Below are 115343 nucleotides of genomic sequence, written 5' to 3'. Positions count from 1 at the left end.
ACGCCAGGAATTTGTCCCTTGTATGCAAGTTCACGGAAACAAATACGGCAAAGCTTAAATTTACGATATACAGAGTGCGGACGTCCACAGCGCTCACAGCGTGTGTATTCTTGCACTTGGAACTTTGGCGTACGTTGTTGTTTAACGATCATTGATTTTTTAGCCACGTTTTCGCCTCCCTTATTTTACTTTTGGAACGGCATACCGAATTGTGTTAATAACTCACGAGCTTCTTCGTCAGAGTTCGCAGTTGTTACAATTACGATGTCCATACCGCGTACTTTAGAAACTTTATCATAATCGATTTCAGGGAAGATTAATTGCTCTTTTACTCCAAGAGTGTAGTTACCACGTCCGTCAAATGCTTTTTTAGAAACACCGCGGAAGTCGCGTACACGTGGAAGTGAGATAGCGATTAATTTATCCAAGAAGTCATACATACGTTCTCCACGTAGTGTAACTTTTGCACCGATTGGCATTCCTTCACGAAGACGGAAACCAGCGATCGATTTTTTAGCTTTAGTAACTACAGGCTTTTGACCAGCGATGATTTGTAACTCTTCAACAGCAGCGTCAAGCGCTTTTGTATTTGATACAGCTTCACCCACACCCATGTTGATAACAATTTTATCAACTTTAGGTACTTGCATTACTGATTTATATTCAAACTTGCTCATTAGAGCAGGAGAAACTTCCTTAAGAAATTTTTCTTTTAGGCGGTTCATGTGTGTACCTCCCTTCTTTTTACTTATTTAATAATTTCACCAGATTTTTTAGCAACACGAACTTTTTTGCCATCTTCTACTTTAGAACCTACGCGAGTCGGCTCGCCAGTTTTTGGGTCGATTAACATAACGTTCGAAACGTGAATTGCAGCCTCTTGGCTCACAATTCCGCCTTGCTGATTAGCTTGGTTTGGCTTCATATGTTTTTTGACGATGTTTACACCTTCAACTAACACGCGGTCTTTCTTAGGAAAAGCAGAAAGGATAACACCTGTTTTACCTTTGTCTTTACCTGAGATTACCTTAACTTTGTCGCCTTTTTTAACATGCATTCTGTCGCACCTCCTTGATTGGCACTTTCATGTAAATTAAAGAACTTCTGGAGCTAAAGATACGATTTTCATAAAGTTGCTATCGCGTAATTCACGAGCAACTGGTCCGAAAATACGAGTTCCACGCGGTCCTTTATCGTCTTTGATAATAACGCATGCGTTCTCATCAAATTTGATATAAGTTCCGTCTTTACGGCGCACGCCGCTTTTAGTGCGAACGATTACAGCTTTAACGACGTCACCTTTCTTGACAACGCCACCTGGTGTTGCTTTCTTAACTGTACATACGACGATATCGCCGATATTAGCAGTTTTACGACCAGTACCACCAAGTACTTTAATTGTTAAAACTTCACGTGCACCTGAGTTGTCAGCAACTTTCATACGAGTTTCTTGTTGGATCACTTAGGTAACCTCCCTTCGGAATTATTGAGTTCCGAATTTTATTATTAGATAATAACCGCTTTTTCTACAACTTCTACTAGACGGAAACGTTTTGTAGCTGAGAGCGGACGAGTTTCCATGATGCGAACGATATCGCCGATTTGCGCTACGTTTTGCTCATCATGTGCTTTGAATTTCTTAGAATATTTAACACGTTTACCGTATAATTTATGTTTTTTATGTGTTTCAACTAAAACAGTGATTGTTTTATCCATTTTGTCAGAAACTACACGGCCAGTGTATACTTTGCGTTGATTACGCTCAGTCATGCCTGAAAACCTCCTTTATCAGTTGTTTGCACTGATTTCTCTTTCGCGTACCACAGTTTTCATACGTGCAATCGCTTTACGTACTTCACGAATGCGAGCTGTGTTTTCTAATTGACCAGTCGCCAATTGGAAGCGAAGGTTGAAAAGCTCTTCTTTCAGTGATTTTACCTTTTGTTCTATTTCTGCAGTAGTAAGTTCACGGATGTCATTAGCTTTCATTAGATTCACCACCAATTTCTTGACGTTTAACTATTTTACATTTAATAGGAAGCTTATGTGATGCTAAGCGTAACGCTTCACGAGCGATCTCTTCAGATACACCAGCAATTTCAAACATAATTTTTCCTGGTTTAACAACAGCTACCCAACCTTCAGGAGCACCTTTACCGGAACCCATACGAACCTCAAGAGGCTTTTTCGTGTAAGGTTTATGTGGGAATATTTTAATCCATACTTTACCGCCACGTTTCATGTAACGTGTCATTGCAATACGAGCTGATTCGATTTGACGGCTTGTGATCCAGCTAGCTTCTGTAGCTTGTAGACCAAATTCACCAAATGCTATTTCTTTCCCGCCTTTTGCTTCACCACGCATCTTTCCACGGTGTTCACGACGGTATTTAACGCGTTTAGGCATTAACATATTATTTGCCTCCTTCCTCAGAGTTCTTCTTCACTGGAAGGACTTCACCACGATAGATCCATACTTTAACGCCTAGCTTACCATAAGTTGTGTCAGCTTCAGCATGTGCATAATCAATGTCAGCACGTAATGTATGAAGTGGTACAGTACCTTCACTATAGTGTTCAGCACGCGCGATGTCAGCGCCGCCAAGACGTCCAGATACTTGAGTTTTAATACCTTTAGCGCCTGCACGCATTGTGCGTTGAATTGCTTGCTTTTGAGCACGACGGAAAGATACGCGGCCTTCTAATTGGCGTGCGATACTTTCTGCTACTAATTTAGCATCTAAGTCTGCTCTTTTTATTTCTACGATATTGATGTGTACACGCTTGCCAGTAGTATCGTTCAAGTGTTTACGAAGTGCTTCAACTTCTGTACCACCTTTACCAATTACCATACCTGGTTTCGCAGTGTGAATTGTAATGTTTACACGTTTCGCTGCACGTTCAATTTCTACTGTAGAAACTGAAGCGTCTTTTAAACGAGTTTCAATGTGCTTACGAATTTTTAAGTCTTCGTGAAGTAGAGTTGCATAGTCTTTACCAGCGTACCATTTTGACTCCCAGTCACGAATAATACCTACTCGTAATCCTATTGGATGTACTTTTTGACCCACGGATTATCCCTCCTTCTTCTCAGATACCACTACTGTAATGTGGCTAGTACGTTTGTTTATAGCACTTGCACGCCCCATTGCACGTGGACGGAATCGTTTTAATGTTGGACCTTCATCAACAAAGACTTCGGAAACAACAAGATTGTTAATATCTAAATCATAATTGTGCTCAGCGTTTGCAATAGCAGATTTTAATACTTTCTCAACAACAGGTGATGCTGCTTTAGGAGTTAGTTGTAAAATTGCAACTGCTTCACCGACTTGCTTACCTCTGATTAAATCTACGACTAATCTTACTTTACGAGGAGCAATGCGCACTGTTTTAGCAATAGCTTTTGCTTGTGACATTTGAATGACCTCCTCTCAAATTAGCGTCTTGTTTTCTTATCATCTGCACCATGACTTTTATAAGCGCGTGTTGGTGCAAACTCGCCTAGTTTATGACCTACCATATCTTCAGTCACGTATACTGGAACATGTTTGCGTCCGTCATATACCGCGATAGTTAATCCGATAAAAGTAGGGAAAATAGTAGAACGGCGAGACCAAGTCTTAATCACTTGTTTTTTCTCAGAGTCCTTTTGAGCATCGACCTTTTTTAATAAATGATCATCTGCAAAAGGTCCTTTTTTCAAGCTACGACCCATGCTGGAACCTCCCTCCGTGATTGCACCACGGTTCGTTCTTTGAACCGTAGTAAAACCACTTTATTTTTTACGACGACGAATGATAAGTTTGTCGGATTTGTTTTTCTTGCTACGAGTTTTGTATCCAAGAGTTGGTTTACCCCATGGAGACATAGGTGACTTACGACCGATTGGTGTACGTCCTTCACCACCACCGTGTGGGTGATCGTTAGGGTTCATTACAGATCCACGTACAGTTGGGCGTTTACCTAACCAACGATTACGACCAGCTTTACCAATGTTTACAAGTTCATGTTGTTCATTTCCTACTTCGCCAACAGTTGCGCGGCAAACACCTAGGATTAAACGAACTTCACCAGATTGTAAACGTACGATTACGTATTTACCTTCTTTACCAAGTAATTGAGCAGATGTACCAGCAGAACGTACTAACTGACCACCTTTACCAGGTTTCATTTCGATGTTATGGATAGTAGTACCCATTGGGATGTTTTGTAATGGAAGTGCGTTCCCTACTTTAATATCAGCTTCTGGACCTGACACGATTGTCATTCCAACTTCTAAGCCTTTAGGAGCTAGGATATAACGTTTTTCCCCATCCACATAATTAATCAATGCGATATTCGCAGAGCGGTTTGGATCATATTCAATAGTAGCAACACGTCCTGGTATACCATCTTTGTTTCGTTTGAAATCAATGATACGGTATTGACGTTTGTGTCCACCACCATGATGACGAACAGTAATTTTACCTTGATTGTTACGGCCGCCTTTACGTTTCACAGGAGCAAGTAATGATTTCTCAGGCTTGTCAGTTGTGATTTCAGCGTAATCTAATGAAGTCATATTACGACGTCCGTTTGTCGTTGGTTTATACTTTCTAATCGCCATTTTATTCCCTCCTTCTTGAGTATTAATTCCTTATTGTAAGGATTAGATTTCGAATAGCTCGATTTCTTTACTGTCAGTAGTTAATGTAACAATCGCTTTACGACGTTTGTTTGTATATCCACCGAATTTACCTACACGTTTGAATTTACCTTTGTAGTTCATGATGTTTACTTTTTCAACATCTACTCCAAAGATTTCTTCAACTGCATATTTAACTTGTGTTTTATTAGCGCGAGTGTCCACTTCAAAAGTGTACTTCTTATCTGCCATTACTTCAGAAGAACGCTCGGTAATGACCGGACGTTTAATAATATCACGTGCTTCCATTATCCAAGCACCTCCTCTACTTTTTCTACTGCAGCTTTAGTCATCACTAATTTATCGTGACCAACTAAATCTAAAACGTTAATGCCTGTTGCAGACACAACTGTGATTCCAGGGATGTTACGAGCAGCTAGTGCAACGTTCTCATCTAAATCAGCAGTTACGAATAATGCTTTTTTATTGATTGAAAGTCCAGTTAGCACTTTCACGAAATCTTTTGTTTTTGGTGCATCAAAAGCTAACCCTTCAAGTACTACGATGCTTTCTTCATGAACTTTAGATGAAAGAGCTGAAAGAAGCGCTAAACGACGTACTTTCTTTGGTAACTTATAGCTGTAGCTACGTGGAGTCGGACCAAATACAATACCACCACCACGCCATTGTGGAGAGCGAATTGAACCTTGACGAGCACGACCAGTTCCTTTTTGTTTCCAAGGTTTACGGCCACCACCAGCTACTTCAGAACGGTTTTTCACTTTGTGATTACCTTGACGAAGTGATGCGCGTTGAGCAATGATAGCTTCAAATAAAACAGATTCGTTTGGCTCAATTCCGAAAACTTTGTCGTTTAACTCGATTTCGCCAACAGAAGCTCCTGTTTGATTGAATAAAGATACTTTTGCCATTCCTGTTTCCTCCTTTCTTCAGAGATTATTTCGATTTAATAGCAGTTTTTACAACTACTAATGATTTACGAGAACCAGGAACATTACCTTTAATAAGTAGTAAGTTACGTTCAGCATCCACTCTTACGATTTGTAAGTTTTGGATTGTAACCACATGTCCACCCATTTGACCAGGTAATTTCTTTTGTTTAAATACGCGGTTCGGAGCAACTGGCCCCATTGAACCTGGACGACGGTGATAACGAGATCCATGGGCCATTGGTCCACGAGATTGTCCGTGGCGTTTAATAACACCTTGGAAACCTTTACCTTTAGTAACACCTGTTACATCAATTACATCGCCTTCTGCGAAACTTTCAACGTTGACTTCTTGACCAACCTCGTAATTAGCTGTATCCAAGCCGCGGAATTCGCGGATGAAGCGCTTAGGAGCAGTGCTTGCTTTAGCTACGTGCCCTTTTGCTGGTTTGTTAGAAAGCTTTTCACGCTTATCTTCGAAACCTAACTGAATTGCTTCGTAACCGTCTGTTTCAACTGTTTTCTTTTGAAGCACTACGTTTGGAGAAGCTTCAACTACAGTTACAGGGATTAAGTCACCGTTCTCAGCAAATACTTGCGTCATACCGATTTTTCTACCTAAGATTCCTTTGGTCATCCGTCACACCTCCTATAATAATTTGTTATTTTTTATTTTTACCATTAAAGTTTGATTTCAATATCAACGCCAGATGGTAAGTCAAGCTTCATTAACGCATCAACAGTTTGTGGTGTTGGGTTAACGATATCGATAAGACGTTTATGCGTACGCATTTCGAATTGTTCACGAGAATCTTTATACTTATGAACAGCACGAAGAATCGTATAAACAGATCTTTCAGTCGGAAGTGGAATCGGACCCGATACACTTGCACCTGAACGTTTAGCAGTTTCCACAATTTTCTCAGCAGATTGATCAAGGATTCTATGATCATACGCTTTCAAACGAATACGAATTTTTTGTTTTGCCATTATTTTCCCTCCTTTTCGCCTATTTTCTAGACATTCTCCACGAAAATTTTCCGTACACTCGCCATGGCAAAGCGGCCGGGTGTGTCGGTAACCTCTCGCTTCATCGCAGTCAAAGACCAACATTCAACATTATATACAATAAAAAAAGATTCCGCAAGTGTTTTGGCGAAATTCTTTTTAAATGTTGATATATTATTTCTCTTAACTAATGAACTAGTTCCTTTAAGTCTTTTATCAGTATACAAAACTATCGCTATTTTTAAAAATGAAACGCTAAATTAAGTTGATAATGCCTTTTTTCTATGTATAAACGACGCTCGATTAAATGAGCGTCCTTTCTTTTCCTAACTATAGTACATATATAACCGCGATCCACCCAAAGAGAATTAACGGTATGTTGTAACAAATAAATGTAGGTACACATGTATCCCAAATATGATTATGCTGTCCGTCTACATTTAGCCCAGCAGTTGGACCGAGTGTTGAATCCGACGCTGGTGAACCAGCATCTCCAAGTGCGCCAGCTGTTCCAATTAATGCAATGATTGCTAATGGGCTTAAACCAAGTTCCAACGCTAGTGGAACGAAAATAGCAGTAATGATTGGAATAGTTGCAAAGGACGACCCAATCCCAAGAGTTACAAATAAGCCGACGAATAACATTATTAAAACTGCTAAACTCACATTTCCTTTTAATAAACTTGCTGAAGCATTTACTAGACTCTCTATATCTCCAGTTGCGTTAATAACTGCTGCAAAACCGTTAGCAGTAATCATAACAAATCCTACAAAAGCCATCATACGCATTCCTTCTGTTAATAGTTGGTCTGCTTCTCGCCATTTTAAGGCACCTGTTATATACAGAACTGTAATACCTGCAAGAGCTCCTGCAATCATTGCACCCGTTTCTATTTGAACAAATAGTGCAGCGATTAAGGCTAGCACTGTAAATATTACACTTCTTGTTTTTACATTAACTTCAGCAACTTCTACTTCAGATCTAACTTGATTATATTTACGAGGTTTCCTAAATAATATAAAAGCCATTATTAAGCCAAATAACATTCCTAAAGCCGGTATAACCATCGCCTTTGGTATATCTGTTAATTTTACTTCAAGGCCCGATAACCCTATTTGTGTCGCTAAAATTTGTTGATAGATTGCTCCAAAACCAAATGGTAGAAACATATACGGAGTAATTAAACCGAACGCTAGTATACAAGCTATCAAACGTCGATCCACTTGCAACATATTTAATATTTTCAGAATTGGTGGCACTAACAAAGGTATAAAGGCAATATGAATTGGAATTAAATTTTGGGAAAAAACAGCCATCAGTAACAGCATTAAGAAAACTAATACTTTCGCTAACCCCATTTTTGGTGAATCGTCTTCTCTTTTCACTAGCTTTAGAATAGCAACGACTAATAAATCAGGGATTCCTGTTTTTGAAATCGCAATCGCAAATCCTCCTAATAGCCCATAACTTAATGCTATTGTCGCTCCTGCACCTAAGCCCCCTGTAAACGCATCAATTGTCTCTGCAATCGATAAGCCGGCCGTTAGACCACCTACAAGAGCACCTATAATTAATGAGAATACAACGTTTATACGTAGTAAACTCAATACTAACATTATAACAACTGCCACAATAACAGCATTCATAAAAACAACTCACTTTCACGCACTAGATTACTAACATGAAAAAGTTTAGTTGCTTTTAACCTCCTTGTCAATATAAAAAACCTCTTTGCTTAAGCAAAGAGGTCTTAGTTAAATAATTTCTCCAAAATAGTTTATAATGATTGGCTCACTACTTTTCTATAATATCCAACAGTTAAGAATGCAAATATTGAATATAAGATAACATAAATACTCATAGTGATTAACAATGGAGCAGTCAGTTCCGTTCCGAATAACATCCAGCCTGATTTAACAGCAAAATAACTATGAGCTAAACCAATAATTAATGGTACTCCGAAGTTAAACATTTGCTTTTTATAGATACCTTTCATTAACTCACTCGTTGTAAAACCAATTTTTCGAAGGACTGTATATGAAGCCCTTTCCTCGTCAGCTTCGCTCATTTGTTTAAAATATAAAATACTTCCTGTTGTTATTAAGAATGCTAAACCTAGGAATCCTGTAACAAATATAACTAACCCCATCGTATCTAATGTAGATAATCTATATGTCTCTTGGGAATCCATGTTCACAATTTTACTGCCACCATTATCTTTTATCACTTCAAAATGACCATCATTAGTTGCTTCTTCATATATTAATTGAACTTCTTTTAGTTGCGAGCGGTCTTCTAAATCAATTCCCACTTGTTTATTCCAAAAAGTCTTTTGTTGAATCATATTATCTGATGAAAGCTTATCAAATAGTTCGTCAGTAACTACAATAGCCATGCCACCGCCTGTAAGATAGTATACAAGTAAAGAGTTTGTTGTAATTTCCTTTATCTTAAGTACTACTTCTCCACTGGAGGTTGTTAGTTGCACCGGATTATTTTTTTCTAGTTTCACTATTTCTGACATCATACTACTATAACCCATCACATAGCCTTCTCCTTCTTCTAATGAAAGCTCAGGCATCATCTTTTGTACATCACTCAGCTTCACAATAGGAAGGGGGCCATTTGTCATCATACTCAAGCCAGCAGGTATATCGTTAGCAAATAAATCATTGATGTTAACATCTACATCCAATAAATCAATATTTGTTTGTGAATAACTAATTTTCCGCTCATTTAACTCATTCAAAAATGCTTGTCCCTGATCATTCATCAAAATAAAGTCAAACGGAACATTTTGCTTTGCCATTGAACCTGCCGAATAATAGGAGATATACGACAAACAAATAATACCAAGCGAAGTAGCAGATATTACCGTAATAATCGTAAGAGACATAGCATTTGACTTCATACGATGCATAATTGGAGATAGGGACAGTACATCTTCAATAGATAAGTGGCCTCTTTTTTGTTTTCTTATTATATTCATTAAGAAAGAAACAGAATATCGAAAAACAAAATACGTTCCACCAATTGTCGTCCCTAAGATAGCAAGCATTTTGTACAAAAGCATATTGACATTATTTGTATCTAATTCAAACAACGTCGTCGATAAATAATATCCATAGCCAATCATTACTAATCCAATGAACCCGAGAAGCATTTGAAATCCACTAAACTTTTTTACTCTAGTGTCCGCTATTGCTGTTGCAGTAAATAGCGTAAGTAATGAAACTCGTCGAATGCTAACCATTGTTTGAATTAATACTATGACAAGTAATGCCAGAAATACTACTAACGTCATTTGCAGTGCCTCAACTGAAAAGATTAGGTCTACTAGAACCTCTTTTTCTAAAATACGAAGTAGAATCATTGCGAAAATGCGAGATGTTAAAAATCCTAGGACTACTCCTATACTAATCGCACCGACCCATAAAATCGTATTTTCAAGTGCTAACAGTCTTGTCACAAGGCCTTTCGACATACCTATCAGCTGATATAACCCAATCTCCTTGCTTCTTCTTTTCATGAAAAGATGGTTTGCATATAAAACAAAAAACACCACAACAAACAACAATAAATATGAGGCTGCCTTTAAACCAGCAGTTATTTTCACACCCTGCGAAACCTCTATAACACTTGGATTATATTGTAGAGTAACAAAAGAAAAGTAAAGTGTTACACTAAAAATTAATGCAAAGAAGTATAAATAATAATGTTTAATGTTTTTCTTCATACTACGGAAAACTAGATGACTAAGCGTCATAACCATCACCACCAAGTACACCTTGTATGTTCATTATCTCATGGAAAAATTGTGTACGATCTTTCTCCCCTTTATACAACTCCGTATACAGTTGACCATCTTTTAAAAACAACACACGTGAACAGAAACTTGCTGCTACAGCATCATGTGTCACCATCATAATCGTCACTTTTTTATGATAATTAATCTTCTCTAAATTGCTAAGTAGTGCAGTAGCGGCTTTTGAATCTAGGGCTCCTGTTGGCTCATCCGCAAAAACAATAGAAGGATTACTAATTAAAGCTCGTGCTGCCGACGTTCTTTGCTTTTGTCCTCCTGAAATTTCATTTGGATATTTATTTGTGATATCTTCAATTCCCAAGGTTTTTGTCAGTTCCTTAAATCGCTCTTCTGCTTCTTTTCTAGGTACTTTACTAATAGAAAGCGGTAATAGTATATTTTCTTTTACCGTTAAAGTGTCCAGTAAATTATAATCTTGAAAAATAAACCCAAGTTGCTCTCTACGAAAATTTGATAACTCGCGTTCCTTCATCTTACTTAAACTGTTTCCACTAATTTCAATAATTCCTTCTGTTGCTTTGTCAATAGAAGCAAGTACGTTTAATAATGTAGTTTTTCCTGATCCCGATGGTCCCATTATTCCTACGAACTCTCCTTCTTGCACTTCCATATTGATTCCTTTCAGTACTTCTTGCGCAGTTGACTTTTTGCCATATATTTTTTTTATTTTACGACCGCTCAAAATAAGCATGTATGTTCCTCCTACATATTATTAACTTTATTGTACGACTTTTTAGTCTGTTAATCGTTTGATTTACATGACAAAAAAATAAAGTAGATGACAATTTTGTCACCTACCAGCTATTTTCGTCATTTCATTTTTTAAGGGAAATTTAAGTGAAAAAATAGAACCAATATTTATATTAGAATCTACTGCAATTTCAATTCCGAGTTTTTCTGCAGCATTCTTAGCTAAATATAGGCCCATACCAGTAGAGGCGGTCGTTCCTCTCCCCGTCTTTCCAGTAAAGGACTTCTCAAATATACGTGGCAAGTCAGCTTGTGTGATCCCATTTCCATTGTCTTGTATATAAAGTAAAGTATGATCCGAATTATCTTTTCGAGTATAAATATTAATTTCACTGTCTTCATCACTATACTTCACTGCATTCGATAAGATCTGACGAAGGATGAACGATAACCACTTTTGATCTGTCAACACTTCTTCTTCTGAAAGCACAAGCTCGAAACCAATTCCATTTTGCATACACCAAGCCTGCAGCTCTTTGATTTCTGAATGAAGGACTTTTTGAATGCTAATTGACTCGATGATATAATCTTGTTCTAGAGATGGCAACCTTGTAAGGTGGAGTTGCTGATCTAAAAGTAAGTAAATTCTTAACCATTCGACCTCAAGCTTCTTTCTCATCTCCGATTCATTTAATGCACCAATCATGAGCTGCATACTCGTGAGTGGTGTCTTAACTTCATGAATCCATGATAATGTGTGATCGTTTTCTTCTAGATGCTCTACCTTGATTTGATTCATTTCTTCATTAGCTACTAATATCAGTTCATCAATAACAGTTGTTATCTTTTTTTCGAAATTAGATTTTCCTTCTGGGAAAGCAGCCCTTAATCTATCTAGTGAAATTTCATTATCCAAATTTTCTTCTAACGCCTTTACATACGCTGTTTCTTCCCTATATCTCCAAATAAAAAATATTAAAAAGGCTAAAATGTTTATCACATTAATGTAGATGATAGATACATTTAGAAAAGCAATATCTAAAGTTAATATAATATTCATCCAAACCTGTACACATAAGAAAAATAGTAACCACGCTTTTCTTTCTTTGATATATGCAAAGAACAAATGATTCTACTCCTTTGTAATCGCCATATAACCCAATCCCTTTTTGGTGACAATTAAATTCCTTAAGCCTATCTCTTCTAATTTTAAGCGAAGTCTATTTACATTTACGGATAATGTATTATCATTTACAAATCGTTCATCGTCCCAAAGTTTTCTCATTAATTCATCACGAGAAACGACAGTATTTACTGATTGGATGAGAATACGCAAGATAAAAAGCTCATTTTTTGTCAGCTCACTTGATTTTTCCAAGAAGGTAACTTCACCTTTAGCAAAATCAATTACCGCATCATTCCAGTTACTAATATCCAAATTCTCGCTATGATAATCATATGATCGACGCAGAATTGCTTGCACTTTTGCAATCAACACATCTAAATGAAATGGTTTTTGAACAAAATCATCTGCCCCCATTTGCATTGCCATAATCATATCCATAGGATGATCTCGTGAAGACAAGAAAATAATGGGGACTCTTGAGAGATGGCGAATCTCTCTACACCAATGAAAACCATCAAATGCAGGTAATTGTATATCTATAATAACTAATTGTGGTTTCTCCTCTACAAATGTAGCTACTATGTTTTGAAAGTCTGCTGGTCTAATTACATCGAATGACCATTGAATAAATCTCTCTTGTAACATATCAAAAATTGATTGGTCGTCTTCGATCAGTAAAATTTTCGCATTCAATAGGCTCACCTCTCACCACTAGTTTACACTATTTTCACGCAAAAAAATCCATCTCGTCGTCACGAGATGGATTTTGACTTGTAATTTATTAATTATTTAGTAATTGTAGCTACTACACCAGCGCCTACAGTACGTCCACCCTCACGGATAGAGAATTTAGTACCTTCTTCAAGAGCGATTGGAGAGATTAGAGAAACAGTCATTTCGATGTTATCTCCAGGCATAACCATTTCTACGCCTTCTGGTAAGTTACAAACACCTGTTACGTCAGTTGTACGGAAGTAGAACTGAGGACGGTAGTTTGAGAAGAATGGAGTATGACGTCCACCCTCTTCTTTTGAAAGAACATAAACTTCTGCTTTAAAATCTGTGTGTGGAGTGATTGTGCCTGGTTTAGCTAATACTTGTCCACGTTGGATATCTTCACGAGATACTCCACGAAGAAGAGCACCAATGTTGTCACCAGCTTCTGCATAATCAAGAAGTTTACGGAACATTTCAACACCTGTTACAGTAGTTGATTTTGGTTCTTCAACGATACCGATGATGTCTACAACATCTCCGATTTTAACTTGTCCACGTTCAACGCGTCCAGTAGCAACCGTACCACGACCAGTGATTGAGAATACATCCTCAACTGGCATCATGAATGGTTTGTCAGTTTGACGTTCTGGAGTTGGGATATAGCTATCTACAGCGTCCATTAATTCAACAACTTTTTCTTCCCATTCTGCTTCTCCTTCAAGAGCTTTAAGAGCAGAACCTTTAATTACTGGAATATCGTCACCAGGGAAATTGTACTCAGAAAGAAGGTCACGAATTTCCATTTCAACTAATTCAAGAAGTTCTTCGTCATCAACCATATCACATTTGTTCATGAATACAACTAGGTATGGAACACCTACTTGACGAGAAAGAAGGATATGTTCACGAGTTTGTGGCATTGGACCATCAGCAGCAGATACTACTAAGATACCGCCGTCCATTTGTGCTGCACCTGTGATCATGTTTTTAACATAGTCAGCATGTCCTGGGCAGTCTACATGAGCGTAGTGACGAGTTGCAGTTTCATACTCAACGTGTGAAGTATTGATTGTGATACCGCGTTCTTTTTCTTCAGGTGCGTTGTCGATGTCAGCGTATGATTTAGCTACCCCACCCATTTTTTTAGAAAGAACTGTTGCGATTGCAGCAGTTAAAGTTGTTTTACCATGGTCAACGTGTCCGATTGTACCAATGTTAGCATGTGTTTTTGAACGGTCAAATTTTTCTTTAGCCATTAGAGATTGCCTCCTCAATAATTGTTTGTTTTTTATGATAAAAGGCGGGAGGCGTACGTCCTCCCAACTTTTATACACTACAGATTAGTTATACTTTAATTTTGGTGAAATTTCAATTACTCACCTTTATGTTTTTTGATAATTTCTTCTGAAATTGATTTTGGAACATCTTCATAGTGATCAAACACCATTGAGAATACTCCGCGTCCTTGCGTATTAGAACGTAAAGACGTTGCGTATCCAAACATTTCAGCAAGTGGTACCATAGCACGAACTACTTGTGCGTTACCACGAGATTCCATACCTTCAACGCGACCACGACGAGACGTGATATCACCCATGATGTCTCCTAAATATTCTTCAGGAATAACAACTTCTACTTTCATTAATGGTTCAAGTAGAACTGGATTTACTTTAGATACAGCATTTTTCAATGCCATAGAAGCAGCAATTTTAAATGCCATCTCATTCGAGTCAACATCATGATATGATCCGTCGAATAATTTAGCTTTAATATCGATTAATGGGAATCCTGCAAGTACACCATTGTCAAGAGAGTCACGAAGACCTGCTTCAACAGCTGGAATATATTCACGTGGAACTACCCCACCAACGATTGCGTTTTCAAATTCAAAGCCTTTTCCTTCTTCGTTTGGAGAGAATTCAATCCAAACGTGTCCGAATTGACCACGACCACCTGATTGACGAACAAATTTACCTTCAACCTGTGCTGAGTTACGGAAAGTTTCACGGTAAGATACTTGTGGAGCACCTACGTTAGCTTCAACTTTAAACTCACGACGCATACGGTCAACTAAAATATCTAGATGAAGTTCACCCATACCAGCGATGATAACTTGACCAGTTTCTTGGTCTGTATGTACGCGGAATGTTGGATCTTCTTCTGAAAGTTTTTGTAAAGCTTGGCCCATTTTATCTTGGTCCGCTTTTGTTTTTGGTTCAACAGAAAGAGAAATAACTGGTTCTGGGAATTCCATAGACTCTAGAATTACTAGAGCTTTTTCATCACACAGTGTATCACCAGTAGTTGTATCTTTTAAACCAACAGCTGCAGCGATATCTCCAGCATGTACTTCTGTAATCTCTTCACGAGAGTTAGCATGCATTTGTAGGATACGTCCTACGCGTTCACGCTTACCTTTAGTAGAGTTTTGTACGTACGATCCTGCTTGTAACGTACCAGAGTATACGCGGAAGAATGTTAACTTCCCAACATAAGGGTCAGTCATTACTTTAAATGCTAATGCAGAGAAAGGCTCTGAGTCATCTGAATGACGTTCGATTTCTTCATCAGTGTCAGGGTCAATCCCTTTCATAGCAGGAATATCAAGTGGTGATGGAAGGTATGCAACAACTGCGTCAAGAACTTTTTGAACACCTTTGTTTTTAAATGCAGTACCACATACAACTGGATAGAATTCAACATTTAGAGTACCTTTACGGATACCTTTGATCAATTCTTCAGTTGTAATTTCTTCTCCACCAAGATATTTTTCCATCAAATCTTCATCAAGTTCAGCTACCGCTTCAACTAGTTTTTCACGGTATTCTTCAGCTTGAGCTTTATATTCTTCTGGAATTTCTACTTCTTGGATATCTGTTCCTAAGTCATTACCATAAACAGTAGCTTTCATTGACACTAGGTCGATGATTCCGCTGAACTGATCTTCAGCACCAATTGGTAACTGAATTGGATGAGCATTAGCTTGTAAACGGTCGCGAAGAGTCCCTACAGAATATAGGAAATCAGCTCCCGTTTTATCCATTTTGTTTACGAAAACAATACGTGGTACACCATAAGTTGTAGCTTGGCGCCATACTGTTTCAGTTTGTGGTTCAACACCAGATTGAGCATCTAGCACTGTAACCGCACCATCAAGTACACGAAGTGAACGTTCAACTTCAACTGTGAAGTCTACGTGTCCAGGTGTATCAATGATATTTACACGATGGTTATCCCAAGAAGCTGTTGTTGCTGCAGAAGTGATTGTAATACCACGTTCTTGCTCTTGTTCCATCCAGTCCATTTGTGATGCACCCTCATGAGTTTCACCAATTTTGTGGATCTTACCAGTGTAATAAAGAATACGCTCCGTAGTAGTCGTTTTACCAGCATCGATGTGAGCCATGATCCCGATATTACGTGTTTTTGCTAAGGAGAACTCTCTAGCCATATTGTATTTCTCCTTCCAATTTCGGATTAGAGTATGATTTTTAAATAAATCTTACCAACGATAGTGTGCGAATGCTTTGTTAGCTTCCGCCATTTTGTGCATATCTTCACGTTTCTTAACTGAAGCACCAGTATTGTTTGATGCATCAAGAATTTCGTTAGCTAAGCGTTCTTCCATCGTTTTTTCTCCACGAAGACGTGAATAGTTTACTAAGTAGCGAAGACCTAGAGTTGAACGACGGTCTGGACGTACTTCAACCGGTACTTGGTAGTTTGCACCACCAACACGACGAGCACGTACTTCAAGAACTGGCATTACATTGTTTAATGCAGCTTCAAATACTTCTAAAGCATCTTTACCAGAACGTTCTTTTACAAGATCAAACGCTCCGTATAGGATTTTTTGAGAAGTACCTCTTTTACCATCAATCATCATTTTGTTGATTAAACGAGTTACTAGTTTCGAATTATAAATTGGATCTGGTAACACGTCACGTTTGGAAACAGGACCTTTACGAGGCATGTGTTTTCCTCCTTTCGACGAATGTCTAATTATAAATTATTTAGAAAATTATTTTTTAACTTTCGGGCGTTTTGCACCGTATAAAGAACGGCTTTGCATACGACCATTAACTCCAGCTGTATCAAGAGCACCACGTACGATATGATAACGTACCCCTGGTAAGTCTTTTACACGTCCTCCGCGGATAAGTACAACACTATGTTCTTGTAGGTTGTGACCTTCTCCTGGAATATAAGCAGTAACCTCTAACGTATTTGTTAAACGTACACGCGCATATTTACGAAGTGCTGAGTTCGGTTTCTTCGGCGTCATAGTACCAACACGAGTACAAACCCCACGCTTTTGAGGCGAGTTTAGATTTGTAGCAGATTTTTTAAAGCTGTTATAGCCTTTTCCTAATGCTGGAGACTTTGAGTTCGTGATATTGGATTTACGAGGCTTACGTACCAATTGGTTAATTGTAGGCATCGATTATTCCTCCCTTCATTTGTTCTTGTTAATACCACACATCCAGGTGGTTCATTTTTTGGGTAAAAACAAAGTCTTTGTGTTTTACACAAAAACTGTTACACAGTAAGAGCTACTACTGAAGCACCTAAGCGCATTCCACAAGCTTTACCAAGATCTATTTTAGACTCTACGTAGTAAATAAGAACATTGTTTTCTTGTGCTGTTGATCGCGCTAGATCAATAATTCTTTCCTCTACATCAAGTGCAATATAAACTTCTTTGACAAGCCCTTTTTTCATTGCTTTTACTGCTTGCTTTGTACCTATGATTGTTTTTTTTGCTTGTTTCACTTTTTCATAAGACATTTTCATATCCTCCAAAGCTACAAGTCAGATAACTATCAACCTTAAATATATTATCACTCTTAGAAAAGACTGTCAACACTAATCATAAAAATATTAGGGAGAACTTCAATGAGATTTCTCCCTAATATTTATTTTTTATTCAGCGCTTACTGCTTCTTTTCCTTTATCTGCTTTATTACTAGTAATTTGAATTTGACGATATCGTTGCATACCTGTTCCTGCTGGAACTAGTTTACCAATGATTACGTTCTCTTTTAATCCTAGTAATTCATCACGTTTTCCTTTAATCGCTGCATCCGTTAGAACACGAGTCGTTTCTTGGAATGACGCTGCAGATAAGAATGATTCTGTTTCAAGTGAAGCTTTCGTAATACCAAGAATTACTGGGCGACAAGTTGCAGGTATTTTACCTTGCAATACTGCGTCTTTATTCGCTTCAGCAAATTGATGAATATCAAGCAGTGATCCTGGAAGTAATTCCGTTTCACCAGCTTCAATAACACGAATTTTACGAAGCATTTGACGAACCATTACTTCGATGTGTTTATCACCGATTTCTACCCCTTGCATACGATAAACTTTTTGTACTTCTTTTAATAAATACTCTTGAACAGTAGAAACATCTTTTACTTTCAATAATTCTTTTGGATCGATAGAACCTTCCGTTAATACCTGTCCACGGTGAATTGTATCGTTCACTTGAACTTTTATACGTGCATTATATGGAGCTAAGTATTTACGAGTTTCTACGTTACCTTGAATCGTAATCTCTTTTTGACCCTCTCTAATTTCATCAATTTCAGTTACTATACCTGTAATTTCTGAAATAACAGCTTGCCCTTTTGGATTACGAGCCTCGAATATCTCTTGGATACGTGGAAGACCTTGTGTAATATCGTCTCCAGCAACCCCACCTGTATGGAATGTACGCATCGTTAACTGTGTACCTGGTTCTCCGATTGATTGTGCCGCAATAATACCAACGGCTTCCCCAACCTCAACAGTATCTCCAGTTGCAAGATTTAGACCGTAACATTTTTTACATACACCGTGTTTTGTATTACATGTAAACGCTGAACGGATTGTTAATTCATTAATGCCAGCTTCTTCAATGATTCGCGCTACATCTTGAGTTATTAATCCATCTTTTGCAAGAATTAATTCATTAGTAGTTGGATGGAAGATTGTTTTCTTCGTATGACGACCGACAATACGTTCACCAAACTCTTCAATAACTTCTGTGCCTTCCATTAATGAACCGATTAGTAGTCCTCGATCTGTTCCGCAATCATCTTCTCTAACAATAACATCTTGAGCAACATCAACAAGACGACGCGTTAAGTAACCTGAATCGGCAGTTTTAAGTGCAGTATCCGCAAGTCCTTTACGAGCACCATGAGTTGAGATGAAGTATTCAAGAACTGTTAAACCTTCACGGAATGATGATTTGATTGGAAGTTCGATAATTCGTCCAGCCGGGTTGGCCATCAGTCCGCGCATACCTGCAAGTTGAGTAAAGTTAGATGCATTACCACGGGCACCTGAATCACTCATCATGAAAATAGGGTTTGAATTATCAAGAGACTTCATCAGTTTATCTTGAATAACTTCTTTTGCTCTAGTCCAATGACCGATTACGCTCGCATAACGCTCTTCTTCCGTGATTAGACCACGGCGGAATTGTTTTATAACTTTATCTACTTTTCCTTGTGTTTCTTCTAATATTTCACCTTTGTCTGGAAGTACGACGATATCAGAAATACCAATTGTAATACCAGCTTTAGTAGAATATTTAAATCCAAGTGCTTTCATGCGGTCAAGCATTTTCGACGTTTCTGTAATATGGAAACGTTTAAATACTTCGGCAATAATATTTCCAAGGATTTTTTTCTTAAATGGTTGAACAAGATCCATTGCTTCAATATGTTTCTTAATATCTGTAGTTGTAGAAACAAAATAATTTGAAGGAGTCTCAATTTGTAAATTGAAGTCCGTTGGTTCGTTAATATAAGGGAACGTCTCTGGAAGTATTTCATTGAAAATTACTTTACCAACAGTCGTTGTTAATAACATCTTGTTTTGTTCTTCTGTAAATGTTTGGTTTTTAAGTGATGATGCAGCAATTGCAATACGTGAATGCAAATGTACATGACCAGTGTTGTAAGCAATTAGTACCTCTTCTGGACCGTAGAAAGTAGAACCTTCTCCTGTTGCACCTTTACGCTCAAGTGTTAAGTAATAGTTTCCTAAAACCATATCTTGAGATGGTGTAACAACTGGTTTTCCATCTTTCGGGTTCAAAATGTTTTGTGCCGCAAGCATTAGTAAACGAGCTTCCGCTTGCGCTTCTGCTGATAAAGGAACGTGAACAGCCATTTGGTCACCATCAAAGTCAGCGTTATAAGCTGTACATACAAGAGGGTGAAGACGAATTGCACGACCTTCTACTAATGTTGGTTCGAAAGCTTGAATACCAAGACGGTGAAGAGTAGGTGCGCGGTTTAATAAAACCGGATGCTCCTTAATGACATCTTCTAATACATCCCATACTTCAGCATGCATACGTTCGATTTTACGTTTCGCACTCTTAATATTGTGAGCTAACCCACGTTCAACTAATTCTTTCATTACAAATGGCTTGAATAATTCAATAGCCATCTCTTTTGGAAGACCACATTGATACATTTTTAAGTTTGGACCTACTACGATAACGGAACGACCAGAATAGTCTACACGTTTACCAAGTAAGTTTTGACGGAAACGACCTTGTTTCCCTTTTAGCATATGAGAAAGTGATTTCAATGGACGGTTACCAGGACCTGTAACAGGACGACCACGACGACCATTATCTATCAAAGCATCAACCGCTTCTTGTAACATACGCTTTTCATTTTGTACGATAATACTTGGAGCACCTAAGTCTAGTAAACGTTTTAAACGATTATTACGGTTAATAACACGACGATACAAATCGTTTAAGTCAGATGTAGCAAATCGTCCACCATCTAATTGAACCATTGGTCGCAATTCTGGAGGAATTACCGGAAGAACATCTAAGATCATCCAATCTGGTTTGTTTCCTGAATTACGGAAAGATTCTACTACTTCTAATCGTTTTATAGCACGTGTACGACGTTGACCTTGTGCAGTTTTTAACTCTTCTTTCAAACTTTCTGTTTCACTCTCTAAATCAAGTTCTTGAAGTAGACGTTTAATCGCTTCTGCACCCATAGCAGCTTGGAACTTTGTACCAAACTTATCACGGTATGCACGATATTCTTTTTCAGAAAGTAATTGTTTCTTTTCAAGTGGTGTATCCGCTGGTTCTATTACTACATAAGAAGCAAAGTAAATTACTTCTTCAAGAGATCTTGGAGACATATCCAAAATTAGACCCATACGACTTGGAATACCTTTAAAATACCAAATATGTGAAACTGGTGCTGCTAATTCGATATGACCCATACGTTCACGACGTACTTTTGCACGTGTTACTTCTACTCCACATCGATCACATACTACACCTTTATAACGAACTCGTTTGTATTTACCACAGTGACATTCCCAGTCTTTAGTTGGACCAAAAATACGCTCACAGAATAAACCATCTTTTTCAGGCTTTAGTGTTCGGTAGTTAATTGTTTCAGGTTTTTTGACTTCCCCGTAAGACCAAGAACGGATTTTATCAGGTGAAGCTAAACCAATTTTCATATACTCAAAATTATTAACATCTATCAAGGAGCCTACCTCCCTTTAGTCTTGTGTCTTTTAAAAGACTTTCCAAGTAGCTCTGCATTATGCAATTTTATACGGAAATACGGACAGGCATCACCTGTCCGATTTCTCTTTACTTCTTATTCCACTATTCCTACTGGTTCCTCTTCATTCGCTTGTGGCAAAATTCCAAGTGCGTCAGCTGCTGGAATATCATCATCTTCATCTAGATCGCGAAGTTCAATTTCTTCTTCGTCAATTGTAAGCATTTTAACATCCATACCTAAACTTTGTAATTCTTTGATCAATACTTTGAATGATTCAGGAACACCTGGTTCTGGTACACTTTCACCCTTAACGATTGCTTCGTACGTTTTCACACGACCCACAACATCATCGGATTTAACAGTTAAAATTTCTTGTAATGTATAAGCAGCACCATAAGCTTCAAGTGCCCATACTTCCATCTCTCCGAAACGTTGTCCACCAAATTGCGCCTTCCCTCCAAGAGGTTGTTGCGTAACTAGTGAATAAGGTCCAGTAGAACGAGCATGTAACTTATCATCAACCATGTGGGCAAGTTTAATCATATACATAACCCCAACTGAAACGCGGTTATCAAACGGTTCACCTGAACGACCGTCATAAAGAATCGTTTTACCATCACGGTTAAGTCCTGCTTCTTCCATCGTATTCCAAACGTCTTCCTCGTTTGCACCATCGAATACTGGTGACGCCATATGAACACCTAGAAGTCTAGAAGCCATACCTAAGTGAAGCTCTAGTACTTGCCCGATATTCATACGAGAAGGTACACCAAGTGGATTTAACATGATATCAACTGGTGTGCCGTCTGGAAGGAATGGCATATCTTCTTCCGGAAGGATACGTGAGATAACCCCTTTGTTACCATGACGTCCGGCCATTTTATCCCCTACAGAGATTTTACGTTTTTGAACGATATAAGCACGAACTAATTGGTTAACGCCTGGAGATAACTCGTCGCCATCTTCACGATTAAATACTTTTACGTCTAATACAATCCCACCTGCACCATGAGGTACACGTAAAGACGTATCACGAACTTCACGAGCTTTTTCACCAAAAATAGCGTGAAGTAAACGTTCTTCAGCAGTTAGTTCTGTAACCCCTTTTGGTGTTACTTTCCCTACTAGGATATCTCCATCACGAACTTCTGCACCGACACGGATAATTCCACGGTCGTCTAAATTACGTAATGCATCTTCTCCAACATTTGGAATATCTCTTGTAATTTCCTCTGGTCCAAGTTTTGTGTCACGTGATTCTGATTCATACTCTTCAATATGCACAGAAGTGTAGACATCATCTTTCACTAAACGCTCACTCATAATTACAGCATCCTCGTAGTTGTATCCATCCCATGTCATAAAGGCTACTAGTACGTTACGACCTAGTGCTAATTCACCTTTTTCCATAGAAGGACCATCTGCAAGAATATCAAGAGGTTTTACACGATCTCCAATTTTCACAATTGGACGTTGATTAATAGATGTACCATGATTAGAACGTTCAAACTTGTGTACTTTATAAGAAGTTAAATCGCCTTTTACTTCATTTCCATCGACTACTTCAATTCGACGAACTCTAATTTCTTTTGCTTCGACATGTTCTACGATTCCGTGATACTTCGCAATTACAGCAGCACCTGAATCACGTGCATTCACATGTTCCATACCCGTTCCAACGAATGGAGCTTCTGGATTTAATAAAGGAACTGCTTGACGTTGCATGTTAGCTCCCATTAGGGCACGGTTCGAGTCATCGTTTTCTAGGAAAGGAATACACGCCGTTGCAGCAGAAACTACTTGTTTTGGAGAAACGTCCATGTAATCAATTTGTTCTTTTCTAAATACAGTGTTATCCCCACGGAAACGACCTACAACTTCTTCTTTTAAGAATGCACCTTCATCTGATAATGGAGAGTTAGCTTGTGCTACCACATAGTTGTCCTCTTCATCAGCTGTTAAATAATCGATGCGTGAAGTCACTAAACCTGTTTCAGGGTCTACACGTCGGTATGGAGTTTCAATAAATCCAAATTTATTTACTTTTGCAAAGCTTGAAAGTGAGTTAATAAGTCCAATATTCGGTCCCTCAGGTGTTTCAATCGGACACATACGACCATAGTGTGAGTAATGAACGTCACGTACTTCGAAACCAGCACGTTCTCGTGTTAAACCACCTGGTCCTAGAGCTGACAAACGACGTTTGTGCGTAAGTTCTGCAAGAGGATTTGTTTGGTCCATGAACTGAGATAATTGTGAGCTACCAAAGAATTCTTTAATAGATGCAATAACCGGACGAATATTGATCAATTGTTGTGGAACAATTGATTGTGTATCGTTAATAGACATTCTTTCACGAACTACACGTTCCATACGAGAAAGACCAATTCGGAACTGATTTTGTAATAGCTCTCCTACTGAACGTAAACGACGGTTTCCTAAATGATCTATATCATCTGTGTTTCCAACGTTATATAAAAGGTTGAAGAAATATCCAACAGAAGAAACAATATCAGCAGGTGTAATGTTTTTAACTTCAGTTTCCACATACGCATTGCTAATTACATTAATCTCTTTTTGTTCTTCTTCATTAGGTGCATAAATTTTAATGGACTGAATGGTAATATCATCTTCTAATACACCACCAACTTGTGACAATGTTTTAAAACCAATTCCATTCTCTAAATGAGGAATTAGTCGATCTAATACTCGTCGATCGATAAGAGTACCTGCTTCAACTAAAATCTCACCTGTTTCAGGATCCACTAGCGTTTCTGCTATCGTTTGGTTGAATAAACGATTCTTTATATGCAACTTTTTATTCATTTTGTAGCGACCAACATTCGCTAAATCATAGCGTTTTGGGTCAAAAAAGCGAGAGTATAGCAAGCTCTTTGCACTTTCAACTGTCGGTGGTTCACCTGGACGTAAACGCTCATAGATTTCAAGTAACGCTTTTTCAGACGTTTCAGTGTTATCTTTTTCAAGCGTATTACGTAAGTATTCATTATCACCAATTAAATCAATGATTTCTTGATCTGATCCAAAGCCTAATGCGCGAAGTAAAACAGTAACCGGTAATTTACGAGTGCGATCGATTCGAACATATACGACATCTTTAGCGTCTATTTCATATTCTAACCACGCACCACGATTTGGAATAACTGTAGCTCCAAAGCCTTTTTTACCATTTTTGTCTGTTTTGTCATGGAAGTAAACACTTGGTGAACGGACTAACTGAGATACGATAACGCGCTCAGCACCATTGATTACGAAAGTACCTGTTTCTGTCATCAGTGGGAAATCACCCATGAATACATCTTGTTCTTTCACTTCGTCCGTTTCTTTGTTGTGGAGACGTACTTTTACGCGTAATGGTGCAGCGTATGTTGCGTCACGTTCTTTTGATTCGTCGACGGAATATTTCGGTTCATTCAAACTATAGTCGACAAATTCAAGTGATAGATTGCCTGTAAAGTCCTCGATTGGTGAAATATCTTTAAACATTTCACGTAAACCTTCTTCAAGGAACCATTCGTAAGATGCTGTTTGAATTTCGATTAGATTCGGAAGTTCAAGCACCTCACTAATACGCGCAAAACTTCTGCGTTGGCGGTGTTGTCCGTACTGAACTAGTTGACCTGTCAACTCATTCACCCCTCAATAAAGCGATAATAGGTCTTTCCCATATCAACAAATTAGTGTATGATATCGAAAAGACAAAAAGAAAACGAGTTCTAAATAAGAGCTCATTTTTAAATAACCAAACTTTTCTTTCGGCCAGTATACCCTTATTTATTTCCTTTATTCAAAAAGGCATACGTCCTCAAAATAATATTTTTGCATTTTATTATAATATCATAGCGATTTTGTCAAGTCAATCTTTTGTAGCTTTTAAAATCCAGTAACCTTTTACTTTTTCTACTATTTCCACTTGACCAAAAATCTCTTCTAAATAGCTAAAAGTAGATGGTGCCCCTTGTTTCTTTTGAATCACAACCCACAATTCTCCCTTTGAAACCAAATTTTCATGAGATTCCTTGTAAAAACGAAAAATAGTTTCTTTTCCAGCGCGAATCGGTGGATTAGTTAATATAGCCGCAAAGTTTGCAGTCTGAACCGCTGACAACCCATCACTTTCATAGATTCGTACATTTTGTATCCCGTTAGCAGCAGCATTTTTTTCTGCAAGTTGGATAGCACGTGTGTTAACATCTACTAAATGAACTGTTCTTCTATCATTTGCTTTCGCAATAGACAGACCAATCGGACCGTATCCACAACCTATATCTAAAAAATCTCCTTCTAGTTCAGGTGTTTCAAAAGCATCGATTAATACACGGGAGCCAAAATCTACTTCGCTCTTACTAAACACACCAGCATCTGTTTCAAATCGAAAGTCATTTCCAAGTAAAGTAAAATTCCAGTGACGTGGCTTACTTTCCGTTTGAGGTTTTCTAGAGTAATAGTGATCAGACACCGAATAACCCTCCATAATACATACGAAGAAAAGCCCGTCGTTAAATGACGAGCTTTTTTCTTCGAACTGTACAAAAATTACTTAACTTCTACGTTAGCGCCAACTTCTTCAAGTTGAGCTTTAATAGCTTCAGCGTCTTCTTTAGATACGCCTTCTTTAAGTGGTTTTGGTGCGTTATCTACTACTTCTTTAGCTTCTTTTAAGCCAAGACCAGTGATTTCACGAACAACTTTGATTACTTTAATTTTTTGATCTCCAGCAGAAGCAAGGATTACATCAAATTCAGTTTGCTCTTCAGCTGCAGCAGCACCGCCACCTGCAACCATTGCTACTGGAGCAGCAGCTGTTACACCAAATTCTTCTTCGATTGCTTTTACTAAGTCGTTTAATTCAAGAACTGTCATTTCTTTGATAGCTTCTAAGATTGCGTCTTTATTCATTTTATTTTCCTCCTATAATGGATATTTTTAGGCTATTCGCCCTTTTTTAATTGTTAGGTCGCGTAATAAATTATGCGCCTTGTTCTTCTTTTTGTTCTGCAACAGCTTTTGTTGCAAGCGCGAAGTTGCGCATTGGAGCTTGAAGTACTGAAAGAAGCATAGATAGAAGACCTTCGCGTGATGGAAGTTCGGCTAATGCTTTCACATCTTCAGCAGATGCTACTGTACCTTCGATGATACCAGCTTTAATTTCAAGATGTTCGTTCTTTTTAGCAAAATCATTAATGATTTTTGCAGGTGCAACTACATCTTCGTTTGAAAATGCTACTGCGTTTGGTCCAACAAGGTGTTCGTTGATTCCATCCACACCAGCAACTTCAGTCGCACGGCGTGTAAGAGAGTTTTTGTAAACTTTGAATTCCACACCAGCTTCACGAAGTTGTTTACGTAGTTCAGTTACTTGCGAAACATTTAAACCACGGTAGTCAACTACTACTACTGAAGCAGCAGCTTTAAACTTTTCTGCAATGTCTTGAACTTGCACTTTTTTTGTTTCGATTGCTTTGTTCATTTTGGCACCTCCTATAAGAATTGGCCATTTATACCGACAAAAGAAAAGCCTCTGATCTACGGATAGACACAGAGGCAGAAAGTCATCATCTTAAGAAGAATCTGAATTTGCTTGTCCTCGGTAGGATATTAAGTGACATTTCACTCCTACTGTCTTCGGTACAAATGTATATTTCACAACAAAAGTCATCTTAACAGATAGACTTTTAGTTGTCAATTATTATTTTACTGATTGAACATCAACTTTTACAGCTGGTCCCATAGTAGTTGTTACATTTACAGACTTCATGTAAATACCTTTTGAAGCAGCAGGTTTTGCTTTTTGAACTACTTCAAATACTGCCATGAAGTTTTCTACTAATTTGTCGTCTTCGAAAGAAACTTTACCGATAGGAGCATGAATAATACCAGCTTTTTCAGCACGGTATTCTACTTTACCAGCTTTAATTTCTTCAACTGCTTTAGTTACGTCAAATGTAACTGTACCAGTTTTCGGGTTTGGCATTAAGCCTTTTGGTCCAAGTACACGACCGATTTTACCAACTTCACCCATCATATCTGGAGTCGCTACGATAACATCGAAATCGAACCATCCTTGTTGGATTTTATTGATATACTCAACATCACCTGCATAGTCTGCACCTGCAGCTTCTGCTTCTTTTAATTTTTCGCCTTTAGCGAATACTAATACGCGTTGAGTTTTACCAGTTCCGTTTGGAAGCACAACTGCCCCACGGATTTGTTGGTCATTTTTACGAGTATCGATTCCTAAACGGAAAGCAACTTCTACAGTTGCATCGAAATTAACTGTGCTAGTTTTTTTAGCAAGTTCGATTGCTTCTTTAACTGAGTATACCGCGTTGCGGTCAACTAGTTTTGAAGCCTCTTGAATTTTTTTACCTTTGTTAGCCATTTAAAATGTCCTCCTTGATAGTGGTTTTAGCGGAATAAACCTCCCACGTGTAAAGGTTGTAGTTATTCTAAGGAACAACTACAACCTTCCAAAAAACAAATGCATTATATTAAAATGCACATTAAATATTAGTCTTCGATTGTAATACCCATGCTACGTGCAGTACCTTCAACCATCAACATAGCTGCTTCAACAGACGCTGCATTTAAATCTGGCATTTTTTGTTCTGCGATTTCGCGAACTTTATCACGTTTCACTTTTGCCACTTTTACGCGGTTTGGTTCACCTGATCCAGATTGAATACCTGCTGCTACTTTAAGTAACACTGCTGCCGGCGGAGTTTTTGTAATGAAAGTAAATGAACGATCTTCAAATACAGAAATTTCAACCGGAATGATTAGACCTGCTTGATCTGCAGTACGTGCGTTGAACTCCTTACAGAATCCCATGATATTAACACCCGCTTGTCCTAATGCAGGACCAACCGGTGGCGCTGGGTTTGCTTTACCAGCAGGAATTTGTAATTTAACAACTTTAATCACTTTTTTAGCCACGAGACACACCTCCTTAAGTCCGTGATGTGGTAATTGGGTTGCCCCTCCCACTCAAATATCTGTCTCTCAGCAAATTGCTGAAAACATTATAAAATTTCATGCAGACTGATTTTCAGTCTGACCTTTGAAATGATACCACTTTTTTCAACCTTTAGCAAGTAACTAATAAAATTATATTTTCGTTACTTGATCAAAATCTAATTCCATATTTGTTTCTCGACCAAACATATCTACAGAAACAGTTACTTTGCCTTTAGCAGAGTCAATTACTTCTACTTTTCCTTGGAAATGAGCAAATGGTCCTTCTAATACTTCAACCAATTCGCCTACTGCGAAGTCTACCTCTACTCTTGCTTCATTGCCACCCATTTGTTTCAACATAGATTGTACTTCCTCTGGAGCTAAAGGTGTTGGTTTTGTTCCTCCACCTGAAGAACCAAGAAAGCCAGTTACCCCTGGTGTATTTCTCACAACATACCAAGCGTCATCTGTCATAATCAGTTCGACGAATACGTACCCAGGGAAAGTTTTTCTCGAAACGACACGTTTTTTTCCATCTTTAAAATCTGTTTCTTCTTGTTCAGGGATATATACTCGGAAAATTTTATCTGACATTCCCATTGTTTCTACACGCTTTTCTAAGTTCGCTTTTACTTTATTTTCATACCCAGAGTAAGTATGAACGACATACCAATTTTTTTCCATAGCTATAGGACAGATCGTCCTTCCCTCCTTTTCTTAGACAAATGAAAAAACCCGTTCGTTTTGTAAGACGGGCTATTTTCAAAAAATATTTACATGATGCATTTTATAAATCTAAATACCAACGGAAAAGTTGAGAAATTCCTAAATCCACCAAAGCAAAGAATACAGCCATAACTATCACTGTTGCAAGCACAACTACTGTATATCTTGTAAGCTCTTTTTTTCTAGGCCAACTTACTTTTCTCATTTCGGACATTACGTTTTTAAAGAATCCACCAACATTAGCCATCTTAGCTAAACCTCCACATGGAAAATCTATCTTACTTACATACTCACAATGTTTGTTTGTGAAGTGTATGTGCGTTACAATGCGTACAGTATTTTTTTCTTTCTATACGAATAGATGCGCTCTCTTTAGATGTATTAACCGTATAATTTCGGTGACCACATTGTGCACAGCTCAAGACAATTTTCTTTGTCATTTTCTCACCTTTTTGGCGTCTAAGTCTTTTTCAAGATTATCATTTTACATAAACGGTGTCAACAAAATCCCAGGGTTTATACATAATTACTACCAATCTCCATATATCGCTCTAATTTTCGTTTCACTCTTTGAAGCGCATTATCAATTGATTTCACATGTCTGTTCAACTCTTCAGAAATCTCTTGATAAGACTGACCATCTAGATAAAGCACAAGCACTTGTTGCTCTAATTCACTTAAAATCTCAGACATTTTACCTTCCATATAATTATAATCTTCTCGATTAATAATTAACTCTTCTGGGTCGTCTATTACTGATCCAGCGATCATATCCATCAAAGTTCGATCAGATTCTTCATCATAGATAGGTTTATCTAACGAAACATATGAGTTTAGAGGAATATGTTTTTGTCGAGTTGCAGTTTTAATAGCCGTAATAATTTGTCGAGTAATACATAACTCAGCAAACGCTCGGAAAGAAGATAGTTTTTCTTCCTTAAAATCACGGATTGCTTTATATAACCCAATCATGCCTTCTTGGTGAATATCTTCTCGGTCGGCTCCAATTAAAAAATAGGATCTCCCTTTCATTCGAACGAATGAACGATACTTCGTTATTAAATAATCTAGTGCTTCAGTGTTCCCTTGATGAACCATCTCTACAAGTTCCTCATCTTGTAAACTATCCAATTGTTGTAGATTATGTTCGATCTTTTCCATGAAGTCACCTCTGCAAGTTTACGATAGTTATATCAAGTATACAGGATGAAAATTTATCCAGTCAATCCATCATTTTATTCCTCTTCGCCATTTTTCGAAAATTTCTGCAACTTCATCTGTTAAATGTATTTTTGACGTTGGCTTGTTTTCTTGGATATTCCTCACCTTTTTCGTAATATTCGATGAAATAGAAGCCATTTCAATTTCAAATTCTCTGGCAGATTTTCGTAATGCACCTTGTCCAAAAACAACTCTTTGCTCTGTCATATCCGAGGTTGCTACATGAATTTGAACTCTTCTCCCATTTAACTCTTGCGTGAGCTTTTCAATACGTTCATCCGCAGTCTCATTTTCACGAGTAAATATTATCTCTACATCATTTTGCTTCTGTTTATTCTCTATTCCTGGTACTAGATGTGCATCAAACACCACAATCACTCGCGTACCTGTAAATGCTTTATATTCTGCCATTAGTTCAATCAATCGGTCTCTAGCGTCTAATAATTTTTCTTTTTTTAATAGCCTTAATTCATTCCATGCGCCGATAATATTATAACCATCGACAAGTAGAATCTGCATCTTTCTATCCTTTAAGCGGACGTCTGACACGCAATACTTCGTATAAAAGTATAGCCGTAGCAACAGACGCATTCAAACTTGTCACATGACCGACCATCGGCAAATGGTATAAGAAGTCACACTTATCTTTTAATAAACGCCCCATTCCTTTTCCTTCACTACCAATGATAAGTGCTAGCGGAAGTGTTGCATCCATATTTCGATAGTCAGTTGATTTTGTTGCATCTGTTCCTGCAACCCAAACACCCCGCGCTTTTAACTCATCAACTGTTTGCGCTAAGTTGCCTGCACGATACACAGGTATATGCTCTATAGCACCTGTAGAAGCTTTTGCCACCACTGCCGTTAGCCCTACTGCACGTCTCTTTGGAATAATAATACCGTGAGCACCAACTGCGTCTGCAGTCCGCATAATGGAACCAAGATTATGCGGATCTTCAATTTCATCTAAAATAATAAAAAGTGGATCCTCTTTTTTACTAGCTGCCAGTTCAAATAAATCATCTAGTTCTGCATAACGATAAGCAGCTACTGAAGCAACGATCCCTTGATGATTTGCATCTGTTAAGTTATCCAACTTCTTCTTCGGAACAAATTGAACGATAATTCCTGCTTCTTTTGCTAATTGAATAATTTCATTGATACCGCTCTTTTGTACACCTTCCGCAATCCACACCTTGTTCATATCTCTACCCGAACGTAAAGCTTCTACTACTGGGTTTTTTCCTGCAATTATTTCACCCGTTTGTTCTGTTTGTTCTGTCATTATTTTTTCTCCCCTTTCTGTCCGTCAATAAATTTAATAGAGAATTGAAGCAACTCCTGTAATCGTTCCTTTTGCTCACTTAAATATAGACTTCCTACTACCGCTTCAAACGCTGTACTATAATGGTATGTTTGAACATCTGTATTTTTGGGTACAGTACCAGACTTTGCATTTCTACCTCTTCTTAATACCGCCTCTTCTTCTTCAGTTAGAAAATTAGTGTTTAACAATTCTCTAACAATTGTGGCTTGTGCTTTTGCAGATACATATTTTGTAGCTTCTCTATGCAAAATATTAGGTTTTACACGACCTGAACGAATGAGATGCTCTCGAACAACTTGTTCGAATACAGCATCTCCCATATACGCTAAAGCCAAAGAGTTTAATTGCTTTACATCAGATAGTTTAAAATCACCCACAAGTTTATCCTCTTTTCCATCGGATACCTTGTGCAGTATCTTCTAAAATAATATTCATTTCTTTTAATTGGTCTCTAATTTCATCTGCGCGTGCAAAGTTACGATCCTTTCTCGCTTGGTTACGCTCTTCAATCAAAGCATCGATCTCTTCATCCAACACTTCTTTTTCTTGTCTAAGCGTAAGCCCTAATACGGACGTTAACTCATCAAATACAGAAAGAAATTGCTTTAACACTTTTTCGGAAGTTTGTTTTTCAAGCAAATACGTATTTGCAAGCTTGGATAGTTCAAACACTGCTGCAATTCCGTTAGCTGTATTGAAATCATCATCCATCGCAACAATAAATTGCTCTTTCACTTCTCCGATTTTATATAGCCAAGTATCATGATGATCTCCTAAATCAGCAGTTGCATCTAAGCGATGTAACACATTTGCATAAGAAGTGCGAATTCGTTCAAGACCAGCTTCTGCTTGTTCTACTAGATCCCCAGAGTAGTTAATTGGGTGACGGTAGTGGACACTCAACATGAACAATCTTAAAACTTGCGGATCAATTTGTTTACGAATATCGTTTACTAACACAAAATTGCCAAGTGATTTTGACATCTTTTCATTATCAATATTAATATAGCCATTATGCATCCAATATCTCGCAAAAGTTTTTCCAGTTCTCGCTTCTGATTGAGCAATTTCATTTTCATGGTGAGGAAAAGTTAAGTCTTGACCTCCTGCATGTATATCAATTGTATCTCCAAGAATTTCACGAGCCATTACTGAACATTCAATATGCCAACCCGGACGTCCTTGACCCCATGGACTCTCCCAGAAAATCTCTCCCGGCTTTGCTGCTTTCCACAATGCAAAATCTAGTGCGTCTTCTTTCTTTTCACCAGTTTCGATACGGGCACCAACTTTTAAATCATCCACTGATTGATGTGAAAGCTTACCATAACCCTCGAACTTTCTCGTTCGGTAATATACATCTCCTTGAGATTCATAAGCATATCCTTTTTCTTCCAAAACCTTTATAAAATCAATAATTTCTTGCATATGATCAGTTACACGAGGATGTGAATCTGCTCTGTTGCAACCTAGTGCTTCTACATCTGCAAAGTAAGCGTTGATGAAACGTTCTGTTAAATCAGAAACATCTTCACCAAGCTCATTTGCAGCTTTAATAATTTTATCGTCTACATCTGTAAAGTTGGATACATACGTCACATCATATCCACGGTACTGTAAATACTTTCTTACTGTGTCGTATACGATCACAGGACGAGCATTACCAATGTGAATATAGTTGTAGACAGTTGGCCCACAAACGTACATTTTCACTTTTCCCTCTTCCATTGGCACAAAGGGTTCTTTTTCACGTTTTAAAGTATTAAAAATTTGAATCGCCATATTTATTTATCTCCTTTTCTTTTATAAGCTTATTTATTTCTTCCTGTAACTCATTAATTTCATTTTCCATCTTTTTACATCTATCTGCAAAAGGATCAGGTAAATCTTGATGGTTTAGATTCCTCTTCACTTTTACACCATCTTGGATAACAACAACTCCTGGAATACCAACAACCGTTGAGTTAATCGGAACATCTTTTAATACGACTGACCCTGCACCAACTTTACTATTTTCTCCAATTGTAATGGATCCTAAAACTTTTGCACCTGTTGCTACCAGCACATTATTAGCAAGGGTAGGATGTCTTTTCCCTTTTTCTTTCCCTGTCCCTCCCAATGTAACTCCTTGATAAATTGTACAATCTTCTCCGATTTCACAAGTTTCTCCGATGACTACACCCATTCCGTGGTCAATGAAAAATCGTCTGCCTATTTTAGCACCTGGATGGATTTCAATTCCTGTGAAAAAACGGCTAATTTGCGAGATAACACGTGCAAGGAAAAATAATTTCTTTTTATAAAAAGCATGCGCAATTCGGTGACTCCATATAGCATGTAAACCTGAGTACGTTAACACTACTTCTAGCATACTTGTTGCAGCAGGATCCTGTTCAAACACAACAGCTATATCTTCCTTCATTCGCTCAAACATCCGTCTTTCACTCCTTTTTAAAAAATAGGCTCTATTAAGCGATAATGTTGTTAAAGATGAAAATCCACTCGCTTTCCGCAGGGCGAGCGACGAGTCGCCGCCTATCGCACAAATTAACAAAAATTAACAAAACAACATTTAATCTTTACATGGTTTGAATGTTCGGCATATTGATCAAAATAGCTATCCATGAAATTGATTCACTCTTATAAAAAACAACCTAATTTAACAGAACCAAAAAATAAAAAAGCGCCTCTGTCTATGTGTATAGACAGAGACGCTTTGGGCGCGGTTCCACTCTGATTGAAAAGGCAAATAATACACCCTTTCCACTTCGCATCTTTAACGCAGATGATACGTCCAGCCTACTTGTATGTTCGGCATGGCACTCTGAGGTGCATTTCGGTAACCCATTGGTTCAGACCACTTTCAGCCGGTGATGGTCCTCTCTAAAGAACTTGCGTTACTTACTTCTCCTCTTCCTAGCTTTTTATAGCTTCCAAATTGGAATTTGTATCCTCATTTTCACACCTAATAAGCGGAAAGTCAATCTTATTGTTTTGCGAATTTAGCCACTCGAGCAATTACTTTTTCTTTGCCAATAAGACTAATAGCATCTGCTAACTCAGGTCCATGTGTTTGACCAGTTGTCACTACACGGATTGGCATGAATAGATTTTTCCCTTTATGACCTGTTTCTTTTTGAACTGCTTTTATCGCTGCTTTGATATCAGTCGCTTCAAATGTTTCTAGAGATTCTAATTGTGTTTTAAACGATGCCATTACTTCAGGAACTTGCTCACCTGCTAATACTTCTGCTGCTTCTTCAGTATATGCAATCTCGTGATCAAAGAACTGAGAAGATAATTCAACGATTTCAGCCCCGTAGCTCATTTGATCATGATAAAGAGCTATCAACTTTGTAGCCCATTCATGCTCATCCACAGTTAATTCTGTTGGAAGAAGTTCTGCCTTTTGCAGATGAGGAAGTGCAAGTTCAACCACTTTCTCAATCGGTAACTGTTTAATGTATTGATTGTTCATCCATGTTAACTTTTGTTTATCAAACATAGACGGTGATTTAGATAAACGATTTACATCAAAGATATTAATGAATTCCTCTTTCGAGAAAATTTCATCTTCTCCTTCTGGTGACCACCCTAAAAGAGCAAAGAAGTTGAACATCGCTTCTGGCAAATAACCAAGATCTTTATATTGAGTGACAAATTGAATAATGGACTCATCACGTTTTGATAGCTTTTTACGACTTTCATTAATGATTAATGTCATATGTCCGTATTTTGGATAATCCCATCCAAATGCGTCAAATACCATTAATTGTTTTGGCGTGTTAGATAAATGCTCTTCCCCACGGAATACATGTGAAATTTTCATAAAATAATCATCTAATACTACTGCATAGTTATATGTTGGAATTCCATTAGCTTTTACAAGTACCCAATCTCCCACATCTTTCGATTCAAATGTAACTGATCCACGAACCAAATCATCAAATGTATACGTTACATTTTCAGGTACACGCATGCGAATTGTAAATGGTATACCTGCATTTTCTTTAGCTTGTACTTCGTCAACTGATAAATGACGGCATTTACCGTTATACATAGGAGCGGCTACTCCATTTGCCTTTTGAACTTCACGATCTGCCTCTAGTTCCTCCGAAGTACAGAAGCATTTATAGGCATGTCCTTTTTCTAGCATTTCTTCTGCATGTTTTGTATAAATATCTAGACGCTCCATTTGGCGATACGGTGCATAAGGTCCTCCGATATCCACGGACTCATCATATTCAATGCCTAACCACTTCAAATTTTCAAGCTGTGATATTTCGCCGCCTTCCACATTACGTTCAATATCAGTATCTTCAATACGAACGATAAACTTTCCGTTATGATGACGTGCAAACAAATAATTAAATAATGCTGTACGCGCCCCTCCAATATGTAAAAACCCTGTTGGACTTGGTGCGTATCGTACACGAACTTCTTGTGTCATTGTAATATCCTCCTAGTTTTCGAACGTAATCAAATTCGCCTTGGCATACTTGCGTCCAGATCTTGTATCGAGCCTGCTCGATGAATCCCTTTCACCGGAGGCTTAAACTTTATTTATTCTACCATTGCTAACATGTTTTTTAAAGTTAGTCTTTCTTCACAAGTAATATTGTTGCCATGGAAGCAATTCCTTCTTCTCGACCTGTAAATCCTAACTTTTCAGTAGTTGTTGCTTTTACGTTCACTTGCGATACATCCGCTTGAAGTAATTCTGCTACTCGCGCACGAATCACTTCAATATGTGGAGCCATTTTTGGCTTTTGCGCAATAACCGTACAATCGATATTCCCTAATTTGTAACCACGTGCATCCACTAGTTTCCATATATGTTCTAGTAATTTCGCCGAATCCGCATCTTTAAAATCTGGATCTGTATCTGGGAAATGTCTCCCAATATCTCCTTCTCCAATTGCGCCTAGTGCTGCGTCTGTAATAGTATGGAGCAATACGTCCGCATCCGAATGTCCAATTAGCCCTCTCTCATAAGGAATCGTAACTCCTCCTATAATTAACGGACGATTATCCGCAAATTCATGCACATCAAATCCTTGACCAATTCGCATCATATTATTGTTCCCCCTGCTTAAGTTTATTTAATATTACTTCTCCAAAGAGAAGATCTTCCTTTGTCGTCATCTTTACATTATCATACGTACTTTCCACTATGTGAACTTGCTCTCCTAAACGTTCGACAAGCATCGCTTCATCCGTACCCAAAAATGCTTCTTCTTCCGCAATACGCTCTGCTTTTTCTAATAGTTCAAATTGAAAAGCTTGTGGTGTTTGAATAATCCACAAACTTTCACGATCTACCGTTTCTTGAATTATACCGTTCTCTACTTTTTTCATCGTATCTTTTGCACGAACTGCGGCTACCGCAGCTCCCGATTCCATAGCAGTTTGAACAAGTTGGTGTATGACTTCCTGTTTTATAAAAGGTCTTGCTGCATCATGCACAAGTACAATCCCTTTGTCAGGAGAACATTTTAAACAAGCATATACACTATGCTGCCTTTCTGCTCCACCTTCAGTAATTGCAACAACTTTCGTAATATGATGTTTTAATAACAATTGCTCAATAAATGTTTTCTCTTCTTTTTTTACAGCTAATACAATGTGTTTACACTTCGAATCTTGCTCAAAGACTCTCAAAGTATGTATTATTATTGGAATTTGTCTCAACTCTAAAAAAAGCTTATTTTGACCTGCTCCCATGCGTTTTCCACTACCTGCGGCAGGTAATAGTACCGTATACATCTTATACCTTCTCCTCCTGTAAGCAAAAGAAAAAGGTTGTTCCTACAAAACCCTAGGAAACAACCCCATCCATTACTTTGAGTCTTGTGGTTTAGCGAAAATCATTCGACCTGCAGAAGTTTGAAGAACACTTGTAACTTCTACATTAATTGCTTGCCCAATATATGATTTTCCACCTTCAACAACAATCATCGTTCCATCATCTAAGTAAGCGACACCTTGGTTGTGCTCTTTACCATCTTTAATAACGACTACATGCATTATTTCCCCGGGAATAACGACTGGCTTTACAGCGTTTGCAAGATCATTAATGTTAAGAACCCGCACTTGATGAAGATCACAAACTTTATTTAAGTTGAAATCATTCGTCACTACAATTCCATTCATTTTTTTCGCTAAACGCATAAGCTTTAAGTCGACTTCTTGTATGTCTTCAAAGTCTTCTTCCACTATCAATACAGCTGAAGTACGTTCCGTCTGTAATGTTTTTAACACATCTAGACCACGACGTCCTCTTGTTCTTTTCAATGTATCAGAAGAATCTGCAATATGTTGTAATTCTGTTAGAACAAACTGAGGAACTACTAATACCCCTTCCATAAAACCAGTTTGTGAAATATCAGCAATTCGCCCATCTATAATGACACTTGTATCAAGAAGTTTATAGGTACCTAAACTTAGGCCCTCCTCTTCTTCTACACTTTTTTTCTTTTGCCCCGGCTGTTTGGAGGTAGTAAAAACTTGTAGTAACTCATCCCGTTTTTTAAAGCCTACTTGAAAACCTAAATAACCAAGCACAATAGATAATAAAACTGGAACTACTGATCCGATACCAGGAATCACTATATTATTTATAGCTGTTCCAAGTAAAAATGCAACAATTAATCCTATGACAAGCCCTATTGTACCAAAAAGCAAATCACCTATAGGTGCCTTTAAGAGCCGTTCTTCCATCCATCGAATAAAGTTAATTAGATAGTCTGTTAAAAAAAACGCCGCAATATACAGAATGATCGCACCAATAATAACAGACACATAAGGATTTTGAATCCATGGGTTATCGGATAAATTAAAAAATTCATATAAGTGCGGTAAAAAAATTAACCCTAATGTACCTCCTATTAAAATGAATGCAATTTGAATAATCCATTTTAACAAACACTCCACCTCCATTTATTTACCATTTATTATACCGCCTAATCTCTTTATACGTCTATTTTGTCTAACAGGAGTAACTCGCTACTCCTGTTAGTTATATTAAACGCACAAATAAAACAACATTACTTAAAAGCTTCTTTCATCGCATCATTTACTGTTTCTACCCCAATCACTTGAATACCTTTAGGATAGTCCCACCCCCCTAAATTAGAGGCAGGTACAACCGCTCGTTTAAATCCTAATTTAGCTGCTTCTAGCACTCGTTGTTCAATTCTTGATACTCTTCTCACTTCACCAGTTAGTCCAACTTCACCTACAAAACAATCAGTAGGTGTGACCCCTGTGTCACGGAAACTAGATACGATACTTACTAGGACGGCTAAATCGATAGCAGGTTCGTCTAATTTAACTCCACCTGCAACTTTTATATAAGCATCTTGCGTTTGTAAGAGTAATCCCATACGTTTTTCTAGTACGGCCATGAGTAAGGAAACTCTATTTTGATCGAGTCCTGTTGCCATTCGTTTTGGATAATTAAAACTTGATTGTGTAACAAGTGCTTGAATTTCAACTAAAATAGGTCTCGTCCCTTCCATCGAAGCCACAATGGCTGAACCAGCCGCTCCATGTGAACGCTCTTGTAAAAATAGTTCAGAAGGATTCAATACTTCTTTTAAGCCTTGTTGTACCATCTCAAAAATAGCAATTTCATTTGTTGAACCAAATCTATTTTTCTGCGACCTTAAAATTCGGTACGTATGATGGCGTTCACCTTCAAAATATAAAACTGTATCTACCATATGTTCGAGTAAACGAGGACCAGCAATCTGCCCTTCTTTCGTTACATGCCCTACTAAAAAGATTGCTATATTTTTTGTTTTCGCAATACGCATTAGTTCAGCTGTACATTCTCGAACTTGAGATACACTTCCAGGAGCGCTTGTCACTTCTGGATGATGTACCGTTTGAATGGAATCGACGATGACAAATCTAGGCTCTACACTATCAATTGTTTCATTGATTAATTCTAAATTGGTTTCGGAATAGATATATAGTTCACCAGAAGTTACACCTAAACGCTCCGCACGAAGCTTCGTCTGTCTAATTGACTCCTCACCAGAAATATATAAAACTCGCTCTCCTTTATTTGCTAGTAGTGCAGAAACTTGTAACAGTAAAGTTGACTTTCCGATACCCGGATCTCCACCGATTAATATTAGGGATCCAGGCACAATACCACCGCCAAGTACTCGATTCAACTCCATGAGTTCCGTTTCTACGCGTGGTTCATCAACTGTTTCCACTGCAACAATTGGTGTTGCTTTTTGGGCTACTCCCGTAGAATGTTGGAATGATCGTTTCGGTCCTTTCGAAACAACCTCCATCTCTTCTACCATCGTATTCCATTCTCCACAACCAGGACATCTTCCCATCCATTTTGCGGACTCATAACCACATGAATTACACATAAACTTCGTTTTTCGTTTCGCCATTTTATCCTCCTATGTAGAAAAAGCCACCAGCGCTGTATCAAAAAGAGTCCATATTTTTTCCTGACATCGTTTCCAAACGTCTGCAAATACTTCTAGACTTAAAGCATTATTTACTTTCTACGACCCTTTACAAACAAGAGTCGAAATTCGTAGAAGATTTCATTTCGTCATGTAAACATTGGCTAATGACCCTAAGGATAGGCGCGCTGTAGCTAAATTGAAAAAAGGCATTCCTTACACGAAGTTTGGAATGCCCCAGACTATTAATCCTCTGTTACTACTGATTTAATCCGAACAACGAATTCATCATTCTCCACGTCAAATACTACATGTTGACCAGTTAGCACTTCACCTTTAAGCAACTCTTCCGATAAGCGATCTTCTACGTGTTTTTGTAATGCTCGACGTAACGGACGTGCACCATACGTTGGATCGTAACCTTCTGTCGTGATTTTATCTTGAGCCGCTTCTGTCAACTCTAACTCAATACCTTGTTCTTTTAAACGTTTTGCTAGTTGTTGAGTCATTAGCGTTACAATTTGTTTTAAATGCTCTTTTTCTAACGAGTGGAACACAATCATTTCATCCAAACGATTTAAGAATTCAGGGCGGAATGCTTTTTTCAATTCTTCTAGCATTTTACCTTTCATATCTTTATAATCTGTTTTTCCACCGTCTTGAATGTTAAACCCTACGTACTTATTGTATTTAAGTGCATCCGCACCAACGTTGGATGTCATTATAACAACTGTATTACGAAAATCTACTGTACGCCCTTTAGAATCAGTTAAACGTCCATCTTCTAACACTTGAAGAAGAATATTAAACACATCAGGATGTGCTTTTTCTATTTCGTCTAACAAAATGACTGAGTAAGGTTTACGACGTACTTTTTCAGTTAATTGGCCACCATCGTCAAATCCAACGTAGCCTGGAGGAGAACCAACAAGACGAGAAGTTGAATGCTTTTCCATGTACTCAGACATATCTACACGAATCATTGCATCCTCGTCGCCGAACATTACTTCTGCTAATGCCCGAGCAAGTTCTGTTTTACCTACACCAGTAGGTCCAAGGAAAATAAATGATCCAATCGGTCGTTTTGGATCCTTTAGACCAGCACGAGCTCGACGAATTGCACGTGAAATTGCATCGACAGCTTCTGCTTGCCCAATTACTCTCTCATGTAGTTTTTCTTCCAATTTTAATAACTTTTCAGATTCTGTTTGGGCAAGTCTCGATACCGGGACTCCCGTCCACATAGAGACAACCGCTGCGATATCTTCCACTGTCACCTCAGACTCTTCTTTTCCTTGTTTTTCTTTCCATGAGTCTTTCATTTGTTCTAGTTCATCTTTTAGCTTCTGTTCTTTATCACGGAAAGATGCGGCTTTTTCAAATTCTTGACTTTGTACTGCAGCATTTTTCTCCGAACGAACTGATTCTAATTTAGCTTCTAATTCTTTTAAATTAGGAGGAGTTGTATAAGAGCGCAGACGAACTTTTGAACCAGCTTCATCGATTAAATCAATTGCTTTGTCAGGTAAAAAGCGATCCGAAATGTACCGATCTGACATTTTAACTGCAGCTTCTACTGCCTCGTTCGTAATTTTCACACGATGATGCGCTTCATAACGATCTCGTAAGCCGTAAATAATTTGAATAGCTTCATCCACTGATGGTTCATCTACTTGAATTGGTTGAAAACGACGTTCAAGTGCTGCATCTTTTTCTATATATTTACGATATTCATCTAATGTTGTTGCACCAATACATTGAATTTCGCCACGTGCTAACGCAGGTTTTAAAATATTTGAAGCATCAATTGCACCTTCTGCTCCACCAGCTCCTATTAATGTATGAAGTTCATCGATGAATAATATAACATTTCCAGCTTGGCGAATTTCATCCATCACTTTTTTCAAACGATCCTCAAATTCACCACGGTATTTCGTACCTGCTACGACAGTCCCCATATCCAATGTCATTACTCGTTTATCGCGTAAAATTTCCGGTACTTCATTTTGTACAATTTGTTGTGCAAGCCCTTCAGCAATTGCAGTTTTACCTACACCTGGTTCACCTATTAATACAGGGTTATTTTTTGTACGACGAGCCAAAATTTCTATAACACGCGTAATTTCTTTACTACGCCCAATAACAGGATCTAATGTACCTTCTCTCGCAATTTGCGTTAAATCGCGTGCTAATCCATCTAGTGTTGGAGTACTAGCAGGTGCAGCACTATTATTGCCGTTTCCATGAGATTGATCAGTACTTCCTAACAATTGAAGCACTTGTTGACGAGCTTTATTTAAGCTAACTCCGGCATTGTTTAAAACCCTTGCTGCCACTCCTTCTCCTTCACGGATTAATGCAAGAAGTAAATGTTCCGTTCCAATATAGGAGTGCCCAAGCTTGCGAGACTCATCTACTGAAAGTTCGATAACTTTTTTCGCACGAGGTGTGTAGTGTACAATTGGACCGACTTCTTCAGCTCCCGTACCTACTAACTCCTCGATTCCAGCTTCAATAACTTTAGGATCTACTTCTATCGCTTCCAATGCTTTTGCAGCAATTCCGCTACCTTCTCTTATAAGTCCAAGTAATATATGTTCTGTTCCAATTGATTCATGCTTTAGGCGAATAGCTTCTTCTTGTGCTAGTTGTAATACTTTTTGAGATCTTTGTGTAAATCGATTAAACATCATGCAAGTTCCTCTCCTTTTGTTTTCGGTTTTTCTCCCATTTTTAACCGTTCCCTTAATAACTTTGCTCGAAACGTATCCCGTTCCGAAGCATTCAAAGTGGTTTCTGCATATTGTTGTAAAAATCCTGGTTGCATAAAAACCATACATTCATTCAAAATAGTCACATCTACATCTTCTATAAGCCCTATATCTATTCCTAGACGTACGTCAGACAGACATCTAGCAGCTTCCTCTGTCGTGATGATACGTGCAAATGACAAAGTTCCCAATGATCGATATAACCGATCTTCTAGTGTATTGGCAGAATGATTTAATAGTGCACTTCTTGATTCTTTTTCTTTTTGAATGATTTGTTCCGTAATACTTTGAAGATCCGAAAGAATATCCTCTTCCGTTTTACCTAATGTAGTTTGATTAGATACTTGGTAAACGTTCCCGAGGGCTTCGCTACCCTCACCGTAAATTCCTCTCACAACCATCCCTAATCTGGAGATGATTGTAACGATTCTGTTCATTTGCTTTGTCATTGTTAGAGCTGGTAAGTGCATCATGACAGATGCTCTTAATCCAGTTCCGGTGTTAGTTGGACAACTTGTTAAATAACCAAATTGCTCATCAAACGCATATGGTAATTCTTTATCTAATACTCGATCGATTGTATCCGCTTGCGCGTAGGCTTCTTGAATCTGAAGCCCAGGAAACAAGCATTGGATTCGAATATGGTCTTCCTCATTAACCATCACGCTAACTGACTCATCGTCGGACAGTAAAACCGACCCGGTCATCGGTGAATTGGCAAGCTTAGGGCTAATTAGATGCTTTTCAACTAATACTTGCCGACTTAATTCGGATAAATCTTTTATTTGAATAGAGGAGAAGTTCATTTGTAATTCTTCATCTGCGTCTAAAAGTGTGGCCGAAACTGAATGGTCAATTTTATGCGCTTCATCCTCAGTAAATGCTAGAGGAAATCTGTAGCCATTTAAGTTTCTAGCCAAACGAATTCTTGTAGTCATTACAATATCCGAATGATCTCCACTACCAGCCATCCAGCTAGAAGGAGAATTATCTAAAAAACGTTCAATCGACATGCTTTTCGTCACCTCCAGAAGCAATCCTACTCTCAAGTTCTCTTGCCTCGTCTCTTAACTTGGCAGCTTCCTCGAATCGTTCAGTTTCAATAGCGTCCTTCATTTGCAAACGAATAGCTTCAATCCTTTTTTTCAGTTCTAATTTTTCGCCTAGTGCTCCTGGTGCTTTACCTATATGTGTAATGTTTCCGTTATGCAATCGTTTTAGTACATTCGGTAACTGGTTACGAAAGCTATTGTAGCAGGAGGCACATCCAAATTTTCCTTCATCTAAAAATCGTTGGATAGACCAACCACATTCATCGCAAACTAATTTTGGTCTATCTTGTTTTTGATGTATTGGTTGTTGTTCTGCATGATTAAACCAGTTTGATAGTAGCTGGTGCAGAGATAACGGATCTTGTTTATACTCTACGTAAAACGGGTGGAGACTATTAGCACAATTCTCACAATAATGTCTTTCAAAGTGTTCACCGTTATGCACTTGCGTAACCGTTACTTTAGCTGGTCTTTGCTTACAATTTTCACAAATCACTTTTCAACACCCCGTTTAACTTCACTTTATTTCATACTTTAATGTTAGCAACATGGCACATAATATTCGTGAGCGTAATTCATCTCTTACAGGTAGTGGAATTGCAAGAGTTGTTCTATTAAGCCCAGCTAGAATGAGCTTCGCTTCTCGTTTAGAGATTACCTCTTCGTCAATTAATCTGAACACTATGTCTTCCGTCATTGATTCCGATGCTCCGTTTTCTAGGCTCTGTATTATATGCTCAATCAAATCAGCCTTTGTATGCGCACGAACGCGGAGAATTCGAATATATCCACCACCACCGCGCTTACTTTCCACTAAATAACCGCGATCTTGGGTAAAACGGGTATTTATCACATAGTTGATCTGAGAAGGAACACATTGAAACTTTTCTGCAATTTCACTTCTTTTTATTTCAATTTGCCCCTTACTCTCTTCTTCTATAATAGACTTTAAATAACCTTCAATTATGTCAGATATATTTTTCATCTTCTCACCTCTTCTCGCAAACTGACTTTGACTAACTTTGACTATATTATAGCGAGAAAATTTTAGATGTGCAATTGATATGATTTGTAACGAAAAAAACAAAAAACTACTAACCGAATGGTTAGTAGTTAGCTTGCTTCAATGAGGTCATTTGTATTCCACAAATCTTTTATTTGTATATTAACTGTGTAATAAAGAAGTCTGGTTCTATTTCAATATCATTTCTTCTTTTGAATCCGAAACGTTCGTACAATTGAATAGCAGGAGTATTTTTCGCTCCAGTTGAAACTTCAATGTGCTGACTTGCCTTTTTGATTTCTAATACATGCTTTAATAATATGGATGCAATTCCTTTACGAAAAAAGTTCGGATGTACAACAAGTCTGCAAATATCTATAAGTTCATCAGTGTTCATAAATGATATAAAACCGGTCAATTGCGACTCTTCATAATATCCGATAAAAATTTCCTTTGAGATTATTATGTCATGAATAGAATCTTGAAGCTGAGGAATTCCATTAAATCCGATTAACTCTGCTTCTATTTTATATGCAGGTACCTGAATTTCTAAAATCTCCGCAGCAACTTTTTCATCTTGGTGAAGGAGTTTCTTTATCATCTAATTACTCCTTTAAAAGCAATTATTTTTTCTTCTTATAATTACTTCTTTGTATTTTGGCCACTTGCTTCCATTTGTCTCGTTCTACTTTTCGAGCGACAATATCATTTTTTCTTTCAATATGCGCAAGCTCTTTTAATAGCTTTAAATAGTTTTTATATCGTTCTTCTTTGAGTGAACCTGTTGAAATTGCTTCTCGTATAGCGCATCCTGGCTCTTTTTGATGTTTGCAATCACGGAAGCGGCATTCATCCGCTAGTTCTTCAATATCTTTAAAACTTGCACTTACGCCTTCACTACTTTCCCATAGTTGGAATTCTCTCATTCCAGGTGTATCAATTAATTGGCCACCACTCGGAAGCAATGATAATTCACGGTGTGTCGTTGTATGACGACCTTTACTGTCATCTTCCCGAATATCGTTAACTGCCATTACTTCTTCTCCAGATAATGCATTTATTAAGGATGATTTACCCACACCTGAAGAACCTAATAGCGCTCCTGTTTTACCAGCTGATAACAGTACCGAAAGTTCATCAATTCCTTCTCCCGTTACGCTACTCACCGTAAAAATATCTACACCAAAAGCGACAGACTCCACCTCATTAATATAATAGGCCAAATCATCACAAGTATCTTTTTTTGTAAGCACTACAATCGGTGTTGCACCTGAATCCCATGCAGCTAATAAATACCGTTCTAAACGACGTACATTAAAATCGTGATTAAGAGACATCACAAGAAATACATAATCAACATTGACAGCGATTAACTGTATTTCTGTTGTCTGACCAGCTACTTTTCTTGAAAACTGAGAACTGCGTGGAAGGACTTCTTGAATAATTCCTTTTTCTTCTCCAGGCATTTGCTCCAGTACCACCCAATCTCCTACCGCGGGAAATTCTTCTCGACCATGATCAAACTTGAATTTCCCTGACAGAGAACATAGCCATTCTCCTTCATTTGTTATAACTCGATATAAGTGTTTATGCTCAAGTAAAATGCGACCCGCAATTCCTTTACCGAGCATTTTTTCTTCCCATTTATTATTCCAACCATATTTTTCGATTAAATTCAATTTAACTTCCTCCTAATTTTGGGTAGAATAGCGGCAATGCCTATGTCTACCCAAAGAGGTAAGGCATCGAAGCTAAACAATAAAAAAACCATGACTGCACAAATCAGCAGTCATGGTTTCCCGGTCATTAGTAAAGAAGCATATCAAATAGAAAAGTAAGAAACCTTACTTTTTTAGAGACATATAGAGTGGGACATCATGAACTTACTGATTCGTGGATTTTTATTTACATTAGCCATAATGCCTCACTCCTTTCCTTAAGTTGTTTTCAGAATACTATAAGTATTAACATTATGTCAACAAAAATTTATGCAGTTACATCTCTCTTTATAAAAGACCAGTAACTAATAACTAAAAATACAATGACGTACACTAAAATTACCACGATTGAAAAAGGCATTGTTAACCCAGCTATTATCGGATGGTTATCGCCTATATATTGAGTTAGATTGGTATTTGCAAATAAGATATATTTAGCAAAATCAAACCTAGCCAACATGAACGTAATATTCACACCCATGAACATAAGGAAGATGGATATACCAATAGCAAGAGAACTCGAACGAAACACCGAACCGATCATAAATGCAAGCGTTCCAATAACAAATACATTTACAAGAGAAAGTCCAGTTAATAATAGAACCCTACCCCAAAAGGAAACTTCTATCACTTGACCATTTACTACATCTAAATTCATACCAGGGACAGAATCAAAGAAAATATAAGCTCCAATTACTCCAAACACAAATAAAATGATGGACATTACTATTGCAAAAATTCCTACAGTTAAAAGTTTAGAGGTTAGTAATTTCCACCTTTTCACCGGTCTTGTTAAAAGCATTTTAATCGTCCCTTGAGAAAACTCCGAAGCTACAATTCCTGCTGCTACAATTACTGTGAATAACGTAATAATTGAAAGCATATCGGGAAGAGAACTAATAAATCCGGTTACGCTTTCCGAACTAATTGGTGCAACGTTATGCTCTAATCGATACTTTTCTACAGCTAAAGTATCTTTAAAACTTTGCAATTCGTCAGCGGACAAGTTCGTGTTAGCTATTTGCTCTTCTAAAAACGGTATCTTCCCTTGTGAAGCACTTTTCCAATCTTCCACTGAGTCTGTTTGATTACCTATCCATTTTGTAAGACCTGCAATTCCAATCATTAAAATAGCAACTAGTATTACCATTACCCATGTAGCTTTTTTACTCCATAGCTTCAACCATTCATTTCTTATGAGATTCAGCAATTTGCCCACCTCCTGTTATTTCTAAGAATTGATCTTCTAGCGTTTTTTTATGTGGACTGAATAAATAAATTTGTAAATTATTCGCAACCATTTCAGCAATCATGACTGGTACAGCCTCTTTTTCTAACGGAACCACAAAGCCGATACCTTGAATTTCTACCTTCATATCTTTAGATGCAAAAAAAGCATTCGCCATTTCTTTAGGAGATGCCTCTACGTAATAATGTGACTCTTGATCCTCCTTAACCTCTTTTATAGAAATTAACTTCCCATTTTGTATAACAGCGATTCTATCACACATTAATTCTATTTCAGCTAGTAAGTGGCTGGACACAAAGATTGAAACTCCTTCTTCAATAGCTATTTTACGCAAGTACAATCGGAATTCACGGATGCCCGCTGGATCTAACCCATTTGTTGGCTCATCTAATATTAAAAACTTTGGTCGGTGTAAAAGCGCTTGCGCAAGTCCAAGACGTTGACGCATTCCCAGTGAATATGTCGATACTTTTTCATTAATCCGATTTTGTAATCCTACTTGGGCGATGACTTCATCTATTCTAGCCTTTGTCACGTTCTTGTTCATTCTCGCAAAGTGAAGCAAGTTTTTATAACCACTCATAAACTTATACATTTCTGGATTTTCTACAATTACTCCAACTTTACTCATAGATTGCTCAAAGTTAGTAGAAATTGCTTGCCCATCAATAAATACTTCACCTGATGTTGGCTTCATCAGGCCTGTCATCATTCGTATCGTTGTTGTTTTCCCTGCTCCATTCGGCCCTAAAAATCCTGTAATTTGACCTGGCAATAAATCTAGGCTGAGATTATCAATAATCTTCTTTTTTCCAATTACCTTCGTTACATTTTGTAGTTTAACAATTGGTTTTGTTTCCATTTCCTCACACCTTCCTTACTAGGTAATACGTTTTAAAAGAGCAAAAGTTCATTTTTTTAAGTAAAATATTTTTATACAATCATATTTGTAATTTTTAGGCTATGGTAAAGTGCATTTAGGAGGAATGAAAATGGAATTTGATGCAAAACTTTCAAAACAATATGATAGCGGAATTAGAAGAGCCTTACCTACTTATGATACGATGCTTCGATTAATTCAAACATTCTTACGAGCTAACACCGTGGAAAATGCAAACATATTAGTTGTGGGAGCAGGTGGTGGCAATGAAGTGACTAGCTTTAGCGTAAATAATCCAAGATGGACGTTTACAGGAGTGGATCCGTCTGAGACGATGCTGGCAGTTGCAAAAGATAAATGCAAAGAAGCTGGAGTAAGTGATCGCGTAGAATTGATACAAGGTACAGTGGAGGACGTGGAAGGTTTAACTAATTTTGACGCGGCAACTTGTATTTTAGTTTTACATTTCATTCATTCCTATGAAGAAAAATTAAAAACACTTCAAGAGATTCACTCTAGATTAAAAAATGGAGCTCCTTTCGTATTAATCAGTAAGTACGGGGACCCTACTAGCCCTGAATTCAAGGAGCGTTTGAAACTATGGAAAAGTTACTGGCTAGATACGACAAAACTCTCTGTAAATGAAGTAAAGGAAATGGAACAGGACATCCTTACCCTTTCTTATTTACCCAAAGAAATAATTGAACAATTGCTAGCAGAAGCCGGTTTTAACCAAGTCGCGATGTTTTTCTCTACAACACTTTTTGGTGGATGGATTTGTTTTAAGGAACAATAAAATAAAAGCATCTACATAGGCAGATGCTTCTATATATTAGTTATATAAATGACAAGCTACAAAGTGACCTTCTTCTTGTTCCTTCCAGACGGGCTTTTTTTCAGAGCAAATAGCCATAGCATGTGGACAGCGAGTTCTAAATACACATCCAGAAGGAGGATTAATCGGACTAGGCAACTCTCCTTGTAATAGAATTCGCTGCCGTGATTCCTCAATATCTGGATCCGGAATGGGAATCGCTGATAATAATGCCTGTGTGTATGGGTGCAAAGGATTGTCATATAACTGACTACTCGTTGTTAGTTCTACCATATGTCCAAGATACATGACGCCAATTCGATCAGAAATGTATTTTACCATGGATAAGTCATGGGCTATAAACAAATAGGTTAACCCTTTTTCCTTTTGCAATCGTTGTAACAGCATTACTACCTGCGCTTGAACGGAGACGTCTAGAGCCGAAATCGGTTCATCTGCAATGATAAATTCGGGATCTAAAGCTAATGCACGAGCAATCCCGATGCGTTGTCTTTGTCCACCTGAAAATTCATGGGGATAACGATTGGCATGATCCCTATTAAGCCCAACATCCTCTAATAACTTATATACTCTACTTTTTAACTCTTCTTTCGAATTGTACAGTTTATGTATTTCCATTGGTTCCGAAATAATCTCTAACACTGTTGAACGTGGATTTAGAGATGCATATGGGTCTTGAAAAATCATTTGCATTTTCTTCAAATAATCTTTCCGTTCTTTATCAGTCATGTCATGTACACTTTTACCATCAAACAGAACGTTGCCTTCTGTTTTATTGTACAACCCTAAAATGGTTCGCCCTGCAGTGGACTTTCCACAACCTGACTCTCCAACAAGACCAAATGTTTCACCTCTGACGATATCAAAACTTATCCCATCAACAGCCCTTAACGTTTCTCCATGCCCTATTTGAAAATGGCGCTTCAAATTTTCTACAGACAAAAGAACTTTTTCCGTCACGTAAATCCCCCCTAAACGGCATACCTTCTCACTGCACAAATTTCCTTCTCAAGCTTAGAACCTTCTAACACTAAAATTTCTACTGATTTCCCTGTTGAAGGAGAATGCAATAACTGACCATTTCCATAGTAAAATCCAACATGACGCACTGGTCCTGTGCCTTCATCATTTGCAAAAAAGATTAAATCTCCTTTTTTCCAAGCGGATGAATCATCTACCGAGACATCTTCACCGTTACGTGCTTGGTCACTTGCATCCCGCGGGATCAAATACCCACACGCTTTCAACATGTTGTACGAAAACCCTGAACAATCATAGCCATACGGAGACATTCCACCCCATAAATAGGGTAAGTCTAAGTGAATCTCACCTAAATCCACTGCATGTTCAATCGAAAGTTTTGGAAAATGGTCCATAGATTTAGCGAAATCAGCAAACTTTTTGTCCAGTAAAGCTTCCCCATGTGCTGTATGGACTTTATAACAGGTTGATTCTTCTGAAATAACAGGAAGAGTCGTATTAAATGGTACAACGAGCAACGGTCTATTTTTCATATCCCACAACTGAGCTCGCACGGAAGAGACACGAGCAACCCCAATCGAATCCACTCGTTTTGATTTCTGTAATTGTATTAAAGGAATCCAACCAGGATATCCTCGAGTATCTTTTTTGGATGGTTGCCAAATAGCTATGATTTTTGCCCAACCATCCTTTATTTCCTCTACAAGTACTGGTTCTCCATATAAAATCTGCGTCTGAACACGATTCTCATTACATAGTGCGAGTCTTTCTTTATACTGTAATACCTCAAGCCATTCAGCTAATAAAACAGGATTTGCAGTACCTGGTGCATCCATTTCTCTAGCAGAAACTGGCTCCGTCCAAACAGTTGCAACTTTTACTGAACATATCCATTCTTTTGCTTCTATCGTCATCTATTAACCTCCCCTCCTATCCCTTTTCTACACGTGAAATACCGAGTCCTAGTTCATTTGAGAAGCTCATCTTACTTCCTTCATAAATAACCCCACCAACAATCATATCTTTTGCTAGCATCAGAGGTGCATCAAAATCGTAGTAATGAATATTTGGATGGCTAGCAGCAAAATGAGCAGCAGCAGTAATTCCTATTTTCGTTTCAATCATACTTCCAACCATACATGCAACTCCATTTGCTTCCGCAAGTGTATTAATCTTTATAGCGTTATATATACCACCAGACTTCATTAGCTTTATATTGATCAAGTCGGCGGCTCGCATTTCTAGAACTCTTTTTGCATCATTCACTAAGAACACACTTTCATCTGCCATAATAAGTGTATCCGTGCAATCTGTTACTTTCTTTAACCCCTCTAAATCTTGAGCTGGAACAGGTTGTTCAACGAATTCAATCTCAAGTCCAGCATCTTCCATCATTCGAATAGCTTTTACCGCTTCTTTGGCACTCCATCCTTGGTTTGCATCGAGTCTAAGCTTCGGTTTATTTCCTACACGCTCTCGAATAGCATGGATACGGGCAATATCATCTTTTATGCTACCGATCCCGACTTTTACTTTCAGCACGTTGAATCCTTCATTTACATATCGAGCAGCATCGTCTGCCATTTCTTTTGGTTCATTAACACTAACTGTAAAATCAGTCTCAAGCGTGGTTTTATATCCTCCAAGAAATTGAAACAATGGTAATCCTGATTGTTGAGCAAGTAAATCATAAATTGCCATATCCACAGCAGCCTTCGCACTTGTATTCCTAACAAGACAAGCATTCAATTTTTGAAAAATACGTTCACTTTCCAAAAGGTTAAGACCTATTAATGAGGGTGCAATAATTTCGTTAATTGCATATCGAATACTATCCATTGATTCGCCAGTAATTACATGCGTTGGAGGTGCTTCCCCATATCCTATTAGCCCTTCACTAGTAGTTACCTTTACATAAATAGAATACGCTGTCGTTACAGTTCGAAGTGCAGTTTTAAAAGGCTTCGTAAGTGGAACAGCCACATCAACTGTTTCTATTGATTGAATCAACATTAAATAGCCCCCTTTATTCCACACCTGGTAAAATAACAAGTGACAAGTTATCTGCATCCAACTCAGCCTCTGCTCCAAGCGGAACGGCAAAATGAGGTTCACAATGTCCAATCTTGAATCCTCTCACAGCAGGCTTCCCTAAACTACCTAAGTAGTGGTTTAGCACTTCATCTAAGGACAAAGATACTTGGCGTTTTTTAGGTTCTGCATCCTTAAAATCTCCAATGACAAAGCCTGAAGCTGCATCCAAAATACCTGCTTGTCGAAGCTGATTGAGCATCCCATCCACTCGGTATGGTTCTTCACCAATATCTTCTATTAATAATAATTTTCCTCTTGTATCTACTTCGTATTTCGTCCCAACCCCATTTGCAAGGAGTGATAAATTCCCTCCTGTTAACTCACCTCTAGCCACTCCACCTGAAAAGCGTGTTAACGGTGAAATTGCTTCTGTATAATGTAGTTCCATTGGTGTAAATAATTGTTGGAACATTTTTTTCGACAAATCAGAAAACGTTTCTTTCCCTACATCCGAAGCTAACATTGGACCATGGAAAGTCACAATATCGGAGTATAGATTCATACTTGTATGTAAAAAAGTAATATCCGAATAACCCCAGAAAATTTTCGGGCATTCATTCATCAATTGAAAATCTATTTTATCCGTGTATCTAGCAGACCCATATCCTCCACCTGCACAAATTATTCCTGCAATATCAGGATTAGCGAACATCTCATGTAAGTCTTCTAAGCGTTCATCATCTGAACCAGCAAGATAACCATATACGTTTTCTACGCTTTTCCCCATTTCATAAGACAAACCTAACTCATCTAAAAATTTTAACGAGCGCTTTAGTTGCTTAAGATTTGGTGGACTGGACGGAGCAATAATACCAATGGTATCTCCAATTTGTAATCGTTTCGGACGGATTTTCATCTTTATGTTATCTCCTTTTTAACAAAAGGGGCGGCACTTTTTAGGTGCCGCTACTTTCTTATTTTATATCAGCCCATTTTAAGTCCATATAACCTACTGGATGTCTTAAAATGCCCGATACTGATGGCTTTTCAAGCGTTACTTGGTTGTAATAATAAAGTGGGAATATAGGCATTTCATCTAGCAATAATTTGTCGGCTTGAATTAACATTGCCCAACGCTTTGTTGCATCAGTCTCATTCTTAATATCTTTAATCAATTTGTCATACTCAGCATTCGACCATGTTGTACGGTTCATAGAAGAACCTGTTATAAAGCTTTCTAGTGCGTTCGCCGGATCTGCATAGTCAAACAAGAAAGAAGAACGTGACAATTGGTATTTAAATTCTTTTTGTTCAGCAGCAAATACACTTGCCTCGACGTTTTGTAACGATACATCCACACCTAATACTTCTTTAAATTTACTTTGAAGTGCTTCTGCAATTTTTTTATGAGAATCACTTGTAGAATAAGTTAATGTGACTTCAGGTAACTTCTTATATCCTTCTTCTGCCATACCTTCAGCTAATAGAGCCTTTGCTTTATCTGCATCAAACCCAATTAGTTTTCCTGCGGATTCTCTGAATTCCTTACCATCTGGTCCAATGAATCCATAAGGAACAAAGCCTTCCGCTGCTTTTTGACCCACTTTCGTTACATAGTCTACAATTTCCTGTTGGTTCACTGCGTAAGCAAATGCTTGACGAATTTTCTTGTTTGTAAATGGCTCCATCGATACATTAAAACGATAGAAATATAAACCTGCTTGGTCTTCATTTTTTAATTCAGGATTATCCATTAAACTTTCCGCCAGTTCAGATGGTACACCAGATGTATCTAGTTCTCCTGTTTGATACATCTGATATTCTGTATTGGAGTCATTAATCATTGCCCATTCTACTTTATCCAGTTTTACATTCGATGCATCCCAATAGTTTTCGTTTTTCTCAAAAGTAAAACTTGCATCATGTTTCCAATCTACTAATTTAAATGGACCATTTCCTACAAAAGTATTTGCATCCGCAAACCAAGTAGGATTCTGTGTTGCTACTTTTTCATTTACTGGGAAGAAGCTTGGATTTGTAATAATGTTTAAGAACGCTTCTGTTGGTGCGTTTAGTTTCACTTCGAATACTTTAGGTTCTAACGCTTTAATAGCAACCGCATCCGCACTTCCTTCTCCGTTATTGTATGCTTCTGCTCCTTCAATGAAATATCCAAGGAAAGATGCTGGAGATGCAGTTTCTGGATCTAGCATATGCAACCAACCGAATACAAAGTCACTTGCTAATACAGGGTCTCCATTGGACCATTTTGCATCTTCTCGAAGAGTAAAAGTATACGTTAAACCGTCATCTGATATATCTACTTTTTCCGCAGTAGCTGGCTCTGCTAAATGATCTTTTGAAAGTCTGACCAAACCTTCCATAATATTATTTAATGCATTCCAAGAAACTGCATCGAACCCTACAGATGGATCGAACGATGTTGGTTCATTTCCATTATTCAAATGAAGTACTTTTTCTGTCGGCAATGTTTCTGTTGTTGTTCCTGTTTCCTCTTTGCCACTTTCTTTTTCTGTACTCGTCGATTGCCCTGCATCTTTGTTTGCTGTACAAGCACTCAACACAAGTATAAAAAATGCAACTACAAATAATGATAACCACTTCTTCATCCTAGTTCCCCCTTTGTATTGTATATGTGAATGCACTCTCGCGCGCTCATCCGGACTTATTTTTGTACTTGTAAAACCTTTGCACGACTGTCCTGTAGCCAGCAGTCAACCATATGTGCTTCTGTTAACTGAGTTGTAATTGGATAAACATGATCACACACTTCCATTGCATAGTCACAACGGGCGGTAAATGGACACCCTTTCGGAGGTGAGAATAAATCCGGTGGAGTTCCTTCAATTGGTTTCAATTCCTCTTCCATTAAATCTAGTCGCGGAACAGAGTTTAATAATCCTTTTGTATAGGGGTGTTCAGGATTATAAAAAATTTCTCTTTTGTCACCAATTTCAACAATTTTACCCGCATACATTACGGCAATTCGATCCGCAATTTTTGCAACTACCCCTAAATCATGCGTGATTAATATTATTGATATTTCGGTTTTTCGTTGAATTTCTTCAAACAGCTCTAAAATTTGTGCTTGGATCGTAACATCCAATGCGGTTGTTGGCTCATCTGCAATGAGTAATTTTGGATCGCAAATAAGTGCAATTGCAATGACAATACGTTGGCGCATTCCACCTGAAAATTGGTGAGGAAATTGTTTTAAACGTTCTTCGGGATTTGGAATCCCTACAAGATTTAACATATCAATTGCTTTCTTCTTTGCTTCTTGTTTCCCTATTTTTTGGTGGGTTAGAAGACCCTCAGTTAGCTGTTCTCCTATTGACAGCGTTGGATTTAAAGCAGTCATAGGATCTTGGAAAATCATCGAAATGTCGACTCCTTGAATTTTCCTTAACTGCGCTTTAGACAGTTTAGTTAGATCTTTTCCTTTAAATAAAATGCTTCCGTTTTTAATAATTCCAGCCGGCTGTGGAATTAGGCCCATAATTGCATTGGATGTAACACTTTTACCACAGCCAGATTCACCAACAATGGCAAGTGTCTCTCCCTTATATAGGTCAAAATTAACACCTCTAACTGCCTCTACTTCACCACCGTATGTTCGGAAAGAAACTTGCAAATTATTTACTTGTAATACTTTTTCATTGGATATGATTTTCCTATTTTCCTTCTTATGTTCTTTCACCAATTTTCACCTCCTAAGCTTCGGATCTAGAGCATCTTGTAAACCATCTCCTAGTACGTTAAAAGCAAACATCGTTAAAGATATGAATAAAGCAGGAAAAAACAAACGCCACCAATGACCAGATAAAATTACTGGCAATGCATCATTCGCCATAACACCCCAACTGGCAAAAGGAGCTGCTATACCCAAACCTAGGAAACTTAAAAATGCTTCCGCAAATATAGCACTTGGAACAGTAAGAGTCATCTGTACGATAATGGGTCCCATCGTATTGGGAAGAAGGTTTTTACGTATAATCCTAGATGTTTTTGCTCCAAATGATTTGGAAGCAGTCACAAATTCATAGTTTTTTAATTGTAGCACCTGTCCTCGAACAATCCGGGCCATACCTACCCAGCCAGTAACGGTAAGTGCAACTATAATTGTAGTTAGGCTTGCCCCCATTACAACCATCAATAAAATAACGACTAACAAGTGTGGCAAACCATATAATACTTCAATTATTCTCATCATGATGGCGTCTACTTTTCCACCTTTATATCCACTGATTCCTCCATATATAATTCCTATAAAAAAGTCGATAAGTGCTGCCATTAGTCCAACAAATAATGAGATACGAGCACCATACCATGTCCTAATAAATACATCTCTACCAGCCTCATCAGTGCCAAACCAGTGAGCTGCGGAAGGCGCTTGGTTTTGATTTGGATAATCAGTAGCTGTGACAGAATAAGAAGAAAAAATGGGACCAAATATTGCAAAAAGTGCGAGCAAAATTAGAAATATTAGTCCACCCATTGCAAGTTTGTTTTTCCATAATCTTCGCCATGCATCTTTCCAGTAAGATAAAGAAGGACGCACTACAGATTCTGCTTTTCCTTGTTCCTTCTGTTTTGGTATAAACCATTCATCTTTTATACTTTGTGGGGATACCACAACTTGTTTGTTTGTCATTATGCATCCCCCTCTTTACGATGTAGTTTTATTCGTGGATCTAAAAGACCATATACAATATCAACAAGGAACAGCATAAATACTAGAAACGCACTATAGAAAACAGTAGAGCCCATAATTACAGGGTAATCTCGGTTATTAATGCTTTCTACAAAGTATTTACCCATTCCAGGAATAGCAAAAATTCGTTCTATAACAAAAGTTCCCGTCAATATACCAGCAAGCATTGTCCCCAAAATCGTGACAACAGGCATAAGTGCATTTCTTAAGGCGTGTCGAACGACGATTCTCACAGGCGAGAGTCCTTTTGCACGTGCCATTTTAATATAATCTTGTGTTAACACTTCGAGCATACTGGATCTCGTCAATCGTGCAATTATAGCAGTTGGTCCAGTAGCAAGAGCGAGCGTTGGTAATATCATATGTAATGGACTACTCCAAGTAGCGGCTGGAAGCCATTCTAATTTTACTGCCAGTTGTTGAATTAGAAAGGTTGCTAGAACAAAGTTTGGTACAGATATCCCAATTACCGCAAAGGTCATGGCTAAGTAATCAATTATTCCGTTGTGCCGGAGAGCTGCAAGTGTACCTAAAATAATCCCAGACAATAAAGCCACTAGTATCGTGACCATTCCCAACTCGAAAGATATCGGAAATCCCCTTGCTAGCAACTCATTTACAGAGTCATTTGGTTTTTTAATCGAAGGACCAAAATCAAATGTCACAATAGATTTTAAATAATACAAGTATTGAATATGCATAGGTTCATCTAGTTTATAAAATTTTTCTAAATTTGCTTGAATAGTAGGGTTAGAAGTACGTTCTCCATCGAACGGAGAACCTGGAATAGAGTGCATTAATACGAAGGTCACGGTAGAAATGATAAGAATCGTTGCGATCATCATAATAAAACGTTTAATAATATACTTCGTCATAAGCAAACCTCCTTCTTAACAAAATTTCGTTTGCATTGCTAGCTCTACCATTACGAGCATGGCACGGTATGCTTCTAATATATCTTTTGCCTCGAACTTAACTATTGTCGTTCCTTCTATAATTTCACAACCAGGCATAAGTGCTGCCCATTCCGCTTGGCCATAATTAACAAACTCAATACGTAATGTTGGTGTTTTAGGAGGAGTGAGCGGTTTGATTTGATTTCTTTCACTAATCGCTTCGGCAACCTTCTCTCTCAATAATGCATGTGCTTTTTGCGGATGCAATGTCTTAACCGCAGATCTAGAAATAGATTCTTTCACTACTGCAGTAACAACTCCAGGAATCAGTGCCTCTGCCTCTTTACACGCTCCATCATCACCTGCAACCATGATAACTGGTACACCAAAGTGACCTGCTACATATGCATTTAATCCCAGTTCACCAACTTCTACATCGTTTATATACATGTTTCTAACTCCGAATATCATCGAGTGACTCATTACGCCAGGTTGTCCCGCTCTCGAATGATAACCAGCAAATACTGCACCTATGTAAGATTCATCTAATGCCTGCACCATTGAAAACGGTTTCACATCTCCTGTTATTAAAGACGCTTCGGGATGTAATTCTTCTACTAAAATATTATTCATTTTAGAATGACTGTCATTTACTAGTACTTCTTTTACTCCCTTTGATAGAGCGCCTTCTACAATTGCATTTGCCTCTTGAGTCATTATACGGCGAGCACGTTCATAATTATGCTTACTTGAATCCACAAAAGTATGATCTGGCAAACCCGTAATCCCTTCCATATCTATTGAAATAAAAAGTTTCATCCCAAAGCCCCCATATCCTCATCCATTTTTATAAAACTTTCCTAAGTTGGAATAACTATCACTTTATCAAAATATACGGAAAATTACAATATATCTAAAAGTTCTAGATTAAGAGAGTTTTTTCTATATAAATAAGAAAACTGCAATCGCCCTCTAAGTGCATTTTGTAGTCGCCGTTTCCAAATTACTTTGGACGAAATATTTGCTCCTGCGGTTACTCGTCGCAAAATAAAGTGTTTGTCCGTCGCCTTCTTGGAATTTATGAAGATATGATGCGTTTAGTTTGGATAATGAGAGAAAAATTACTTTCCTACTCGTTTAAAAGCATCCGAAAATATAATTTCGGATGCTCTATGCTGCTATAAAAGTTATTATTTATTTCTTTTTAGTGCCGCCGATTATAACTGTGTTACTTGCGATTAGGTGACTTCTCGCAGATAACAACTCTATTAGAATCGTGGGCCTGGGAAGAACTGTTGTTGGGGAAACGGTACACCTGGTTGCATAGGAAAAGCTTGTTGTGGTGGTGGAACAACTACATTTCGGTTCGTTTCTGTATAAAAATGTTGTGGAACATTGACAATATGCTCTCTATTCACATTTACAAACGGGTGGATAACAGGCTGCATTCTCGGTAGAAATGAATCAGACATACGATATTGCGGTGGACATACTATCGGTGGAGCAGGCTGTAGCCATGGTGATTGTATAGGTGACTGACATGAATGACAAGAGTATGGGTTCACGATAAATTCACCTCCTTTGCACTTATAATAGTAGATGCAAAACGGATCAACACAAACTAGACAAACACCTCAATTTATTGTAAATAAAATAGAATACTTTCGGATAAGATGTTGTTTACTAACGTATAAACCCCTCTGCCAAACTTCTGGCAAAGGGGTTTATGTATAATGTGTGTGGTGTTCTTACCTATTTGTACTCTCTTTCTTTTCCATCAAATGAGACTTACTAGAAAGTAGGCTTTATATTAACTCGTTGCTCCTTTTTACAAATGTGTCTACTAGGTCCTTTGAGTTATTACCCAATCGAATATTTTTCTTACATGAGTTAATTTCATAAATAGCATTTAATTATTAAAACACGAATAATAATTAATTCCAGAAGAACTTAGATTGAAGATAAGAATAGAATAATAACTTTTGGCGTGTGACATCTTCTTATTACTAAAGAATTCTTCATAAATCAGCATGATTTCCGCTATCGGCGGACCGCTGGAGTCGCCGCCTGTCGCTCCAATCAACACAGTACTAGGTTTGCCTGTTGCTGAGATATCGCAGGACCAGTCCCTTCACCTTTCTTGATAAGAGAATTATATATATCAACACGAATTTTCATTTTATTAAGAATATATTCTTTCAAGAGCATTTTTTTGCTCAGCTTTTATATTAATTTTTGGACGAATATCTTTTGCTTTCTTTTCAGCTTCTTCAACTGTCTCAGCTAGATTCAATTCCATTAAAGTCGCTATTGCCATCACCCCTGCTCTTCCGCTTCCAGAATTACAGTGAAAATAAATATTATCTCCTTTGTTATAAGCCTTCATTACTTCGCTTACTGCCTTCTTTATAGATACATCTTGGTTTAGACCATCATCAGCAATTGGTTGATGCACACGTAAATTTTCTGCTGGATGCTCTTTTTTAGCTATTCTCAAATCAAATACTATATCGATTGTTTCATTTTCTAATAGAGATTCTACCCCATCTACACCACCAACAAAAATGCGACCTGGAATAAGTTCTTCATAGTTTTTCTCTGCCATATGTATCTCTCCTTACTTTTAAATATATTATAACAGGCGAATTTTGTAGGAAACGGACAAATATGAGATAATAGCAAAAGATATTTAGTGTTGAAATGAGGTTTTCATATGATTCGAACACTTGGGATAACGACGGATCACGAGCTAATTAGTGATTTTCCTCTTGAAGATATAAAGCATAAAACATTTGAATGGTATTGGGTAGATATAGGGGAACCTACGGAAGAAGAGAAAAATCTTCTAAGTTCCTTTTTTCATTTCCATCCACTAGCAATTGAAGACTGTTTATTAAGACTCCAACGTCCAAAAGCAGATCATTACGATGGACATGTATTTTTTGTAATACATACGTTTAATGAAGTAACACTTGATGCAGAGGAATTGAATTTATTTGTTGGAAAAGATTTTGTAGTTACCTTCCACTTTCCTATCATGCACGAACTAGATCAAGCTCGAGAACGTATAAAACGAAACCCAAAAGGTTGGGAACGTGGATCCATGCATGCAATGTATCATATTGTAGACAAAGTGGTGGATGCTTATTTTCCAATTGTTTACAAAATAGAAGACTATTTAAATGAAGTAGAAGACAGACTATCTATAGATATGCGTCATTTGTCTATGAATCAAGTGTTTGACCTTCGCAGTGATCTACTGAGACTTCGTCGAACTATTATTCCAATGCGGGATCTGCTCTACCGAATTATGAACTCTGAGCGAATTAATTTACAATCATCCGAGAGAGCTTATTTTGGAGACATTTATGATCATTTGCTTAAGCTTGCAGATATGGTTGAAACAAATCGCGAGCTCACTGCAGATATACGAGATAGTCATATGTCCATTAATTCCAGCCATATGAATAGAATTATGATGATTTTAACGATTGTTTCAACCGTGTTCATCCCTCTAACATTTATCGTAGGAGTGTATGGAATGAACTTTGCGAATATGCCTGAGCTAGAGTGGAAATATGGATATTTTGGTGTTATGGCATTGATGGTCGTTATTGCGATTGCAATGCTTGCTTGGTTTAAATATAAAGGCTGGTTTAATTTGTTTAAGAATTAATTGTTAGAACATAAAAAGAGGTGAGATCTTGATAGAAATAAAAGGAACATATAATAATGCGCTTGTTTTTACAGATACAATAGAGGAAACTGCAAAGATACAAGTAGAGCAGATTTGTAGTCTTCCCTTTTTAAAAGACACGAAAATTAGAATGATGCCAGATCTTCATGCTGGTAAAGGTTGCACTGTAGGCACAACGATGACAATTACTGATAAAATAGTTCCTAACTTTGTTGGCGTTGATTTGGGCTGTGGAATGATCTGTGCAAAACTAAATGTTCTAAAGGAAGATATAAACTTTGAGAAGTTAGACAAGACCATTAAGAAAAACGTACCAAGTGGTACTCGTATTCGAAATAAAGAACATCGCAATGTTATAGAAATACCCTTTGCTGAAGTTGTTGCTCCTATTAATGAGAACCGCGCTCGGTTGAGCTTAGGTACGCTTGGTGGAGGAAACCATTTCATAGAACTAAACGAAGGCGATGACGGCAGTATTTATTTAGTTATCCACTCCGGCAGCCGAAATTTAGGAAAACAAATCGCAGATCATTATCAAGATTTAGCACATCAATCCCATGGCGATAGTATTTCTAAAGATTTGGCATATGTAGAGGGAGAAAATATGAAGGATTATTTATTTGATCTTTCCATTGCTCAAAAATATGCAGCATTCAACCGTAAAACAATGGCCGAAGTAATTTGTAGAGGCATGAACTGGAATATTGAATCTGAATTCGACACTATTCATAATTATATTGATATAGATAATATGATTTTACGTAAAGGTGCCATCTCTGCACAGGACGGTGAAATTGTAATAATTCCTATGAATATGCGAGATGGTTCGCTCATTTGCCGCGGAAAAGGAAATCCGGATTGGAATTACTCTGGTCCACACGGTGCTGGACGTATAATGAGTCGATCGCAAGCAAGAAAACTAGTAGCATTGGAAGATTTCCAAGACTCAATGAAGGATGTTTGGAGTACTTCTGTTGTTCCAAGTACGGTTGATGAATCCCCGTTTGCTTATAAGGATATGGAAGATATTCTCTCACATATTGACGACACAGCTGAAGTGTTGGAAGTAATAAAACCTATTTATAACTATAAAGCGCACTAAAAGAAGCTGATATGTTCAGCTTCTTTTTAATTTCCATCTATGTTGTTCATATTTATTTCCCCCAAGTTTTTTTAAACAGTTAGTTAATTCATCTCTGTAAATGCTATAAAAAAGTAATTAGTTGAGTCAATAATTTATTGATTTCCAGTCCAATAGTAAAACAATGCTGCAAAAGTAAGCTTTTCTGTATGCGTTAAGTCTTGTGCTAGCTTTACATGTACGTTCATCGCTTGAACTTCAAATGCAGGATGTGTAGCGTAAGGGAATATTCCATAGCGATAAGTTGCTAAGCGCTTCCCATTGAAATCATCTACATCGATATCGCCATACATACTTTTCGCTTCCATTTGAAGGATTTTTTCATTGTTTGCGTTGAAAATAACAGCTCTATTTTTCACCGAAATTGGTGGCAAGACAATAGTGGAAATCTGCTTATTAGCATGATCATAAACTTTTAACTTTATGAATTTTATTTTATTTTTTATAGTAAACTGACAAACTAAGTTTTCATCCATCGTTTTTAAATTGTATGTAATCGGATAAAAAAAACCCCTCTTGAAAATTGCACATGCGGTTAATAACCTACTAATCGAATGTTCTTTTGAAGGTTCAATTTTATATAAACGTTCTCCTATATTTGAAACTAAATATGATTGAGGAATCAACGACACATCTTGTTGAAAATTAAGTTCTTTTACAGGGAATTCTACTGAAAAATAATCACTATGAAGCCCATGCTCAGCCGGTAATTTTTCTGCTGCATTTTGAAAGATAAAAGAAATACTATAAAATATAAAAAACATAAATCCAACAATAAAATGTGTTTCAAAGTCCTTCCATATAATATCTTTAAAAATAAATACTATCGCTATGTATATAGCTAGTATAAGAAATGCTGCTAATTTTGCGTATTTTGCCGTTCGTTCGTATATATGCTTCATATTCACCACTCCTTCTTATGCATACGAATGTAAAGGATAATAGTTCCAAAAAAAAAATACCTTTGAGGAGCTATTATTTAATAACTACTCAAAGGTATTTTATTTATTTTCAATAACTCGACCAAAAAGGTTTTTTATAAAGCGAATTAGTGCGTAAAAACAAATAAGCACAAAAGCGAGCAATAGTACATGCTCTAAGGTAGAAGATAGACTAAAGGGGTCTAAAAATATGCGAAACAACACAAACAAATATATAATGCTAGCAATACCGGCCAATAAAACTACTCCTATAATGGATAGCTGTGCGTAGGTCAGTTGCTTTATATGAACTCGATGTTTAATTACTTCAAGAATAATTGCAAGAGCTATGACCGTGAACGTAATTGTCACTTCACCAAAATATGCAAAGTTTACTAAATATATAACAAGTAACATAATCATTATATGCATATAGAATTCATCGATCTGCTTCAGCACAACATCACATCCTATATTTTAGTGTTTCATCTCTAATCGTTGTTTACGATGGGCACGTCTAGCTGGACCTGTTTCAAATAATCGTTTTTCTTCATCGGTTTCTGGATGAATGCCTGGTATTGGAACTGGCTTACTATTTTTATCTATCGCAACCATTGTTACATACGACTCTGTCGTTAGTTTTACTTCTCCCGTTATTAGGTTCGTCGATGTTACACGAACATAGACCTCCATAGATGAACGACCAGTGGAGGAAACGACTGCCTCTAACTCAAGGACATCTCCAACTTTTGCAGAAGAAAGAAAATCAACCGAATCAATAGATGCTGTTACTACCTCACCTTGTGCATGTTTCATAGATGAAATGGCAGCTATTTCATCTATATAAGCAAGTACTTTTCCTCCAAAAATGGTTTGATGATGGTTTGTATCAGGTGGAAGTATTAGGTGGGTTTGTATTGTTCTAGATTGTCTCATGGGGTTTGTCTTCATCATGTATTACTCCTCTAATTTTGTAAAATTAATTACTCATGCTATTTACAAACATGAGTAATTTATGCTTGACCATTTTTTCACGGTTTCCGCGATCATGGCACTTCCTTTATAGTATAACATGAAGGTTAGTTAGAGTTGGAAGATGAAGTCACAACACTAGTTGTCGCAATAGTCGAAATCATAATAGCTTGTTGAGCTTGAAGAATCATTTCGAGAGATGTTGCCATTGAAATAGCTGCTGTTGTATAGGCATCTTTTGCGGATCTCATTTCCCATCCAAGTGCAATAGGTAGTGCACTGTCTTTGTACCAAGAAAATAATTTCATACTTACCAGAGACTGATAAGTTACTACAATTGCATTTAATTGCTCTTCATTCATTTTTAATGCTGCCATAAATCCAATCATTGGATATTGGGCTACAGAAGTCTTTATCTTGACACTTTTTAATCCATCTCGAATAATCAATGCTCGTGATAACAAATCTTCTTCGTAGTTTTGACTTGTGTACGTTAACACCTGCGACATCCATTGTAATTCATTTCCCGAATAAAACTTATGATTTCGAAGTTCTTGATAGTATCGATTCATTGATTCGGCACGAACAGAAGTGTCACCATCCAGTTTCCCCAAAAACATGGCATATGGATAATCATCCGTTGATGTTAAAAAACGATGATGTTTTTTCATATCCTCCATTAATTGTTTTGCTTGATTTACCTCATTTGACCAAACATCTTTATCATCTGACATTAGTAATGCCGCTAAATAGGTATAGCTATTCACCTTAAAGGAAGACTTTTTTAAAACTTCTACTTTCTCTAATAATAGATCCACCGCTTGAATCGGTTCTAATCCTCCAACATCGATTGTAGCAACAAAAAGTGGTTGTAAATGTGAGCGTAGTGGAGAAAATATATTTGCTTTCTTTTTTATATATGCTTCAATTTCCTTAAATCTGTTTTCATTAAACTCTTTACCTAAAGTTACGTAATAACCTGCAAGTGATAAAGTAACTCGCTTATCAACACCCCATCCTACTACTTTTTTTAATGCTTTAAATGTCTCTTCTATTTTTTGATTGATTGTCATCGGCCAATCACTCCTTTTCTTTTTTACGCTGTAAACTCTAAAATAGTTTCAGTTTTTGTTATAATTATTGTAATAAGAAAAGTAGGTGTCTATTATGCGCATTAACAAATTTCTAAGTGAATCTGGAATTATTTCTAGACGCGGTGCTGATAAATGGATCTCAGAAGGAAGAGTGACCATTAACGGTAAAATCGCTGAGCTAGGTAGCAAAGTTGAGGCAGGTGATGACGTCAAGGTAGATGGTAATCCGATTGTGGTTGAACAACCATTAGTTTATCTTGTACTAAATAAACCAGTTGGTATTACTAGTACAACAGAACGCCATGTAAAAGGAAATATTGTCGATTTCGTTAATCATCCGCTTCGAATTTTCCACATCGGTCGATTGGATAAAGACTCAGATGGTCTCATTTTGTTAACAAATGACGGGGATATCGTAAATGAAATACTACGAGCTGAGAACAAACATGAAAAAGAATATGTTGTTACGGTCAATGAAAAAATAACAGATTCTTTTCTTGAGAAAATGTCTTCCGGTGTGAATATTTTAGGGACGAAAACACTACCTTGCAAAGTGAAAAAGTTAGGTCCATACACCTTTAATATTACTTTAACACAAGGGTTGAACAGACAAATAAGAAGAATGTGTTCCGCACTTGGATTCACTGTGAAAAGACTTCAACGCATTCGAATTATGAATATTACACTAGAAGGTCTCGCTATTGGACAATGGAGAGAATTAACCGAATTAGAGAAAAAAGAATTATTCACTACACTTAATTATTCGCCAAAAAGGAAATAGAATCTTTTGAGACGAAACGTGGGTATATTACTTGACATAAAACCAAATGGTTTCGTATTATAAATTATACGAAACCATTTGGTTTTATTTTTAATTAAGAAAGTAGGAATAACAATGGAAACAAAACTTCAAGATATTATACAAACAATTGTGTTAAATGCACCAATTCAAAAAGTGTGGGAAACTGTATCAACCCCGGAAGCGATTGCAAGCTGGTTTATGCCAAACGACTTTCAATTAAAAGTCGGCCACGAATTTCATATTCAATCACCTTTTGGTCCATCCCCTTGCAAGGTCATAGAAGTAAATCCTCCGAATAAACTTTCTTTTATATGGGATACGGATGGATGGATTGTTTCTTTTATTTTGAAAGAAATTGGTGATAAAACCGAGTTTACGCTTATTCACGCTGGGTGGAAGCAACCGAATGACATTATTACAAAAGCAAATGATACAAGTTCTGTTATCCGAGAAAAAATGGCCTTTGGTTGGAAAGCTATTGTTCAGGATCGTTTAAGAAAGGTAGTTGAAGGATAAGTGTCTTCTGCCGAACAGAAATATGATGTTTTTCAGGCTATCGCTGATCCAACGCGTCGAGAGGTTCTAAAACTTCTTTCTGAAAACGAACTACCTATTTCGGAGATTACTTCTCACTTCCCTATTAGTCGTACTGCGATTGCAAAACATCTTCATGTTCTTTCAGAAGCAGAATTGGTGGCAGGACGTAAAGTTGGTAGGGAAAAAATATATCAACTGAAGCCTGAATCTTTAAAAGAGTTAAGTGAATGGCTTTCCTATTATGAACAGTTTTGGAGCAACAAATTATCTATTCTTAAATACATTGTAGAAAACGATTCAGAATAAGAAAAGCATCCTTTAAGTGCATCTTGTCTTCACTGTTTCCAAAGTGCTACGGACTAAACCTCTGCTCCTGCGGTTACTCGTCGCAAAAAAATTTTAGCTATACTATTACCGGAGAAGTAAGGCTCGTGAAGTGACTGCGTCACTTCACGAGCCTTTTTCGGTGATCTTATGGCGGATATTTGTCCTTCGCCCTCTTGGAATGTGGAGACATAATGCTTTTGGTTTAGATAATGAATGATAAAATCCTGTTCTACTCTTTTTAGAGCATCCGAAGATACAATTTCGGATGCTTTGCACTTCTTTAGGTATGATTACTACCTATTTTTTCTTGCTCTACCTACAAAAAGAAAGCGCTACCAAGTACCATGAACACTGGATTCCAAGCTAATGTTAATATAAAATTTAACATTGCGAAAGACTTCACTTAAACTAACGGCGGATTTAGTCAAAGATCAATTGGCTACTTTAGACAGCTCCTTTCTTTTTCTTTGAACAAAAGGGGCTATCCAAGTTTTACTCCATATATAAATTGATTTCGTCCTGTTCCACTATTTCTTCACCCATTGCTTGAATATATAAATGATCATATAGGTATGGCTTATCTATGTTCCAAGTTAAAGAAAAGTTATTATCAGTTTGATTCTCTCGAATGTCATATCCAATAAGTTTTCTTTGAGTCCATGTTTGAGTACCTGTTGGTATCAACCAGAATAAAATGGTTTCTGTATTTTCTGCTTCAACATGAAATGTTATTTTCTTTGTTCCTTTTGGAATCTGTACCCAAGTTCCGTCTTTTGGATAGTCTGTATATATACCTTTAATTTCGGGTTTGGATGATGTAATAGGACTTTCTTGACTAATAGATGGCTGAAATACTGTTAAGATATTTAAAGCAAGAAATAATTTCAATATCATTAATTTCACCTCAAAAGTAGTATTCACCTAATAAGGATTTATATGTGTTATTGAACAAACGATGCAGGTTAGTTCAAGAAGGAAAACAATCAAGTTTTGGCGAATAGATAATAAAATAAACTAAAAAAGGAAGTTTTTATGAGAATACTTATATTAGGAGCAACTGGCTTTTTGGGCTCGAATTTATTCCAACTAGCTTCAGAGAACAAAAATCTAACAGTGTTTGGTACCTCACGTTTTCAACATGAGAACTCTAATATTATGCAAGTAGATGTTACAAACAAACGATCAATAGGAAATGCCATTAGAAAAATAAATCCTGAGGTAGTTATATGGTCACTTATGAGTTTTGAAGAAGAAACCCAATTAATCAATTTAGGCCTCGAAAATTTATTGTCAGAAATAGAGAGTGAAACAAAACTTATATTTCTATCAACGGATGCAGTTTTCGTTGAAGGAATAGGTGGTTACAAAGAGTCGGACCCAATTGGTACCTTGCCTAAAGAAGCAGCCCTAGCTGATTATGTGAACGGTAAACATACTGGAGAAAACTTAATTCTCAATAAACATCCAAATCACGTGATACTTCGTACTGGACCCCTATATGGTAATAATGTGAATCAAGGTATTGAAAAACGAACCATTCAGCTAATTGAGAAGATAAAAGAGAATCAGTCCTTTGAGGCATGGACAAATGTGTATAGAACTTTTGTTAATGTTAATGATTTATCAAGTACGATTATTGAATTGACTAATATAAAATTTAATGGAATTTTGCATGCTGGACCCTTACATAAAGAAAGCTACTATACGTTTTTTAAAAAGAGATTGGAACAACTTGGATGGAATAATAGTCTTCTCCGCCCAACTATAAGATCTAAAGAAGATGCCCCTTATCTATCTTTTGATACGTCTCTAAATACACAAAAAGCTCACCAATTGCTTATAACCAATTTTCGCACAGTTTGATTATTGTTGTTTTTTCGATTTTGAAAGGAAAAGGTAATTGTTCTTCAATTGACGGGTGCTTTAGTAAAAATATCATGGAGTTGCTGTAGGCAATTATTATTTCTTATTCCAACAACGTAGCATTATAGGGGGTGATGGGCATTACAATAAACTAACGAGTACGTTAGTTTAAGACCATCGAGAAGAAGAATTTTACAATAATCGAAAAACTAAAAATTTTAGACAGACAGGAGTTAGATACGATGATAAAAGGTGTCGGAGGAATATTTTGGAGAACTAAGGATCTTGATGTTGTAAAAAAATGGTACGGTGAAGTGTTGAAGATTGATCTAGAAAATTGGAATGGGACTGTGATTAAGCCCCAATCAGGAAATGAGACTATCTTTTCTTTCTTTACCGAGAATGACAGTTATTTTCCAACAGAACAACAAGTGATGTTAAATTTCCAAGTACATGATCTAAACGAGACTATTAAGCATCTTGAACATATTGGTGTACCTCTTACAAAGAAAGAAGAGATTAGTGAGTTTGGAAAGTTTATTTGGATTAAAGATCCTGAAGGTCGACTGATCGAACTTTGGGAGAAATAGCCGGTTGTAATCATTTGCTATTAAGCTAAATGGACACTTTATTTCAATATGGATAGTAAAATATTACATCAAAAAACGCTCAGATTTCTGAGCGTTTTTACTTGTCATTTATTTTGCCAATTTGCTGTTGAAATTAAGCTGGTAGGTATGAAATTTACTTTGTTATCGGCATTTTTCTCCCCACCAACCGAACCCGTTTACATTTTGCAGTCTGCCTTTTCTTTTTATGAATTTCCAGCCACACGCTTCTCAAGTGGTTGAAATAATTTCTTTTTATCCATATCAGGTCTGATTGTTTCCAATTGTTCTAAAGCAATTTTAGCGCCAAAGTCCATCCCTTGACAACCAGCTAGTAAAAGTAAGTCACCTTCTGTTACCTCCTGAAGGCTATGTTCTATTGCCTCTGGTAATTCTTCGTATAAATGAACGTTTATTCCCGCTTCATCCATCACTTCTTTAAATACAGCTAGTTCAGCATCTGATACTACGTCCTTTTGTGTGACATGAGAACGGCTAAGCGTTGCAATAACCTCATGGATTCCAAGTCTTGGAGCCCATCTTGCAATTGCTTCTGCATTTTCTTTATTCACTGTAACTCCACGATCTCCGCGAATTGCATATACAAGAGATACACGATTAAAATCCATTTTTTCTAATGTGCCTAGGGTAATATCAATATTTCCACTATTAGCAAAGTGGTCATCAATAATTTTAAAATCATCTTCGAAAATTATTTCAAAACGACGTTCAACCCCAACAAATTCAAACAAACTTTTTTGAATAGTTGCAATTGGAACCTCACATAATAATCCAATTACAATACTAACCATGGAATTATAAACAGAGTGAAATCCAGGTGTAGAAAGTTGAATTTGGAATTGTTGCTTTGGAATAACAAGATCTTGTGTAACTAAATCACGTGTAATTTCTACCATGAATTTTGCGCGACCTGTAGACAAATCCAAGTTCCTACAAATTACATCCGCTGATTGTTCTTCTATTCCAATAGTAATTACTTTTGCTTTTGTTTTATTTACAAGAGAAGCAGAATATTTGTCATCCAAATTTAGTATAGCTACTTTGTCGGATCCAGCATTTCGAATCAAGCTAGATTTATGTTCAAAGTAATTCTCAAATGACGAATGTAAATCGATATGCTCACGGCTTATATTATTTAATGTTACAATATCAAAATCCACACAACCTACGCGATTTAACTCTAGTGCAGAGGAGGACACTTCCATCGTTGCATGAGTAACACCTGCGTCAACCATTTGTGCGTAAAACCGTTGCAAGTCTAATGATTCTGGCGTCGTCAATTCTGATGGCTCCGCATAATCTCCGATTTTCACTACAACCGTACCCATTAGTCCCGTTTTAAGATCATGATTTTCTAGAATAGCATTCGTCATAAAAGATGTTGAGGTTTTTCCATTTGTAGCTGTAATTCCAATAGTTTTTAACTTTTGAGTTGGATGATCATAAAATGCATCTGCAAGTGTAGCTAAAGCATTTCTACCGCTATCTACTTTGTACTGAGGTACATCTAAACCTTCTATGAATTCCTCAACTACAAGTGCGGTTGCTCCCTTTTCTACTGCTTGTCCAGCAAACTGATGTCCATCCGATTTAAACCCTCTTACGCAAACAAACACTTGTCCTTTTTCAACTTTTCGCGAGTTATAGGCAAGCCCTATTATATCTATTCGTTTTGCATGAATGACTTCTTTTACATCTACATGCTCCATTAACTTTGTTAATTCCATAAAATGGCCACCTTTTCACATGATCAAATTCGCCTTATAGGCTTTGAACCAACATGACGTTGGTAACTCAGTCATTGCCACTGGATGCGGCAATTGTATCCAGAGTTTCTTTACTCAACATGAGGTTTAACACCTTCGAATAAAGATAAGTTGTTACATTATAGTTTACCCCAATAACTATAAGAAGAAAACCGAAAGGGGAGTAATAAAAGGTCAAAAAAAGAGAAGGCTTCCCCCTTCTCCGTTTTACTATATTGCTTCGTTATAATGTTCCTTACAAAATGAAAGTACCTCTGTTTCTTCTTCGTCCTCTAGACCAAAATCTAATACTTTCCCATTGCTTCTGTATAAAATATGGTACTGTACAATTCGTTCAACAGCATCTTCAACAGCTAAAATAACTCGTAAATCTAAAGATTCACCATCACCATATAATTCATCATCTTCAGGCACTTCAATACCTAATAAAAACTCATAACGATCTCCTGCTATAATGCCTGTTGGATCTTTTATTTTTTCAACCTCATAGGATGTTATTTTCAAAAATTCCACCTCCATTTACTCATTTTATCACTTTTTTAATAGAAAATAATCTTATATCTAATTTGTTGTTATAATGAACATAATGAAGCACTTAAATGGAGGTAAAAATGAAACTTAGTGCCGAAAAATTAATTTACATAGTCGTCACTTTACCTGTTATTATTAGTATTTGGAAAAGGATTAAATACTATTCTCTATTCTGTAATATCTTTTATTCTCGGAATTACAATGCTTTTTCTTGCTTATAAACTTTTACGAAAACAAAAGAAAGAACGGAAACAATCCTGAGAAGCCCTGCCTAATATGCTGGGCTTTTTATGAGAATCACATTAATTCATCTTCTATTTCATTCATCATTCTATAGGCACCTTTTGAAACATTTGCACATATAGCGAGTGTTATGCCTAAGTTCGGATAATAGGCAGAATGAAAAGAAACTCCTGGATCATAACCCATCACATGATATTTAAAAGTAATATCATGTTTTTTCTGAATCCACACTCCATATCCATAGTGATCATCATTCCCTTCATGAACATATGGTGAGAGCAGTTGTTGAGTCAATGACTCACTTAATAGAACATTATTAAAAAGGGCCTCCCAAAACTTCAACATATCCTTGGTCGTCACGAAAGCTCCGCCATCCGATCCTCCTTGAACAGGTAACGAGTAAATATTCGTTTTCCAAGAACCGTCTTCGTAATCTATATAACCAGTCGCTACTTTTCCTGGAAGCGAGTCCAAGGCAAAATAACCTGAATCCAGCATTTTTGCTTTGTCAAAAATATGATGTTGCACATAATCAGTAAATACTTGGTTACTTACTTTTTCAACAATTAAACCTAATAAAATATAACCTGCATTATTATAGTGAAAACGTTCACCTGGATTAGCTTTCATCTTTTCAAATTGGAACAGTGATAAGAAGTCCGCAAGGTTACGCATTTGATACATCGGTCTCGCAATCCATAACTCCTCAAAATCATCCATTACTTCTTCATCAAAATAATCAGGGATCCCCGATGTATGAGTTAATAAATGATGAATTGTAATATTTTCAGGAAAGTTAGTAAAGTTCACATCCAAACACTCGGTTAGTTTAGTATCAAAAGTTAACTTTCCTTCTTCTACAAGCTGACAAATAGCAACTGCTGTAAAAATTTTGCATCCTGAAGCTATACCGTATCGTGTCCCACTCACATTCTCTATTATGTCTGCTCGGTTTGCAAGACCAAAGCTAGAACTCGCAAGCGTTGACTCTTTATTTTCAACTAAAATAGATCCAGAAAAGTTTATTTCTTTCCCAATTTGTTCTAACCTCGTCATTAGACTACTTATCACTTTTTTCATCTCCCTCGTTTGTATACTGCTCTAACCAATCATCGCTATTTTTTTGCAATAATGGTTTTTGTACCAATTCCATAAACGTTTCGGGGTTTATTAATTTTGTATAGTCATGTCCAAACCATTTTTCCACATTATCTCTTTTAACTAAATATGAACGACTAGAGAAGCGCATTTCTATTTCTTCCAGATTTTTTATTAACACAAAAGCAGCAGTCGTATTATAGATTACCGCTTTTTCTTCCTCTGAATTGCTAGGAATATCATAGTTTACAATTAACGTTAATTTATCAGAATCTATCGCGATACCTGTTTTATCATTTGATAGTGGAAGATTATTAAATAGATTACTCGTATTTGATGCATTTCCCAAGTAGTTATTTTCATATGCTAATAACTTCTCAAACTTATTTGTAGCAATATTTAACTGACTAGTTTTATCTTCAACTAATTTCTTTTGATTATTATTTAATACATAAAAAATACCCATCAGCAACAATAAGACTACTACCACTACTAACCAAATGTTTTTTTGCATATACTCCCCTCCAACTTGTTTCATTTTTCGATACTCATACTAGAATAATAACTATTAATACACTACAATAAGTTTATTATAAGATAAAGCGGAGGGGTTAGAGACTATGAGTCAACTTAATAAAGATTTATATGATTTTATTATTGAAAATAAATCAAAAATAACAGACGAATGGCTCTCTAAACAGGTTTTGGAAGACCCCGAATATATTTCTTTATCCTCAGAAATGTATTTAAGAAGTGAAAATGGTGCATTAATCGAAGCAGTTGCCTCGATATATATTCAAGATAAGGAAGGATATCGGAATTATATTGAAAATCGCGCTGAGATTGTGGCTAAAAAGAGAGCTGTGGAATCTTTTCCACTTTATGAAAGTATTCGTTCATTTCGTAGAGTACGCAAAATAATGTGGAAATTCGTTCAGACTTTTATCGAACAAAATGATAATACAGTCACTATTAAAGAAGTAAGTTTGTGGTCAGATAATATGAATTCAGCTTTTGACTACATTATTGAAAGCTTTGCTCAGTACCATCACGACCATACAAAACAAATACTTATGAGTCAGCAAGCACTAATCACGGAGCTTAGCAGTCCCGTAATTCCTGTAAAAGAAGGTATAGGTGTATTGCCACTCGTTGGCGATATTGACTTCCAAAGAGCAAAAGTAATATTAGAATCAACTTTGGAACAATGTACTAACAAAAAATTAACTAAAATTTTCATAGATTTATCAGCTGTTCCAATCCTCGATAAAATTGTTGCACAACAGCTATACCAATTATTGACTGCGTTAAAATTAATAGGAGTAGAACCAATTTTTTCAGGAATTCGCCCAGAATTAGCACAGATTGCTATCTCGCTTGGAATTGACTTCACGAATGTACAAACGTACTCTTCTTTATCACGTGCATTAGAAGTTCATACAAAATGATTGATAGCGCCCTTTAAGTAAATCTTGTCTTCACTAATTCCTGAGTGCTTTAGACAAAACATTGGTTCATTATTACCTTTAGAGTAATGACTCGTGCTGCGGATGTTTGTCCGTCTCCCTCTTTGAAAGCGACTGAAAATCTGTCGCTTTTCTTATATTATTTCAGTTTTTCCTTCATTCGAAACAATAATTCTGGTTCCTTCCACGAGTTCTATTTCTAAAGGAGAGGTTTCACTCATTCTTTTCGAAAAATACCATCTTCTATGGGGAGGGACTAATAAAATATACGTATCTTTACTTCCTAAAAAGTTAAGTTCATTCGGCTCAATGTCTACATGTCCTGAGATAGGAATACCAATACTTTGGAGTTGTTCCCCTACTTCTTCTACAAAAGGAGTTGTAATGCTTACCTCACTTAAACTTAACAGCGACTCCACACTGAAACCACTCCATTTATCCACATTACGTCTAGCAATGAACTCAATCACATTTCCTGCAGGATCTTCAAAGTAGAAAGCATCTGCTTCAAAACGTGAATAATAAATCTCATCCACAGCATCTTCTCTGTTTAATGTCACTCTTTCGATGGCCCAATGTTTCGCAAGAGTGAATTGATTTCCTGGAATATTAATAGCAAAATGATACAAAGTGGGTTGTTCTGACTCCCGAAAAGTAAGCGTTGACGAGCCTATAGATATAGTAAAATGCGCATTGCTTGTTTCTAAAATACGAAGCCCTAGTACATTACCGTAAAACCCTTTTAGATACTTTAACTTATTCGTATATATTATTACTGACTTAAACATATTCTCACCCCTTTATTTGACATTAATTAATTCAAATCGTTCGCAAACAAGCAGCATATCCTCTGAAAACTCTAAATCTATTTCTATTAATGCCTTCGTAAAAAATTGTACATGCACACTTTTCCAGTAATTGTACGAACGATCTCCTTCTCCTTCATCATATGCGAATGCTTCTGATACTTTGTTTAAAGGACAAATCGTTACTTCTGTAGTTCTTATAATACATAGAGGTTCGTCGCTGCTATTTAACACAATACTATAGTCATCTACTTTTGGAAGGGGTTCTCTCTCTATTTCATAAAAGATATGACCAGAACATGTCGCAGTTTTCACTCCGTCCATAACTAATTTAGCCAATTCATCTGCGTTTCCTCCAAATTGCCATGCACTAACAGACGTCGGTTTTTCTTTACTGTTCCAGAATGCATCCCAATAATTCTGTGCCTGGGTATTCATTTCTGACACCTCAATTCTTGAGTAATGTTTAATAACAGTATAGAAAAGAATCGCATGAATTACTAATAACAAAAAGAGAAACACTTAAAAATAAATGCGGTCTTCTTTTTATGGTGATATATTTTATTAAAGGAGTGATTTCACATGACAACCAAACTTTATTATAAAGATCCATACATTAAAACATTCTCCGCAAGTATTACTAGACAAGAGCAGGATTATGTAGTGCTTTCCGAAACTGCGTTTTATCCAATTGGTGGAGGGCAACCGCATGATAGCGGAATATTAAATGGCATTGAAGTCACGAATGTAGAAATAATAGACGGGGAGATTAGACATTACTTAGCGACAAGTCTACTTCCAAATACTAAGTATGTAGATGGTGTAATTGATTGGAAAAGACGGTTTGATCATATGCAACAACATGCAGGTCAACATATTTTGTCAGCTGCTTTTGATAACTTATTTGGCTATAAAACAGTTAGCTTTCATTTAGGAAAAGAAAGCTCCACGATTGATTTAGATCTAAGTGAAATTTCCGAACAACAGTTATCTGAGGTGGAAGCACTTGCAAATGAAATAATTTTAGAACATCGTCCTATTGTAACCAAGTGGGTCTCAGAAGAAGAGCTTACTCAATACGAGCTTCGCAAGCCTACTAAAGTGAAGGAAGATATTCGACTTGTCATTATACCTGACTTTGATTACAATGCATGCGGCGGAACACATCCAATAGATACGGGCCAAGTTGGACTTATCAAAATCTTGCAGTTTGAGAAACAAAAACGAAATATTCGAGTGGAATTCGTTTGTGGAGAAAGAGTCCTTAAGCACTTACAACGTAAACATAGTATTCTTACAAATTTAATAAGCAGCTTAAGTTCACCTGAAGAAAAACTGGAGGATGCTGTACGTGCTTTATTGCTTAATGATAAAATGCAAGAAAAACAAATAACAAGCTTAAATGGGCTGCTTTTACAATATGAATCAAAAGAACTTATTAGAAATACAGAAGGAACAATCATCGCGTCTACTTTTGAAAATCGTACCATCCAAGAACTCCAAAAACTTGCAAAGCTAATTTCTGCAGAATCAATAGAGACAGTTTGTATTTTAGTATCAGAAAATGATAATCGCATACAAATAGTCGCAGCTAAAGGAAGTGCGGTGGAGCAAAACATGAAAGAACTGCTCGGAAATGTACTTCCTCTTATCAATGGAAAAGGCGGTGGAAACGATACAATTGCTCAAGGCGGTGGAGAAAATATTATTTCTAGTGAGCAATTATTAAAGGAAACACTAGCATCTCTCTCTCTTTAAAACCGTTCCATTTTAATCCCTTTCACATATAATATGTTGACTATGCTGTGAAAGGAGGATTTATTACAATGAATCAATACCCATTTTTTCAAAATCCGCAAGGTCAAGGTCAACCATTTGGAAACCAATTTCCCTCTGGTCAAATGATGTCTCCTGATCAGATGATGTCTCCTGATCAGATGATGTCCCCTGGGCAGATGATGTCCCCTGGGCAGATGATGTCCCCTGGGCAGATGATGTCCCCTGGGCAGATGATGTCCCCTGGGCAGATGATGCCTCCTGGGCAGATGATGCCTCCTGGGCAGATGATGCCTCCTGGGCAGATGATGCCTCCTAGTCAGATGATGCCTCCTAGTCAGATGATGCCTCCTAGTCAGATGATGCCTCCTAGTCAGACGATGCCTCCTGGGCAGATGATGCCTCCTAGTCAGACGATGCCTCCAGTTGAGCAACTTCCGACTAGATTACCAGGTCAACAGCCAGTACCATCGACTCGCCCTAGTTTCCCCTCATCAAGTCTGCAAAATCCTGAAGGGAATGCACCAACTAGTCCACCACCAACCTTTGTTCCTCAGCAACAATCAGTAGGGACTTTCGCTGTTGATCCCGGTTCAATAAGGGGCTGCTTATTCCATAATACTTACATCTGGCTTAGAAATGGAAGTGCTTTTTGGTTTTTCCCAACATTTGTTGGTAGACGGTCTGTAGCTGGATTTAGATGGACTGGACGTATGTGGACATTTTACGGTACAGATTTAAATAGGATTTCATCTTTTCAATGTTTCTAAAACTACCGCGTACTATTATTTTAGTACGCTTTTTTTATGAACGTTTTGGGTAAGCTCGAAATGATGTTTTTAATGAAGAGTATGAACCAGAAAGTGCACTATAGTATCTTACCTTATAACAACCGTTCCATATTAATCCTCCTCACATATACTAGGTTGAATATATAGTGAAAGGAGGATAGTTTTATGAACGACCAATTCCCGTATTTTCAAGGTCAACAAGGATATCCATCTGGAAGTATGATGCCAACATACGGTCAATATCCGGGGCAGTATCCAGGACAATTCCCAGCGCAGTATCCAAGTCAAAATCCTGGGCAATTACCTGGGCAGTATCCAAGCCAATATCCTGGGCAAATCCCTGGACAGTATCCAAGCCAATATCCCGGACAAATCCCTGGCCAACAACAGCTGCCACAGGAATCAGAGCACCCATCTCTGCCTAGTTTCCCACCGATTGATTCGCCTGAATCACAAAGAGAAGCACCTACTAGTCCCCCACCTTCTTTTGTCCCACAAAAACAAAATGTTGGAGCTTATGCAGTAGATTCAGGTTCTATCCGTGGCTGTTTACACCACAATACTTATGTATGGCTGACAAATGGCAGTGCTTTTTGGCTTTACCCAACTTTTGTTGGTAGAAACTCAATTTCTGGATTCAGATGGAATGGCCATACGTGGACATATTATGGAACAGATTTAAATAGAATTTCTTCTTTTCAATGCTACTAATAATAACTTCGGACTGCGTACTTGTTTAATTAGTACGCATTTTTTATGGACGATTTCTATAAGCACGTAGAGATGTCTTTAACGAAGAATATGAACCAATAGCTGCACCGCTATAAAAAAAACCCATAAATATACCTGCCAGTAAGTTATTGGGATGGCTTATAAATATAGAAATAAGTAGACCAATTATTGTAGCAATTGTGGGTACATATTGTGGTCGTATGGGTAATAATATCTTCATAATTTCTGTGATTATGATAACAACTGGCACAGCCCATAGCGAGTCCCATACATTCGTATGGATAATAGGAAACTCTGTCATTACTTCTACTCCTTTAAAAAATTTTATCTGTTGTTAGTTAGTTTGTGTAAGAATCTGTGACTCATACAGAAGAATTAGATAGTCTTTACAAATATCATGAATAGGAGTAAAATAATTTAGCTAGGTAAATAAATTCAAAATTAATCCGATAGGGAGTCACTCATACTATGAATCCACTTTTTCATGAACTTTTTCAAAAGACACGATTTTTAACAAATGAAATAAATCAATATTTAAAAAAACATGATTTATACGCTTCACAATGGACAGTATTGTACTGTATTCAAAAACATAAACAAATGTCTTTAACACAGATTTGGAAATACTTAAATGTTGAAGCTCCCACGATTACTCGTACAGTTTATCGCCTAGTAGAGCTTGGATGGATAGATATTCATCCTGGTAAAGATCGTCGAGAGAAAATCGTACAGTTATCAGAAAAAGCTTTACAAGACTTCCCTAAAATTAAGGCTTCTATTCTTGAATTTGAAGATAGAATCGCATCTAATCTGACAAGTGAAGAGGAGACTCTTTTGATCGATTTATTACAAAAAATTAAATAAACAAGGTGGCTTAACGTTTTGAAGAAAAAAGATCCAATATGGACTAAAGCATTTATTAGTTTATTTGCAACCAACTTTTCTATTTTTATTATTTTTTACGGTTTAGTATCTGCACTTCCCCTATACGCTAAGGATGCCTTATCACGTTCGGATGAAGATGCAGGTTTATTAATGACAATCTTTTTAATATCCGCTATTATTGTTCGACCTTTCTCCGGAAAACTTCTAGATCTTGTAGGAAAACGCAAAATGCTTTGGACTACACTTTTCCTGTATTTAATATGTACAGGGCTTTATTATTTTATTGAACCTTTTAATGCGTTATTAGTATTACGATTTGTACAAGGTATTTTCTTTAGCATTGCAACGACCGCAAGCGGATCATTGGCAGCAGATAATATTCCAATATCACGTCGTGGTGCTGGACTAGGATATTTTACTATGTCCACAAATTTAGCGGTTGTTATAGGTCCATTTATTGCGTTAACTTTAATACAGGTTTTCTCTTATGACGTTTTATTTCTATCATTAACTGCTTTACTAATCCTCGGTGCGAGCTCCGCTTTAATGATCCCTGCAGATAAAGGACAAGCTAAACAGCTTCCAAAAACAAAATTAACTTGGAATGATCTTTTTGAAAAGAAAGCTCTACCAGTAGCGCTAAACGCTAGCTTGGTTGCTTTTGCGTATGCTAGTGTCCTATCTTATTTGTCTATATATTCGCAAGAAAGAGGAGTACTGCACTTAACAAGTAGTTTCTTTGCTGTATTCGCCGCTGTTATGCTTTTAACCAGACCATTTACAGGTCGTATTTTTGATGAAAAGGGTCCTAAATACATTATAATTCCAGGACTGTTTTCATTTATATTAGGACTTGTATTACTTGCATTTATGAACTCACCATTCCTATTCTTACTAGCTGGTGCATTTATCGGTCTTGGATACGGTGCTGTTGTACCCAGCTTTCAAACACTTGCAATCCAATCGACAAAGAATGAGAGAAGTGGCTATGCTACGGCTACCTTCTTCACATTGTTCGATACAGGGCTAGCAATAGGATCTTATGTACTTGGATTAATAGCTAGTAAGCTCGGATATCAAAATTTATATTTATTTTCCACTATATTCCTCGTCATTGCTGTTGCAATATTTATAGCAAGAGAGAAGAAAATGGGCCGTTTAACTTAATTGTTGAACGGTTTATCTTTTCCAATTTAATTGTCCATGTATGTATATTACTCCTGTATTTGGAAAGACTTGAATGGACATAAATTTTGGGAGGGAATTAAATGAAAAAGCAATACATGTTTATTTTACTTGCTACAATGGTCGTACTCGGAGGATGTAATTTCTCATCCGCAGATGCCGACTTAAATGAAAAAGTGGAAGTTGCATTAATAAACACTGAAGGAAAAGAAGTCGGACATGCAACGCTTACTGAACACCCTAAAGGGGTACATATCCTTTTAAAAGCAGAAGGATTAGAACCAGGAGTAAAAGCTATACACTTCCATGAAACAGCTATATGTGAAAAACCAGAATTCACTACTGCAGGAGCACATTTTAACCCAACTCATAAAGAGCACGGTTTTGAAAATCCGAAAGGCTATCACTTAGGGGATTTGCCTAACATAGAGATTGGTGAAGATGGTAAAGTAGAATTAGAGACAGTTTCACCAGCAGTGGTTTTAGCTGCAGGGAAAAGTAATTCACTTTTAGACGCAGATGGTAGTGCTATTATTATCCATGAAAATGCAGATGATTATAAAACAGATCCCTCTGGCAATTCAGGAAAACGAATTGTTTGTGGGGAAATTAAAAAGTAAGCTGGACGGTGAGTGTGATGAGAAAAGTAGGTTGGTTTTTACTTTTTGTTTTAGCCATTTTCTTCTCTAGACCATATTGGGAAGAGTATGCCGAGGACTATGTAGATCTTTCCTTTTTAACACCCGTGGATGAGTGGATTGATTCTTTAGGGGTCGGTCAATATTTGAATGAAGCAAAAACATATTTGATGGAAATAAAAAGTGAACCAGCAACTACAATTTCTTCTGATCAAGAACTTCCTACAGGTAGCGGAATAGAACTAGAACAAGTAACGCTTGGTATGAAAAAAAGCGAGATTGAGAAAATACACGGTAATGCAAAAAGAGTTAGCTTAAATGAATATAATCTAGTATGGCATACGTATCATGAAAATTATCAAAACTTCATGATGGTATCTTATGATATAAACAATAAGGTAAATGGGATGTTTACCAATCAACCATCTCAATCGTCTTTTCTAGGGATGCCTATGAATAGTACTAGAGATGAAGTACACTCGGTACTTGGTGATCCTCTCACTAAACTGAGGAAAGGTAATATCGTCTATATTCTACCAGATTCAGGGGAATATGATTTATATCTAATCGATCAGAGTTATGTAACTTTTTTTTATGATTTACATGAAAATAATACGATTACAGCTATACAAATAATCGCAAAATCGGTGGAGAACAATCAGCCCTCTACATTCGGGAAACCAACTGAAGAATTGAAAAAAGGATTTGAATTTCAGCTTTTCGATTTAACAAATGCTGCACGCGCAATCCGTGGTCTATCTATTCTTTCCTATGATCAAAGCGTGAGTAATACAGCTAGAAAACATAGTGAAGATATGGCGATTCACAATTATTTTAGTCACGAAAATCTAGAAGGTAAATCTCCATTTGATAGGATGGAAGAGGATGGTTTACTATTTACCTATGCTGGTGAAAACTTAGCTTATGGACAAGCAAGTAGTATCTTTGCTCATGAAGGTTTAATGAATTCAATTGGTCATCGTAAAAATATTTTAAGTGCTGATTTTCATAATTTAGGAGTAGGCACTGCTTTTAATGTAGAATCTACTCCATATTATACAGAGAATTTTTACTCGAAATAAGAAAAGCCCAAGCGGCCTTTTGTGCATCTTATCTTCACTATTTCCTGAGTGCTTTGGAAAATACATTAAATACACTATTATTGGAATTTTTGTGGATCGTGAAGTGACTGCGTCACTTCACGATCCATTTTTAGGTAATCTTATGGCGGGTGTTTGTTCGTCGCCCTCTTGAAATCTGTAAAGACATAATGCTTAAGGTTTTAATAATTAGAGATATAAACCTGTCCTATACATTTAAAAGCATCCGAAGATTCAATTTCGGATGCTCTGTACTTTTTTAAATATGGACACTGACTATCTTTTATAGTTCCACAGTCCCTTTATTTAAAGTGTTTTAATGCTTCGCGTTTACTTAAAGCCGCAAGTTGAGTATTTTCTACAAATTCGCGAACGATTTCTGGATTTGTTTTTGCATATTCTCTTAGTACCCAGCCTATTGCTTTTTGAATGAAAAATTCTTTAGAGGACCTGTGACGTTCAATCGTTGCAAATAATAACTCTTCATTCGTAGCAGTTTTATATTTTAATTGATGCAAAATAGAAGCACGGTTTGTCCACATATTCGAAGACTTTGCCCATTCCACCATAATAGCTTCCCCTTCTACTCTATTAGCTTTCACAATATCTCCAACTGTTTTAGGAGCAATCGAATCTACACTATCCCACCATGACTTACTTTCAATTAGCCTTTGGCAAAAAGATAGATCTTTTACAGTTAACTTCTTTTTGTACTTACTTAATAATTCGATTGCTACATAATGATATTCTCGCTCTTCTAATTGAAAAAGTGCCCATACTTCATCATGTAATAAATCCAATGAAGGAACCTCATTTTCTTTAATAAGTGCACTAAAAATCATTCTTCGTTCCGGGGTTTTGATCCCTAAAAAAGGGAAATTGTTTTTCATGTATTTTGCCATTGGTATTGCATTTTCTTCATTTTTATGCGGCTCCATATAGCTTTTAACCAGTTTCGTTGACCACTTATGCTTCATAATAAATCCTCATTTCAAATGAAATCCTTTACTAGATAAGAATTCTGCTATATGTGGACGTCTTGGCTTCTCAAGAAAATCAGCCATTGACTTAGTCCAATTTGCAACTTTTTGGTTAGATCCTCTGCTAAGATAATAATCTTCCATTGTTTGATCGTATTCCTTTAAGAGTACTTCGTATTTCGAGCTACCATATGTATTTTCATGAAGTATTGCTGTAACAGGAAGCCGAGGTTTCACTTCATTTTGTTGGTCAGGTATTCCTAATGTGACCGCAAATAATGGGAAAACCCCTTCTGGCAAATCAAATAAATGACTGATTTCAGCAGGTTTATTTCGTACCCCACCTATATAGCAAATTCCATACCCTTTAGATTCTGCAGCGATTACTAAATTTTGTGCAAATAAAGCGACATCCACTGTACCTACTAAAACATTTTCAGTCGTATCAATAATAATATCCGTATCATGCAATTTACCTGCTGCTTGAAGACGATGAAAATCTGCACATAATAAAAACGCCGCTCCCGCAGTTTCAAATTGCTTTGGGTTGCTAGATAATCTACCTAACTCTTCTTTTTTCTTATCATCTGTTACCCAGATAACGCTATATGCTTGAACAAAATGAGAGCTTGCGGCATGTTGAGCGGTTTCTATTAGCTCTGAAACTTCCTCTCTAGACAATGTATAATCTTTATATTTTCGAACGGAAGCATGATTGCGTAATAATTTTTCTACCATATGGTCTAACCTCTTTTCTTCATTTTTCTTATGTATAGTATAGCTGAATCTTGCGAAAGGAGAAAAACTAAAAGCGAATTAGATTGCCACTAACGACTCTCTAATTCGCTTTTATTTAATTTTGTATCTGCTTATTTTCTTCTGCAGTGAAAGCTCGGGATCGTGTTAAAAAGCGTTTTCCTTCGACTCCTTCAAGAGAGAACATTCCCCCTCTACCATCCACTACATCGATTATTAGTTGTGTATGCTTCCAATAATCGTACTGATTTTTATGCATATAAAACTGTGTATCTCCAATACTTCCTAACAATACATCTTGATCTCCTAAAATCAAATCACCATCCGGATAACACATGGGGGAAGAGCCATCACAACAGCCTCCCGATTGATGAAACATTAGCCGACCATGCTTATTTTTCAATAATTCAATGAGTTCCAGTGCAGCGTCTGTAGCGACTACTCGTTCAACCACCTACACTCACCCTTTCATCTAAATATTAGAAGACCTTGTATATTCCTTATCAAAAGAACCCAAGTTTGTTTTCGTTATAGCTAACAAGAAGATTTTTAGTTTGTTGGTAATGGCTTAACATCATTAAATGATTTTCACGACCGATACCAGACATTTTATAACCACCGAATGCAGCATGAGCTGGGTATTGATGGTAGCAGTTTGTCCAAACACGTCCCGCTTGAATTCCACGTCCAAAACGGTACGCTGTGTTCATATTACGTGTCCATATACCAGACCCTAATCCGTATAATGTATCATTTGCAATTTCCAGTGCTTCTTCTTTTGTTTTAAAAGTCGTCACTGACACTACCGGTCCGAAGATTTCCTCTTGGAAAATTCTCATATTGTTAGTACCTTTAAATACAGTTGGTTTAATGTAATATCCTTCAGCAAATTCTCCATCAAGCATATTACGTTCTCCACCTATTAAGCACTCCGCACCTTCTTGCTTTCCAATATCTAAGTAAGACATGATTTTTTCCATTTGTTCAGTTGATGCCTGTGCACCCATCATCGTATTTGGGTCTAACGGGTTTCCAGTTTTAATCGATTCCACACGCGCTAATACTCGTTCGATGAATCTATCATAAATTGATTCTTGAATAAGCACGCGAGATGGACACGTACATACTTCTCCTTGGTTTAAAGCAAACAGAACGAATCCTTCTACTGCCTTATCTAAAAATGCATCATCTTCGTCCATTATATCTTCGAAGAAAATATTTGGTGATTTTCCTCCAAGCTCTAATGTTACTGGAATTAAGTTTTGAGAAGCATATTGCATGATTAAGCGGCCAGTTGTTGTTTCACCCGTAAATGCTATTTTACTAATCCGTGAACTCGAAGCGAGTGGTTTTCCTGCTTCTAAGCCAAAACCATTTACAATGTTCACAACACCAGGAGGTAATAAATCCCCTATAAGTTCAATAAGTACTAAAATAGATGCAGGAGTTTGTTCTGCAGGTTTTAATACAACACAATTCCCTGCCGCAAGAGCTGGAGCTAGTTTCCATACTGCCATTAATATTGGGAAGTTCCATGGAATAATTTGTCCAACTACGCCAAGCGGCTCATGAAAGTGATATGCAACTGTATCATTATCAATTTGACTTAATCCGCCTTCTTGTGCACGAATAGCTCCTGCGAAATAGCGAAAATGATCAATTGCTAACGGTAAATCAGCGTTTAATGTTTCACGAACTGCTTTTCCATTATCCCATGTTTCTGCTACTGCAAGCATTTCTAGATTTTCTTCTATACGATTTGCAATTTTATTTAATATATTTGAGCGTTCCGCCACGGAGGTTTTGCCCCATCCATCTTTAGCTGCATGTGCTGCATCTATAGCAAGTTCAATATCTTCTGCAGTTGAACGTGCAACTTCTGTAAATACTTTGCCTGTTATTGGTGTTACGTTTTCAAAGTATTGTCCTTTTACCGGGGGTGTCCACTCGCCATTAATGTAGTTTTCATACTTGTCCTTAAATGAAACCTTCGAGCCTTCTGTATTCGGAAACGCATAAACCATTCTGTAATTCCTCCCCTTAATATCTTTTTTCGCGCATTTCACATATTATGCAAACACATAATTATGTATGCGCTTTCAAAACTACTTAAATAAAAATAGTCTAATATACATTTTGACAGATTAGATATAATATTTCAATTATTTTAATTATTCTTTTAACTAGGAAATCGTAAGCGCACTTTAGGTGCATCTTGTCTACATTATTTCCAGAATGCTTTGGACTAAACATTGGCTACACTACTACCGTTAGAGTAATGGATCGTGAACTGACTGCGTCACTTCACGATCCATTTTTTCGGTAATCTTGTGGCGAATGTTTGTCCGTTGCCCTCTTGAATTATTTGAAGTCAAGGTGCTTATGGTTTGGATAATGAGAGATAAAATGCTTTCCTATTCTTTTAAAAGCGGACAAAGATACAATTTCGTTCGCTACTTCGCTACTTTATTAATCGATACTACCTATTTTTCTCTAAATTTATATACTTTCTTATGCTTCAAAAAAACTCAAGCGTATATATTATACACTCGAGCCATTTTTAAAAAACTTATTTACTTGTCTCTCTCCTTACTATAGGAGCTACTTCCGTTGCAAGTAGTTCAATTCCTTTTGCAACCTCCGTAAATGATTGACCGCCAATATCTATTTGTGCGATAAATCGTTGATGTCCAAATAATTCATATTGATAAAGAATCTTTTCAATGATTTGTTGTGGACTACCAACAAATAGCGCTGTTTCTAGGCTTGCCATATGCTCAAAATCTTGCCGAGTAATTCTTGTTGCCATTCCTCTTTGTTTATTTACATAAGACCAATAATTGGAATAGTATGGATAAAACTCATCTTTTGCTTGCTGTGTTTCTTTCGCAATATATGTGTGTCCAGTTACGCCAACTTGTAAACTAGCTCGAGAGTGACCAGCATCTGCTCCAGCTTGTAGATACAAGTCTACAAGAGGTTTAAAATGCATCGGATCTCCCCCAAGTATAGCAAGTGCCAATCCTGTTCCAAGTCTACCTGCTCTAACTGCACTTTCTGGAGTTCCGCCTACACCAACCCAAATGGGAAGCTTTTCTTGAACTGGTCTAGGAGAAATCATAGCATTTGTAAGATTAGAACGAAAATTACCTTGCCATGTTACTATCTCTTCTCTATTTAATTGTTGGAGCAATTTAATATTTTCTTCAAATAAAGCATCGTAGTCTTGCAAGTCATATCCAAAAAGCGGAAAAGACTCCACAAATGCGCCACGTCCTGCTATAATTTCAGCTCTACCATTCGATATTTGATCTAGTGTAGCGAAATCTTCAAATAAGCGAACCGGATCCAACGTACTTATTACGGATGTTGCACTTGTTAATTTAATACGCTTTGTTACTTGCGCAATTGCAGAGAGCACAACCGCCGGGGAAGATATACTGTAATCTAAACGATGATGTTCCCCAACACCGAAAATATCAAATCCCGCCTCATCCGCCAGCTTCCCTAGTTCTATTACCTCTCTTAAACGCTGGGAAGAACTTATTGTTTCTCCAGTTAGCGGATTTGGCCCAATATCTCCAAAAGTATAAATACCGATTTCCATCATTTAAACCTCTTCTGATACGACTGTAAATCGCTCGTTTTCATGCTGAGGATTTTCAATTTCATCCACTACTGCAATTGCGTAATCAGCATAGCTCACATAGCTATTCCCTTTTGCATTTACAATAAGATTATCTTTTCCTCTTTTATAAGAACCAGTTCTTTTACCTTCTGGGTTAAAGAATGCTGCTGGACTTACAAATGTCCATTTGATTCCTTCGCTTTGTTGTAAATCTTCTAAGTTTTTACCTTGATTAGTTGCTGTAGCTAGATATTCTTTTGGGAAATCAGGTGTATCCATTACTTTAATTGTTTTTGCTTCATCTACAAATAAGCTTCCTGCTCCGCCAACTACAACTAGTTTTGTATTAGGTGCATTCTTTATAGCATTGATTAATGATCTTCCAGCTTCCACATGTAAATGTTCTTGCCCGGGAGGGGCACTAATCGCATTAACTACTACATCAAATTGGTTTAAATCTTCCCCTTTTATATTAAAGACGTCTTTTTCTACTACAGATGCATTCTCATCTTCTACTCTTGTAGCATTTCTTACGATTGCAGTTACTTCATGTCCTCTATCAGTTGCCTCTTTATAAATTAAACTTCCTGCTTTTCCAGTTGCTCCAATTACACCTATTTTCATGTATTTTCCCTCCGATAAATTAATATTAGTCGTAACCAATACAGTTACAACTATATCAAAAAAATTGAATATACTTATCCAATTTTTTGATTTAAAACTTGAACTAGTTCTTCCATCGTAATTTCTTTTAATACTGCCTCCATAGCTTCTTGAGCACGGAACAAAATTAATTCCAACACACCTTGAATATTGGCACCAACAGGACAATCTGGATTTGGATTTTCATGCATTTGAAAAAGCTCGCCAGTCTCCACTACCTCCACAGCTTGGTACACATCTAATAAAGTTAGTTCTTGTAACGGCTTTTGTAGGGTCGCACCACCAAGTCCACGACGAATATCTATAATCCCCGCTTTTTTTAGTTTACCCATAACCCTTCGAATTACTACAGGATTTGTATTCACACTTTCTGCAATCCACTCGGATGTACAAACGACACTTCGATCTAAAGTAATAAGAGATAGTATATGAACCGCCACTGTAAATCTACTACTGATTTTCATGTCTTCCACCTTCCGATGTAACCATCATAATTACATCAATAATTTTTGTCAATAAAAAAGCGCTGCATATAATGCAACACTTTCCATCTTATTTTTTAAAACGGCTTCGCAAAAATCCTATTACTCCAGGTAAAATAGAAATAAAGATAATTAGTAATAAAACTGTTGAGAAGTTATCTTTAATTATAGGGATACCTCCAAAGAAATAACCAAGTACTGTACCTAAAGTTACCCATAATGCTGCTCCAACCACATTATAAATTATAAAATAACGGTAATGCATCTGACTTGCTCCTGCAATAAACGGGGCAAAGGTGCGAATAAACGGCATAAATCGAGCTATGACAATCGTTTTTCCGCCATGTTTATCGAAAAACTGTTGGGCCTTAAACATCTTCTCTTGATTAATCCACTTTCCAAGAAAACTTTTAGGTGGAATAGAGGTCCCGACTTTTTTCCCGATTTGATAGTTCATCGTATCGCCAAGTACTGCTGCTACAAAAAAGACAATCCACAACAATGCAATGTGAAACGATCCAACTGCTGCAAATGCTCCACTTGCAAATAATAGAGAATCTCCCGGTAAAAAAGGAAAAACGACAACACCTGTCTCAATAAATACAATCAAAAATAAAATTGCATAGGACCATCCACCGAAATTTTGGATAATATCTACTAAATGCTTGTCTATATGCAAAATAAAACTAATTAACCCTTGAATAATTTCCATTTGGATTCTCTCTTTCGCAATATAATTCTTACTCATTATACCATAATATATTTATTTCAATATTATTTTACTTAACGGAGGCTTTATCCTTTAATTATATTGAAATGTTCTTTAAAATATAGAATATAAGTAATTTTTTAGAAAGAGGTTGATAACATTGGGTGACATAACAAATGGTATATGCTCGGAAGTTAAAACAGTTAAAGTCCCACATAAGAGTGCTCCCAAAAAAGTCTTGTTAGCTAGAACTATTATGATTGCCGTTGGTGCAATATTGATGGCAGTTGGATTAGAGCTATTTTTAGTTCCTAATCGAATATTAGACGGCGGAGTCGTGGGTGTATCCATCATACTTTCTCATCTTACAGGCTTTCGTTTAGGAGTTTTCATATTTATCTTGAACATCCCTTTCTTTTTCCTCGGTTATAAGCAAATAGGAAAAACCTTCGCATTATCTACACTATTTGGTATTACTGTATTATCCATTTTCACGTCGTTATTACATAAAGTCGAACCAGTAACTACAGATTTATTACTTTCCACTGTTTTTGGAGGTATTGTATTAGGAATAGGGGTTGGTCTTGTAATACGAAATGGGGGTTCACTCGATGGATCCGAGATTCTAGCAATCTTATTCAATAAAGCTCTCCCGTTCTCTGTTGGAGAAATCATTATGATTATAAACTTAGTTATTTTCTCTGTCGCTGGATTTGTCTTTACATGGGAACAAGCGATGTATTCATTTTTAGCGTACTTCATTGCATTCAAAACAATTGATATTGTTATTCAGGGCCTTGATGAATCCAAATCTGTTTATATAATAAGTGATTATATAGAAGATATTGGAGACACAATTATGGATCGTCTAGGACGTGGTGTTACGTATTTGCATGGTGAAGGTGCATTTACTGGAGACAATAAAAAAGTGATTTTCACCGTCATAACGCGATTGGAAGAAGCTAAGCTCAAATCGATCGTAGAAGAGATTGATGATCATGCCTTTCTAGCTGTTGGAAACATAGCTGAGGTTCGTGGTGGAAGATTTAAGAAAAAAGATATTCATTAAGAAAAGTCCAAGACGCTCATTAAGTGCATCTTGCCTTTACCTATAGATTAAACATTTGCTCCTGCGGTTACTCGTTGCAAATAATATTGGCTACACTATTACCGTGGAATGTCATAAGTAGCATGAACGGACTGCGTCACTTCATGCTACTGTATTCGGTAATCTTATTCTGGATGTTTGTCCGTTGTTATCTTGAAATTTGCATACACATGTTTGGATAATGAGAGATACGATCCTGTTCTACTCATTTAAAAGCAGACGAAGATTCAATTTCGTACGCAAAGCATTTTTCAGCATTACCGATTCAAGCAATCTTGAGAATAAATATTCTTAACTGTCAGCTGATCGAAAAATTGGAGAGGGGTGTTCCTTAATGACAAATAGTAGTATGAATCCTAAAGTTGATGAATTTTTAGCTAAATCCAAAAAGTGGAAGGAAGAATATGAGAAGTTAAGAAATATCGTTCTTGACTGCGAGTTGATCGAAGAGTTTAAGTGGATGCATCCTTGTTACACGTTTGAGAAAAAAAACATAGTTTTAATACATGGATTTAAAGAATATTGTGCGCTTTTGTTTAACAAAGGTGCCTTGTTACGGGATACCCACGGGATTCTAATCCAACAAACGGAGAATGTACAGGCGGCGCGCCAGATTCGGTTCACCAATGTTCAAGAAATAGTTGAAATGGAATCCATCTTAAAAGCATATATTTATGAAGCTATTGAAGTTGAAAAAGCCGGTTTGGAAGTCAACTTTAAAAAGAATACTGAATTCATAATTCCAGAAGAACTTCAAAATAAATTTGATGAAAACCCTTCCTTGAAAACTGCTTTTGAAGCATTGACGCCTGGAAGACAAAGAGCATACATTCTTCATTTTTCTCAGCCCAAACAATCCAAAACTCGACAGTCAAGGGTTGAAAAATATATCCAGCAAATTCTTGATGGAAAAGGATTAAATGATTAGAGAGCACTTATATACCTGATGATAGAAGAATAAAACTAATGCTATTATGCTAAAAAAATAATTATTCCTTATTGAATATTAATAGAAAAAAGACTATAGACAACTCGTTTTTTTCGAGTTTGTCTACAGTCTGAGACCATCAAATTGTGATGGTCTTTTTTATTTTTATATCAACTTTATTATCAGAGTATACCAAATTAAATACTTTCTTAGCTTTACACCGATGTTTCTACTTTTACTAGCATCGTCCCGTGTTCTGCTAAATTCGTATGGAATGAAAATGCCTTCTCCAATACATGAGGAGTTTGTCCACCTCTTGTTAATGCTTCCTCATAGTAACGGTTTAATTGTTCTTTATACTTAGGGTGTGCACAGTTTTCAATTATTAGTTTTGCTCGTTCCCTAGGTGCTAGTCCACGTAAATCTGCATAACCTTGCTCCGTTACAACTACGTCAACGTCATGCTCCGTATGATCCACATGTGCTACGAACGGAACGATACTAGAGATGTTACCGCCCTTTGCAATTGATTTTGTAACGAAAATCGCTACTCGAGAATTACGGGCAAAGTCACCGGAACCACCAATACCATTCATCATTTTTGTTCCAGAGACATGTGTAGAGTTAACGTTTCCATAAATATCGAATTCTAAAGCAGTATTAATAGCGATTAATCCGAGACGACGTATAATCTCCGGGTGATTTGTAATTTCCTGTGGTCTTAATACAAGCTGATCACGATATTTTTCAAAGTTTCCATATACTTGCTTCATTTTATCACTTGAAAGCGTAATGGAGCATGCAGATGCAAAGTTTACTTTTCCAGCATCTATTAAATCAAACACAGAGTCTTGCAGTACTTCTGAATATACTTGTAAATTTTCAAACTCAGAATCGATCATTCCATGTAATACAGCATTAGCAACGGAACCTATACCAGATTGTATAGGCGCAAGTTTATTTGTAAATCTACCTGCCTTCACTTCTTCACGTAAAAATGCAATTAAATGCTTCGCAATTTCTTCCGTTTCAAAATCTGGAGGAACAATTGTGGAAGGGGAATCGATATGTTCTGTAAACACAATCCCTTTTATTTTTGTTGAATCGAAAGGAATACCGATTGTCCCTATTCGATCATCTACTTTCTTTAAAGGAATAGGCTCTCTTTTCCCTTGTTCTGCTGGTTCATATAAATCATGCAATCCTTCTAATAATTCAGAGTGCCCCATGTTTATTTCTACTATAATATTTTTTGCTTGTGATACAAATGTTAGAGAGTTACCAACAGATGTAGTTGGAATAATCATTCCATCCGCCGTAATTGAAACCGCTTCCACTATTGCGAAGTCAATTGCAGGTAATGCACCCGCTCGAATCATTTCTGATGTGTGTGATAAATGCTGATCTACAAATAAGTGTTTACCGGCATTAATATTATTTCTCATTGTAGCATCTGCTTGGAATGGCAAACGCTTATTTATGATACCTGCTTCTGATAGTAATTTATCTATATCGGAGCCTAAAGATGCTCCTGTAAAAATATTCACTTTAAAATCGTCTTTTTTCGCTCTTTCTACTAAAGCAAATGGAACCGCTTTCGCATCACCTGCACGTGTAAAACCACTTAACCCCAATGTCATTCCATCTTGAATCAATGATGCTGCTTCATCCGCACCAACAACTAGACTATGTAAACTATTATCCTTAATACGCTCAAGATTTTTTTCCATCACTTGAGATCCCCCTTGAATATAGCATTTAAATAATTTTATCGTGTTTTGTCACAATTTAGATAAAAATCGATTAATATAGGTTTTATGTGCTTGAAGCAGAAAAACTAATTACTAAAACAGCATTCTTTTTCAATTTAATAATATTCTTTATTTCCTTTGAAAAAACAGATGAAAAAAACGCTTGAATTACAAGGAGTTTACCCCTTATTCAAGCGTTTATATTTAAAATCCTAATAATTTTCGAAAATAACTAGAATACGATTGGCTTACAGATATTTTTTCTTCATTATCCATCGCTAGTACGAATGTAGAATGCGTATCTGGAAAAATTTCTTTAATACGATGTACATTAACAATAAAGGATCTATGGCATCGAATGAACATTTCTCTTGGAAGCCTGTATTCAAAGTCTTGCAAAGAACTAGTATGTGTACCAGAGAATGTTTTAGTAACGATATACGTTTTACGATCTCTAGCTTCAATATATAAAACATCCGAAAAAGGGATAGGTTTCCAACCGTCCTGCGTCTTAATTGTAACAACTGATTTACCTTCCGTGAAAGTGGGATATATAGCTAAAACACAGCCTTCCAATTTTTCTTTAAACTGAAATGGTACTGCCATGCCGTGATAAGGTACCCCAAAAACTTCCCTATCTATAAATTCGGAAACCTTTTGTTTACTGTGCAAAGCTTTATATGCTATTGTTCCTTCTTTTACAGAATCTCCTGGGGTAATCTTCAAATCAATTCTCTTACTTGGGCGATAATATATATATTCCTCCATATTAGAAACTGCAATAGAAATTTCTTCTGAAAATAATTCACCAATAACATCTAAGAGTGCAACAATGGATAGATCCTTCATCCCTCTACCTCCCTTTATTCGCAAATGACTATTTCACGAGAAAACTGCTGCTTTGTTGTTATACACCGATCTGTTATTTGTAAACCTACCTTCTCTAAACGCTCATCCATCGATTCAATTGTTACAATGACTACCTTTTTAGCAATTCTTCTAGCATGCTTTAGAATGGAAAATTGTTCTTCCCAAGATGCACTGGTATATAAATTGTACGGTAAATCAATAATAGCTACATCATATGTTTCCATGATGTCCTCTATTGCACTCTTTTTTACATCACCATTTAAACCAAAATAAGCAATGTTTTCTCTTGATCCTTCGCAAACTAGTGGATTAATGTCTCGACCAACGATATGTATTCCCATCGATAGCGCTTCTACTAGTACCGTTCCTATTCCACAACAAGGATCTATTGCTCTGACTCCCTTGGGATGTGGAACAGCGATATTTGCTACTGCCCGAGCAACACGCGTGCTTAAAGCTGTAGAATACTCTCTTGGTTTTTTCACATGATGAAACCATATTGGTTTACTCTTTGTATACATACCGAAATACCAGCGACCACCGTATGGAACTACTGCGTATAGCTGGTCTGGATTGTGTAAATCAAAGTCTCCTTGCATTTCACTACCGATTGCTCGTTCTATTTGAAGACGTTCGCTATTTTCGATTTTATCTTCGCCTTGGCGATCATTAATTTTTAGGAATATCACTTTATTCGTCTCTTCTTCCGAACCAAAAGCTGCAGCCTTTGCAATGATTTCTTCCACTGTATCACCATCTATTAAAACTTCTAATCGACCTTTCAAGAATGGACTTCTACTAGGATCTATTTCCACATGGCTTTTTATTATTTTTAACTCTGTGTCTTTCCCAAAAAAAGAGCGCATCTCTAAATGACATAAAGAACGTTCTGCATCATTGTATGCATATGTATAAATGAATGCCGGTTGTCGGCTAATGTTCGTCAATATATTCCCTCCAATAGTACTTCTATTATAACACGCGATTTGCTTCAAGCGAGATACATACAGAACTGTAATATGGAGTATCCTAAGAATTCTTATCAGAAAGGCTTTAAATTTGAAAACACTATATCCAAGAGTTATAATTGTCCTGCATTCAAGTATTTTATCGTTAAAATAGTTTTTAGGAGGAAGTATACATGACTAGATTAGAAGGTAAAGTAGCAATTATAACAGGTGCAGGTTCGGGTATGGGACGCGAAGAAGCAATTTTATTCGCAAAAGAGGGTGCAAAGGTTGTTGCAACAGACATTAATGAAGCAGCTGTTCAAGTAGTAGCGGAAGAAATTAAAGCAGCTGGCGGAGAAGCTATTTCAGTTTCTCATAATGTGACTTCTGAAGAAGATTGGAAGAAAGTTTATGAGCACACAATTAACACTTTCGGAAAATTAGATGTGCTTGTAAACAATGCGGGTATTAGTCAACGTGGTTCCATGGAAGATCTAACAATCGAGCAATGGGATACTATAATGAATATAAACGTTAAAAGTGTGTTCCTAGGAACTAAATTATCATTACCTCACTTCCGTGCTAACGGTGGAGGTTCTATCGTGAATATTTCTTCTATCGCTGGTTTAAAAGGTAGCTCAGGAGCTGGTGCTTACACTTCTTCTAAAGGAGCTGTTCGCATGTTAACGAAAGCATCAGCAGTTGACTATGGAAAAGATAATATCCGTGTAAACTCAGTTCACCCAGGATTTATTACAACTCCTATGAGTAAAGCTTATATGGAAGACGAGAAAATGAGTAAATGGTTCTTATCTCAAACTGCCCTTCCTCGTGTTGGAGAAGCTGTTGAAGTTGCAGAAGCAGTATTATTCTTAGCATCTGATGCTTCTTCTTATATTACCGGAGTAGAGCTTCCAGTTGATGGTGGAGTAACAGCGAAATAATTATATTAAGAAACCGATTCCTCAAAAAACGCTGATGTTTATCATTCAGCGTTTTTTCATTATGTTATTTAAAATTCTATAATAAATCTTAGAAGTTTTAATCACTTAGAAAATATATATTTTCCCATATCTTCTTTAATTAACTCACTTTGTTTGTTGAGGAATTGTTATTTTTCAGGCTGTCTAACAAAACATAACCAAATACAACTCCAGCTATTGATGTGAATGTTGTATTCCCTAACAGCAAATACGCTTTATGGAATAACAAATTTGTTCCGTAAAAAGCAAGAAGTGGTATCATCGCGATAAATAGAGATGGGATTCCAACTGTGATGGCCTTAATCCAATCAAATGACCATTGCTTTTTATCTTTAATTTCTATAATCAATTTAGGAAGTCGTAACAACAACCCAATAAAAATAGGAAAAATACTTGCAAATATTAAAAAAGGCATTAAATTAAATGTTATTGCCGATTTTTCCCTTAATCTCACTTGATAATTCATTCCTAGATAAAAAATAATTCCAATAACTACTGTGGAAAAGAAAATAAATAAAAATCTTTTCATTCTGACTCCTCCTCCAAACTTTTTTACTTATTTATACAATACAAAAATACCTCTTATTCAACCAATTGCAGATTAATTGAATTACAAAAACCTAACACTTTTCCAAATATTAATAATACATCTATAATTAATCTTACTACATTATTAATTAACTCCCTTTTAGGATTAGAATATTTCGCGATATAAATAAACAGTGCTGGTTCGTACTAAAATATTGTGATATTTAATACTTTGTACCAATCAACTGAATAGGTTATCCGAAAAGAGGATCGGTTTTTATTTTTTCTATTAACATGTTAAAACTTATGAAACAACTTCTTTATGAGAAATATCTCCTTCTAAAATAACTTTATATTCGTTTTCGTGTACTTCTACTACAGTAAGACTCGTATCATGAATATAAGGAGGATCCCACAGTTTCTCAATAGGAGAATTTTTAAAAATGGATATTAAGCATTTAATAACAACAGAGTGAGTAACAATTAAAACATTCCCCGAATCATGCTCACTATTAATACGGTTCAAGACCTCTCTAACCCTTTCGAGTGTATCGAAGAATGTTTCACCCCCTACTGGATTATAATTCTGTGGGGCATTCCAGAAAGAATTGAATTCTTCCGGATAATTTTCTTGTATATAAGATTGCGTTTCTCCTTCCCACACTCCCATATTTATTTCTCTTAAATTTGCGTCGTTTATAATAGGAATATTTCTATCACCAATAATTAGTTCCGCCGTCTTTTGTGTTCTAATACTAGGGCTTGAATAAACAGCATCAATTGAAGTTTTTTTAAGACTATTTCCTAAGTAAATAGCATTTTTAATTCCACTATCCGTCAACTCTGAATCTTGCCATCCTTGCATCTTCTTCTGTATATTCCACTCTGTTTCACCATGTCTTGTTATATATAGAGTTAACATATCGCACCCTCTTGTAAGTAGTTGTATATCTCTTCCCCTATCTCCGTTAGAATTCGCTTCGATAATAAGTCATCTACGTCCTTCGATAGAACAGTCGCAATTAACTTCCGTTGTCCAACGTAAAAAATGCCAACATCATGACGCGTTCCAGGAATCCATCCCGTTTTATGAGCCAGCTCCCAAGCTGTCATACCATTATTAAAATTGGAATATGGGGATGGCAACTTTTCTGGTAAGCAATCTTTTATTTGTTGCTTTTTCATGATACCTATCATTTGGTCACTAGCCTCTGCACTTACTAACTCTCCTGTTGTCATCTGTTTGAGTAACTTTGAAATATCATTTGGTGTAATTTGATTAAAACCTTTTGGATTAGGGTTATTCATCATTAATTTATTATAAAAAGTGCTCTTCTCCATTCCTATCTCTTTCATCGTGTGAACAATGTTGTCCACTCCAACAAGATCAATAAGGATATTCGTTGCTGTATTATCACTTTGAATAATCATCAGCATAATTATGTCTTTAATGGAAAGCGCCGTTCCGGGCGTCAGATGTTGAAGAACACCAGAACCACCTACTAAATCATCTTGCTTTAGAACAATTAAATCAGTTAAAGCTGTTTCTCCATGTTCAGAAGTGTTGAAAATTGTGGCCATAATAGGTACCTTAATGACACTTGCTGCGTAAAAAAGGTCTTCCCCATTCAGCTCCCATCTTTCGCCAAGATCCAAATCCTCCAAAACAATCCCCCATGTTCCCTCTGACTGTCCTATCAACTCTAGAATACGATTTACAAGTGTTTTCACATTTTATCCCCTTTTTACTATTTTTTAATTTTCATTGATTATAATCTATTATAATCAAATAGTAAGGTATATTATGAACATTAAGTAAATAACAAAAGGTGGAAGTTCCTATTCAACAGTTATTTTTATTACAACGAGTAATTGATTATATCGATAATCATATTACGGAAGAAATTGATCCAGTGAAACTGGCTACCCTTGTGGGTTATTCTCCTTATCATTTTTCTAGAATTTTTGATAAACATATCGGTTATACGATTATGGATTATGTACAAAAAAGAAAGCTTCAGTTTGCTTTATATGACTTAGTCCAAGGTAAAAAAATTATTCAAATAGCGTTAGATTATGGTTTTGAAACTCACTCTGGTTTTACAAAAGCTTTTAAAAGATGCTTCGGGAGTCCTCCAAGCTTATATAAACTGCACTGCCCAATTTCATTGCCTCAAAAATTAGATTTACTAATTCTTGAGCAAAAGAAAACCGGGGGCATTGTTATGCAACCGAAAATTGTTCATAAACAATCTTTTGAAATTGCCGGCAAAACATTCGAGAGTGACATTGAAAAGATTTCTTACACAAGAGATGCCCCTGCCTTCTGGGAACAAAGAATTCCAGCGAATGAAGCAATCGAAAGAACACTATACGACTTATTAACTCCAAGAGAGCATGGAGAATACTGTATTAATTTGAGTGATACGGATTCACGGGATAAATTCACTTATTTATTCGCAGTAAACTGCGATAAAGACGTTCGACTTCCTAATGAATTAACAAGGTTGAAAATGAAAGCTGCGACTTATGCAGTTTTTAGAACCCCTCTCGTGGAAGTGGAACAATTTGTCCCTTCTATTAAAGGAACTTGGCAATATATTTTAGAGGATTGGTTACCACTGTCCCATTACGAAGTAGATGAAACTGTTTATGACTTTGAATATTATGATGAACACTGCCACGATTGGGAATATGAAAAAATATATATGGAAATTTATTTACCGATAAAAGAAAGAATGGAGGTTTAGTATGACTCTATATCAGTTAATAAGTGACTACAAAAACATACATGCATATAAGGAAAGCTTTAATGAACTGGCTAAATTGGTATTTGGGATCGATTTTAAAACATGGTATGAAAAAGGTTATTGGAGCGAAAATTATATTTGTTATTCATACATTGATGGAGATAAAGTGATTGCAAATGCATCTATCAACAAAATGACAATTATTTCAAAAGGTAAAGATTATAAAGCCATACAAATCGGCACGGTTATGACTCATCCTGATTATCGTAATCAAGGCTTATCCGGGAAACTGATAAACCACATAATGGAAAAATATGAAAAAGAGTCCGATTTTATTTTCTTATTTGCTAATAAATCAGTTTTAAATTTCTATCCTAAATTTGGATTTGAAAAAGTACAAGAAAGTAGTTTTTCATTGAGCTTATCAGACGTTATAAAACAACCAACAAAATCAAGCACTTTACGACGTTTAAATATTGAAAGTGCAATGGATTTACAACTATTAGAAAGTTTTGCAACTGAAAGAATACCCGTATCAACTTTCCTCGGAGTGAAAAATAATGAACATCTCTTAATGTTTTATTTTATTTTGGTATTTAATGATTCTATTTATTACATCGAAGAGGAAGACGTAATTGTACTATTTAAACACGAGGATAGTCATCTTCATATTTTTGATATAGTGAGCAAAAAAAGAGTGGAAATAAATACGATTTTAAGTCATATTATTTCTACTAAAACGGAGACAATTAATTTCTATTTCACACCTGATGATAATGATAAAAACATCAATGCGGCGTTTATTACAGATAGTGATGATACATTATTCGTCCGTCCATTGATTAAAGATGTAACTGAACATTTTTTATTTCCATTAACATCACATTCTTAAATTTTTGAGATCAAACAAAGCAAGCATCAGCTCTTAATAGAGAGCTACTTAGAAAAAAAAGGATCTTTCATACTATCTTTAGATTTAATTTTTTCAAACAAAAGAGCATCGAAATCGATGCTCTTTTAACAGAATAATTAACAATATTAAAAAGAATTTTGTAAGGGTAAATTTTGTGATTTGAAAGTCTCAATAATTGACTTTTCCAAAACAGATACTGGAATTATAAATTTTAATTTTTTTCCATCCTTTAAAGTGATTTGAACACTACCATTATCATTCCATGCTGTATGAAATGACGGTTTTTCATTGACTTGAACTAATTTTATGTTGTTTATATCTACTCTAAAATTATTTCTTTTAGCTAATAAATCATCTGGATTGATTTCGATTTCTTTGTCAATCTTCGCTTCAAACATAGAACGCCTATTGGCGAGAATCTTTTTCCTAAAAAGAGAAAAAATCAGTCCTAACAAAAGATATTGTTTTTCAACCTCATTTTCTAAATAAAACTGTCCACCAATTTTTATAAAAAAAAACTGGTTTCTGTTACATAAACCTTATAGTATTTATCTGAGGTTAAGGCACTTGGTTTAATTAAATATATAGACGTTCCCATTCTATAATCTCCTATTGTTTGTTTTAATGAGTTTCATTAGAAAAAAGTCACTCTTTAGAACTTTTCATAATAATTTTATATAAGTATACAACGGGCGATAATATTATTGCACTTACAATTATTGCTACTTTTATTGTGAAGTTCGATGCTACTAATCCGATAACTGGACCACCACCAATTTGACCAATAGCATCTACTTGACCTTTTACTGAAAAGAAAGTTGCACGTATAGATGATTCCGGTATGATCTTATTTAGCCAAATATCCTCAAGCGGATACATGACTTTCCTTGTTACTTGGATAATTATATAAAAGGCTAGTAATCCAACCACATACGTAGAAAAAGCAAATCCAATTAATGAAGTGATAATAAATAAACTTCCTATAAAAAGAGACATGTAAATATGTTTCAGATTTTGATGTATTGAGCTTCGATTCATCAAATGAAGCGCTGCAAATGAAACTAACACGACTATAAATTGAATTCCACCCATTATTAATACTAATTTCTCATCTGTCAAATCCCCTATCTTCGATACATTCAATAAATGAGACATCCATAAACGGTCAAAACCTTCACTATAAAATCCTACAAATAGAGCTATTAAAAATAACATTCTCATGATAAAGCTAGCTTTAGAGTAAAAAATAATTTTGCCCATATTGCTTTTCATGTTTTCCCAAGAAGAGATTCTATCTAGCTTATTTAAAGGTTTAAAATTGTCTTCTACCATATAGATCATTAAATATATCGCTAACCCAACCATACATAGTCCACCAATAATGATTGGCAGGCTAATCATGAAATAACCTATAAAGATACTTAATGGGATAGCTATAATTTGTCCAAGGTTACCTACTTTTGCTCCTCTTATAAATGCTAACGAAGCACGTTCTTCTCCTATTTCATCTGCTATCCAAGCTTGCTGAGATCCACTTGTAAACGTATATCCTATCCCCCATGCAACCTGAGCCAATAGTACAGGTATAAAGTAGGGAAATAATCCCTCTACTAAAAAGCCAAATCCGATTAGTAGATAACCAATCATTATGGAAAACTTACGGCTTTTCAAATCTGAAACTACTCCGGTAGGAATTTCAAAAAGGAACACCGATAGCTCCAAAACAGTCCCAACTAATACAAGTTGTAGCGGATCTAACTTTACAGTTTGCACTTGATATAACAAGTTTACTGTAAATATAATCGTAAAAAATAATTGTGATAAAAAGCATGTAGAAATATAAACTCGATATGGATCTTTTGTCTTTAATATTTTCATTTCGTTACCCCCTGAACTGATTATAAAGAGAGGGTTAACCGACTTCTTGTCCAAATTTGCGATAATTAAGAAAAACCGGGCTAAAAGTCACCCGGTCCTTTCAAGAAGAGTAGCATATGAATGTCGTTCTTTCCGCTATGGCGGACGCTTTTCGCGGGCATGGCATCAGTCTCCTAGGCCAACAGGATGTTGGTCATGAAGGCGTTGCCTCAGGGAAGAGGCGCCTTTAGTCTTTCTTCCCTCTACTGCGTTCCTGCGGGGCATTCCACTTATGCTATTCGCGCAGAAGTCATCGCCTATGCTCCAAACATCTAGTATGTATGGGACGATTTATAATTGCTTAGTAAGATAGATGACATTTAAATCCTATGAACATTAGTTAGAGAACTACATTCTATCCTCCTAGCGATAGCTAGGCTAAATCTTCTTGTTAGGAACTACTCACTTAATGGATTGTAGTGAAAGGTGGCGACTCCAGCGGGATGAGTGAGACAGATGAGGCATCACAACGAACGCGTAGCTGCGGTGATGGCTCATCGCTCACTCCGCGGAACGCGTCCACCTGAAACGGAAATCCGCGGTATAAATTAGCTCTATAAAGTACTATAAACACTGGTTTCGCAGGACGATAATCCATATGCCTTCTTATCTTTTAAAAAATAACCTGTAAAATAGATACTTGAAAAAAGTCTACTTTACAGGGTTATTTAGATAACAAGTATTCACTTTAGTTCCTCTTCGACCTACTATGAAAACGAAAATCCCTTACCCATAATGGGAGTCTTATAGATAAACTCAAGATGAGTGTGATTAATACGAGTAAAGCAGATGTTTTTTGAGCAATATCTGATGCATCCTCCACAAGTGCTTCTGATTGTACATACCACAAGTGCACAGGCAAAGTTCCTCCTTGCGACATGAAATTCCAATCCCACATCTCTCCGGATGTACCAGTACCCCCTACTAAAAGTATTAATGCGGATTCACCAAATGCCCTACATGCAGCAAGACTCACTCCACTAATAATTCCATTTAAAGCAGCAGGGATTACTATTTTTACAATGGTTTGTGCTTTAGTCGCTCCTACTGCATACGAAGCTTCTCTCAAATCATTATGTACAGTCTGAATTGCTTCCTCTGTAACTCGAGTGATCACAGGTAAATTTAATAGTGAAAGAGTAATACCTGCACCAATAATAGTTAGCCCAATATTGAATATATCAACAAATAACACATAACCAAATAAACCAATTACAATCGAAGGAACTGATGCCAAACTCTCCACACAAGTCCGAATAAATTCTGTAAATCTATTGTTTGGTGCATATTCAGATAAATACACTCCTGATCCAATGCCAATTGGAATCGAAATTAGTAGGGAGATTATTAGCACATAGATAGAATTAAGTAAAAAAGGGCCAATACCTCCACCCGCATCAATTTCACTAGGTAGACCAACTAAAAAATCAAAAGAAATCTTAGGTAATCCCTTTGATAAAATATATATAAGTAACCCAAAAATGAGCACTAAAATCAGGGTTGTAATAATCCATAAACCTATCGTGAACATTTTATTCGTTGTTTTTTTCATTTGTTTATATAACTTGTTAGATGAATTCTCCGTCATTTTCATGCTCCTTTTACACGAAGCTTTCTAATAATAATTATTAGTAAGTTTGAAATGAGTAGTAATAAGAATGCCATCATATATAATGCATGATTCCAAGTTGAATCGAACTCTACATCAATAATTTGATTCACTATATTACTTGTTAAAACTGCAGTTGGGGTCAATAAATCCGATGGTAGTTGAGGAGTGTTACCTATAACCATAACAACTGCCATCGTTTCCCCAATTGAACGTGCCATTCCTAAAATAACAGCTGTGAATAATCCAGGTGCAGCGGAAGGTAGAATCACTTTAAGGATGGTTTGCATTCTTGTACTCCCTAGCGCATAACTCGCTTCTCTTAAATCTGCCGGGACAGAAGAAATTGCATCATCACTAATTCTAGAAATAGTGGGTAATACCATGATATTTAATACAATAGCTGCAGCAAGTAGACCGTCCCCCATAGTAGATCCTGTTATATTTCTTAAAAAAGGGATAAGTACTGTTAATCCTAAGTATCCGTAAACAATAGAAGGAATACCAACTAATAGGTCTAGAACTGGACGCAATATTCTCTTCAACCATTTAGGAGCTATTTCGGCAGTAAAGATTGCAACCCCAATAGAAATTGGTGCTGCAAACAATAAAGTTAAACCTGTTAAAGCAAGGGTTCCTAATATAAAGATGGCTGCACCAAATTTATCATCATACGGTTCCCACGTTGTAGAGAAAAAGAACTCCTGAATAGAAACGTCTTTAAATACTAACAATCCAGTACGACCTACAAAAATGATAATGGATAACAATGTTAATCCTAAAATTAGTACACTAAATAAACAAAAAAGCTTAAATAGTCGATTTTGAAAATAGGTACTCTTTGTAATTTTTTTTTCATATCTACTTGTTAACAAGTGCTCTATTTTACCCATAGAATCCTCCAAATACCAACATAATGCCAGCCTATTAAACGGCTGGCATTTTAATTTACTGAAGAACTTACTTCATTTTATCAATTGGGATAAACTTTAGTTTTGTTAAAGAACCATTTTGAAATTTACCACTTTGAATGTACTTAATAAACTCAGCATCAGCGCCTTTTGGATCGCCTTTTGTTACTAAGTAACCATAGCTCCAAACTTTATACGTTCCTTTAATAACGTTCTCAGTAGTAGCTGCTACACCATTGAAATCAACTGCTTTAATATTCCCTTTTACATAAGCAAAGTCTACGTAACCAAGTGCATTTGGATTAGTGTCAACAGCAGTAACCATTTCTCCACTTTTTCCAACCTCTTTATAATTATCACCTTTTGTCATAAAAGCTGCCCCAGCTAAAGCTTTCATTTGATAATTCACGCGTGTACCAGAACCATGTTTGCGGTTTACAACAACTATTTCAGCGTCGTTTCCGCCAACTTCTTTCCAGTTTGTAATTTTTCCAGAGTAAATATCTTGCAATTGCTTTGTTGTTAAATTTTTAACAGGATTCGCTTTATTAACAATAGTAGCGAATGGAATCGCAGCTACTTTGTGCGCTTTCAAATCTGTAAAAGCTTTAAATCCAGGAACTTCTTTTGTAGCATCCCAATCGACAGCGCCTATTGTTGCGGCACCTTTTGATACAGATTGCGGTCCTGCGATTGAAGAAGAACCAGAAACTGCTATAGAGACATTAGGGTTAATTTTTTTAAATTCTTTCGCAGCTTGTTGCGTTAAAGGTAGTAATGCCGTCGATCCAGCTACAACAATCTTTCCTGATGTTGCTGCAGAAGCAATACCACTAAATGCAAAACCTACAGCCACTACTAATGACAAAGCTAATATTGCTACACGTTTCATAATATTCATTGATTATTTACCCCTTTTCCTATTTCGTTAATGTTTCCATTAATCCATTTTTAAATAAAACTAATTTTTCACCTATTGTTCCTGGTGTCGTTGCAACGATGGATTTTCCATCATTAGAAACAGAGAAAGATGTTAATTCTAATTTTGTTTGTGCAATATTTTTTAACTTTTTGCTGACAGCGTCCCATTCATAAATAACCGAGTATCCATTACTTTCTTTCACCAAGATCATTAATTCTCCTTTAGTAGTTACAAAAAGATCTTTAATATCTTTGCTTGGAATTAGGGTCGAAACAACATTTTCCGGGCTTATTGTTTTTACTTCTGGAAGTTTATCACTTTCAGCTTCTGCACTTACATACACAATATTCCCATTCGCTAAAAACCCTGGGAAAACTTTGTTATCTTTTGTAGTAGTAACTGACATAGCTTTTGGTTCAGCATCTTCTAAGTTAATAACGTAAATTTGTTGTTCCGTGTCCGTTAGATCGATACTAATTACTTCTGGATTATCACCATCTGAATTTTTTGTTGCACCATCTTTACCTACTAAATAAAGAAGCTTTTTATTATCCATTGACAAACGAAGATCTGTTTTGTAGTTTACTTTATCATCAACAATTTTCTTAATAGAACCGTCTACTACATTTATAAAAGACACTGCCTCACTGCTTGAACCTTGTATGAAATAAACTTTTTGTCCATCTTGAGACCAAACAAATTCCAATTTTACAGAATCATCTTTTAAGTTCAGTTCGTTAACTTTCTTAGTTACTAAATCCACTAAATAAACAAAACCGTTTTCATCTGAATATATAGCTTGTTTACCATTAGGAGAAACTACTAATTCTGTTGCATTTATTGTGAATAATTCTTTTTTATTAGAAGTATTGAAAAGTAATGAGCGACTTTCTGTTTCTGTTTCATTTGTTACTAGAACAGAATTATTGTCAATCCATTGAGGATTGAATGTATCTCCACTTACTAACCCCGCAGTAGAAACAAAGAAACCATTTTGTTGTTTAAGTAGATCTCCACCGAATGCTGATATCAAATCGGTAAGTTCTGCATACACAACATTTTTAACTAATATAGGATTTTCTTTTAAATTTACGGATTTATTATTTACTACCATCGCTTTGTTTGATAATTTCAATTTGATCGTTTTACCTTTTTTCGTTACTATTACTTCGTTATTATTTACCGTTGTAGAAGCAGAGAATAATTTTGCAATATCTTGTACCGAATATAATTGTTTTCCATTAACATTAAGTGCTTTTATCTTTTTATCATTTCCGTCCACTGTTAATGATTTTTCCGTCATATTAAAAGTCCCTGAAACAGATACTAAAAGGCTTTTATCAATTAGTACATCACCGCCAAGTGTTTTTATGAAAGAATCTGCTTCCACAAATAAGGTTTTACCTTCTAATTTAGTAGGGGTGCTTAATTTGATGTTTTTACCATTCACTACTACATTTGCAGAATTTACTTTGTAGTCCATTTTTTTGATTTGTTTACCAGTACCCTTTGATACTTCATAAGTTTTTGTTTTGCTATTGTATTTCACTGTAGCAACCATTATTTGAGATAACTGATCAAGTGAATATAGCTTTTTCTTGTTTAATTGTGTTACAGAAATTACTTTTTCCTGGCCGTTTACAACAATTGTTTCTTTTTGAGCATTTTGCTGCTGTTGTATAGTTGCTGCACTTACATGGTTGACTGCTAAAGGAGTTAATACACTTCCCGATAATACGGCAGTAGCCATAACTAAACTTGAAATTTTACGCTTCATTTTCTCTTCCCCCATTTAGTTGCTTTCTTTTATTAGCAAAACTTACCTTTACAAGAAACTCCCCTCTCTGTTTCCTATTAAGTTTCTAATTAGAATTTTATTCCTGAATTATTAAAATAGTTTGATGCTTTTGTAAATTAATTGTGTGCTTTTTGTAAAGAATTGTTTTGAGAGATACCAATTGTTTATCCTAAATGAGAAATGTACAGGCGTCCTTCATGTCCTGACGAATTCTAAAAGGGAGATTTTTTACACTAAATGGCACTTCGAGACCAAACGTGTTGTACCCGAGACCAATTTACTCAAAAACGAGACCAATTCCGCACGACTCAAGACCAATTCATCCGTAACCGAGACCAATTAAAGGGTAGGAGTACGAGACCCCTGCGAGGGAAGCTGCTTGATGTCTTGACCGGTTTGCAAGCTCCCACCTGCAGCAGAAATCCAGCTTTTCCTGGCATAAAAGTCTACAAAAAAAACGTGGTGAGCTCTATTGAACTCACCACGCTGTTATTTTTATTATAGATCTTGATAATCCCTTTGATATTTCCCGCCATCTTTTACTTCCGAGTGATATAAAGCTTTTAATGCAAAACTTTTTTCTAAGTCATGCTCTTTCATTACTTCTTTTAATCTTTTGGAAAGTTCAGGACTATACTTCACTAGTTCTTCCATTTTAGATTTTGAATACTGCATAATTGGTTACCTCCCCTAAGCTAAATTTGTCTTTATAGTATAACACTATAGGAAAATACCAGTGCAATTCTTCTGATATTACGACGTAGCAGGAATGATGGCCGAAATGGTAGGCGTATTATTTATGCTGGTATTCTTGCTTCAACCTTATGACGGTAGGTTGTGGAAAACGTTTAAACAGCTGAAACTTAGAATAGCTGAACGTGCAGGATAAAACATGTAGTACTTCTATCCACAACTAAATCGTTTGCTATAATAGAAACAATAGTTAGAGCGAACAGAGGTGCCTTAGTGTATAAAACAATTGGAATTCTTGCACATGTAGATGCCGGAAAAACTACCTTTTCCGAGCAGCTTCTTTATCATACAAAGTCGATTAGGCAAAGAGGTCGTGTCGATCATCAAGACTCCTTCCTCGATAGTCATTCGATAGAAAAAAATAGAGGCATTACTATTTTTGCTGACCAAGGAATATTTACTTATAACGATTCCATCTATTATATTATCGATACTCCTGGTCACGTCGATTTCTCTCCAGAGATGGAGCGAGCAATTCAAGTGATGGACTATGCCATTATCATTATTAGTGCAGTAGATGGCGTCGAAGGTCACACAGAAACTGTTTGGCAGCTACTTCGCAAACACCAAGTGCCAACTTTTTTCTTTATCAATAAAACCGATTATGAAGGAACAGATACTGAGAGCATTCTAGCTGAAATACGTGCTAATTTATCAGACGATGTATGTGATTTAACTAATTCTTTTAACGACGAGTTCATTGAATTTATTGCAGAACGTGATGAAGAACTTTTAGAAAAGTATATGGACACTGGATACGATCAAGAATTATGGTTACAGACATTTAAACGAATGATTCATGAAAATAAAATTTTTGCATGTGCAAAGGGATCTGCCTTAAAGGATATCGGTATCCTTGATTTTTTAGATAACCTCCATATGTTGACGGAGACGTCGTACAATCCAGACAATGATTTTGCTGCACAAGTGTATAAGATTCGCCATGATGAAAGTGGAAATCGAGTCACTTTTCTTAAATTATTGAGCGGGAAGCTAAAAGTTCGCGATGAAGTGAAGTATGGAGAACTAGCAGAAAAAATTACACAAATCCGAGTGTATAACGGGAATAAGTATAAACCTGTCGATCAAGCCATTGCAGGTGAACTAGTTGCTGTAACTGGGCTTACCGCTGCCTCAATCGGTGATGGAATTGGAGTTAACAATAACAAGGCAGCATACGATATGATTCCAACTTTAAAATCAAAAGTAATCTCTGATGCGTCTATCCACATCAAAGAGGTATTGAGTTGTTTTAAACTTTTAGATGCGGAGGATCCTTCTTTACGTGTTTATTGGGATGAACATTTTCAAGAAATCCATGTACATGTGATGGGTGTGATTCAACTTGAAGTACTTGAACAAATTGTTCTAGAGCGTTTTCATTTTCACGTATCTTTTGGAGAACCTAGAATTCTTTATAAGGAAACAATCGATTCCTCTGTAAAAGGTTATGGTCACTTTGAACCGCTAAAACATTATGCAGAAGTACATCTTTTAATCGAACCAGCGAAACGTGGTAGCGGGATTTCATTTGAAAATGTATGCCATGCGAATGATTTATCAATTGGCAATCAAAACTTAGTCCGACATCATTTGTTAGAGCGAGACCATCATGGGTTACTAACAGGTTCTGCGCTAACCGATGTAAAAGTTACGCTACTTACTGGTCGTGGACATAACGAACATACATCTGGTGGAGACTTTAGAGAAGCAACTTACAGAGCTTTAAGACAAGGCTTAGAAAAAGCTCAAAACGTCTTACTAGAACCATTTTATGACTACAAAATTAAAGTAGATATGGATCTTATTGGACGAGTTTTATCTGATATTCAACAAGCTCACGGAACCTTTGAATCACCAGAAAATATGGGGGATAAAGTAATTGTCAAAGGACGAGTACCTGTTGCAACATTTATGAATTATAGTACAGTTTTTGCTTCTTTCACACACGGAAAAGGAACTCTAAGTTTACTATTTGGGGGATATGACCGATGTCATAACATAGAAGAGATTATTGAAAAAATTGGCTATAATAAAGAAGCTGACCCTGAATATACATCGACTTCTATATTTTGCGCAAAAGGAAAAGGTTATAAAGTTCCATGGGATGAAGCGGAGGAAGCAATGCATTGTCTTTAGACTGATGGGAAACACTTTCATTCAGTCTAGAATATATTTCAAATCTAAGGAGGAATTGCTAATGATTGCAACGATTCAAAAAGAGGATGAAATCTACACCGCACATTACGAACGGCATTTTCACCATTCTGTAGAGAAGGTTTGGTCGATGCTGACTGATAACGAGCTACTACAACAATGGTTCACGGAACTTCAAGTTGTTGATTTACGAAAAGATGGCTTGATCAAGTTTGATATGCAAGATGGAACTTTCATTGACATGAAGATTCTAGATTTTGAACCTATGCAAGTATTAGCTTTTGAATGGGGTAAAGATAGTGTAAGATTTGAATTATCTCCTGTTTCTGATGGATGTCGTCTCGTTTTTATTGAAACTCTCTCATCCTTTACAGAACATACAATAAAAGATCTTGCTGGATGGCATGTATGTCTAGAAGTGATTGAAACATTATTAGATGGACGAACAATGGCCTCTAGAGAAGATACATGGAAAGTTTGGTATGTGAAATATAAGGAGCTTCTCAAAACATTCCTATAAGAAAAGCGCAAGCGTCCTTTAAGTGCATCCTGTCCTCACCAATTCCAGAGTGCTTTGGACAAAACATCCACTACACTATTACCGTTAGAGTAATGGATCGTGAAGTGACTGCGTCATTTCACGATCCATTTTTTCGGTCATCTTGTGGCGAATGTTTGTCCGTCGTCCTCTTGTAATTTGTAGATACAAGGTGCATTAGGTTTGGATAATGAGAGAAGTAATCCTTTCCTATACTTTTAAAAGCGGACGAAGATACAATTTCGTCCGCGACTTCGCTACTTTATTAATCGATACTTCCTATTTTTCTCTAATTCTCAATGAAATTTAAATGCTATGATCATTAGTTTGAGAACTACTTGTTATGTACTACTCACTTAATGGATTGTAGTGAAAGGTGGCGACTCCGGCGGGATGAGTGAGACAGATGAGCAATCACAACGACGCGAATGCGGCGGTGATGGCTCATCGCTCACCCCGCGGAACGCGTCCACCTGAAACGGAAATCCGCGGTATTATTAATTCTTTAAAGTACTATGAACACTGGTTTCGTACGATAATGCATATACTTTCATTAAATAATAGACACCCTACAGTGACCGTCTACTGTAGGGTGTCTTAATTTATTCATAACGAAATATCATAAATCGTTCATTGCTATTTTGGTCATATAATTCTGGCACTTTCACTTCTTTTAACAACTCAAAAGCAGTATTTAACTCAAGAAACTGAATATAATCTGAAGTAGGATAATACAGGATAATATCAACTGAACGTGGATGACTTTCAACAGATAGAATAATGTTACTTATAACCTTTTGAAAGATTTGAATGGAAAATGGATTGAAAAAATAAAAACGATTTTCTCTATAATCCACTTCATACTCCTGTGCAAGGATACGTTCAAATTGAATGGAAGCTCTTGAATGCTTTGCTCGCTCCAAATATTTTATTAAGTTTTCCATCGCCTCTTGATATAGTTGACCACTCATTTCAACCCCTGTTACGGATACATGAAAATGATGATGAATATAAAATGGGAATCTACCTTTGCCGCTACCGAAATCAACAAATTTATCATTCGAATTACATGCATAATCATCAAAAAGTGCTTTTAAAGCTATATAAGGGGTTGCTTCGTAACGATTATAATGAGCAGACTGGTGCTGCCATTCTCTAATTCCCTCTGTTTTAACACGAAGAAAACGATCCTGATCTTGTTCTTTCATAGCGCCTCCTTCTAATCATTAAACACTCAAATGAAAAACAAAAACAAGAACATAACCTAGGATGGATAAAAATACAGAACCAATGAGACCAGCTACAAAAGGCTTCACACCTAACCTTCTAAATGTTTTGATGTCTATATTTAATCCTAATCCCGCCATTGCCATAGCAATAAGCAGATAAGCTATTAAGACTAGAAAACTTGCAAATGATTCTGGGAAAATTCCAATTGTATGAATACCACTCATCACGAGAAATCCAATAATGAACCAAGGAATACTAGACATCGAAAACTTACTTTTCTCTCCGTTCTTTTCCCCTCTTTGCATGATAAATCCTATTACTAAAGCAATTGGCACTAACAACGCAACACGTGTAAGCTTTACAATAACAGCTAAATCTACCGCTTCACTTCCGCCTGGAGCTGCTGCTGCAATTACATGAGCAATTTCGTGAAGGGTTCCTCCAGCAAAAACTCCGTATCCTTTAGCAGTTAAATTTAAGATAGGATAAATAAAAGTATATACTAACGTAAACAACGTACCAAGTATAGCAATTGTAGCAACTCCTATGGCCGTTTCATCATCGTTTGCTTTTATTTGTGGTGCAATTGCTACTACTGCTGCCGCTCCACAAATAGCTGTACCGCAAGCTGTTAAAATACCTAGTTTCTTTTCTACACCGAACATACGGGTCAAGCCATACACAGCGAAAATGGCAAAAAGGATATTAATAAGTGAAATAAAAAAAACACTTAACCCAGCATCATAAATATCTGCTAAATTCAATCTCATACCTAATAATATAATTCCTAGGCGTAATAATTTCTTACTTGAAAATGTTACCCCTTGTTGAAGTTGTGCCGGCACACCGATTGTCGCACTCCAAATCATTCCTAAAATAATGGCAATTACTAATTGCCCCATTATTGCTAGAAATGGAATTCCAGCTAATACTTTTGCCAACAAAGCGATGATTAAAGTAATCCCAATTCCGTAAAAGAAATGTATATCTTTTTTCATCTTATTACCCGCCTCCTCCATTTGTAAGTTCACTATACGTCTACTTTAATTATTAGTAAAATACATATATATAATGGTTATTATTAATATTATTAATAAAGGGTGTGAAGAGATGTACTATGATGCATTAAAAACTTTTGTGACACTTGTAGAAGTAAAAAACTTTACAAAGGCTGCAACAATCCTCCATATTTCTCAACCTAGCGTTAGTGTTCATGTTAAAAATCTAGAAGCGGAATTTCAAACAGAACTATTCATAAGGTCCCCCAAGCTATTAAAGATTACTCCTTCAGGAGAAATCTTATATGAACGTGCTAAACAAATACTTTCTATGTACGAGCAAACACAAAAGGATATACTAGAACATCAACATGAAATAAGAGGAAAGTTAATCATTGGTGCTAGTTTTACAATAGGAGAATACATTCTTCCATCTTTAATTATCGAGCTGCATGAAAAGCATCCAAATCTTGAACTTGAGATATTCATCGGGAATACGGATGACATTGTTCAATCTGTTCGATTATTTAAAGTTGATATTGGTTTAATAGAAGGCCAAACAAATGATAAGGAACTGCAAGTAAAAGCTTTCATGGAAGATGAACTATTTATCGTTAGCTCTTCTCATCACCCTCTAGCTTCCAAAAAGTCGCTTACTATCGATGATCTTCAAAATCAAACGTGGTTTATGAGGGAGGAAGGCTCTGGAACACGAGAATACTTAAACCATGTGATACGTTCCAACGGATTGAAGGCAGAATCCATAGCCACAATTAATAGCAATCAAGGAATTAAAGAACTAGTAACCCTTAGCGAGAAAGGTCTGTCTCTTTTATCAATTCATACAATTTATAAAGAAGTTAAACAACAACATTTGGCTATTCTCCCCCTTAACGATCTACATTTTAAACGGATGTTTTCATATGTATGCGCTCCAATCATGGAAACGAAAAGACATGTTTTAGCATTTAAAGAAGTCCTAATGAATAAAGATTAAGAAAAACTAAAGCGCCTTTTAAGAGCGTTTTGTTCTTCACTATTTCCTAAGTGCTTTGGACGAAACATTTGCTACACTATTACCAATCCACTAGTAGACAAGCCACAGATGAAGAAACTCACAGCAAGAAGCCAAAACTCTATTTAACTTCTCACGCAAACGTTTTACATGTGTATCTAC

At 36.6% G+C, this 115343-nt stretch carries 124 protein-coding genes and 2 other annotated features (1 of these 126 running past the window's edge); of the genes, 24 read left to right on the top strand and 100 right to left on the bottom strand.

Annotated features, from left to right (window positions below; translation table 11 throughout):
- The 54 genes from rpsN to ACFVR1_RS12890 all read right to left on the bottom strand — a co-directional run.
- Positions 1-167, bottom strand: partial view of a 30S ribosomal protein S14 gene (rpsN, locus tag ACFVR1_RS13155; RefSeq protein WP_387584608.1) — the 5' portion only. Its footprint begins 19 nt before the window's first position; only the first 167 of its 186 coding nucleotides appear in the window; it begins with the start codon at positions 165-167; its stop codon lies beyond the left edge, outside the window.
- A gap of 18 nt (positions 168-185) precedes the next feature.
- Positions 186-725 (bottom strand): 50S ribosomal protein L5, encoded by a 540-nt coding sequence (gene rplE / locus ACFVR1_RS13150; protein ID WP_387584607.1) that lies wholly within the window; start codon positions 723-725, stop codon positions 186-188.
- A 23-nt stretch (positions 726-748) separates the two neighbouring features.
- Positions 749-1057, bottom strand: a complete 309-nt coding sequence (gene rplX, locus ACFVR1_RS13145) for a 50S ribosomal protein L24 (protein ID WP_387584605.1) — start codon at positions 1055-1057, stop codon at positions 749-751.
- A 36-nt stretch (positions 1058-1093) separates the two neighbouring features.
- Positions 1094-1462 carry a 50S ribosomal protein L14 gene (gene rplN, locus ACFVR1_RS13140; RefSeq protein WP_053591327.1) on the bottom strand — a complete coding sequence of 123 codons (369 nt, stop codon included), beginning with the start codon at positions 1460-1462 and terminating at the stop codon, positions 1094-1096.
- A gap of 44 nt (positions 1463-1506) precedes the next feature.
- The gene (gene rpsQ / locus ACFVR1_RS13135) at positions 1507-1770 is read right to left on the bottom strand and encodes a 30S ribosomal protein S17 (protein ID WP_053591326.1); all 264 of its coding nucleotides are present in this window, start codon (positions 1768-1770) and stop codon (positions 1507-1509) included.
- An 18-nt stretch (positions 1771-1788) separates the two neighbouring features.
- Positions 1789-1989 carry a 50S ribosomal protein L29 gene (gene rpmC / locus ACFVR1_RS13130; protein ID WP_090567840.1) on the bottom strand — a complete coding sequence of 67 codons (201 nt, stop codon included), beginning with the start codon at positions 1987-1989 and terminating at the stop codon, positions 1789-1791.
- Positions 1979-2413, bottom strand: a complete 435-nt coding sequence (rplP, locus tag ACFVR1_RS13125; protein ID WP_387584602.1) for a 50S ribosomal protein L16 — start codon at positions 2411-2413, stop codon at positions 1979-1981. The genes rpmC and rplP overlap by 11 nt, the downstream gene beginning before the upstream one ends.
- Position 2414: 1 nt before the next feature.
- The gene (rpsC, locus tag ACFVR1_RS13120) at positions 2415-3071 is read right to left on the bottom strand and encodes a 30S ribosomal protein S3 (protein ID WP_387584600.1); all 657 of its coding nucleotides are present in this window, start codon (positions 3069-3071) and stop codon (positions 2415-2417) included.
- A gap of 3 nt (positions 3072-3074) precedes the next feature.
- A complete protein-coding gene (rplV, locus tag ACFVR1_RS13115; RefSeq protein ID WP_144540983.1) occupies positions 3075-3419 on the bottom strand; it encodes a 50S ribosomal protein L22 in 345 nt (114 codons plus the stop codon).
- 20 nt (positions 3420-3439) lie between these two features.
- Positions 3440-3718 (bottom strand): 30S ribosomal protein S19, encoded by a 279-nt coding sequence (gene rpsS, locus ACFVR1_RS13110; protein WP_090567829.1) that lies wholly within the window; start codon positions 3716-3718, stop codon positions 3440-3442.
- A 60-nt stretch (positions 3719-3778) separates the two neighbouring features.
- The gene (gene rplB, locus ACFVR1_RS13105) at positions 3779-4609 is read right to left on the bottom strand and encodes a 50S ribosomal protein L2 (protein ID WP_387584598.1); all 831 of its coding nucleotides are present in this window, start codon (positions 4607-4609) and stop codon (positions 3779-3781) included.
- A 42-nt stretch (positions 4610-4651) separates the two neighbouring features.
- Positions 4652-4936, bottom strand: a complete 285-nt coding sequence (gene rplW / locus ACFVR1_RS13100) for a 50S ribosomal protein L23 (RefSeq protein WP_144540980.1) — start codon at positions 4934-4936, stop codon at positions 4652-4654.
- Positions 4936-5559, bottom strand: coding sequence for a 50S ribosomal protein L4 (gene rplD / locus ACFVR1_RS13095; RefSeq protein ID WP_387584596.1), 624 nt, complete (start codon positions 5557-5559; stop codon positions 4936-4938). The genes rplW and rplD overlap by 1 nt, the downstream gene beginning before the upstream one ends.
- A 25-nt stretch (positions 5560-5584) precedes the next feature.
- The gene (gene rplC, locus ACFVR1_RS13090) at positions 5585-6214 is read right to left on the bottom strand and encodes a 50S ribosomal protein L3 (RefSeq protein WP_387584595.1); all 630 of its coding nucleotides are present in this window, start codon (positions 6212-6214) and stop codon (positions 5585-5587) included.
- A 44-nt stretch (positions 6215-6258) separates the two neighbouring features.
- Positions 6259-6567 (bottom strand): 30S ribosomal protein S10, encoded by a 309-nt coding sequence (rpsJ, locus tag ACFVR1_RS13085; protein ID WP_042478628.1) that lies wholly within the window; start codon positions 6565-6567, stop codon positions 6259-6261.
- 348 nt (positions 6568-6915) lie between these two features.
- Positions 6916-8232 carry a Na+/H+ antiporter family protein gene (locus ACFVR1_RS13080; RefSeq protein WP_387584593.1) on the bottom strand — a complete coding sequence of 439 codons (1317 nt, stop codon included), beginning with the start codon at positions 8230-8232 and terminating at the stop codon, positions 6916-6918.
- A 131-nt stretch (positions 8233-8363) separates the two neighbouring features.
- A complete protein-coding gene (locus ACFVR1_RS13075; protein WP_387584591.1) occupies positions 8364-10352 on the bottom strand; it encodes an FtsX-like permease family protein in 1989 nt (662 codons plus the stop codon).
- Positions 10342-11103: an ABC transporter ATP-binding protein gene (locus tag ACFVR1_RS13070; protein WP_387584589.1), complete on the bottom strand. Its 762-nt coding sequence runs from the start codon at positions 11101-11103 to the stop codon at positions 10342-10344. Before ACFVR1_RS13070 ends, ACFVR1_RS13075 begins: the two co-directional genes overlap by 11 nt.
- Before the next feature lie 99 nt (positions 11104-11202).
- Positions 11203-12228, bottom strand: coding sequence for a sensor histidine kinase (locus ACFVR1_RS13065; RefSeq protein ID WP_387584588.1), 1026 nt, complete (start codon positions 12226-12228; stop codon positions 11203-11205).
- A gap of 6 nt (positions 12229-12234) precedes the next feature.
- A complete protein-coding gene (locus ACFVR1_RS13060; RefSeq protein ID WP_387584586.1) occupies positions 12235-12921 on the bottom strand; it encodes a response regulator transcription factor in 687 nt (228 codons plus the stop codon).
- A 92-nt stretch (positions 12922-13013) separates the two neighbouring features.
- Entirely contained in the window at positions 13014-14201 is a 1188-nt protein-coding gene (gene tuf, locus ACFVR1_RS13055; RefSeq protein ID WP_387584585.1) for an elongation factor Tu, read from the bottom strand.
- 116 nt (positions 14202-14317) lie between these two features.
- Positions 14318-16396 (bottom strand): elongation factor G, encoded by a 2079-nt coding sequence (fusA, locus tag ACFVR1_RS13050; protein ID WP_387584583.1) that lies wholly within the window; start codon positions 16394-16396, stop codon positions 14318-14320.
- A gap of 51 nt (positions 16397-16447) precedes the next feature.
- Positions 16448-16918, bottom strand: coding sequence for a 30S ribosomal protein S7 (gene rpsG, locus ACFVR1_RS13045; protein ID WP_053591310.1), 471 nt, complete (start codon positions 16916-16918; stop codon positions 16448-16450).
- Between the two features lie 48 nt (positions 16919-16966).
- Positions 16967-17386, bottom strand: a complete 420-nt coding sequence (gene rpsL / locus ACFVR1_RS13040) for a 30S ribosomal protein S12 (RefSeq protein WP_387584581.1) — start codon at positions 17384-17386, stop codon at positions 16967-16969.
- Positions 17387-17484: 98 nt separating this feature from the next.
- Complete coding sequence (locus ACFVR1_RS13035; RefSeq protein WP_387584580.1) at positions 17485-17733, bottom strand: ribosomal L7Ae/L30e/S12e/Gadd45 family protein; 249 nt, start codon at positions 17731-17733, stop codon at positions 17485-17487.
- 135 nt (positions 17734-17868) lie between these two features.
- Positions 17869-21471, bottom strand: coding sequence for a DNA-directed RNA polymerase subunit beta' (gene rpoC / locus ACFVR1_RS13030; RefSeq protein ID WP_387584579.1), 3603 nt, complete (start codon positions 21469-21471; stop codon positions 17869-17871).
- A 116-nt stretch (positions 21472-21587) separates the two neighbouring features.
- Positions 21588-25142 carry a DNA-directed RNA polymerase subunit beta gene (rpoB, locus tag ACFVR1_RS13025; protein WP_387584577.1) on the bottom strand — a complete coding sequence of 1185 codons (3555 nt, stop codon included), beginning with the start codon at positions 25140-25142 and terminating at the stop codon, positions 21588-21590.
- Between the two features lie 229 nt (positions 25143-25371).
- Entirely contained in the window at positions 25372-25974 is a 603-nt protein-coding gene (locus ACFVR1_RS13020) for a class I SAM-dependent methyltransferase (RefSeq protein WP_387584575.1), read from the bottom strand.
- Between the two features lie 77 nt (positions 25975-26051).
- Complete coding sequence (gene rplL, locus ACFVR1_RS13015; protein WP_387584574.1) at positions 26052-26414, bottom strand: 50S ribosomal protein L7/L12; 363 nt, start codon at positions 26412-26414, stop codon at positions 26052-26054.
- A gap of 70 nt (positions 26415-26484) precedes the next feature.
- Positions 26485-26985 (bottom strand): 50S ribosomal protein L10, encoded by a 501-nt coding sequence (gene rplJ, locus ACFVR1_RS13010; RefSeq protein WP_387584572.1) that lies wholly within the window; start codon positions 26983-26985, stop codon positions 26485-26487.
- 32 nt (positions 26986-27017) lie between these two features.
- Positions 27018-27162, bottom strand: a sequence feature (ribosomal protein L10 leader region).
- 42 nt (positions 27163-27204) lie between these two features.
- Positions 27205-27897 carry a 50S ribosomal protein L1 gene (rplA, locus tag ACFVR1_RS13005; RefSeq protein WP_387584571.1) on the bottom strand — a complete coding sequence of 231 codons (693 nt, stop codon included), beginning with the start codon at positions 27895-27897 and terminating at the stop codon, positions 27205-27207.
- A gap of 128 nt (positions 27898-28025) precedes the next feature.
- Entirely contained in the window at positions 28026-28451 is a 426-nt protein-coding gene (gene rplK, locus ACFVR1_RS13000) for a 50S ribosomal protein L11 (protein WP_151701748.1), read from the bottom strand.
- A 171-nt stretch (positions 28452-28622) separates the two neighbouring features.
- Entirely contained in the window at positions 28623-29156 is a 534-nt protein-coding gene (gene nusG, locus ACFVR1_RS12995) for a transcription termination/antitermination protein NusG (RefSeq protein WP_387584569.1), read from the bottom strand.
- Positions 29157-29259: 103 nt separating this feature from the next.
- Complete coding sequence (gene secE, locus ACFVR1_RS12990; RefSeq protein ID WP_387584568.1) at positions 29260-29445, bottom strand: preprotein translocase subunit SecE; 186 nt, start codon at positions 29443-29445, stop codon at positions 29260-29262.
- A 43-nt stretch (positions 29446-29488) separates the two neighbouring features.
- The gene (rpmG, locus tag ACFVR1_RS12985; RefSeq protein WP_387584566.1) at positions 29489-29638 is read right to left on the bottom strand and encodes a 50S ribosomal protein L33; all 150 of its coding nucleotides are present in this window, start codon (positions 29636-29638) and stop codon (positions 29489-29491) included.
- A 76-nt stretch (positions 29639-29714) separates the two neighbouring features.
- A complete protein-coding gene (gene sigH, locus ACFVR1_RS12980) occupies positions 29715-30359 on the bottom strand; it encodes an RNA polymerase sporulation sigma factor SigH (RefSeq protein WP_387584565.1) in 645 nt (214 codons plus the stop codon).
- A gap of 69 nt (positions 30360-30428) precedes the next feature.
- On the bottom strand, positions 30429-30938 hold the full coding sequence (locus tag ACFVR1_RS12975; protein ID WP_387584563.1) for an NYN domain-containing protein: 510 nt from the start codon (positions 30936-30938) through the stop codon (positions 30429-30431).
- Between the two features lie 4 nt (positions 30939-30942).
- Positions 30943-31704, bottom strand: coding sequence for a 23S rRNA (guanosine(2251)-2'-O)-methyltransferase RlmB (gene rlmB, locus ACFVR1_RS12970; protein WP_387584562.1), 762 nt, complete (start codon positions 31702-31704; stop codon positions 30943-30945).
- Positions 31704-32123, bottom strand: coding sequence for a Mini-ribonuclease 3 (locus ACFVR1_RS12965; RefSeq protein WP_387584560.1), 420 nt, complete (start codon positions 32121-32123; stop codon positions 31704-31706). Before ACFVR1_RS12965 ends, rlmB begins: the two co-directional genes overlap by 1 nt.
- A gap of 4 nt (positions 32124-32127) precedes the next feature.
- Positions 32128-33528: a cysteine--tRNA ligase gene (cysS, locus tag ACFVR1_RS12960; protein WP_387584558.1), complete on the bottom strand. Its 1401-nt coding sequence runs from the start codon at positions 33526-33528 to the stop codon at positions 32128-32130.
- Positions 33509-34300 (bottom strand): serine O-acetyltransferase, encoded by a 792-nt coding sequence (cysE, locus tag ACFVR1_RS12955; RefSeq protein ID WP_387584557.1) that lies wholly within the window; start codon positions 34298-34300, stop codon positions 33509-33511. The genes cysS and cysE overlap by 20 nt, the downstream gene beginning before the upstream one ends.
- Before the next feature lie 150 nt (positions 34301-34450).
- Positions 34451-34673: a binding site (T-box leader), on the bottom strand.
- A 59-nt stretch (positions 34674-34732) separates the two neighbouring features.
- Complete coding sequence (gene gltX / locus ACFVR1_RS12950) at positions 34733-36196, bottom strand: glutamate--tRNA ligase (protein ID WP_387584555.1); 1464 nt, start codon at positions 36194-36196, stop codon at positions 34733-34735.
- Between the two features lie 145 nt (positions 36197-36341).
- Positions 36342-36821 (bottom strand): 2-C-methyl-D-erythritol 2,4-cyclodiphosphate synthase, encoded by a 480-nt coding sequence (gene ispF, locus ACFVR1_RS12945; RefSeq protein WP_387584554.1) that lies wholly within the window; start codon positions 36819-36821, stop codon positions 36342-36344.
- Position 36822: 1 nt separating this feature from the next.
- Positions 36823-37512: a 2-C-methyl-D-erythritol 4-phosphate cytidylyltransferase gene (gene ispD / locus ACFVR1_RS12940; RefSeq protein ID WP_387584553.1), complete on the bottom strand. Its 690-nt coding sequence runs from the start codon at positions 37510-37512 to the stop codon at positions 36823-36825.
- Positions 37513-37584: 72 nt separating this feature from the next.
- Positions 37585-38670, bottom strand: coding sequence for a PIN/TRAM domain-containing protein (locus ACFVR1_RS12935; protein WP_387584552.1), 1086 nt, complete (start codon positions 38668-38670; stop codon positions 37585-37587).
- A gap of 122 nt (positions 38671-38792) precedes the next feature.
- Positions 38793-40163: a DNA repair protein RadA gene (gene radA / locus ACFVR1_RS12930; protein WP_387584551.1), complete on the bottom strand. Its 1371-nt coding sequence runs from the start codon at positions 40161-40163 to the stop codon at positions 38793-38795.
- 263 nt (positions 40164-40426) lie between these two features.
- Positions 40427-42874, bottom strand: coding sequence for an ATP-dependent Clp protease ATP-binding subunit (locus tag ACFVR1_RS12925; RefSeq protein WP_387584550.1), 2448 nt, complete (start codon positions 42872-42874; stop codon positions 40427-40429).
- Positions 42871-43965, bottom strand: a complete 1095-nt coding sequence (gene mcsB / locus ACFVR1_RS12920; RefSeq protein ID WP_387584548.1) for a protein-arginine kinase McsB — start codon at positions 43963-43965, stop codon at positions 42871-42873. Before mcsB ends, ACFVR1_RS12925 begins: the two co-directional genes overlap by 4 nt.
- Complete coding sequence (locus ACFVR1_RS12915; RefSeq protein WP_387584546.1) at positions 43955-44500, bottom strand: UvrB/UvrC motif-containing protein; 546 nt, start codon at positions 44498-44500, stop codon at positions 43955-43957. Before ACFVR1_RS12915 ends, mcsB begins: the two co-directional genes overlap by 11 nt.
- A gap of 21 nt (positions 44501-44521) precedes the next feature.
- Positions 44522-44989 carry a CtsR family transcriptional regulator gene (locus ACFVR1_RS12910; protein WP_151701765.1) on the bottom strand — a complete coding sequence of 156 codons (468 nt, stop codon included), beginning with the start codon at positions 44987-44989 and terminating at the stop codon, positions 44522-44524.
- 169 nt (positions 44990-45158) lie between these two features.
- Positions 45159-45608, bottom strand: coding sequence for a GNAT family N-acetyltransferase (locus ACFVR1_RS12905; RefSeq protein ID WP_387584545.1), 450 nt, complete (start codon positions 45606-45608; stop codon positions 45159-45161).
- A 22-nt stretch (positions 45609-45630) separates the two neighbouring features.
- A complete protein-coding gene (gene rsgA / locus ACFVR1_RS12900; protein WP_387584652.1) occupies positions 45631-46638 on the bottom strand; it encodes a ribosome small subunit-dependent GTPase A in 1008 nt (335 codons plus the stop codon).
- A gap of 355 nt (positions 46639-46993) precedes the next feature.
- A complete protein-coding gene (locus tag ACFVR1_RS12895; protein ID WP_387584543.1) occupies positions 46994-47944 on the bottom strand; it encodes an ABC transporter permease in 951 nt (316 codons plus the stop codon).
- Positions 47913-48836, bottom strand: a complete 924-nt coding sequence (locus ACFVR1_RS12890; protein WP_387584541.1) for an ABC transporter ATP-binding protein — start codon at positions 48834-48836, stop codon at positions 47913-47915. The genes ACFVR1_RS12895 and ACFVR1_RS12890 overlap by 32 nt, the downstream gene beginning before the upstream one ends.
- A gap of 130 nt (positions 48837-48966) precedes the next feature.
- Here ACFVR1_RS12890 and ACFVR1_RS12885 point away from each other — a divergent pair, with 130 nt between their 5' ends.
- On the top strand, positions 48967-49650 hold the full coding sequence (locus tag ACFVR1_RS12885; protein WP_387584540.1) for a class I SAM-dependent methyltransferase: 684 nt from the start codon (positions 48967-48969) through the stop codon (positions 49648-49650).
- Positions 49651-49686: 36 nt separating this feature from the next.
- Here ACFVR1_RS12885 and ACFVR1_RS12880 read toward each other — a convergent pair whose 3' ends face one another.
- The 11 genes from ACFVR1_RS12880 to ACFVR1_RS12830 form a co-directional block, all read right to left on the bottom strand.
- Positions 49687-50649 carry an ABC transporter ATP-binding protein gene (locus tag ACFVR1_RS12880; RefSeq protein ID WP_387584539.1) on the bottom strand — a complete coding sequence of 321 codons (963 nt, stop codon included), beginning with the start codon at positions 50647-50649 and terminating at the stop codon, positions 49687-49689.
- Positions 50650-50660: 11 nt separating this feature from the next.
- Positions 50661-51584 carry a C40 family peptidase gene (locus ACFVR1_RS12875; RefSeq protein ID WP_387584538.1) on the bottom strand — a complete coding sequence of 308 codons (924 nt, stop codon included), beginning with the start codon at positions 51582-51584 and terminating at the stop codon, positions 50661-50663.
- Between the two features lie 16 nt (positions 51585-51600).
- The gene (locus ACFVR1_RS12870) at positions 51601-52683 is read right to left on the bottom strand and encodes a dipeptide epimerase (RefSeq protein ID WP_387584536.1); all 1083 of its coding nucleotides are present in this window, start codon (positions 52681-52683) and stop codon (positions 51601-51603) included.
- 13 nt (positions 52684-52696) lie between these two features.
- Positions 52697-53620 carry a S66 peptidase family protein gene (locus ACFVR1_RS12865; RefSeq protein WP_387584535.1) on the bottom strand — a complete coding sequence of 308 codons (924 nt, stop codon included), beginning with the start codon at positions 53618-53620 and terminating at the stop codon, positions 52697-52699.
- 58 nt (positions 53621-53678) lie between these two features.
- On the bottom strand, positions 53679-55334 hold the full coding sequence (locus tag ACFVR1_RS12860; RefSeq protein ID WP_387584533.1) for a peptide ABC transporter substrate-binding protein: 1656 nt from the start codon (positions 55332-55334) through the stop codon (positions 53679-53681).
- A gap of 56 nt (positions 55335-55390) precedes the next feature.
- Complete coding sequence (locus ACFVR1_RS12855; protein WP_387584532.1) at positions 55391-56425, bottom strand: ABC transporter ATP-binding protein; 1035 nt, start codon at positions 56423-56425, stop codon at positions 55391-55393.
- Positions 56426-56431: 6 nt separating this feature from the next.
- Positions 56432-57379 (bottom strand): ABC transporter permease, encoded by a 948-nt coding sequence (locus tag ACFVR1_RS12850; protein WP_387584531.1) that lies wholly within the window; start codon positions 57377-57379, stop codon positions 56432-56434.
- Positions 57379-58314: an ABC transporter permease gene (locus ACFVR1_RS12845; protein WP_387584529.1), complete on the bottom strand. Its 936-nt coding sequence runs from the start codon at positions 58312-58314 to the stop codon at positions 57379-57381. The genes ACFVR1_RS12850 and ACFVR1_RS12845 overlap by 1 nt, the downstream gene beginning before the upstream one ends.
- 15 nt (positions 58315-58329) lie before the next feature.
- Entirely contained in the window at positions 58330-59154 is an 825-nt protein-coding gene (locus ACFVR1_RS12840) for a M55 family metallopeptidase (protein ID WP_387584527.1), read from the bottom strand.
- 449 nt (positions 59155-59603) lie between these two features.
- A complete protein-coding gene (locus tag ACFVR1_RS12835) occupies positions 59604-59900 on the bottom strand; it encodes a hypothetical protein (RefSeq protein WP_387584526.1) in 297 nt (98 codons plus the stop codon).
- 617 nt (positions 59901-60517) lie between these two features.
- On the bottom strand, positions 60518-60940 hold the full coding sequence (locus ACFVR1_RS12830; protein WP_387584524.1) for a protein-tyrosine phosphatase family protein: 423 nt from the start codon (positions 60938-60940) through the stop codon (positions 60518-60520).
- Between the two features lie 108 nt (positions 60941-61048).
- On the opposite strand from ACFVR1_RS12830, the gene corA reads away from it, so the two are divergent.
- Both corA and ACFVR1_RS12820 read left to right on the top strand, forming a co-directional pair.
- Positions 61049-62011 (top strand): magnesium/cobalt transporter CorA, encoded by a 963-nt coding sequence (gene corA / locus ACFVR1_RS12825; RefSeq protein WP_387584523.1) that lies wholly within the window; start codon positions 61049-61051, stop codon positions 62009-62011.
- A gap of 28 nt (positions 62012-62039) precedes the next feature.
- A complete protein-coding gene (locus tag ACFVR1_RS12820; protein WP_387584522.1) occupies positions 62040-63134 on the top strand; it encodes an RtcB family protein in 1095 nt (364 codons plus the stop codon).
- A 134-nt stretch (positions 63135-63268) separates the two neighbouring features.
- Here the strand turns inward: ACFVR1_RS12820 and ACFVR1_RS12815 are convergent, their stop codons facing one another.
- The 4 genes from ACFVR1_RS12815 to ACFVR1_RS12800 all read right to left on the bottom strand — a co-directional run bounded on the left by ACFVR1_RS12815 (position 63269) and on the right by ACFVR1_RS12800 (position 66138).
- The gene (locus ACFVR1_RS12815; RefSeq protein ID WP_387584521.1) at positions 63269-64075 is read right to left on the bottom strand and encodes a hypothetical protein; all 807 of its coding nucleotides are present in this window, start codon (positions 64073-64075) and stop codon (positions 63269-63271) included.
- Positions 64076-64174: 99 nt separating this feature from the next.
- The gene (locus ACFVR1_RS12810; RefSeq protein ID WP_387584519.1) at positions 64175-64552 is read right to left on the bottom strand and encodes a hypothetical protein; all 378 of its coding nucleotides are present in this window, start codon (positions 64550-64552) and stop codon (positions 64175-64177) included.
- Positions 64553-64570: 18 nt separating this feature from the next.
- Positions 64571-65047, bottom strand: a complete 477-nt coding sequence (locus tag ACFVR1_RS12805) for an acyl-CoA thioesterase (RefSeq protein WP_387584518.1) — start codon at positions 65045-65047, stop codon at positions 64571-64573.
- A 125-nt stretch (positions 65048-65172) separates the two neighbouring features.
- Positions 65173-66138 carry a DUF4003 family protein gene (locus ACFVR1_RS12800; protein ID WP_387584516.1) on the bottom strand — a complete coding sequence of 322 codons (966 nt, stop codon included), beginning with the start codon at positions 66136-66138 and terminating at the stop codon, positions 65173-65175.
- A gap of 94 nt (positions 66139-66232) precedes the next feature.
- Here ACFVR1_RS12800 and rluF point away from each other — a divergent pair, with 94 nt between their 5' ends.
- The 3 genes from rluF (at position 66233) to ACFVR1_RS12785 (ending at position 67804) form a co-directional block, all read left to right on the top strand.
- On the top strand, positions 66233-66940 hold the full coding sequence (gene rluF, locus ACFVR1_RS12795) for a 23S rRNA pseudouridine(2604) synthase RluF (protein WP_387584514.1): 708 nt from the start codon (positions 66233-66235) through the stop codon (positions 66938-66940).
- 114 nt (positions 66941-67054) lie between these two features.
- On the top strand, positions 67055-67477 hold the full coding sequence (locus ACFVR1_RS12790) for an SRPBCC family protein (protein ID WP_387584513.1): 423 nt from the start codon (positions 67055-67057) through the stop codon (positions 67475-67477).
- Positions 67478-67804 (top strand): ArsR/SmtB family transcription factor, encoded by a 327-nt coding sequence (locus ACFVR1_RS12785; RefSeq protein ID WP_387584511.1) that lies wholly within the window; start codon positions 67478-67480, stop codon positions 67802-67804. It abuts the gene before it with no gap.
- Between the two features lie 513 nt (positions 67805-68317).
- Here ACFVR1_RS12785 and ACFVR1_RS12780 read toward each other — a convergent pair.
- Positions 68318-68719, bottom strand: a complete 402-nt coding sequence (locus ACFVR1_RS12780) for a hypothetical protein (protein ID WP_387584509.1) — start codon at positions 68717-68719, stop codon at positions 68318-68320.
- Positions 68720-68857: 138 nt separating this feature from the next.
- Here ACFVR1_RS12780 and ACFVR1_RS12775 point away from each other — a divergent pair, with 138 nt between their 5' ends.
- Both ACFVR1_RS12775 and ACFVR1_RS12770 read left to right on the top strand, forming a co-directional pair.
- On the top strand, positions 68858-69688 hold the full coding sequence (locus tag ACFVR1_RS12775) for a sugar nucleotide-binding protein (RefSeq protein WP_387584508.1): 831 nt from the start codon (positions 68858-68860) through the stop codon (positions 69686-69688).
- Between the two features lie 242 nt (positions 69689-69930).
- Complete coding sequence (locus ACFVR1_RS12770) at positions 69931-70278, top strand: VOC family protein (RefSeq protein ID WP_387584507.1); 348 nt, start codon at positions 69931-69933, stop codon at positions 70276-70278.
- A 224-nt stretch (positions 70279-70502) separates the two neighbouring features.
- On the opposite strand, the gene ACFVR1_RS12765 is transcribed toward ACFVR1_RS12770, so the two are convergent.
- The 4 genes from ACFVR1_RS12765 to ACFVR1_RS12750 all read right to left on the bottom strand — a co-directional run bounded on the left by ACFVR1_RS12765 (position 70503) and on the right by ACFVR1_RS12750 (position 74469).
- A complete protein-coding gene (locus ACFVR1_RS12765; protein ID WP_387584506.1) occupies positions 70503-72044 on the bottom strand; it encodes a Mur ligase family protein in 1542 nt (513 codons plus the stop codon).
- A 249-nt stretch (positions 72045-72293) separates the two neighbouring features.
- Complete coding sequence (locus ACFVR1_RS12760) at positions 72294-72587, bottom strand: DUF6509 family protein (protein WP_387584504.1); 294 nt, start codon at positions 72585-72587, stop codon at positions 72294-72296.
- Between the two features lie 324 nt (positions 72588-72911).
- Positions 72912-73928 carry a serine hydrolase domain-containing protein gene (locus tag ACFVR1_RS12755; RefSeq protein WP_387584503.1) on the bottom strand — a complete coding sequence of 339 codons (1017 nt, stop codon included), beginning with the start codon at positions 73926-73928 and terminating at the stop codon, positions 72912-72914.
- Complete coding sequence (locus ACFVR1_RS12750; RefSeq protein WP_387584501.1) at positions 73918-74469, bottom strand: DUF4825 domain-containing protein; 552 nt, start codon at positions 74467-74469, stop codon at positions 73918-73920. The genes ACFVR1_RS12755 and ACFVR1_RS12750 overlap by 11 nt, the downstream gene beginning before the upstream one ends.
- A 106-nt stretch (positions 74470-74575) precedes the next feature.
- Here ACFVR1_RS12750 and ACFVR1_RS12745 point away from each other — a divergent pair, with 106 nt between their 5' ends.
- Complete coding sequence (locus ACFVR1_RS12745; protein ID WP_387584499.1) at positions 74576-75403, top strand: STAS domain-containing protein; 828 nt, start codon at positions 74576-74578, stop codon at positions 75401-75403.
- Between the two features lie 152 nt (positions 75404-75555).
- Here ACFVR1_RS12745 and ACFVR1_RS12740 read toward each other — a convergent pair whose 3' ends face one another.
- Positions 75556-76209, bottom strand: coding sequence for a glyoxalase (locus ACFVR1_RS12740; protein ID WP_387584497.1), 654 nt, complete (start codon positions 76207-76209; stop codon positions 75556-75558).
- A gap of 12 nt (positions 76210-76221) precedes the next feature.
- Positions 76222-76665, bottom strand: a complete 444-nt coding sequence (locus ACFVR1_RS12735) for an ASCH domain-containing protein (protein WP_387584495.1) — start codon at positions 76663-76665, stop codon at positions 76222-76224.
- A 144-nt stretch (positions 76666-76809) separates the two neighbouring features.
- Between ACFVR1_RS12735 and ACFVR1_RS12730 the strand changes: the two genes are divergently transcribed.
- The 3 genes from ACFVR1_RS12730 to ACFVR1_RS12720 all read left to right on the top strand — a co-directional run bounded on the left by ACFVR1_RS12730 (position 76810) and on the right by ACFVR1_RS12720 (position 79505).
- Positions 76810-77985: an alanyl-tRNA editing protein gene (locus ACFVR1_RS12730; protein ID WP_387584494.1), complete on the top strand. Its 1176-nt coding sequence runs from the start codon at positions 76810-76812 to the stop codon at positions 77983-77985.
- Positions 77986-78053: 68 nt separating this feature from the next.
- On the top strand, positions 78054-78773 hold the full coding sequence (locus ACFVR1_RS12725) for a polyadenylate binding domain-containing protein (RefSeq protein WP_387584493.1): 720 nt from the start codon (positions 78054-78056) through the stop codon (positions 78771-78773).
- 186 nt (positions 78774-78959) lie between these two features.
- A complete protein-coding gene (locus ACFVR1_RS12720; RefSeq protein WP_387584492.1) occupies positions 78960-79505 on the top strand; it encodes a transporter in 546 nt (181 codons plus the stop codon).
- Positions 79506-79548: 43 nt separating this feature from the next.
- Here ACFVR1_RS12720 and ACFVR1_RS12715 read toward each other — a convergent pair whose 3' ends face one another.
- Entirely contained in the window at positions 79549-79827 is a 279-nt protein-coding gene (locus ACFVR1_RS12715) for a hypothetical protein (protein ID WP_387584491.1), read from the bottom strand.
- Between the two features lie 167 nt (positions 79828-79994).
- Here ACFVR1_RS12715 and ACFVR1_RS12710 point away from each other — a divergent pair, with 167 nt between their 5' ends.
- From ACFVR1_RS12710 to ACFVR1_RS12695, 4 genes are all read left to right on the top strand, one after another.
- A complete protein-coding gene (locus tag ACFVR1_RS12710) occupies positions 79995-80390 on the top strand; it encodes a MarR family winged helix-turn-helix transcriptional regulator (protein ID WP_387584490.1) in 396 nt (131 codons plus the stop codon).
- Between the two features lie 18 nt (positions 80391-80408).
- Entirely contained in the window at positions 80409-81578 is a 1170-nt protein-coding gene (locus ACFVR1_RS12705; protein ID WP_387584489.1) for an MFS transporter, read from the top strand.
- A 101-nt stretch (positions 81579-81679) separates the two neighbouring features.
- Complete coding sequence (locus ACFVR1_RS12700; protein WP_387584487.1) at positions 81680-82216, top strand: superoxide dismutase family protein; 537 nt, start codon at positions 81680-81682, stop codon at positions 82214-82216.
- Between the two features lie 17 nt (positions 82217-82233).
- Positions 82234-83316: a CAP domain-containing protein gene (locus ACFVR1_RS12695; protein ID WP_387584486.1), complete on the top strand. Its 1083-nt coding sequence runs from the start codon at positions 82234-82236 to the stop codon at positions 83314-83316.
- 320 nt (positions 83317-83636) lie between these two features.
- Here the strand turns inward: ACFVR1_RS12695 and ACFVR1_RS12690 are convergent, their stop codons facing one another.
- The 8 genes from ACFVR1_RS12690 to ACFVR1_RS12655 all read right to left on the bottom strand — a co-directional run bounded on the left by ACFVR1_RS12690 (position 83637) and on the right by ACFVR1_RS12655 (position 90555).
- Positions 83637-84311, bottom strand: coding sequence for a DNA alkylation repair protein (locus ACFVR1_RS12690; RefSeq protein ID WP_387584484.1), 675 nt, complete (start codon positions 84309-84311; stop codon positions 83637-83639).
- Positions 84312-84320: 9 nt separating this feature from the next.
- On the bottom strand, positions 84321-85052 hold the full coding sequence (gene nfsA, locus ACFVR1_RS12685; RefSeq protein ID WP_387584482.1) for an oxygen-insensitive NADPH nitroreductase: 732 nt from the start codon (positions 85050-85052) through the stop codon (positions 84321-84323).
- 115 nt (positions 85053-85167) lie between these two features.
- The gene (locus tag ACFVR1_RS12680) at positions 85168-85524 is read right to left on the bottom strand and encodes a DUF779 domain-containing protein (protein WP_387584480.1); all 357 of its coding nucleotides are present in this window, start codon (positions 85522-85524) and stop codon (positions 85168-85170) included.
- Between the two features lie 49 nt (positions 85525-85573).
- On the bottom strand, positions 85574-87094 hold the full coding sequence (adh, locus tag ACFVR1_RS12675; protein ID WP_387584479.1) for an aldehyde dehydrogenase: 1521 nt from the start codon (positions 87092-87094) through the stop codon (positions 85574-85576).
- Positions 87095-87639: 545 nt separating this feature from the next.
- Complete coding sequence (locus ACFVR1_RS12670; protein WP_387584477.1) at positions 87640-88677, bottom strand: LLM class flavin-dependent oxidoreductase; 1038 nt, start codon at positions 88675-88677, stop codon at positions 87640-87642.
- A gap of 3 nt (positions 88678-88680) precedes the next feature.
- Positions 88681-89322: an NAD(P)-dependent oxidoreductase gene (locus ACFVR1_RS12665; protein ID WP_387584476.1), complete on the bottom strand. Its 642-nt coding sequence runs from the start codon at positions 89320-89322 to the stop codon at positions 88681-88683.
- A gap of 74 nt (positions 89323-89396) precedes the next feature.
- A complete protein-coding gene (locus tag ACFVR1_RS12660) occupies positions 89397-89825 on the bottom strand; it encodes an Rrf2 family transcriptional regulator (protein ID WP_387584474.1) in 429 nt (142 codons plus the stop codon).
- A gap of 88 nt (positions 89826-89913) precedes the next feature.
- On the bottom strand, positions 89914-90555 hold the full coding sequence (locus tag ACFVR1_RS12655) for a VTT domain-containing protein (RefSeq protein ID WP_387584472.1): 642 nt from the start codon (positions 90553-90555) through the stop codon (positions 89914-89916).
- Between the two features lie 253 nt (positions 90556-90808).
- On the opposite strand from ACFVR1_RS12655, the gene ACFVR1_RS12650 reads away from it, so the two are divergent.
- Both ACFVR1_RS12650 and ACFVR1_RS12645 read left to right on the top strand, forming a co-directional pair.
- Positions 90809-91621 carry a YitT family protein gene (locus ACFVR1_RS12650; RefSeq protein WP_483880169.1) on the top strand — a complete coding sequence of 271 codons (813 nt, stop codon included), beginning with the start codon at positions 90809-90811 and terminating at the stop codon, positions 91619-91621.
- Between the two features lie 373 nt (positions 91622-91994).
- Positions 91995-92588 carry a YdeI/OmpD-associated family protein gene (locus ACFVR1_RS12645; RefSeq protein ID WP_387584470.1) on the top strand — a complete coding sequence of 198 codons (594 nt, stop codon included), beginning with the start codon at positions 91995-91997 and terminating at the stop codon, positions 92586-92588.
- Positions 92589-92803: 215 nt separating this feature from the next.
- Here ACFVR1_RS12645 and scpC read toward each other — a convergent pair whose 3' ends face one another.
- From scpC to ACFVR1_RS12630, 3 genes are all read right to left on the bottom strand, one after another.
- Positions 92804-94318, bottom strand: coding sequence for a succinyl-CoA:acetate CoA-transferase ScpC (gene scpC / locus ACFVR1_RS12640; RefSeq protein WP_387584650.1), 1515 nt, complete (start codon positions 94316-94318; stop codon positions 92804-92806).
- Positions 94319-94543: 225 nt separating this feature from the next.
- Complete coding sequence (locus ACFVR1_RS12635) at positions 94544-95188, bottom strand: LytTR family DNA-binding domain-containing protein (protein WP_387584469.1); 645 nt, start codon at positions 95186-95188, stop codon at positions 94544-94546.
- A gap of 14 nt (positions 95189-95202) precedes the next feature.
- Entirely contained in the window at positions 95203-96156 is a 954-nt protein-coding gene (locus tag ACFVR1_RS12630) for a TRM11 family SAM-dependent methyltransferase (protein WP_387584468.1), read from the bottom strand.
- A 194-nt stretch (positions 96157-96350) separates the two neighbouring features.
- Between ACFVR1_RS12630 and ACFVR1_RS12625 the strand changes: the two genes are divergently transcribed.
- Positions 96351-97103 (top strand): SDR family NAD(P)-dependent oxidoreductase, encoded by a 753-nt coding sequence (locus ACFVR1_RS12625; protein ID WP_387584467.1) that lies wholly within the window; start codon positions 96351-96353, stop codon positions 97101-97103.
- Between the two features lie 139 nt (positions 97104-97242).
- Here ACFVR1_RS12625 and ACFVR1_RS12620 read toward each other — a convergent pair whose 3' ends face one another.
- The 3 genes from ACFVR1_RS12620 to ACFVR1_RS12610 form a co-directional block, all read right to left on the bottom strand.
- Complete coding sequence (locus ACFVR1_RS12620; RefSeq protein WP_387584465.1) at positions 97243-97671, bottom strand: hypothetical protein; 429 nt, start codon at positions 97669-97671, stop codon at positions 97243-97245.
- A 303-nt stretch (positions 97672-97974) separates the two neighbouring features.
- Positions 97975-98592, bottom strand: coding sequence for a histidine phosphatase family protein (locus tag ACFVR1_RS12615; protein WP_387584464.1), 618 nt, complete (start codon positions 98590-98592; stop codon positions 97975-97977).
- Positions 98586-99401 carry a serine hydrolase gene (locus tag ACFVR1_RS12610; RefSeq protein WP_387584462.1) on the bottom strand — a complete coding sequence of 272 codons (816 nt, stop codon included), beginning with the start codon at positions 99399-99401 and terminating at the stop codon, positions 98586-98588. The genes ACFVR1_RS12615 and ACFVR1_RS12610 overlap by 7 nt, the downstream gene beginning before the upstream one ends.
- 98 nt (positions 99402-99499) lie before the next feature.
- On the opposite strand from ACFVR1_RS12610, the gene ACFVR1_RS12605 reads away from it, so the two are divergent.
- Both ACFVR1_RS12605 and ACFVR1_RS12600 read left to right on the top strand, forming a co-directional pair.
- Positions 99500-100420: an AraC family transcriptional regulator gene (locus tag ACFVR1_RS12605; protein WP_387584460.1), complete on the top strand. Its 921-nt coding sequence runs from the start codon at positions 99500-99502 to the stop codon at positions 100418-100420.
- Between the two features lies 1 nt (position 100421).
- Entirely contained in the window at positions 100422-101312 is an 891-nt protein-coding gene (locus ACFVR1_RS12600) for a GNAT family N-acetyltransferase (RefSeq protein ID WP_387584458.1), read from the top strand.
- Positions 101313-101458: 146 nt separating this feature from the next.
- On the opposite strand, the gene ACFVR1_RS12595 is transcribed toward ACFVR1_RS12600, so the two are convergent.
- The 7 genes from ACFVR1_RS12595 to ACFVR1_RS12565 form a co-directional block, all read right to left on the bottom strand.
- Entirely contained in the window at positions 101459-101731 is a 273-nt protein-coding gene (locus ACFVR1_RS12595) for a hypothetical protein (RefSeq protein ID WP_387584456.1), read from the bottom strand.
- A 247-nt stretch (positions 101732-101978) separates the two neighbouring features.
- Positions 101979-103211 (bottom strand): MFS transporter, encoded by a 1233-nt coding sequence (locus tag ACFVR1_RS12590; RefSeq protein ID WP_387584455.1) that lies wholly within the window; start codon positions 103209-103211, stop codon positions 101979-101981.
- A 727-nt stretch (positions 103212-103938) separates the two neighbouring features.
- Entirely contained in the window at positions 103939-104838 is a 900-nt protein-coding gene (pstA, locus tag ACFVR1_RS12585) for a phosphate ABC transporter permease PstA (RefSeq protein WP_387584453.1), read from the bottom strand.
- A 2-nt stretch (positions 104839-104840) separates the two neighbouring features.
- Complete coding sequence (gene pstC, locus ACFVR1_RS12580) at positions 104841-105752, bottom strand: phosphate ABC transporter permease subunit PstC (protein ID WP_387584452.1); 912 nt, start codon at positions 105750-105752, stop codon at positions 104841-104843.
- Between the two features lie 67 nt (positions 105753-105819).
- On the bottom strand, positions 105820-106671 hold the full coding sequence (locus ACFVR1_RS12575) for a phosphate ABC transporter substrate-binding protein (protein WP_387584450.1): 852 nt from the start codon (positions 106669-106671) through the stop codon (positions 105820-105822).
- A 19-nt stretch (positions 106672-106690) separates the two neighbouring features.
- A complete protein-coding gene (locus tag ACFVR1_RS12570; RefSeq protein WP_387584448.1) occupies positions 106691-108469 on the bottom strand; it encodes a stalk domain-containing protein in 1779 nt (592 codons plus the stop codon).
- 519 nt (positions 108470-108988) lie between these two features.
- Positions 108989-109165: a hypothetical protein gene (locus ACFVR1_RS12565; protein ID WP_090567581.1), complete on the bottom strand. Its 177-nt coding sequence runs from the start codon at positions 109163-109165 to the stop codon at positions 108989-108991.
- A gap of 291 nt (positions 109166-109456) precedes the next feature.
- Between ACFVR1_RS12565 and ACFVR1_RS12560 the strand changes: the two genes are divergently transcribed.
- Both ACFVR1_RS12560 and ACFVR1_RS12555 read left to right on the top strand, forming a co-directional pair.
- On the top strand, positions 109457-111382 hold the full coding sequence (locus ACFVR1_RS12560) for a GTP-binding protein (protein WP_387584446.1): 1926 nt from the start codon (positions 109457-109459) through the stop codon (positions 111380-111382).
- A 61-nt stretch (positions 111383-111443) separates the two neighbouring features.
- The gene (locus ACFVR1_RS12555) at positions 111444-111920 is read left to right on the top strand and encodes an SRPBCC family protein (protein WP_387584444.1); all 477 of its coding nucleotides are present in this window, start codon (positions 111444-111446) and stop codon (positions 111918-111920) included.
- A gap of 620 nt (positions 111921-112540) precedes the next feature.
- Here the strand turns inward: ACFVR1_RS12555 and ACFVR1_RS12550 are convergent.
- Both ACFVR1_RS12550 and ACFVR1_RS12545 read right to left on the bottom strand, forming a co-directional pair.
- On the bottom strand, positions 112541-113146 hold the full coding sequence (locus ACFVR1_RS12550; protein WP_387584443.1) for a class I SAM-dependent methyltransferase: 606 nt from the start codon (positions 113144-113146) through the stop codon (positions 112541-112543).
- 18 nt (positions 113147-113164) lie between these two features.
- Positions 113165-114187 carry a YeiH family protein gene (locus tag ACFVR1_RS12545; RefSeq protein ID WP_387584649.1) on the bottom strand — a complete coding sequence of 341 codons (1023 nt, stop codon included), beginning with the start codon at positions 114185-114187 and terminating at the stop codon, positions 113165-113167.
- Between the two features lie 91 nt (positions 114188-114278).
- On the opposite strand from ACFVR1_RS12545, the gene ACFVR1_RS12540 reads away from it, so the two are divergent.
- Positions 114279-115163 carry a LysR family transcriptional regulator gene (locus ACFVR1_RS12540; RefSeq protein ID WP_387584441.1) on the top strand — a complete coding sequence of 295 codons (885 nt, stop codon included), beginning with the start codon at positions 114279-114281 and terminating at the stop codon, positions 115161-115163.
- Positions 115164-115343: the final 180 nt, after the last annotated feature.

Source organism: Psychrobacillus sp. NPDC058041, from assembly GCF_042885655.1.
In the GTDB taxonomy this organism is placed as follows: domain Bacteria; phylum Bacillota; class Bacilli; order Bacillales_A; family Planococcaceae; genus Psychrobacillus.
Note: the sequence above shows the minus strand (reverse complement) of the source record. Positions and strands in the feature narration are given on the sequence as shown.

Excerpts from the sequence above, each read along its gene's own strand:
- rplE (WP_387584607.1), bottom strand. The coding sequence starts at position 725 with ATGAACCGCCTAAAAGAAAAATTTCTTAAGGAAGTTTCTCCTGCTCTA.
- rplX (WP_387584605.1), bottom strand. The coding sequence starts at position 1,057 with ATGCATGTTAAAAAAGGCGACAAAGTTAAGGTAATCTCAGGTAAAGAC.
- rpsQ (WP_053591326.1), bottom strand. The coding sequence starts at position 1,770 with ATGACTGAGCGTAATCAACGCAAAGTATACACTGGCCGTGTAGTTTCT.
- rpmC (WP_090567840.1), bottom strand. The coding sequence starts at position 1,989 with ATGAAAGCTAATGACATCCGTGAACTTACTACTGCAGAAATAGAACAA.
- rplP (WP_387584602.1), bottom strand. The coding sequence starts at position 2,413 with ATGTTAATGCCTAAACGCGTTAAATACCGTCGTGAACACCGTGGAAAG.
- rplV (WP_144540983.1), bottom strand. The coding sequence starts at position 3,419 with ATGTCACAAGCAAAAGCTATTGCTAAAACAGTGCGCATTGCTCCTCGT.
- rpsS (WP_090567829.1), bottom strand. The coding sequence starts at position 3,718 with ATGGGTCGTAGCTTGAAAAAAGGACCTTTTGCAGATGATCATTTATTA.
- rplB (WP_387584598.1), bottom strand. The coding sequence starts at position 4,609 with ATGGCGATTAGAAAGTATAAACCAACGACAAACGGACGTCGTAATATG.
- rplW (WP_144540980.1), bottom strand. The coding sequence starts at position 4,936 with ATGGAAGCACGTGATATTATTAAACGTCCGGTCATTACCGAGCGTTCT.
- rplD (WP_387584596.1), bottom strand. The coding sequence starts at position 5,559 with ATGGCAAAAGTATCTTTATTCAATCAAACAGGAGCTTCTGTTGGCGAA.
- rplC (WP_387584595.1), bottom strand. The coding sequence starts at position 6,214 with ATGACCAAAGGAATCTTAGGTAGAAAAATCGGTATGACGCAAGTATTT.
- rpsJ (WP_042478628.1), bottom strand. The coding sequence starts at position 6,567 with ATGGCAAAACAAAAAATTCGTATTCGTTTGAAAGCGTATGATCATAGA.
- ACFVR1_RS13080 (WP_387584593.1), bottom strand. The coding sequence starts at position 8,232 with ATGAATGCTGTTATTGTGGCAGTTGTTATAATGTTAGTATTGAGTTTA.
- ACFVR1_RS13075 (WP_387584591.1), bottom strand. The coding sequence starts at position 10,352 with ATGACGCTTAGTCATCTAGTTTTCCGTAGTATGAAGAAAAACATTAAA.
- ACFVR1_RS13070 (WP_387584589.1), bottom strand. The coding sequence starts at position 11,103 with ATGCTTATTTTGAGCGGTCGTAAAATAAAAAAAATATATGGCAAAAAG.
- tuf (WP_387584585.1), bottom strand. The coding sequence starts at position 14,201 with ATGGCTAAAGAAAAATTTGACCGTTCAAAAACACATGCTAACATTGGT.
- fusA (WP_387584583.1), bottom strand. The coding sequence starts at position 16,396 with ATGGCTAGAGAGTTCTCCTTAGCAAAAACACGTAATATCGGGATCATG.
- rpsG (WP_053591310.1), bottom strand. The coding sequence starts at position 16,918 with ATGCCTCGTAAAGGTCCTGTTTCCAAACGTGACGTGTTACCAGATCCA.
- rpsL (WP_387584581.1), bottom strand. The coding sequence starts at position 17,386 with ATGCCTACAATTAACCAATTGGTACGTAAGCCTCGTAAATCCAATATC.
- ACFVR1_RS13035 (WP_387584580.1), bottom strand. The coding sequence starts at position 17,733 with ATGTCTTATGAAAAAGTGAAACAAGCAAAAAAAACAATCATAGGTACA.
- rplL (WP_387584574.1), bottom strand. The coding sequence starts at position 26,414 with ATGAATAAAGACGCAATCTTAGAAGCTATCAAAGAAATGACAGTTCTT.
- rplJ (WP_387584572.1), bottom strand. The coding sequence starts at position 26,985 with ATGAACAAAGCAATCGAAACAAAAAAAGTGCAAGTTCAAGACATTGCA.
- rplA (WP_387584571.1), bottom strand. The coding sequence starts at position 27,897 with ATGGCTAACAAAGGTAAAAAAATTCAAGAGGCTTCAAAACTAGTTGAC.
- nusG (WP_387584569.1), bottom strand. The coding sequence starts at position 29,156 with ATGGAAAAAAATTGGTATGTCGTTCATACTTACTCTGGGTATGAAAAT.
- secE (WP_387584568.1), bottom strand. The coding sequence starts at position 29,445 with ATGGCTAATGTTGGTGGATTCTTTAAAAACGTAATGTCCGAAATGAGA.
- rpmG (WP_387584566.1), bottom strand. The coding sequence starts at position 29,638 with ATGACAAAGAAAATTGTCTTGAGCTGTGCACAATGTGGTCACCGAAAT.
- sigH (WP_387584565.1), bottom strand. The coding sequence starts at position 30,359 with ATGGAAAAGATCGAACATAATCTACAACAATTGGATAGTTTACAAGAT.
- ACFVR1_RS12975 (WP_387584563.1), bottom strand. The coding sequence starts at position 30,938 with ATGCAGATTCTACTTGTCGATGGTTATAATATTATCGGCGCATGGAAT.
- rlmB (WP_387584562.1), bottom strand. The coding sequence starts at position 31,704 with ATGACAGAACAAACAGAACAAACGGGTGAAATAATTGCAGGAAAAAAC.
- cysS (WP_387584558.1), bottom strand. The coding sequence starts at position 33,528 with ATGGCGATTCAAATTTTTAATACTTTAAAACGTGAAAAAGAACCCTTT.
- gltX (WP_387584555.1), bottom strand. The coding sequence starts at position 36,196 with ATGACACAAGAAGTTCGTGTACGATACGCACCAAGTCCAACAGGGTTT.
- ispF (WP_387584554.1), bottom strand. The coding sequence starts at position 36,821 with ATGATGCGAATTGGTCAAGGATTTGATGTGCATGAATTTGCGGATAAT.
- ispD (WP_387584553.1), bottom strand. The coding sequence starts at position 37,512 with ATGTATACGGTACTATTACCTGCCGCAGGTAGTGGAAAACGCATGGGA.
- radA (WP_387584551.1), bottom strand. The coding sequence starts at position 40,163 with ATGGCGAAACGAAAAACGAAGTTTATGTGTAATTCATGTGGTTATGAG.
- ACFVR1_RS12925 (WP_387584550.1), bottom strand. The coding sequence starts at position 42,874 with ATGATGTTTAATCGATTTACACAAAGATCTCAAAAAGTATTACAACTA.
- mcsB (WP_387584548.1), bottom strand. The coding sequence starts at position 43,965 with ATGTCGATTGAACGTTTTTTAGATAATTCTCCTTCTAGCTGGATGGCT.
- ACFVR1_RS12910 (WP_151701765.1), bottom strand. The coding sequence starts at position 44,989 with ATGAAAAATATATCTGACATAATTGAAGGTTATTTAAAGTCTATTATA.
- ACFVR1_RS12905 (WP_387584545.1), bottom strand. The coding sequence starts at position 45,608 with ATGATAAAGAAACTCCTTCACCAAGATGAAAAAGTTGCTGCGGAGATT.
- rsgA (WP_387584652.1), bottom strand. The coding sequence starts at position 46,638 with ATGCTCGGTAAAGGAATTGCGGGTCGCATTTTACTTGAGCATAAACAC.
- ACFVR1_RS12890 (WP_387584541.1), bottom strand. The coding sequence starts at position 48,836 with ATGGAAACAAAACCAATTGTTAAACTACAAAATGTAACGAAGGTAATT.
- ACFVR1_RS12885 (WP_387584540.1), top strand. The coding sequence starts at position 48,967 with ATGGAATTTGATGCAAAACTTTCAAAACAATATGATAGCGGAATTAGA.
- ACFVR1_RS12875 (WP_387584538.1), bottom strand. The coding sequence starts at position 51,584 with ATGACGATAGAAGCAAAAGAATGGATATGTTCAGTAAAAGTTGCAACT.
- ACFVR1_RS12870 (WP_387584536.1), bottom strand. The coding sequence starts at position 52,683 with ATGTTGATTCAATCAATAGAAACAGTTGATGTGGCTGTTCCACTTACG.
- ACFVR1_RS12865 (WP_387584535.1), bottom strand. The coding sequence starts at position 53,620 with ATGAAAATCCGTCCGAAACGATTACAAATTGGAGATACCATTGGTATT.
- ACFVR1_RS12860 (WP_387584533.1), bottom strand. The coding sequence starts at position 55,334 with ATGAAGAAGTGGTTATCATTATTTGTAGTTGCATTTTTTATACTTGTG.
- ACFVR1_RS12850 (WP_387584531.1), bottom strand. The coding sequence starts at position 57,379 with ATGACAAACAAACAAGTTGTGGTATCCCCACAAAGTATAAAAGATGAA.
- ACFVR1_RS12845 (WP_387584529.1), bottom strand. The coding sequence starts at position 58,314 with ATGACGAAGTATATTATTAAACGTTTTATTATGATGATCGCAACGATT.
- ACFVR1_RS12840 (WP_387584527.1), bottom strand. The coding sequence starts at position 59,154 with ATGAAACTTTTTATTTCAATAGATATGGAAGGGATTACGGGTTTGCCA.
- ACFVR1_RS12830 (WP_387584524.1), bottom strand. The coding sequence starts at position 60,940 with ATGGCAGAGAAAAACTATGAAGAACTTATTCCAGGTCGCATTTTTGTT.
- corA (WP_387584523.1), top strand. The coding sequence starts at position 61,049 with ATGATTCGAACACTTGGGATAACGACGGATCACGAGCTAATTAGTGAT.
- ACFVR1_RS12815 (WP_387584521.1), bottom strand. The coding sequence starts at position 64,075 with ATGAAGCATATATACGAACGAACGGCAAAATACGCAAAATTAGCAGCA.
- ACFVR1_RS12805 (WP_387584518.1), bottom strand. The coding sequence starts at position 65,047 with ATGATGAAGACAAACCCCATGAGACAATCTAGAACAATACAAACCCAC.
- ACFVR1_RS12800 (WP_387584516.1), bottom strand. The coding sequence starts at position 66,138 with ATGACAATCAATCAAAAAATAGAAGAGACATTTAAAGCATTAAAAAAA.
- rluF (WP_387584514.1), top strand. The coding sequence starts at position 66,233 with ATGCGCATTAACAAATTTCTAAGTGAATCTGGAATTATTTCTAGACGC.
- ACFVR1_RS12790 (WP_387584513.1), top strand. The coding sequence starts at position 67,055 with ATGGAAACAAAACTTCAAGATATTATACAAACAATTGTGTTAAATGCA.
- ACFVR1_RS12780 (WP_387584509.1), bottom strand. The coding sequence starts at position 68,719 with ATGATATTGAAATTATTTCTTGCTTTAAATATCTTAACAGTATTTCAG.
- ACFVR1_RS12775 (WP_387584508.1), top strand. The coding sequence starts at position 68,858 with ATGAGAATACTTATATTAGGAGCAACTGGCTTTTTGGGCTCGAATTTA.
- ACFVR1_RS12770 (WP_387584507.1), top strand. The coding sequence starts at position 69,931 with ATGATAAAAGGTGTCGGAGGAATATTTTGGAGAACTAAGGATCTTGAT.
- ACFVR1_RS12765 (WP_387584506.1), bottom strand. The coding sequence starts at position 72,044 with ATGGAATTAACAAAGTTAATGGAGCATGTAGATGTAAAAGAAGTCATT.
- ACFVR1_RS12750 (WP_387584501.1), bottom strand. The coding sequence starts at position 74,469 with ATGCAAAAAAACATTTGGTTAGTAGTGGTAGTAGTCTTATTGTTGCTG.
- ACFVR1_RS12745 (WP_387584499.1), top strand. The coding sequence starts at position 74,576 with ATGAGTCAACTTAATAAAGATTTATATGATTTTATTATTGAAAATAAA.
- ACFVR1_RS12740 (WP_387584497.1), bottom strand. The coding sequence starts at position 76,209 with ATGTTTAAGTCAGTAATAATATATACGAATAAGTTAAAGTATCTAAAA.
- ACFVR1_RS12735 (WP_387584495.1), bottom strand. The coding sequence starts at position 76,665 with ATGAATACCCAGGCACAGAATTATTGGGATGCATTCTGGAACAGTAAA.
- ACFVR1_RS12730 (WP_387584494.1), top strand. The coding sequence starts at position 76,810 with ATGACAACCAAACTTTATTATAAAGATCCATACATTAAAACATTCTCC.
- ACFVR1_RS12725 (WP_387584493.1), top strand. The coding sequence starts at position 78,054 with ATGAATCAATACCCATTTTTTCAAAATCCGCAAGGTCAAGGTCAACCA.
- ACFVR1_RS12720 (WP_387584492.1), top strand. The coding sequence starts at position 78,960 with ATGAACGACCAATTCCCGTATTTTCAAGGTCAACAAGGATATCCATCT.
- ACFVR1_RS12715 (WP_387584491.1), bottom strand. The coding sequence starts at position 79,827 with ATGACAGAGTTTCCTATTATCCATACGAATGTATGGGACTCGCTATGG.
- ACFVR1_RS12710 (WP_387584490.1), top strand. The coding sequence starts at position 79,995 with ATGAATCCACTTTTTCATGAACTTTTTCAAAAGACACGATTTTTAACA.
- ACFVR1_RS12700 (WP_387584487.1), top strand. The coding sequence starts at position 81,680 with ATGAAAAAGCAATACATGTTTATTTTACTTGCTACAATGGTCGTACTC.
- ACFVR1_RS12695 (WP_387584486.1), top strand. The coding sequence starts at position 82,234 with ATGAGAAAAGTAGGTTGGTTTTTACTTTTTGTTTTAGCCATTTTCTTC.
- ACFVR1_RS12690 (WP_387584484.1), bottom strand. The coding sequence starts at position 84,311 with ATGAAGCATAAGTGGTCAACGAAACTGGTTAAAAGCTATATGGAGCCG.
- nfsA (WP_387584482.1), bottom strand. The coding sequence starts at position 85,052 with ATGGTAGAAAAATTATTACGCAATCATGCTTCCGTTCGAAAATATAAA.
- adh (WP_387584479.1), bottom strand. The coding sequence starts at position 87,094 with ATGGTTTATGCGTTTCCGAATACAGAAGGCTCGAAGGTTTCATTTAAG.
- ACFVR1_RS12670 (WP_387584477.1), bottom strand. The coding sequence starts at position 88,677 with ATGGAAATCGGTATTTATACTTTTGGAGATATTGGGCCAAATCCGCTA.
- ACFVR1_RS12665 (WP_387584476.1), bottom strand. The coding sequence starts at position 89,322 with ATGAAAATAGGTGTAATTGGAGCAACTGGAAAAGCAGGAAGTTTAATT.
- ACFVR1_RS12660 (WP_387584474.1), bottom strand. The coding sequence starts at position 89,825 with ATGAAAATCAGTAGTAGATTTACAGTGGCGGTTCATATACTATCTCTT.
- ACFVR1_RS12655 (WP_387584472.1), bottom strand. The coding sequence starts at position 90,555 with ATGGAAATTATTCAAGGGTTAATTAGTTTTATTTTGCATATAGACAAG.
- ACFVR1_RS12650 (WP_483880169.1), top strand. The coding sequence starts at position 90,809 with ATGATTGCCGTTGGTGCAATATTGATGGCAGTTGGATTAGAGCTATTT.
- ACFVR1_RS12645 (WP_387584470.1), top strand. The coding sequence starts at position 91,995 with ATGACAAATAGTAGTATGAATCCTAAAGTTGATGAATTTTTAGCTAAA.
- scpC (WP_387584650.1), bottom strand. The coding sequence starts at position 94,318 with ATGGAAAAAAATCTTGAGCGTATTAAGGATAATAGTTTACATAGTCTA.
- ACFVR1_RS12635 (WP_387584469.1), bottom strand. The coding sequence starts at position 95,188 with ATGAAGGATCTATCCATTGTTGCACTCTTAGATGTTATTGGTGAATTA.
- ACFVR1_RS12625 (WP_387584467.1), top strand. The coding sequence starts at position 96,351 with ATGACTAGATTAGAAGGTAAAGTAGCAATTATAACAGGTGCAGGTTCG.
- ACFVR1_RS12620 (WP_387584465.1), bottom strand. The coding sequence starts at position 97,671 with ATGAAAAGATTTTTATTTATTTTCTTTTCCACAGTAGTTATTGGAATT.
- ACFVR1_RS12615 (WP_387584464.1), bottom strand. The coding sequence starts at position 98,592 with ATGTTAACTCTATATATAACAAGACATGGTGAAACAGAGTGGAATATA.
- ACFVR1_RS12600 (WP_387584458.1), top strand. The coding sequence starts at position 100,422 with ATGACTCTATATCAGTTAATAAGTGACTACAAAAACATACATGCATAT.
- ACFVR1_RS12595 (WP_387584456.1), bottom strand. The coding sequence starts at position 101,731 with ATGTTTGAAGCGAAGATTGACAAAGAAATCGAAATCAATCCAGATGAT.
- ACFVR1_RS12590 (WP_387584455.1), bottom strand. The coding sequence starts at position 103,211 with ATGAAAATATTAAAGACAAAAGATCCATATCGAGTTTATATTTCTACA.
- pstA (WP_387584453.1), bottom strand. The coding sequence starts at position 104,838 with ATGACGGAGAATTCATCTAACAAGTTATATAAACAAATGAAAAAAACA.
- pstC (WP_387584452.1), bottom strand. The coding sequence starts at position 105,752 with ATGGGTAAAATAGAGCACTTGTTAACAAGTAGATATGAAAAAAAAATT.
- ACFVR1_RS12575 (WP_387584450.1), bottom strand. The coding sequence starts at position 106,671 with ATGAATATTATGAAACGTGTAGCAATATTAGCTTTGTCATTAGTAGTG.
- ACFVR1_RS12570 (WP_387584448.1), bottom strand. The coding sequence starts at position 108,469 with ATGAAGCGTAAAATTTCAAGTTTAGTTATGGCTACTGCCGTATTATCG.
- ACFVR1_RS12565 (WP_090567581.1), bottom strand. The coding sequence starts at position 109,165 with ATGCAGTATTCAAAATCTAAAATGGAAGAACTAGTGAAGTATAGTCCT.
- ACFVR1_RS12555 (WP_387584444.1), top strand. The coding sequence starts at position 111,444 with ATGATTGCAACGATTCAAAAAGAGGATGAAATCTACACCGCACATTAC.
- ACFVR1_RS12550 (WP_387584443.1), bottom strand. The coding sequence starts at position 113,146 with ATGAAAGAACAAGATCAGGATCGTTTTCTTCGTGTTAAAACAGAGGGA.
- ACFVR1_RS12545 (WP_387584649.1), bottom strand. The coding sequence starts at position 114,187 with ATGGAGGAGGCGGGTAATAAGATGAAAAAAGATATACATTTCTTTTAC.
- ACFVR1_RS12540 (WP_387584441.1), top strand. The coding sequence starts at position 114,279 with ATGTACTATGATGCATTAAAAACTTTTGTGACACTTGTAGAAGTAAAA.